The 114,086-nt window shown below is 58.2% G+C and carries 103 protein-coding genes, 4 tRNA genes, 1 other RNA gene, 1 pseudogene and 1 riboswitch (1 of these 110 running past the window's edge); of the genes and pseudogenes, 54 read left to right on the top strand and 55 right to left on the bottom strand.

The genetic code is table 11. The annotated features are described in order from the left end of the window. The first annotated feature begins 520 nt into the window (after nt 1-520). From csgD to csgG, 4 genes are read left to right on the top strand one after another with little or no spacing between them, the layout of a single operon-like run. Nucleotides 521-1,171, top strand: coding sequence for a biofilm master transcriptional regulator CsgD (gene csgD / locus AB8804_RS04500; RefSeq protein ID WP_371183518.1), 651 nt, complete (start codon nt 521-523; stop codon nt 1,169-1,171). A gap of 4 nt (nt 1,172-1,175) precedes the next feature. Further along, on the top strand, nt 1,176-1,565 hold the full coding sequence (gene csgE / locus AB8804_RS04505) for a curli production assembly/transport protein CsgE (protein WP_371183521.1): 390 nt from the start codon (nt 1,176-1,178) through the stop codon (nt 1,563-1,565). A gap of 26 nt (nt 1,566-1,591) precedes the next feature. After that, nucleotides 1,592-2,008 (top strand): curli production assembly/transport protein CsgF, encoded by a 417-nt coding sequence (gene csgF / locus AB8804_RS04510; protein ID WP_371183524.1) that lies wholly within the window; start codon nt 1,592-1,594, stop codon nt 2,006-2,008. 26 nt (nt 2,009-2,034) lie between these two features. Continuing rightward, nucleotides 2,035-2,868, top strand: coding sequence for a curli production assembly/transport protein CsgG (gene csgG / locus AB8804_RS04515; protein WP_371183527.1), 834 nt, complete (start codon nt 2,035-2,037; stop codon nt 2,866-2,868). 43 nt (nt 2,869-2,911) lie between these two features. Here the strand turns inward: csgG and AB8804_RS04520 are convergent, their stop codons facing one another. The 4 genes from AB8804_RS04520 to ghrA form a co-directional block, all read right to left on the bottom strand. Further along, nucleotides 2,912-3,394, bottom strand: a complete 483-nt coding sequence (locus AB8804_RS04520; RefSeq protein ID WP_371183529.1) for a DUF1097 domain-containing protein — start codon at nt 3,392-3,394, stop codon at nt 2,912-2,914. A gap of 96 nt (nt 3,395-3,490) precedes the next feature. Beyond that, complete coding sequence (locus tag AB8804_RS04525) at nt 3,491-4,045, bottom strand: molecular chaperone (protein WP_371183531.1); 555 nt, start codon at nt 4,043-4,045, stop codon at nt 3,491-3,493. A gap of 20 nt (nt 4,046-4,065) precedes the next feature. Then, nucleotides 4,066-4,803 carry a phosphatase gene (locus AB8804_RS04530; RefSeq protein ID WP_371183533.1) on the bottom strand — a complete coding sequence of 246 codons (738 nt, stop codon included), beginning with the start codon at nt 4,801-4,803 and terminating at the stop codon, nt 4,066-4,068. Between the two features lie 84 nt (nt 4,804-4,887). Beyond that, on the bottom strand, nt 4,888-5,826 hold the full coding sequence (gene ghrA / locus AB8804_RS04535; protein WP_371183536.1) for a glyoxylate/hydroxypyruvate reductase GhrA: 939 nt from the start codon (nt 5,824-5,826) through the stop codon (nt 4,888-4,890). A 231-nt stretch (nt 5,827-6,057) separates the two neighbouring features. Here ghrA and AB8804_RS04540 point away from each other — a divergent pair. Continuing rightward, a tRNA-Ser gene (locus AB8804_RS04540) sits at nt 6,058-6,145 on the top strand. Nucleotides 6,146-6,189: 44 nt separating this feature from the next. After that, a non-coding RNA gene (locus tag AB8804_RS04545) (RtT sRNA) lies at nt 6,190-6,325 on the top strand. Between the two features lie 156 nt (nt 6,326-6,481). Here AB8804_RS04545 and AB8804_RS04550 read toward each other — a convergent pair. Together AB8804_RS04550 and AB8804_RS04555 are read right to left on the bottom strand one after the other, a co-directional pair. Next, nucleotides 6,482-6,754, bottom strand: coding sequence for a hypothetical protein (locus tag AB8804_RS04550; protein WP_371183538.1), 273 nt, complete (start codon nt 6,752-6,754; stop codon nt 6,482-6,484). A 108-nt stretch (nt 6,755-6,862) separates the two neighbouring features. Further along, a complete protein-coding gene (locus AB8804_RS04555; protein WP_371183540.1) occupies nt 6,863-7,768 on the bottom strand; it encodes a LysR family transcriptional regulator in 906 nt (301 codons plus the stop codon). A 109-nt stretch (nt 7,769-7,877) separates the two neighbouring features. Here AB8804_RS04555 and AB8804_RS04560 point away from each other — a divergent pair, with 109 nt between their 5' ends. From AB8804_RS04560 to AB8804_RS04570, 3 genes are all read left to right on the top strand, one after another. Further along, nucleotides 7,878-8,738, top strand: coding sequence for a pirin family protein (locus tag AB8804_RS04560; RefSeq protein ID WP_371183542.1), 861 nt, complete (start codon nt 7,878-7,880; stop codon nt 8,736-8,738). A gap of 18 nt (nt 8,739-8,756) precedes the next feature. Next, nucleotides 8,757-9,434, top strand: a complete 678-nt coding sequence (locus AB8804_RS04565) for an isochorismatase family protein (RefSeq protein ID WP_371183545.1) — start codon at nt 8,757-8,759, stop codon at nt 9,432-9,434. A gap of 148 nt (nt 9,435-9,582) precedes the next feature. Next, nucleotides 9,583-9,670: transfer RNA gene (locus tag AB8804_RS04570), tRNA-Ser, on the top strand. Nucleotides 9,671-10,320: 650 nt separating this feature from the next. Here the strand turns inward: AB8804_RS04570 and phoH are convergent. The 5 genes from phoH to efeU form a co-directional block, all read right to left on the bottom strand. Beyond that, nucleotides 10,321-11,109, bottom strand: coding sequence for a phosphate starvation-inducible protein PhoH (gene phoH, locus AB8804_RS04575; RefSeq protein ID WP_371183547.1), 789 nt, complete (start codon nt 11,107-11,109; stop codon nt 10,321-10,323). Next, entirely contained in the window at nt 11,088-11,411 is a 324-nt protein-coding gene (locus AB8804_RS04580) for a hypothetical protein (protein ID WP_371183549.1), read from the bottom strand. The genes phoH and AB8804_RS04580 overlap by 22 nt, the downstream gene beginning before the upstream one ends. Nucleotides 11,412-11,608: 197 nt before the next feature. Continuing rightward, nucleotides 11,609-12,892, bottom strand: a complete 1,284-nt coding sequence (efeB, locus tag AB8804_RS04585; RefSeq protein ID WP_371183551.1) for an iron uptake transporter deferrochelatase/peroxidase subunit — start codon at nt 12,890-12,892, stop codon at nt 11,609-11,611. A 5-nt stretch (nt 12,893-12,897) separates the two neighbouring features. Next, nucleotides 12,898-14,025, bottom strand: a complete 1,128-nt coding sequence (efeO, locus tag AB8804_RS04590) for an iron uptake system protein EfeO (protein WP_371183553.1) — start codon at nt 14,023-14,025, stop codon at nt 12,898-12,900. 40 nt (nt 14,026-14,065) lie between these two features. Beyond that, a complete protein-coding gene (gene efeU / locus AB8804_RS04595; protein ID WP_371183555.1) occupies nt 14,066-14,899 on the bottom strand; it encodes an iron uptake transporter permease EfeU in 834 nt (277 codons plus the stop codon). A 251-nt stretch (nt 14,900-15,150) separates the two neighbouring features. On the opposite strand from efeU, the gene AB8804_RS04600 reads away from it, so the two are divergent. Next, the gene (locus tag AB8804_RS04600) at nt 15,151-16,335 is read left to right on the top strand and encodes a NupC/NupG family nucleoside CNT transporter (protein ID WP_371183557.1); all 1,185 of its coding nucleotides are present in this window, start codon (nt 15,151-15,153) and stop codon (nt 16,333-16,335) included. A gap of 72 nt (nt 16,336-16,407) precedes the next feature. On the opposite strand, the gene AB8804_RS04605 is transcribed toward AB8804_RS04600, so the two are convergent. Further along, nucleotides 16,408-16,827: a DUF3574 domain-containing protein gene (locus AB8804_RS04605; RefSeq protein ID WP_371183560.1), complete on the bottom strand. Its 420-nt coding sequence runs from the start codon at nt 16,825-16,827 to the stop codon at nt 16,408-16,410. A gap of 74 nt (nt 16,828-16,901) precedes the next feature. Beyond that, nucleotides 16,902-18,410, bottom strand: a complete 1,509-nt coding sequence (putP, locus tag AB8804_RS04610; protein WP_371183562.1) for a sodium/proline symporter PutP — start codon at nt 18,408-18,410, stop codon at nt 16,902-16,904. 422 nt (nt 18,411-18,832) lie between these two features. Here putP and putA point away from each other — a divergent pair, with 422 nt between their 5' ends. Both putA and AB8804_RS04620 read left to right on the top strand, forming a co-directional pair. After that, a complete protein-coding gene (gene putA, locus AB8804_RS04615) occupies nt 18,833-22,795 on the top strand; it encodes a trifunctional transcriptional regulator/proline dehydrogenase/L-glutamate gamma-semialdehyde dehydrogenase (protein WP_371183565.1) in 3,963 nt (1,320 codons plus the stop codon). A 100-nt stretch (nt 22,796-22,895) separates the two neighbouring features. After that, a complete protein-coding gene (locus tag AB8804_RS04620) occupies nt 22,896-23,285 on the top strand; it encodes a lysozyme inhibitor LprI family protein (RefSeq protein ID WP_371184091.1) in 390 nt (129 codons plus the stop codon). A 70-nt stretch (nt 23,286-23,355) separates the two neighbouring features. Here AB8804_RS04620 and rutR read toward each other — a convergent pair whose 3' ends face one another. From rutR to AB8804_RS04645, 5 genes are all read right to left on the bottom strand, one after another. Continuing rightward, a complete protein-coding gene (rutR, locus tag AB8804_RS04625; protein WP_371183567.1) occupies nt 23,356-23,994 on the bottom strand; it encodes an HTH-type transcriptional regulator RutR in 639 nt (212 codons plus the stop codon). A 35-nt stretch (nt 23,995-24,029) separates the two neighbouring features. Next, nucleotides 24,030-24,557 (bottom strand): N-acetyltransferase, encoded by a 528-nt coding sequence (locus AB8804_RS04630; protein ID WP_371183569.1) that lies wholly within the window; start codon nt 24,555-24,557, stop codon nt 24,030-24,032. Between the two features lie 3 nt (nt 24,558-24,560). After that, nucleotides 24,561-24,830, bottom strand: a complete 270-nt coding sequence (locus tag AB8804_RS04635) for a DUF1778 domain-containing protein (RefSeq protein WP_371183570.1) — start codon at nt 24,828-24,830, stop codon at nt 24,561-24,563. Nucleotides 24,831-24,903: 73 nt separating this feature from the next. After that, the gene (locus tag AB8804_RS04640; protein WP_371183571.1) at nt 24,904-25,809 is read right to left on the bottom strand and encodes a DMT family transporter; all 906 of its coding nucleotides are present in this window, start codon (nt 25,807-25,809) and stop codon (nt 24,904-24,906) included. Nucleotides 25,810-25,959: 150 nt separating this feature from the next. Then, nucleotides 25,960-26,130, bottom strand: coding sequence for a general stress protein (locus AB8804_RS04645; RefSeq protein ID WP_371183573.1), 171 nt, complete (start codon nt 26,128-26,130; stop codon nt 25,960-25,962). 391 nt (nt 26,131-26,521) lie between these two features. Between AB8804_RS04645 and wrbA the strand changes: the two genes are divergently transcribed. Together wrbA and AB8804_RS04655 are read left to right on the top strand one after the other, a co-directional pair. Next, nucleotides 26,522-27,118: an NAD(P)H:quinone oxidoreductase gene (gene wrbA, locus AB8804_RS04650; protein ID WP_371183576.1), complete on the top strand. Its 597-nt coding sequence runs from the start codon at nt 26,522-26,524 to the stop codon at nt 27,116-27,118. A gap of 20 nt (nt 27,119-27,138) precedes the next feature. After that, entirely contained in the window at nt 27,139-27,366 is a 228-nt protein-coding gene (locus AB8804_RS04655; RefSeq protein ID WP_371183578.1) for a YccJ family protein, read from the top strand. Nucleotides 27,367-27,401: 35 nt separating this feature from the next. Here AB8804_RS04655 and agp read toward each other — a convergent pair whose 3' ends face one another. Next, on the bottom strand, nt 27,402-28,643 hold the full coding sequence (gene agp / locus AB8804_RS04660) for a bifunctional glucose-1-phosphatase/inositol phosphatase (RefSeq protein WP_371183580.1): 1,242 nt from the start codon (nt 28,641-28,643) through the stop codon (nt 27,402-27,404). 191 nt (nt 28,644-28,834) lie between these two features. Here agp and AB8804_RS04665 point away from each other — a divergent pair, with 191 nt between their 5' ends. The 3 genes from AB8804_RS04665 to AB8804_RS04675 are packed head-to-tail and all read left to right on the top strand — an operon-like array spanning nt 28,835 to nt 31,634. Continuing rightward, nucleotides 28,835-29,851 (top strand): ABC transporter substrate-binding protein, encoded by a 1,017-nt coding sequence (locus AB8804_RS04665; protein ID WP_371184092.1) that lies wholly within the window; start codon nt 28,835-28,837, stop codon nt 29,849-29,851. After that, nucleotides 29,848-30,876 (top strand): FecCD family ABC transporter permease, encoded by a 1,029-nt coding sequence (locus AB8804_RS04670; RefSeq protein ID WP_371183582.1) that lies wholly within the window; start codon nt 29,848-29,850, stop codon nt 30,874-30,876. The genes AB8804_RS04665 and AB8804_RS04670 overlap by 4 nt, the downstream gene beginning before the upstream one ends. A gap of 2 nt (nt 30,877-30,878) precedes the next feature. Continuing rightward, on the top strand, nt 30,879-31,634 hold the full coding sequence (locus tag AB8804_RS04675) for an ABC transporter ATP-binding protein (protein ID WP_371183584.1): 756 nt from the start codon (nt 30,879-30,881) through the stop codon (nt 31,632-31,634). Nucleotides 31,635-31,694: 60 nt separating this feature from the next. On the opposite strand, the gene AB8804_RS04680 is transcribed toward AB8804_RS04675, so the two are convergent. The 5 genes from AB8804_RS04680 to AB8804_RS04700 all read right to left on the bottom strand — a co-directional run bounded on the left by AB8804_RS04680 (nt 31,695) and on the right by AB8804_RS04700 (nt 37,008). Next, the gene (locus tag AB8804_RS04680; RefSeq protein ID WP_371183586.1) at nt 31,695-32,198 is read right to left on the bottom strand and encodes a DedA family protein; all 504 of its coding nucleotides are present in this window, start codon (nt 32,196-32,198) and stop codon (nt 31,695-31,697) included. 72 nt (nt 32,199-32,270) lie between these two features. Continuing rightward, the gene (locus AB8804_RS04685) at nt 32,271-33,590 is read right to left on the bottom strand and encodes an NAD(P)/FAD-dependent oxidoreductase (RefSeq protein ID WP_371183589.1); all 1,320 of its coding nucleotides are present in this window, start codon (nt 33,588-33,590) and stop codon (nt 32,271-32,273) included. A 260-nt stretch (nt 33,591-33,850) separates the two neighbouring features. After that, nucleotides 33,851-34,528 carry a GntR family transcriptional regulator gene (locus tag AB8804_RS04690; protein ID WP_371183591.1) on the bottom strand — a complete coding sequence of 226 codons (678 nt, stop codon included), beginning with the start codon at nt 34,526-34,528 and terminating at the stop codon, nt 33,851-33,853. Nucleotides 34,529-34,596: 68 nt separating this feature from the next. After that, nucleotides 34,597-36,096: an aldehyde dehydrogenase gene (locus tag AB8804_RS04695; RefSeq protein ID WP_371183592.1), complete on the bottom strand. Its 1,500-nt coding sequence runs from the start codon at nt 36,094-36,096 to the stop codon at nt 34,597-34,599. Nucleotides 36,097-36,105: 9 nt separating this feature from the next. Next, nucleotides 36,106-37,008, bottom strand: coding sequence for a dihydrodipicolinate synthase family protein (locus AB8804_RS04700; RefSeq protein ID WP_371183594.1), 903 nt, complete (start codon nt 37,006-37,008; stop codon nt 36,106-36,108). Nucleotides 37,009-37,392: 384 nt separating this feature from the next. On the opposite strand from AB8804_RS04700, the gene yddG reads away from it, so the two are divergent. Beyond that, the gene (gene yddG, locus AB8804_RS04705) at nt 37,393-38,310 is read left to right on the top strand and encodes an aromatic amino acid DMT transporter YddG (RefSeq protein WP_371183596.1); all 918 of its coding nucleotides are present in this window, start codon (nt 37,393-37,395) and stop codon (nt 38,308-38,310) included. A gap of 246 nt (nt 38,311-38,556) precedes the next feature. Next, the gene (locus AB8804_RS04710; protein ID WP_371183599.1) at nt 38,557-39,942 is read left to right on the top strand and encodes an MFS transporter; all 1,386 of its coding nucleotides are present in this window, start codon (nt 38,557-38,559) and stop codon (nt 39,940-39,942) included. A gap of 31 nt (nt 39,943-39,973) precedes the next feature. Here the strand turns inward: AB8804_RS04710 and AB8804_RS04715 are convergent, their stop codons facing one another. After that, on the bottom strand, nt 39,974-40,987 hold the full coding sequence (locus AB8804_RS04715; protein ID WP_371183601.1) for a GlxA family transcriptional regulator: 1,014 nt from the start codon (nt 40,985-40,987) through the stop codon (nt 39,974-39,976). Nucleotides 40,988-41,318: 331 nt separating this feature from the next. Then, nucleotides 41,319-41,490, top strand: a riboswitch (M-box (ykoK) riboswitch). Between the two features lie 60 nt (nt 41,491-41,550). On the opposite strand from AB8804_RS04715, the gene AB8804_RS04720 reads away from it, so the two are divergent. Further along, entirely contained in the window at nt 41,551-42,552 is a 1,002-nt protein-coding gene (locus AB8804_RS04720; RefSeq protein ID WP_371183603.1) for a magnesium transporter, read from the top strand. 47 nt (nt 42,553-42,599) lie between these two features. On the opposite strand, the gene AB8804_RS04725 is transcribed toward AB8804_RS04720, so the two are convergent. Beyond that, the gene (locus tag AB8804_RS04725; protein ID WP_371183605.1) at nt 42,600-43,991 is read right to left on the bottom strand and encodes an APC family permease; all 1,392 of its coding nucleotides are present in this window, start codon (nt 43,989-43,991) and stop codon (nt 42,600-42,602) included. Between the two features lie 358 nt (nt 43,992-44,349). Continuing rightward, nucleotides 44,350-45,768, bottom strand: a complete 1,419-nt coding sequence (locus tag AB8804_RS04730) for a glutamine synthetase family protein (protein ID WP_371183607.1) — start codon at nt 45,766-45,768, stop codon at nt 44,350-44,352. A gap of 224 nt (nt 45,769-45,992) precedes the next feature. Here AB8804_RS04730 and puuD point away from each other — a divergent pair, with 224 nt between their 5' ends. From puuD to puuE, 5 genes are all read left to right on the top strand, one after another. Continuing rightward, nucleotides 45,993-46,745 (top strand): gamma-glutamyl-gamma-aminobutyrate hydrolase, encoded by a 753-nt coding sequence (gene puuD / locus AB8804_RS04735; RefSeq protein WP_371183610.1) that lies wholly within the window; start codon nt 45,993-45,995, stop codon nt 46,743-46,745. A gap of 25 nt (nt 46,746-46,770) precedes the next feature. Further along, nucleotides 46,771-47,328, top strand: a complete 558-nt coding sequence (gene puuR, locus AB8804_RS04740) for an HTH-type transcriptional regulator PuuR (RefSeq protein WP_112009263.1) — start codon at nt 46,771-46,773, stop codon at nt 47,326-47,328. 158 nt (nt 47,329-47,486) lie between these two features. Further along, nucleotides 47,487-48,974, top strand: coding sequence for an aldehyde dehydrogenase PuuC (puuC, locus tag AB8804_RS04745; RefSeq protein WP_371183611.1), 1,488 nt, complete (start codon nt 47,487-47,489; stop codon nt 48,972-48,974). A 2-nt stretch (nt 48,975-48,976) separates the two neighbouring features. Then, nucleotides 48,977-50,257 carry an NAD(P)/FAD-dependent oxidoreductase gene (locus AB8804_RS04750; protein WP_371183613.1) on the top strand — a complete coding sequence of 427 codons (1,281 nt, stop codon included), beginning with the start codon at nt 48,977-48,979 and terminating at the stop codon, nt 50,255-50,257. Between the two features lie 24 nt (nt 50,258-50,281). Next, nucleotides 50,282-51,550: a 4-aminobutyrate transaminase gene (gene puuE, locus AB8804_RS04755; RefSeq protein ID WP_371183614.1), complete on the top strand. Its 1,269-nt coding sequence runs from the start codon at nt 50,282-50,284 to the stop codon at nt 51,548-51,550. Between the two features lie 43 nt (nt 51,551-51,593). On the opposite strand, the gene AB8804_RS04760 is transcribed toward puuE, so the two are convergent. The 3 genes from AB8804_RS04760 to AB8804_RS04770 form a co-directional block, all read right to left on the bottom strand. Next, a tRNA-Ser gene (locus tag AB8804_RS04760) sits at nt 51,594-51,681 on the bottom strand. 132 nt (nt 51,682-51,813) lie between these two features. After that, nucleotides 51,814-51,901: transfer RNA gene (locus AB8804_RS04765), tRNA-Ser, on the bottom strand. Nucleotides 51,902-52,045: 144 nt separating this feature from the next. After that, entirely contained in the window at nt 52,046-53,674 is a 1,629-nt protein-coding gene (locus AB8804_RS04770) for an ABC transporter substrate-binding protein (RefSeq protein ID WP_371183616.1), read from the bottom strand. 269 nt (nt 53,675-53,943) lie between these two features. Between AB8804_RS04770 and yccA the strand changes: the two genes are divergently transcribed. Next, nucleotides 53,944-54,603 (top strand): FtsH protease modulator YccA, encoded by a 660-nt coding sequence (gene yccA / locus AB8804_RS04775; RefSeq protein ID WP_112009258.1) that lies wholly within the window; start codon nt 53,944-53,946, stop codon nt 54,601-54,603. A 58-nt stretch (nt 54,604-54,661) separates the two neighbouring features. On the opposite strand, the gene AB8804_RS04780 is transcribed toward yccA, so the two are convergent. Further along, the gene (locus AB8804_RS04780) at nt 54,662-55,138 is read right to left on the bottom strand and encodes a hypothetical protein (RefSeq protein WP_371183618.1); all 477 of its coding nucleotides are present in this window, start codon (nt 55,136-55,138) and stop codon (nt 54,662-54,664) included. Further along, nucleotides 55,135-55,902 carry a transcriptional regulator gene (locus AB8804_RS04785; protein ID WP_371183620.1) on the bottom strand — a complete coding sequence of 256 codons (768 nt, stop codon included), beginning with the start codon at nt 55,900-55,902 and terminating at the stop codon, nt 55,135-55,137. Before AB8804_RS04785 ends, AB8804_RS04780 begins: the two co-directional genes overlap by 4 nt. Nucleotides 55,903-56,362: 460 nt before the next feature. Here AB8804_RS04785 and AB8804_RS04790 point away from each other — a divergent pair, with 460 nt between their 5' ends. The 6 genes from AB8804_RS04790 (at nt 56,363) to tusE (ending at nt 62,449) form a co-directional block, all read left to right on the top strand. Beyond that, nucleotides 56,363-56,956: a fimbrial protein gene (locus tag AB8804_RS04790; RefSeq protein WP_371183622.1), complete on the top strand. Its 594-nt coding sequence runs from the start codon at nt 56,363-56,365 to the stop codon at nt 56,954-56,956. 75 nt (nt 56,957-57,031) lie between these two features. After that, complete coding sequence (locus tag AB8804_RS04795) at nt 57,032-57,538, top strand: CS1 type fimbrial major subunit (RefSeq protein ID WP_371183625.1); 507 nt, start codon at nt 57,032-57,034, stop codon at nt 57,536-57,538. 74 nt (nt 57,539-57,612) lie between these two features. Further along, the gene (locus AB8804_RS04800) at nt 57,613-60,315 is read left to right on the top strand and encodes a TcfC E-set like domain-containing protein (protein ID WP_371183627.1); all 2,703 of its coding nucleotides are present in this window, start codon (nt 57,613-57,615) and stop codon (nt 60,313-60,315) included. Nucleotides 60,316-60,330: 15 nt separating this feature from the next. Continuing rightward, the gene (locus AB8804_RS04805; protein ID WP_371183629.1) at nt 60,331-61,488 is read left to right on the top strand and encodes a CfaE/CblD family pilus tip adhesin; all 1,158 of its coding nucleotides are present in this window, start codon (nt 60,331-60,333) and stop codon (nt 61,486-61,488) included. A 10-nt stretch (nt 61,489-61,498) separates the two neighbouring features. After that, a complete protein-coding gene (locus AB8804_RS04810) occupies nt 61,499-62,050 on the top strand; it encodes a LuxR C-terminal-related transcriptional regulator (RefSeq protein WP_371183631.1) in 552 nt (183 codons plus the stop codon). Nucleotides 62,051-62,119: 69 nt separating this feature from the next. Continuing rightward, nucleotides 62,120-62,449, top strand: coding sequence for a sulfurtransferase TusE (gene tusE / locus AB8804_RS04815; protein WP_371183633.1), 330 nt, complete (start codon nt 62,120-62,122; stop codon nt 62,447-62,449). Here the strand turns inward: tusE and yccX are convergent. Beyond that, the gene (gene yccX, locus AB8804_RS04820; protein WP_371184093.1) at nt 62,446-62,727 is read right to left on the bottom strand and encodes an acylphosphatase; all 282 of its coding nucleotides are present in this window, start codon (nt 62,725-62,727) and stop codon (nt 62,446-62,448) included. The two genes, tusE and yccX, sit on opposite strands and share 4 nt — an antisense overlap. Nucleotides 62,728-62,819: 92 nt before the next feature. Between yccX and rlmI the strand changes: the two genes are divergently transcribed. Together rlmI and hspQ are read left to right on the top strand one after the other, a co-directional pair. Beyond that, on the top strand, nt 62,820-64,010 hold the full coding sequence (rlmI, locus tag AB8804_RS04825; protein ID WP_112009250.1) for a 23S rRNA (cytosine(1962)-C(5))-methyltransferase RlmI: 1,191 nt from the start codon (nt 62,820-62,822) through the stop codon (nt 64,008-64,010). A 60-nt stretch (nt 64,011-64,070) separates the two neighbouring features. After that, nucleotides 64,071-64,388 (top strand): heat shock protein HspQ, encoded by a 318-nt coding sequence (hspQ, locus tag AB8804_RS04830; protein ID WP_112009249.1) that lies wholly within the window; start codon nt 64,071-64,073, stop codon nt 64,386-64,388. Nucleotides 64,389-64,425: 37 nt separating this feature from the next. Here the strand turns inward: hspQ and AB8804_RS04835 are convergent, their stop codons facing one another. Next, entirely contained in the window at nt 64,426-64,839 is a 414-nt protein-coding gene (locus AB8804_RS04835; protein ID WP_371183637.1) for a CoA-binding protein, read from the bottom strand. 173 nt (nt 64,840-65,012) lie between these two features. Between AB8804_RS04835 and AB8804_RS04840 the strand changes: the two genes are divergently transcribed. Then, nucleotides 65,013-65,675 (top strand): DUF2057 family protein, encoded by a 663-nt coding sequence (locus tag AB8804_RS04840; RefSeq protein WP_371183639.1) that lies wholly within the window; start codon nt 65,013-65,015, stop codon nt 65,673-65,675. A gap of 79 nt (nt 65,676-65,754) precedes the next feature. Beyond that, nucleotides 65,755-66,213, top strand: coding sequence for a methylglyoxal synthase (mgsA, locus tag AB8804_RS04845; protein ID WP_112009246.1), 459 nt, complete (start codon nt 65,755-65,757; stop codon nt 66,211-66,213). Between the two features lie 59 nt (nt 66,214-66,272). On the opposite strand, the gene helD is transcribed toward mgsA, so the two are convergent. Further along, a complete protein-coding gene (gene helD, locus AB8804_RS04850; RefSeq protein ID WP_371183642.1) occupies nt 66,273-68,327 on the bottom strand; it encodes a DNA helicase IV in 2,055 nt (684 codons plus the stop codon). Between the two features lie 123 nt (nt 68,328-68,450). Here helD and AB8804_RS04855 point away from each other — a divergent pair, with 123 nt between their 5' ends. Together AB8804_RS04855 and yccS are read left to right on the top strand one after the other, a co-directional pair. Next, nucleotides 68,451-68,897, top strand: a complete 447-nt coding sequence (locus AB8804_RS04855; RefSeq protein WP_371183644.1) for a YccF domain-containing protein — start codon at nt 68,451-68,453, stop codon at nt 68,895-68,897. Between the two features lie 18 nt (nt 68,898-68,915). Then, entirely contained in the window at nt 68,916-71,078 is a 2,163-nt protein-coding gene (yccS, locus tag AB8804_RS04860) for a YccS family putative transporter (protein ID WP_371183646.1), read from the top strand. Here the strand turns inward: yccS and AB8804_RS04865 are convergent. Next, complete coding sequence (locus tag AB8804_RS04865; protein ID WP_371183648.1) at nt 71,035-71,661, bottom strand: TfoX/Sxy family DNA transformation protein; 627 nt, start codon at nt 71,659-71,661, stop codon at nt 71,035-71,037. The two genes, yccS and AB8804_RS04865, sit on opposite strands and share 44 nt — an antisense overlap. A 217-nt stretch (nt 71,662-71,878) precedes the next feature. On the opposite strand from AB8804_RS04865, the gene sulA reads away from it, so the two are divergent. Both sulA and ompA read left to right on the top strand, forming a co-directional pair. After that, a complete protein-coding gene (sulA, locus tag AB8804_RS04870) occupies nt 71,879-72,388 on the top strand; it encodes an SOS-induced cell division inhibitor SulA (protein WP_371184094.1) in 510 nt (169 codons plus the stop codon). A 355-nt stretch (nt 72,389-72,743) separates the two neighbouring features. After that, a complete protein-coding gene (gene ompA / locus AB8804_RS04875; RefSeq protein ID WP_371184095.1) occupies nt 72,744-73,799 on the top strand; it encodes a porin OmpA in 1,056 nt (351 codons plus the stop codon). A 62-nt stretch (nt 73,800-73,861) separates the two neighbouring features. Here ompA and matP read toward each other — a convergent pair whose 3' ends face one another. Further along, nucleotides 73,862-74,314, bottom strand: a complete 453-nt coding sequence (gene matP / locus AB8804_RS04880; protein ID WP_112009241.1) for a macrodomain Ter protein MatP — start codon at nt 74,312-74,314, stop codon at nt 73,862-73,864. A 185-nt stretch (nt 74,315-74,499) separates the two neighbouring features. On the opposite strand from matP, the gene AB8804_RS04885 reads away from it, so the two are divergent. Both AB8804_RS04885 and fabA read left to right on the top strand, forming a co-directional pair. Continuing rightward, a complete protein-coding gene (locus AB8804_RS04885; RefSeq protein ID WP_371183650.1) occupies nt 74,500-76,260 on the top strand; it encodes an AAA family ATPase in 1,761 nt (586 codons plus the stop codon). A gap of 68 nt (nt 76,261-76,328) precedes the next feature. Next, nucleotides 76,329-76,847, top strand: a complete 519-nt coding sequence (gene fabA, locus AB8804_RS04890; RefSeq protein ID WP_006174537.1) for a 3-hydroxyacyl-[acyl-carrier-protein] dehydratase FabA — start codon at nt 76,329-76,331, stop codon at nt 76,845-76,847. Between the two features lie 71 nt (nt 76,848-76,918). Here fabA and rmf read toward each other — a convergent pair whose 3' ends face one another. The 6 genes from rmf to rlmKL all read right to left on the bottom strand — a co-directional run bounded on the left by rmf (nt 76,919) and on the right by rlmKL (nt 84,844). Further along, a complete protein-coding gene (gene rmf, locus AB8804_RS04895) occupies nt 76,919-77,086 on the bottom strand; it encodes a ribosome modulation factor (RefSeq protein WP_010429337.1) in 168 nt (55 codons plus the stop codon). A gap of 254 nt (nt 77,087-77,340) precedes the next feature. Next, nucleotides 77,341-77,907 (bottom strand): membrane integrity-associated transporter subunit PqiC, encoded by a 567-nt coding sequence (gene pqiC / locus AB8804_RS04900; protein ID WP_371183654.1) that lies wholly within the window; start codon nt 77,905-77,907, stop codon nt 77,341-77,343. Then, nucleotides 77,904-79,544, bottom strand: a complete 1,641-nt coding sequence (pqiB, locus tag AB8804_RS04905; RefSeq protein WP_371183656.1) for an intermembrane transport protein PqiB — start codon at nt 79,542-79,544, stop codon at nt 77,904-77,906. Before pqiB ends, pqiC begins: the two co-directional genes overlap by 4 nt. A gap of 4 nt (nt 79,545-79,548) precedes the next feature. After that, nucleotides 79,549-80,802, bottom strand: coding sequence for a membrane integrity-associated transporter subunit PqiA (gene pqiA, locus AB8804_RS04910; protein ID WP_371183658.1), 1,254 nt, complete (start codon nt 80,800-80,802; stop codon nt 79,549-79,551). Nucleotides 80,803-80,815: 13 nt separating this feature from the next. After that, complete coding sequence (locus AB8804_RS04915; protein ID WP_371183660.1) at nt 80,816-82,723, bottom strand: ABC transporter ATP-binding protein; 1,908 nt, start codon at nt 82,721-82,723, stop codon at nt 80,816-80,818. A 12-nt stretch (nt 82,724-82,735) separates the two neighbouring features. Then, the gene (rlmKL, locus tag AB8804_RS04920) at nt 82,736-84,844 is read right to left on the bottom strand and encodes a bifunctional 23S rRNA (guanine(2069)-N(7))-methyltransferase RlmK/23S rRNA (guanine(2445)-N(2))-methyltransferase RlmL (protein WP_371183662.1); all 2,109 of its coding nucleotides are present in this window, start codon (nt 84,842-84,844) and stop codon (nt 82,736-82,738) included. Nucleotides 84,845-84,941: 97 nt separating this feature from the next. Here rlmKL and AB8804_RS04925 point away from each other — a divergent pair, with 97 nt between their 5' ends. After that, entirely contained in the window at nt 84,942-86,051 is a 1,110-nt protein-coding gene (locus tag AB8804_RS04925; RefSeq protein WP_371183664.1) for a YcbX family protein, read from the top strand. Here AB8804_RS04925 and zapC read toward each other — a convergent pair. Continuing rightward, nucleotides 86,048-86,590 carry a cell division protein ZapC gene (gene zapC, locus AB8804_RS04930; protein WP_371183666.1) on the bottom strand — a complete coding sequence of 181 codons (543 nt, stop codon included), beginning with the start codon at nt 86,588-86,590 and terminating at the stop codon, nt 86,048-86,050. The two genes, AB8804_RS04925 and zapC, sit on opposite strands and share 4 nt — an antisense overlap. A 166-nt stretch (nt 86,591-86,756) precedes the next feature. Further along, nucleotides 86,757-87,767, bottom strand: coding sequence for a quinone-dependent dihydroorotate dehydrogenase (gene pyrD / locus AB8804_RS04935; RefSeq protein ID WP_371183668.1), 1,011 nt, complete (start codon nt 87,765-87,767; stop codon nt 86,757-86,759). Between pyrD and AB8804_RS04940 the strand changes: the two genes are divergently transcribed. The 6 genes from AB8804_RS04940 to ssuB are packed head-to-tail and all read left to right on the top strand — an operon-like array spanning nt 87,766 to nt 92,257. Continuing rightward, nucleotides 87,766-87,987 carry a hypothetical protein gene (locus AB8804_RS04940; protein WP_371183670.1) on the top strand — a complete coding sequence of 74 codons (222 nt, stop codon included), beginning with the start codon at nt 87,766-87,768 and terminating at the stop codon, nt 87,985-87,987. The two genes, pyrD and AB8804_RS04940, sit on opposite strands and share 2 nt — an antisense overlap. A 29-nt stretch (nt 87,988-88,016) precedes the next feature. Continuing rightward, nucleotides 88,017-88,592, top strand: coding sequence for an NADPH-dependent FMN reductase (gene ssuE, locus AB8804_RS04945; protein ID WP_371183672.1), 576 nt, complete (start codon nt 88,017-88,019; stop codon nt 88,590-88,592). Then, nucleotides 88,585-89,547, top strand: coding sequence for a sulfonate ABC transporter substrate-binding protein (locus AB8804_RS04950; protein ID WP_371183674.1), 963 nt, complete (start codon nt 88,585-88,587; stop codon nt 89,545-89,547). The genes ssuE and AB8804_RS04950 overlap by 8 nt, the downstream gene beginning before the upstream one ends. Continuing rightward, complete coding sequence (gene ssuD, locus AB8804_RS04955) at nt 89,544-90,689, top strand: FMNH2-dependent alkanesulfonate monooxygenase (protein WP_371183675.1); 1,146 nt, start codon at nt 89,544-89,546, stop codon at nt 90,687-90,689. The genes AB8804_RS04950 and ssuD overlap by 4 nt, the downstream gene beginning before the upstream one ends. 9 nt (nt 90,690-90,698) lie before the next feature. Next, entirely contained in the window at nt 90,699-91,490 is a 792-nt protein-coding gene (gene ssuC / locus AB8804_RS04960) for an aliphatic sulfonate ABC transporter permease SsuC (RefSeq protein ID WP_371183677.1), read from the top strand. Then, entirely contained in the window at nt 91,487-92,257 is a 771-nt protein-coding gene (gene ssuB, locus AB8804_RS04965) for an aliphatic sulfonates ABC transporter ATP-binding protein (protein WP_371183679.1), read from the top strand. Before ssuC ends, ssuB begins: the two co-directional genes overlap by 4 nt. A 90-nt stretch (nt 92,258-92,347) precedes the next feature. Here ssuB and pepN read toward each other — a convergent pair whose 3' ends face one another. Next, nucleotides 92,348-94,960, bottom strand: a complete 2,613-nt coding sequence (gene pepN, locus AB8804_RS04970) for an aminopeptidase N (protein ID WP_371183681.1) — start codon at nt 94,958-94,960, stop codon at nt 92,348-92,350. 255 nt (nt 94,961-95,215) lie between these two features. Here pepN and pncB point away from each other — a divergent pair, with 255 nt between their 5' ends. From pncB to AB8804_RS04990, 4 genes are all read left to right on the top strand, one after another. Beyond that, entirely contained in the window at nt 95,216-96,418 is a 1,203-nt protein-coding gene (gene pncB / locus AB8804_RS04975) for a nicotinate phosphoribosyltransferase (protein ID WP_371183683.1), read from the top strand. A gap of 166 nt (nt 96,419-96,584) precedes the next feature. Next, entirely contained in the window at nt 96,585-97,985 is a 1,401-nt protein-coding gene (gene asnS, locus AB8804_RS04980; RefSeq protein ID WP_218307980.1) for an asparagine--tRNA ligase, read from the top strand. Nucleotides 97,986-98,590: 605 nt separating this feature from the next. Then, nucleotides 98,591-99,649, top strand: a complete 1,059-nt coding sequence (ompF, locus tag AB8804_RS04985; RefSeq protein WP_112009222.1) for a porin OmpF — start codon at nt 98,591-98,593, stop codon at nt 99,647-99,649. Between the two features lie 185 nt (nt 99,650-99,834). Continuing rightward, nucleotides 99,835-101,025 (top strand): amino acid aminotransferase, encoded by a 1,191-nt coding sequence (locus tag AB8804_RS04990; RefSeq protein WP_371183687.1) that lies wholly within the window; start codon nt 99,835-99,837, stop codon nt 101,023-101,025. Between the two features lie 51 nt (nt 101,026-101,076). Here the strand turns inward: AB8804_RS04990 and AB8804_RS04995 are convergent, their stop codons facing one another. From AB8804_RS04995 to cmoM, 7 genes and pseudogenes are all read right to left on the bottom strand, one after another. After that, on the bottom strand, nt 101,077-101,724 hold the full coding sequence (locus tag AB8804_RS04995; RefSeq protein ID WP_371183689.1) for an MBL fold metallo-hydrolase: 648 nt from the start codon (nt 101,722-101,724) through the stop codon (nt 101,077-101,079). Nucleotides 101,725-101,744: 20 nt separating this feature from the next. Next, on the bottom strand, nt 101,745-102,296 hold the full coding sequence (locus AB8804_RS05000; protein WP_371183691.1) for a DUF882 domain-containing protein: 552 nt from the start codon (nt 102,294-102,296) through the stop codon (nt 101,745-101,747). Between the two features lie 176 nt (nt 102,297-102,472). Beyond that, nucleotides 102,473-104,293 carry a L,D-transpeptidase gene (gene ldtD, locus AB8804_RS05005; protein ID WP_371183693.1) on the bottom strand — a complete coding sequence of 607 codons (1,821 nt, stop codon included), beginning with the start codon at nt 104,291-104,293 and terminating at the stop codon, nt 102,473-102,475. Between the two features lie 178 nt (nt 104,294-104,471). Next, a complete protein-coding gene (gene mukB / locus AB8804_RS05010; protein WP_371183696.1) occupies nt 104,472-108,920 on the bottom strand; it encodes a chromosome partition protein MukB in 4,449 nt (1,482 codons plus the stop codon). Further along, nucleotides 108,920-109,624 carry a chromosome partition protein MukE gene (gene mukE / locus AB8804_RS05015; protein WP_371183698.1) on the bottom strand — a complete coding sequence of 235 codons (705 nt, stop codon included), beginning with the start codon at nt 109,622-109,624 and terminating at the stop codon, nt 108,920-108,922. The genes mukB and mukE overlap by 1 nt, the downstream gene beginning before the upstream one ends. Continuing rightward, on the bottom strand, nt 109,605-110,927 hold the full coding sequence (gene mukF / locus AB8804_RS05020) for a chromosome partition protein MukF (protein WP_371183700.1): 1,323 nt from the start codon (nt 110,925-110,927) through the stop codon (nt 109,605-109,607). The genes mukE and mukF overlap by 20 nt, the downstream gene beginning before the upstream one ends. Then, nucleotides 110,920-111,710: pseudogene (cmoM, locus tag AB8804_RS05025) on the bottom strand (tRNA uridine 5-oxyacetic acid(34) methyltransferase CmoM). Before cmoM ends, mukF begins: the two are co-directional and overlap by 8 nt. A 124-nt stretch (nt 111,711-111,834) precedes the next feature. Here cmoM and elyC point away from each other — a divergent pair. Beyond that, nucleotides 111,835-112,614, top strand: coding sequence for an envelope biogenesis factor ElyC (gene elyC / locus AB8804_RS05030; RefSeq protein ID WP_371183702.1), 780 nt, complete (start codon nt 111,835-111,837; stop codon nt 112,612-112,614). Here the strand turns inward: elyC and AB8804_RS05035 are convergent. Beyond that, nucleotides 112,591-113,484 carry a YcbJ family phosphotransferase gene (locus AB8804_RS05035; RefSeq protein ID WP_371183704.1) on the bottom strand — a complete coding sequence of 298 codons (894 nt, stop codon included), beginning with the start codon at nt 113,482-113,484 and terminating at the stop codon, nt 112,591-112,593. The two genes, elyC and AB8804_RS05035, sit on opposite strands and share 24 nt — an antisense overlap. A gap of 136 nt (nt 113,485-113,620) precedes the next feature. Next, nucleotides 113,621-114,086: the 3' portion of a 3-deoxy-manno-octulosonate cytidylyltransferase gene (gene kdsB / locus AB8804_RS05040; protein ID WP_371183706.1), read on the bottom strand. It continues 281 nt past the right edge of the window; 466 of the gene's 747 nt are visible here — the last part of the coding sequence; its start codon lies off the right edge, out of view — the gene reads right to left on this strand; the stop codon is at nt 113,621-113,623.

Consider the following 114,086-nt stretch of genomic DNA (forward strand, 5'->3'; position numbering starts at 1 on the left):
AAAAAAAAATACCCCCCCCCCGGGCATGTGCCGGCCCCCTTTTGGGGCCCCCGCCCCCCCCCTCCCCCCCCCGGGGGCCCGCGAGGCCCGTTTTCTTAAGATGTAAGCGACGCGCCCAGGATGCTTAGATTTTTTAGTAAGCTCATACATTACCAACCCCTGGCACAAGGAAATAAAAACATTAAATATCAATAGTTTGATTTATTTTGTATGATTTTCAAAATGTGTGCACGCGTATTTATCTGTACAACTTTTTCATTAATTATACTGTAATTGACATGTTGATATTAACATCTAAAAATTGAATTTTACATTTTGTTACACCATTAACACTTGCTTTAAAGTTCGTAATAGCTAGATTGAAGTCAGCAGTAAGTCATTTTGTTTTAATTTACCTCCCCCACGCGGGGGATGGTCTGATTCTACACACAGCAGTGCCACATCTGTCAGTACTTCTGGTATCCCTGATTATTAATGCAGGGATAGCTGCCAGGTGCCATAAATAAAGTGGGGTTTCATCATGTTTAATGAAGTCCATAGTTTACATGGTCATACATTACTGTTGATCACCAAGCCTTCTCTACAAGCAACCGCGTTATTGCAGCATTTAAAGCAATCTCTCTCAGTAACCGGGAAATTGCATAATATTCAACGTTCTTTTGATGATATTGCTTCTGGCAGCATCATTCTGCTCGATATGATGGAAGCGGATAAAAAGCTAATCCATTACTGGCAAGATAACTTAAGCAGGAAAAACAATAATATCCGCGTGTTATTATTGAATACCCCTGACGAATATCCCTATCGGGACATCGAAAGCTGGCCGCATATTAATGGCGTATTTTACGTTACGGAAGAAGAGAACCGCGTGGTGGAAGGGCTGCAGGGAATATTACGGGGGGAGTGTTACTTCTCGCAAAAGCTTGCCAGCTATCTTATCACCCACTCCGGAAACTACCGCTATAACAGCTCTGAATCTGCGCTGCTCACGCACCGCGAAAAAGAGATCCTGAACAAGCTGCGCATCGGTGCTTCAAATATTGAAATTGCCCGGTCGTTATTTATCAGCGAAAACACGGTTAAGACCCACCTTTATAATCTTTTCAAGAAAATCGCGGTAAAGAACCGGACTCAGGCAGTTTCATGGGCCAACGATAACCTCAGGCGTTAACAGCATGAAACGCACGTTGAGTTGGATTACCGCAGCGGGCTTCCTGCTCGCTGCCGGACACCTCCAGGCGGTAGAAGTTGAGGTGCCCGGATTGTTAACTGACCATACGGTCTCATCTATCGGGCACGATTTCTACCGCGCGTTCAGCGATAAATGGGAAAGCGAATACCATGGAAATTTAACGATCAACGAACGGCCCAGCGCACGATGGGGAAGCTGGATAACCATAACGGCCAATCAGGACGTTATTTACCAGACCTTCCTCTTCCCAACCAAAAGAGACTTCGACAAGAACGTCGCTTTTGCGCTGGCGCAAACTGAAGAGGCTATTAATCGCCTGCAGCTCGATAAAGCGCTCCTGAGCACAGGTGATTTAGCCAAAGATGAGTTTTAGCAACGATACCAATTTTGGAGGCTGTAATGCGTCTCGCACACACAGTGATTTCGTTAATGCTCATTGCGCCGCTAAGCTGGGCCGGAAATATGACCTTCCAGTTCCGCAACCCGAATTTTGGCGGCAATCCGAATAACGGGGCATTCATGCTTAACGAAGCCCAGGCACAAAATTCCTATAAAGACCCCAGCTTCGACGACAATTTCGGTATCGAAACGCCGTCCGCGCTGGATAACTTCACCCAGGCCATCCAGTCGCAAATATTAGGTGGATTATTAACCAATATTAATACCGGTAAACCCGGCCGCATGGTGACAAACGACTTTATCGTCGATATCGCCAATAAAGATGGGCAGCTTCAGCTGAACGTGACGGATCGTAAAACCGGAAAAACTTCCACCATTCAGGTTTCGGGTCTGCAGTCTAATTCAACTGACTTCTAGACGACGTCGAAATAAGGACAATCATCATGCAGCGCTTTTTGATTCTTGTTGCAGTGTGCTTATTGAGCGGGTGTTTAACTGCTCCTCCTAAAGAAGCCGCTAAGCCAACGTTAATGCCTCGGGCTCAAAGCTATCGTGATTTAACCCATCTGCCGATACCCACCGGCAAGATATTTGTCTCGGTATATAACATTCAGGACGAAACGGGGCAGTTCAAACCGTACCCGGCAAGTAACTTCTCGACCGCCGTACCGCAAAGCGCGACCGCGATGCTGGTTACCGCGCTGAAGGATTCGCGCTGGTTTATTCCTCTGGAACGCCAGGGCCTGCAAAACCTGCTGAACGAGCGAAAAATTATTCGCGCCGCTCAGGAGAACGGCACGGTTGGCGTAAATAACCGCACGCCGCTCCAGTCCCTCACCGCGGCGAATATTATGGTGGAAGGCTCAATCATCGGATATGAGAGCAACGTGAAATCCGGCGGCGCGGGTGCCCGCTACTTCGGTATCGGCGCGGATACGCAGTACCAGCTCGATCAGATTGCGGTGAACCTGCGGGTGGTCAACGTCAGCACAGGGGAAATTTTGTCCTCGGTGAACACCAGCAAAACCATCCTCTCTTATGAGGTGCAGGCCGGGGTCTTCCGCTTCATCGACTACCAGCGCCTGCTGGAGGGTGAAATCGGGTATACCTCCAACGAGCCTGTGATGCTGTGCCTGATGTCCGCCATTGAAACAGGCGTCATATTCCTGATTAACGACGGCATCGATCGCGGGCTGTGGGATCTGCAGAATAAGAATGACGTGAAGAATGACGTGCTGGTGAAATACCGCGAGATGTCGGTGCCGCCGGAATCCTGACGGAACGGGCGCACAAAAAAGGCGAGAATTTTCTCGCCTTTTTTTATTCACTCACCGTCGTGGTTGTTCCCGCCTTCTCACGCCGGGCGGCCAGCCAAAGCCCGCTGTTTTTCATGGCATAGCCAAACACCAGCCCCAGCGCCAGCGAAGGGACAACCAGCTTCCAGTCGCCCTGCCCCGCAAAGGTGGCGCACGCGCCCATAAAGGTTCCCGGCACGAAAGAGAGCAGAAGGTGTTTTGCCTGAATACACATCAAAAAAGCCACCACGCCGGTCATCGCGTATCCGAGGATCTCCAGATGCGGAGCCAGCGCGCTGCCTTTCATAATCACCAGCGCCCAGATAACGCCGCTCATCAGCGTGCAGCCCGAAATAAAGAAGCCTTTGATGCCGCCCTGAGGACAGGCGAAGTAAGCCGTGCAGCCGAGAAAACCGGCCCAGCTTAATAATCCCAGCGAGACAGCCACCCATCCCCAAAGACCGGAGAGAATGCCCGTAGTGAGTGCAATGCAAAGTAGTATGTTCATGGCGCGCATCTTAACAGAAGCGCGCCCTATAAATGAGATCGTAAGCACAATTTGTGAACGATGAAATGTATCGTTGCAGAAACTTTGTGACTTACATCACTCTTCGTTCTCTTCTTCCAGCTCGTCCCACATTGCCGCGATGGCATCACGCGTCATTGGGGCCAGCGTTCTCCAGAACGGCGAGGTGGCATGGGCTTCCACCTTGCCGAGGAAAGTACCGCACCACGGCAGCAGATAGTTTTCGAACAGGGTTTCGATGGCTTCGTTTTCATCGTCGCCCGCATTGTCCTCAATCCAGGAGGCCGCCAGCAGCAGCGTGCCGATATGGTCGGCCGGGGCGTCCGTCAGCGGCATCCCGCGTTCGGAAAGAAACGCGCGCACTTCCGCTTCCGTCGCGCCTTCCTGCCAGGACGAGCGGAATGGCGATACCCGGCACTCTTCACCGACGAACAGGGCGTTGTAATCCGTTGAAACCTGCTGCATGTCGCAGCTTTTTTGCAGGCGCTCCAGCAAATCATCCTGCTCCAGCGGCCAGTTCTGCGCCAGCTTCCCCTCGCGAATCAGCGTAAAGAGCGGGACCAGCAGCGGATCCTGCGGCTGACGATAGTAAAGCGTACCCAGCACGCGGCAGAGGATGGAAAACTCATTCATTTTTTTAGTCCATTACACAATTAAAGATCGGCAAATTCATCAATCGGCGTCATGCCGCGTGATTCAAGAAAATCGAGCATTCGGCGCGGCGTGACGTTTAAAATCCTCTCCTCCGGGAACCCCACGTCGTCCAGCACCTTTCGGCATTCGCCGAACTCGCCCAGGGTGAAGGCGGTGTGCGAATCGGAGCCCAGCGCCACCATGCCGCCAGCATCGCGAACGGCAGCCGCCACCGCGCGGCAGTTCGCCTCGCTGCCGATGCGCGAGTGTGTAAACGAGGAGTTGTTGATTTCAAGCGCCACGCGGTGTTTGGCTGCGGCTTCAGCAACGGCCTGGATATCAATCGGGAATTTCGGGTTTCCAGGGTGGCTAATGATGTGGACATTGCCGCTGGCGATGGTCGCGATCATCGCCTTCGTGTTCGTTTCCTTGTCCTGCGGGGCAAACACGGGCTCGTGGAAACCGGCGATAATCAGGTCGAGGGAGGTCAGCATCGGGCCGGTGCAGTCAATTTCACCGTCGGTATTTTTGATGTTCGCCTCAATGCCGCGCAGGATTCCGACGCCGTCAACGAGACGCGGCCAGACGCGCATATTCACAAAATGCCAGTAGTGCGGCGCATCCGCCATGTCGGGACCGTGATCGGTTATCGCAAAGAGCCTAATGCCCTTGCGTTTCGCCTGCGCGATGTAGTCATGAAGGGTGCTGTACGCGTGGGTGCTGGCGACGGTGTGCATATGCAGGTCAACGGGATACATCTCTCTCTCCTCGTGATTTTTTTCAAAGGATAGCAGTTATCAGCGGCGAATATTAGCAAAAACCCGGCAAACGCCGGGTTTCTCTCAGTAGCCGCGCTGCCTGTCGACCTGTCCGGTGACCGCCTCGCCCTTCTCTATCCCGCTGATGGTCCGTGAGATATACGCCACGGCTTCTGCCGGACGCGTCACCGCCGCTACGTGCGGCGTCATCGCCACGCGCGGGTGCGTCCACAGCGGGCTCTCGGCGGGGAGCGGCTCTTTGCTGTAAACGTCCAGCATCGCGCCCTTCAGCCTGCCGTTGTTCAGCGCCTGTATTAAATCGTCCTCAACCAGATGCACGCCGCGCGCGAGGTTCATGACATAGGCCTGGTCGGCGAGCTGGTTAAGAAGCCGAGCGTTGATGATCCCAACCGTTTCCGCCGTATTGGGCAGCAGATTGATCAGCACCCGGGTTCCGCTGAGAAACGCCGGGAGCTCATCCGCTCCCGCGAAGCTCTCTACGCCGGGATAATCCTTGCGGCTGCGGCTCCAGCAGCGCAGCGGGAATCCCCACGGCGCAAGCGCCTGCGCGACTTTCGAGCCCAGCACGCCTGCGCCGAGGATGCCAACTGTAAAATCTTCACGCTGATAATCCGGCAGCGGCTCCCAGCGGGACTGCTGTTTGAGCGCCTGATAATCATCGAAGCGGCGGAACCAGTGCAGCACCTGGCTTACGGCGTACTCCTGCATTTGTTCGCCCATGCCGGTATCTTCCAGGCGGAACAGCGGAACGTACTCGGGCAGCATTTCAGGATGCGCCTTCAGCTTGCTGAGGATAGAGTCCACGCCTGCCCCGAGGGCAAAAACGGCCTTCAGCTTTCGGCCCTGCAGCATCTCGACGGGAGGATGCCAGACCAGCGCATAGTCGGCATGTTCATTATCGCCCTGCGTCCATTCGCGCACGCGAGCGCCGGGTAGCGCAGCTGAAAGCGCCTCAATCCAGTAAGCCGTATCAAAAGTGGGGTGATAGAAGAGAATATCCATAGTCATTCCTGCCTTTTATTGCGCTGTTTTGTTTTCATTTTCAACTGGATCGCCAGCATAACAAAATTCCGGGCGAATCGGGTGCTGATAAAAAAAGCGCTTTCAGCACATTTAGGAATCAGGTTGCTTGAAGTTTGTCTAAATGCGCTAATTTACTCAAAAAGTGAGTTGACGGCGGTTCGGCTTTTCCTTACATTAGCGCCCGTCCCAGCAACAACGGGATGACAATATGGTGAGGTGTCCGAGTGGCTGAAGGAGCACGCCTGGAAAGTGTGTATACGGCAACGTATCGGGGGTTCGAATCCCCCCCTCACCGCCATATTCAAGATAAGAGCTCGTACGAAAGTACGGGCTTTTTTCGTTTATGTTCTCCGAAAGGGGGGATGAGAAGCCCCGACCGGGGTTCGACAACTGGCGCAGCCAGTTGGACAGACTGAGAGCGCAGCGAACAGGCTGCCCGCAGGGCGAGCGAAGCGAGTCAATCCCCCCCTCACCGCCATATTTAAAGAAGAGCTCGCATGCAAATGCGGGCTTTTTTTTCGCATATTGCACGCCTCAAGGAGGGATGAGAAGCCCCGACCGGGGTTCGACAACGGGCGTAATTGTTCGTAGGTCGGGTAAGCGCAGCGCCACCCGACATCGAAAAAGCGTCTCCCTAGTGATGATCATCATGTTGATGTTCAATCACCATTCCCTCGGCAACGCTGGCCACATGCCGGGCGCGCGGATGATAAACCGCCGCCGGAGCAGCGGCAGGTGCCACATACACGGCTTGAGGAACGGTAGTGGCAATGGCCCCCGTGACCGTTTCTGAAGAGGGAACAACCACGACCTTATACCCGCTGGGCACGTCAACCGTTACGGGCTGCGCCATCGCCGTTCCGGCGCATCCCGCCATCATCACCAGTGAAATCAGTAAGTTCTTCATTAAATATCCCCTTAAACAAGAGGCGTTATTATTTGAGAAATAGCTTAAGCCAAAATTAAGGTGCCAGGCTTCGGGGTTGCAAAAAATGCGGTTGAGATCCGTTGCCCCTTATTCCTCCACCATCCGCGCATACTCTTCGGTGAGAAAATCCACCAGCGTCCTGACGGACGGCAGCAGCCCGCGCCGGGAGGGATAAACCGCATGTATCACCTCCCGCCGAGGCTCCCATTTTTCCAGCACCCGTACCAGCTCGCCGGACGCAAGCTGATCCTTCACCATCAAAATCGGCAGCTGCACCACGCCCACGCCTGCCGCCGCGGCTTCCCGCAGGGCCAGCATGTCGGAAGTAATAAAGCGCGGCGCAAAATGAATGTCGGCCTTTGCCCCTTCCGGTCCGCACAGCTCCCACTTATGCACCTGCTTACTCGCCCCCATGCTGAGGCCGGGCCATTCGCTCAGTTCAGAAGGCACCGCAGGCTTACCCATTCGTTCGATCAGCGCCGGTCCAGCCACCAGGCAATGCCCCCTGTCAGCAAGCACCCTTAGCACCAGATCGCTGTCGTCAAACGGACGCGGGCGAACGCGGATCGCGACGTCCACTCCCTCTCCCACCAGATCGACACGCCGGTTCGTGGCCTCAAGCTGGAGGTTAATGCCCGGATAACGCGCCATAAACCTCGCCAGCATCGGCCCGACGTGCACATGCAGCAGCGTTACCGGGCAGGTGATCCGCACAATCCCACGCGGCTCGGCCTGCAACGCAGCAACCGCCTCTTCCGCGGCCTCCGCTTCGACCAGCATCGCTTTGCAGTGCTGATAGAAGGTGTGCCCCACCTCCGTCACCGTAAACTGCCGCGTAGTGCGCTGGATTAAGCGAACGCCCAGCCGCTCCTCCAGCTGGGCGATGCGGCGGCTAAGTTTGGACTTAGGCTGATCGAGCGCCCGGCCCGCTGCCGCAAACCCGCCGTGATCCACGACTTTCACAAACCAGGCGAAATCATTGAGATCCTGCATATGCCCCCATCGTTCTTATTTTGGAACAGTGAATGTCATTTTCACTCCCTACCGGAATATTAATGCTGAATATAAGCTAATTACATCAACAAAACATCAGGAGCAAATCATGAAAAACGTCACAGGTGTTTATACCGCCCCCCGCCAGCACTGGGTTGGCAATGGTTTTCCGGTACGTTCGATGTTTTCTTATCAAACCCACGGCGAGCCGCTCAGCCCGTTCCTGCTGCTGGACTACGCGGGCCCGCACACCTTCACGGGGGATGGCGTCAAGCGCGGCGTGGGTGAGCATCCGCACCGCGGCTTTGAAACGGTCACCATCGTCTATTCCGGAGAAGTTGAGCATCGCGATTCCACCGGCAGAGGCGGCGTTATCGGCCCCGGCGACGTGCAGTGGATGACGGCGGGCGCGGGTATTTTGCACGAGGAGTTCCACTCCGCCGAATTTGCGCAGAAAGGCGGCGAGCTAAAGATGATGCAGCTGTGGGTCAACCTGCCGGCCAAGGACAAGATGGCGGCGCCGGGCTATCAAAGCATCACCAAAAGCCAGATCCCGGTCGTGACGCTGCCTGACGACGGCGGCTCCCTGCGGGTTATCGCAGGGCATTACGGCGATACTTCTGGCCCGGCGCATACCTTTTCACCGCTGAACGTCTGGGACATCGCGCTGCGTCAGGGAAGCCATTTGACGCTTGAGCAGCCTGACGGCTGGAGCACCGCGCTGGTCGTCCTTGAAGGCAGCGTGACGGTAAACGGCACCGCACAGGCGGGTGAAGCGCAGCTGGTCGTTCTGAGCCAGGACGGCGACAGGCTGCATCTGGAAGCCAGCAGCGACGCAAAGGTCCTGCTGATGGCGGGCGAGCCGCTAAACGAGCCGATTGTCGGATATGGCCCGTTTGTGATGAACAGTAAAACCGAAATCGCCGAAGCCATTCGCGATTTCAACTCCGGCCGCTTTGGCCAGATCTGATAAATAAAGGAGAGAACCATGTCTACCCCTGCGAACTTCAACGGCGCGCGTCCCGTTATCGACGTCAACGACGCGGTGATGCTGCTTATCGACCATCAAAGCGGTTTGTTCCAGACCGTCGGCGACATGCCAATGCCGGAGCTGCGCGCCCACGCGGCGGCGCTGGCGAAAATCGCCACGCTGGCCGAGATCCCGGTTATTACGACGGCCTCCGTGCCGCAGGGTCCGAACGGGCCGCTGATCCCTGAGATCCACGCCAACGCGCCGCACGCGCAGTACGTGCCGCGCAAAGGGGAGATCAACGCCTGGGATAATCCGGAGTTTGTTGCGGCCGTAAAAGCGACCGGACGTAAAACGCTGATAATCGCGGGCACCATCACCAGCGTTTGCATGGCGTTTCCGTCCATCAGCGCGGTAGCAGACGGATATAAAGTGTTTGCGGTTATCGATGCGTCCGGCACCTACAGCAAAATGGCGCAGGAAATTACGCTGGCGCGGGTAGTGCAGGCAGGCGTCGTCCCGATGGATACCGCAGCGGTTGCCTCTGAGATCCAGCGCACCTGGAACCGGGCGGATGCGGCAGAATGGGCTGAGGTATACACCCACATCTTCCCTGCCTACCAGTTGCTGATCGAAAGCTACAGCAAGGCGCAGGACGTCGTGAAAAACAGCGAAGTGCTCGATTCCCAGCGTTAATCCCCCGCTCCACGACGTAAAAACCGTGGAGCTGCTTATTGCTTAACCGAACGGGCACTAAAGCAGAAAATCTGCTTGACCGTTTTAGCGCAACTCCCTATAGTAGCGCCCCGTTGCCCCCCAAGCGGTCAGGCAGCAAAAACAATATGGTGAGGTGTCCGAGTGGCTGAAGGAGCACGCCTGGAAAGTGTGTATACGGCAACGTATCGGGGGTTCGAATCCCCCCCTCACCGCCATTTTTAAGATGAGAGCTCGTACGAAAGTACGGGCTTTTTTCGTTTATGTTCTCCGAAAGGGGGGATGAGAAGCCCCGACCGGGGTTCGACAACTGGCGCAGCCAGTTGGACAGACTGAGAGCGCAGCGAACAGGCTGCCCGCGGGGCGAGCGAAGCGAGTCAATCCCCCCCTCACCGCCATATTTAAGATAAGAGCTCGTACGAAAGTACGGGCTTTTTTCGTTTATGTTCTTCGAAAGGGGGGGATGAGAAGCCCCGACCGGGGTTCGACAACTGGCGCAGCCAGTTGGACAGACTGAGAGCGCAGCGAACAGGCTGCCCGCACAAAAACGCCGGGAGCGTTTTTGAACAACGCCTGCGTTGGCCCCGAAGGGGCGAGGTCCAGGGATGGGCCGAGTAACAGCGAGCGAAGCGAGTCAATCCCCCCCTCACCGCCATATTTAAGATAAGAGCTCGTACGAAAGTACGGGCTTTTTTCGTTTATGTTCTCCGACAAAAATCCCCGCGCTCTTTATGCCTGGTGGCGCTTCGCTTACCAGCCCTACGGGTCCTGAGGGTATTGTAGGTCGGGTAAGCGCAGCGCCACCCGACATCAAACCCCGCACAAAAAACAAAGCCCGGTTTCCCGGGCCTTGAACACAACGGCTAACTCAGTAGTACGCTTGCAGCGTGCGCTGACAGAGCGCCGAGCGCACGCAGTCCTCTTTGGTGAAGCGAACTACGCCTATCATCTCGTCTTCCTCAAAACGTGCCATGGCGTCGCTCAGCCCGGACTTCACGCCGGACGGCAGGTCGCACTGGGTGATATCGCCGTTGACGATGACCGTCACGTTCTCCCCGAGGCGCGTTAAGAACATCTTCATTTGCGCAGCGGTCACGTTCTGGGCCTCGTCAAGAATGACGACCGCATTTTCAAATGTACGTCCGCGCATATAGGCGAACGGCGCGATTTCCACCTTGCCAATCTCTGGCCGCAGGCAGTACTGCATAAAGGATGCACCCAGCCGCTTCACAAGCACGTCATAGACGGGCCTGAAGTACGGGGCAAACTTCTCCGAAATATCTCCGGGCAAGAAGCCGAGATCTTCATCGGCCTGCAGTACCGGACGGGTGACAATAATCCTGTCCACGTCCTTATGAATCAGCGCTTCCGCCGCTTTGGCCGCACTGATCCAGGTTTTCCCGCATCCGGCTTCGCCGGTTGCAAAGATGAGCTGTTTACTCTCGATAGCATTCAGGTACTGCGCCTGAGCCTCATTGCGCGCGACAATTGGAGAAGTATCACGGCTGTCCCGCGCCATGCCAATTGCTTCTACGCCGCTCATCTGCACAAGCGAGGTGACCGATTCTTCTTCGCGCTGCTTATGGCTGCGTGAATCCCGTCTCAGCACACGTTTTGCTTCGCGACGAGCTTTGATCACTGCTTTTTGTCTTCCCATGGATAGCACCTTGAGTTGTTGGTATTCATCATACGCGCCAGCTTCAGCACGATTATCCGCACGAACATCAGAGGGTTGGCTTCCTTGTAAGCCGTTGCTTGCCTTTCCGGATGACGATACAACACAGCTACGCGCACTGTTTTGCACGTCGGTAGAATGCGTTTTTTGAAGAGATGAGGAGATTGTGGGGGTGAAGAAATCGCTGCCGGAGTCTGAGCCTCCGCGCCGGGTGTTGCGGTTGTTGTGTTTACCTTGTCCAGTGCAGGACGCAACCATTCGCGATCTCCATAGTGATACAGCATCACTGCCGGGAACTACCGCTGTCTTATACTAAGTACATCACCAATTATCATAAATGCAACATTTATTTTACTTAAGCGCAACTTTTAAGACAACTCCAGTCGCGAATTCAGTCTCATATACAAATATTACAGTAATATAACAGTGCGTTAGCCATAGAAAAAAATAATGTCCCCGCGAACTATCGCAGGGACAATTATCAGGCTTCTATAAGCCCCTGAGCGAGATACGCGTTCCGATCGCGCGGGCCAGGCAGGGCAAAGAAATAGCCGCCGCCGATGGGCTTGATGTACTCTTCCAGCGCCTCGCCGTTTAGCCGCTTCTGCACGGTGAGGAAGCCCTTCTCCAGATCGTGCTGATAGCAGACGAACAGCAGGCCCATATCCAGCTGGCCAGAGTTGGTGACGCCCAGCGAGTAGCTGTATCCGCGGCGCATCATCAGGCTGGACTGCGTCTCCTGGGTGCGTGGGTTGGCGAGGCGAATGTGGCTGTCCAGGGCGATAACGTCGCCGTTTGGATCGCTGGCGTAGTCCGGCACGTCATGCTCTTTCTTCATGCCGAGCGGCGCCCCGCTCTGCTTGTCGCGGCCGAAGATGGTTTGCTGCTCCTTAAGCGGCGTGCGGTCCCAGAACTCGACGCGAAACTGAATAATGCGCACTGCCTGATAGCTTCCACCAACGGCCCACGCCGGCTCGCCCTGGTCGGCCGTAACCCACACCACGTCCTTCATCAGCGCAGCATTGCTGCTGTCCGGGTTGGCGGTGCCGTCCTTAAAGCCCAGCAGGTTAACCGGCGTCTCTTTGCCTTTGCTGCGCGCCGCGTGATCCGAGATAAACCCTTCCCGCTTCCAGCGCACGCTCAGCAGATCCGGCGTGTGCTTGATAATGTCGCGCAGGGCGTGGATCACCGTGTCCTGGGTGTTGGCGCAAATCTGCAGCAGCAGATCGCCGTGGCACAGCGCCGCATCGAGCGAATCATTCGGGAAGCGCGTCATTTTTTGCAGCGCCTTCGGCTTTTGATTTGCCAGTCCATACCGGGCGTCAAACAGCGACTCGCCGAGCGACACGGTAATGGTCAGGTTATCGGGGGCGATAAACGGGCCAAGAATACCGGAATCCATCGGCGGCAGGCGCGGGTTCGGCGTATCCGGCGCCGGGCCACCGGCGGTCAGAAACGCAATGCGTGCCGTCAGCAGGCGGAACAGGCGTTCGAGATCCGCCTTATCGCCTGCCAGCGAATCAAACGCCACCAGCATCATCGAGGCCTGCTGCGGCGTGAGAATGCCCGACTGGTGCTCACCATAAAAAGGCTGCGTCTCCATGCGCGCATCCGGGGAGAGCGTGCCGGGCGCGCTTTGCGGTTTCGCCGCGTGCGCGACCGGGCAGCCTCCCGCCAGGGCGAGCGCGCCGCCGAGCGCCCCCACCCCTTTTAACAACCGACGCCGCGAAGGTTCAGCCACGTCGTACTCGTCGTGCTTTTTCATCGCGCTTAATCCAGGCCCAGAACGCCGCGCAGCTGCGCCAGATCTTCCGCCAGGGTGGTAATCGGGCCTTTCAGCGCGTTACGGTCGGCGTCGGTCAGCTTGTCATAGGTTTCGAACCCGTCTTTGGTGCGGTATTTCGCCAGAATAGCGTCAACCTTTTTGAAGTTGGCATCCACTTTCGCCAGCAGGTCGGCGTTCTCTTTTTGCAGCTGCGGGCGCAGCAGGTTAACAATTTTCTGCGCGCCGTCGACGTTGGCCTGGAAGTCCCACAGGTCGGTGTGGCTGTAGCGATCTTCTTCGCCGCTGATTTTGCTCGCGGCCACTTCTTCAATCAGCCCGGCCGCGCCGCCCACCACTTTTGACGGTGGGAAGGCCAGCTCGCTGATGCGCTTTTGCAGCTCCAGCACGTCGCCGTTCAGCTGCTCGGCATATTTATCCATTCCTTTGGTGGAGTTATCGCCAAACAGCGCTTTTTCCAGACGGTGGAAGCCGGTGAATTTCGGATCGGCGGCCTTCTGCTCGTAGTCATCTTCACGGGCGTCAATGCTGCCGTCGAGGTCAGAGAACAGCTCGGCGATCGGCTCGATACGCTCGTAGTGCTGGCGCGTTGGCGCGTAGAGGGATTTCGCTTTTTCGATATCGCCCGCTTTCACCGCGTCGGTAAAGGCTTTTGTGCCCGCCACCAGATCCGCCGTCTCTTTGGTGACGTAGGCTTTATAGGCGGTAATCGCCTCGCCCAGGCTGAGCAGCGCGTCGCCTTTAGCGGCATCGGCAGTGGCTTCACCCTTCACGATCAGCTTGCCTTTCGGGTTGGTCAGCAGTCCGCAGGTCATGTCGTACTCGCCCGGCTGCAGGTTGGCGGTCATCTTCTGGCTGAAGCCAGGGGCGATGTTCTCACGCTCTTCCACCACCATCACGCCTTTGAGTATCTCCCACTCCAGCGCTTTCTGGCTGTGGTTCTGAATAATAAACTGGGTCTTGCCGCTGTTGACCGTCACGGTCATCGGCTCGCACTGCTTATCGTTGACGGTGACTTTTACCTGCGGGATATCTGCTGCCTGAGCGGCGAAGGCAGAAGCGAACAGCGCGGCAATGCCTGCGCACAACGCACTACGACGAAACGGATTAGCCATGACTCTTCCCTTTAAAAGTATGTTGTAACTAAATAACGAATTACGGCGCAACGCGCGACGCCTGCGAACCGGCACGCGGCGGCATCGCAAACAGCACCAGCGCCGGAACCAGATAGATAAAGTACATCGCCACTTCGCTGACGCTCGGCGTCTCCTGATAGCCGAAGATCCCTTCGAGCAGCGTGCCGGTCAGCGAATGGGTTGAAAGAATGTTGCTGAGGTCGAACGCCACGTCCTGGAAGTGATTCCACAGCCCGGCTTCGTGGAACGCGCGTATCGCACCGGCCGCCAGCCCCGCCGCGACCAGCAGAATAAACAGGCTGGTCCATTTGAAGAACGCGCCGAGATTAAGGCGAATGCCGCCCCAGTAAAGCAGGAAGCCGAGCACGACCGCGGTCGCCAGCCCGAGCATCGCGCCGAGCGGCGGCCAGATGCCGACGTCCTGCTGGAACGCCGCCAGCAGGAAAAAGACCGACTCCAGCCCTTCGCGCGCGACGGCGAAGAAGACCATCCCGATCAGCGCCCAGCCGTGGTTATTGCCCTTTTGCAGCGCCGCATCGACCGCCTGCTCCAGCTGAACCTTAACGTTGCGGGAGACCTTGCGCATCCAGAACACCATCCAGGTGAGGATGAAGACCGCAATCACCGCCACGATCCCCTCGAACAGCTCCTGCTCTTTCTGCGGGAACTCGCCCGTGGTTTCGTTGATGAGAATGCCAAGACCAAGGCAGAGCGCGGCCGCGAGGAAAACCCCAATCCACATCACGCCAATCCAGTGCCCGCGCTGGGTTCGCTTCAGATAGCTGGCGATAAGACTCACAATCAGGGCCGCTTCTAGGCCTTCACGAAACATAATGAGAAATGGAACAAACATGCGGACACCTTAAATGTTTATCGCGGTCAAGTGATGCAAAGAAAGGTAAATTCTTGTGATAGTGATTATCATTACGGCAAGAAGAAAAACAAGCGAAATGTGTTGAGTTTTGATGACGAGATGTAAACCATTCGCCTGATAATTATTTCTACTATTACAGTTATGTTTATAAGTTATAACGTAAATGCCCGTTTACGGTTAACCGTGGCTGTGGCTAAATAAGCGCCTCGAAAACTTACTGAAAACTGATTATGTATCACATCCTCCATTTTCTACTGGCACTGGTGATTATTCTGGCGCTGGCCTGGCTGGTGAGCTTTGACCGCCGCAAAATCCGCATCCGCTATATTTTGCAGCTTATCGTTATTGAAGTGGTGCTGGCCTTCTTTTTCCTGCACGCGGACAGCGGCCTGTTTATTATTAAATACGTGTCGGGTTTCTTTGAGTCGCTGCTTAAATTCGCCGGCGAAGGCACCAATTTTGTCTTTGGCGGAATGGGTGAAAAAGGGCTGGCGTTTATTTTCCTCGGCGTGCTGTGTCCGATTATTTTTATCTCTGCGCTGATCGGTATTCTCCAGCACTGGCGAATTTTGCCGATATTTATTCGCGTCATCGGCACGCTGCTGTCGAAGCTTAACGGCATGGGCAAGCTGGAATCCTTTAACGCGGTGAGCTCGCTGATCCTCGGCCAGTCGGAAAACTTCATTGCATACAAAGGAGTATTGGGCGATCTCTCTTCTCGCCGCATGTTCACCATGGCCGCCACGGCGATGTCGACCGTTTCGCTGTCGATTGTCGGGGCCTATATGACCATGTTGGACGCCAAATTCGTGGTTGCGGCGCTTATTCTGAACCTGTTCAGCACCTTTATTATTCTCTCGGTGATCAACCCGGTGCGCCCGGAAGCGGAGCCGGAGATTAAGCTCGAAAAACTGCACGAATCCCAGAGCTTCTTTGAGATGCTCGGCGAATATATTCTCGCCGGATTTAAGGTCGCGATGATTATTCTGGCGATGCTGATTGGCTTTATTGCCCTGATTAGCGCCGTCAACGCCCTTTTCTCCAGCGTATTTGGCATGAGCTTCCAGCAGATTCTGGGCTACGTTTTTTATCCTCTGGCCTGGCTTATCGGTATTCCGCTGAGCGACGCCCTGCACGCGGGGAGTATTATGGCAACCAAGCTGGTGGCGAATGAATTTGTGGCGATGATTGAGCTGCAAAAAATTGCCGGACAGATGACGCCGCGCGGGCTGGGGATCCTGTCTGTTTTCCTGGTGTCGTTCGCGAACTTTGCCTCGATTGGCATCGTGGCGGGTGCCATCAAGGGGCTGAATGAGCAGCAGGGCAACGTGGTTTCACGCTTTGGCCTGCGCCTGGTGTACGGCGCGACGCTGGTGAGCCTGCTGTCGGCGAGCTTTGCGGGGTTAGTGCTGTAAGGTCATGCCTGGCGGCGCTTCGCTTGCCCGGCCTACAAAACAACAACGGCGGGTTGTCCCGCCGTTTTTTTATCAGAACTGCACGCACACCGGCTGATCGACCCGCATCACCGATTCCTGCGCGAAGCGTGATTTATAGATCCCGCGCAGCGCCTCAATGTTCTTCTCGCTCTGCGTGTCTTTACCGTGGATCAGCATCAGCGCCCTGCTCGGCTCGCGCGCCACCTTACCGTCGTTGCCGAGCCACTGCCCGCGCGCCTCAAACACCGTCAGGCCATCGCGAAAGCGCGGGGTCACGTCCCGATCGACAAACTGCTGCCACTCGCTGGCGGTGATTTGCGCCCCTGCCGGACGGTTGAGGCCGAAGTAGAGCGTGGTTTGCTGCATCTGGTTTTCTGCTTTGCACGCCTCTACCGCCGCGTGCTGCGAGGGCGCGTTGCAGCCTGCCAGCATCAGTAATGCCGCCGCCATTAACCCTGTTTTAATTCTCATTGATGAAGACTCACATAGGTGAAAGGACTATCCCCTCTCCCCACCGGGGAGAGGGTTAGGGTGAGGGGGAAAAATTATTCCGGCTGCAGCTTAGACGGCGGCGCGGAGTGGTAATGCGCATCCGCTTGTGCAAAGCGTTTCTGCATGGAGGCAGACGGCGCTTTGCCCAGCAGGCTGAACACCACGATGCCGATGCTGCCGAAGATGAAGCCCGGGATAATTTCGTACAGCCCCAGCCACGCGAACTGCTTCCAGACGATGACGGTCACCGCGCCGATGATCATTCCCGCCAGCGCGCCGTTGCGGGTCATGCGCGACCACATCACCGAGAACAGCACCACCGGGCCAAACGCCGCGCCGAAGCCCGCCCACGCGTAGCTCACCAGCCCCAGCACGCGGTTTTCCGGGTTGGCCGCCAGCGCAATCGCCACCAGCGCCACCACCAGCACCATAAAGCGCCCAACCCAAACCAGCTCTTTCTGGCTCGCGCCCTTGCGCAGGAACGCTTTGTACAGGTCTTCGGTGATCGCGCTTGAGCAGACCAGCAGCTGGCAGCTCAGGGTCGACATCACCGCCGCCAGAATGGCGGAGAGCAGAATACCGGCGATCCACGGGTTGAACAGGATCTGCGCCAGCTCGATGAACACGCGCTCGGCGTTCTGGTTCACCGCGCCCGCCTGCGCCGGGTTGTTGTTGAAGTAGGCGATGCCGAAGAAGCCGACGGCGCACGCGCCTGCCAGGCAGAGGATCATCCACGTCATGCTGATACGGCGCGCGTGGACGATGGTGTGGTGAGAGTCCGCCGCCATAAAGCGCGCCAGAATGTGCGGCTGGCCGAAGTAGCCCAGCCCCCAGCCCATCAGCGACACGATGGCCACGAAGTTCAGCCCTTTCAGCATGTCGACGTTTTCGATGCTCTTCTGCTTGATCACTTCCAGCGAATCGGCAAAGCCGCCGACGGTGAAAATCACGATTACCGGGGTCAGGATCAGGGCGAAAATCATCAGGCTCGCCTGCACGGTGTCGGTCCAGCTTACCGCCAGGAATCCGCCCACGAAGGTATAGAGGATGGTTGCCGCAGCACCCGCCCACAGCGCCGTTTCATAGCTCATGCCGAAGGTGCTTTCGAACAGGCGCGCCCCCGCCACGATGCCGGAGGCACAGTAGATGGTGAAGAACAGCAGGATCACCACCGCCGAGATAATGCGCAGAATGCGGCTGTTGTCCTCGAAGCGCCCGGTGAAGTAGTCCGGCAGCGTCAGGGCGTTATTGTTGGCCTCGGTATGCACGCGCAGACGGCCCGCCACCAGCTTCCAGTTAACCCACGCGCCGACGGTCAGGCCGATGGCGATCCAGCTTTCGGAGATACCGGAGATGAAAATCGCGCCCGGCAGCCCCATCAGCAGCCAGCCGCTCATGTCGGAAGCGCCCGCGGAGAGCGCGGTGACCATCGGCCCTAAGCTGCGGCCGCCCAAAATGTAGTCGTCAAAGTTTTTCGTTGAACGCCATGCCAAAAACCCTATCAGGATCATGCCAAATATATAAACGAGAAATGTCACCAGCATCGGTGTGCTAATAGCCATTTAAATTCTCCAAAATTGTCGAGCGACAACCGTCCGGGTTGCCTTGTTATATGATCACCGGAACGTGGTGAAAGTATCTTGTGCTGTTGCCGGGCGCGCTATCCTGCCGCAAGCGCATCCCGCTGACAAACGATTTAACACTGCATTTACATCAAATTCATCCCCGGTTTGATACGGCTTTCCTATAGGTTGCACTCGCTCACGCTTTTACGGGTTGCACCTTTTAAAAGTGTTAAGTACCGCATAAAAAGCGGCTTCAGATGCAGAAGTGAGTCTCCTTTTCCAGCTAACCGTTCGTTAACAATCCATTCATTTCACAGCTTGCTGACCAGGTCACATTTAACACGGTTGCACAAAGTTGCAACATGGTGGATATTTCACGCAACGTTAGAAAACTACTACAGAACAACAGGAGTCCTGGGATGGGTATGACCACCATGGGGGTTAAGCTGGATGACGCAACCCGTGAACGGATTAAGACCGCAGCAACCCGCATTGACCGCACGCCGCACTGGCTGATCAAGCAGGCGATTTTTAACTACCTGGAAAGGCTGGAGAGCGAAGACGACCTGCCGGAACTGCCTGCCCTGCTGGCGGGCGCGGCGAATGAGGGCGAAGAAGCGACCGCCGCCGTGGAGGAGAGCCACCAGCCGTTCCTCGAGTTTGCCGAGCAGATCCTGCCGCAGTCCGTCAGCCGCGCCGCCATTACCGCGGCCTACCGCCGCGCCGAAACCGACGCGGTGCCGATGCTGCTGGAGCAGGCTCGCCTGCCGGACGCCATCGCGTCGAAGGCGCACGACCTCGCCTATCAGCTGGCCGACAGGCTGCGTAACCAGAAAACCGCCAGCGGCCGCGCCGGCATGGTTCAGGGCCTGCTGCAGGAGTTCTCCCTCTCCTCGCAGGAGGGCGTGGCGCTGATGTGCCTCGCGGAAGCGCTGCTGCGCATCCCGGATAAAGCCACCCGCGACGCGCTGATCCGCGACAAAATCAGCAACGGCAACTGGCATTCCCACATTGGCCGCAGCCCGTCGCTGTTTGTTAACGCCGCCACCTGGGGCCTGCTGTTTACCGGCAAGCTGGTGTCGACCCATAACGAAGCCAGTCTCTCCCGCTCCCTGAACCGCATCATCGGCAAAAGCGGCGAGCCGCTGATCCGCAAGGGCGTTGACATGGCGATGCGCCTGATGGGCGAGCAGTTCGTCACCGGCGAAACCATTGCCGAAGCGCTGGCGAACGCGCGCAGGCTGGAGGACAAAGGTTTCCGCTACTCCTACGACATGCTGGGCGAAGCGGCCCTGACCGCCGCCGACGCGCAGGCGTATATGGTCTCTTACCAGCAGGCGATCCACGCCATCGGTAAAGCCTCCAACGGGCGCGGCATTTATGAAGGTCCGGGCATCTCAATCAAGCTCTCCGCCCTGCACCCGCGCTACAGCCGCGCGCAGTACGACCGCGTGATGGAAGAGCTGTACCCGCGCCTGAAGTCCCTGACCCTGCTGGCGCGCCAGTACGACATCGGCATTAACATCGATGCCGAAGAGGCCGATCGTCTGGAGATCTCCCTCGATCTGCTGGAGAAGCTGTGCTTCGAGCCGGAGCTGGCGGGCTGGAACGGCATCGGCTTCGTCATTCAGGCCTACCAGAAGCGCTGCCCGTTCGTCATCGATTACCTGATCGACCTGGCAAGCCGCAGCCGCCGTCGCCTGATGATCCGTTTGGTGAAGGGCGCCTACTGGGACAGCGAGATCAAGCGCGCCCAGATGGAAGGGCTGGAAGGCTATCCGGTCTATACCCGCAAGGTCTACACCGACGTCTCTTACCTCGCCTGCGCGAAAAAGCTGCTCGGCGTGCCGAACCTGATCTATCCGCAGTTCGCCACCCACAACGCCCACACGCTGGCGGCGATCTACACCCTGGCGGGGCAGAACTACTATCCGGGCCAGTACGAGTTCCAGTGCCTGCACGGCATGGGCGAACCGCTGTACGAACAGGTCACCGGGAAAATCGCTGACGGCAAGCTGAACCGCCCGTGCCGCATCTATGCGCCGGTGGGTACCCACGAAACGCTGCTGGCCTACCTGGTGCGCCGCCTGCTGGAAAACGGGGCGAACACCTCCTTCGTTAACCGCATCGCCGATACCACCCTGCCGCTTGACGAGCTGGTAGCCGACCCGGTGCAGGCCGTCGAGAAAATGGCGGCGCAGGAAGGCCAGATCGGCCTGCCGCATCCGAAGATTGCCCTGCCGCGCGAGCTGTACGGCGAAGGCCGCGTCAACTCGGCGGGTCTGGATCTTGCCAACGAGCATCGTCTGGCCTCCCTCTCCTCTGCCCTGCTCAACAGCGCGCTGCAGAAGTGGCAGGCCAAGCCGATACTTGAACAGCCCGCTGCCGACGGCGACATGCAGCCGGTAATTAACCCGGCGGAGCCGAAGGACATCGTTGGCTACGTGCGGGAAGCGACCGAAGCGGAAGTGGATCAGGCGCTGGACAGCGCGGTGAACAACGCGCCGATCTGGTTCGCCACCCCGCCGCAGGAGCGCGCCGCCATTCTGGAGCGCGCCGCGGTGCTGATGGAAGATCAGATGCAGCAGCTTATCGGCATCCTGGTGCGCGAGGCGGGTAAAACCTTCAGCAACGCCATCGCCGAAGTGCGCGAAGCGGTGGACTTCCTGCACTACTACGCGGGACAGGTGCGCGATGATTTCGACAATGAAACGCACCGTCCGCTGGGCCCGGTAGTCTGTATCAGCCCGTGGAACTTCCCGCTGGCGATCTTCTCCGGCCAGATTGCCGCCGCCCTTGCCGCAGGCAACAGCGTGCTGGCGAAACCGGCTGAGCAAACGCCGCTGATTGCCGCTCAGGGGATCAACATTCTTCTGGAAGCCGGCGTGCCGGCGGGCGTGGTTCAGCTGCTGCCGGGACGCGGTGAAACGGTCGGCGCGAAGCTGACCTCCGATAGCCGCGTGCGCGGCGTGATGTTTACCGGCTCCACCGAGGTGGCGACGCTGCTGCAGCGCAACATCGCTACCCGCCTGGACGCTCAGGGCCGCCCAACGCCGCTTATCGCGGAAACCGGCGGCATGAACGCCATGATCGTCGACTCCTCCGCGCTCACCGAGCAGGTGGTGGTGGACGTGCTGGCCTCGGCCTTCGACAGCGCGGGCCAGCGCTGCTCCGCCCTGCGCGTGCTCTGCCTGCAGGACGACGTGGCCGACCATACGCTGAAGATGCTGCGCGGCGCGATGGGCGAATGCCGGATGGGCAACCCAGGCCGCCTCACCACCGACATCGGGCCGGTGATCGACGCGGAAGCCAAAGCCAATATCGACAATCACATTCAGGCGATGCGCGCCAAGGGCCGCCCGGTCTTCCAGGCGGTGCGCCAGAACAACGAGGACGCCCGCGAGTGGCAGACCGGTACCTTCGTGCCGCCGACGCTGATTGAGCTGGCGAGCTTCGACGAGCTGAAAAAAGAGGTCTTCGGTCCGGTGCTCCACGTGGTGCGCTACAACCGTAACAACCTCCACGAGCTGATCGAGCAGATTAACGCCTCCGGCTACGGCCTGACGCTCGGCGTGCATACCCGCATCGACGAGACTATCGCGCAGGTGACCGGCAGCGCCAAAGTCGGCAACCTGTACGTGAACCGCAACATGGTCGGCGCGGTCGTCGGCGTGCAGCCGTTCGGCGGCGAAGGCCTCTCCGGCACCGGCCCGAAAGCGGGCGGTCCGCTGTACCTGTACCGCCTGCTGGCGAACCGTCCGGAGAACGCGCTGGGCGTGACGCTTGCGCGACAGGACGCGGAGTATCCGGTGGACGCGCAGGTGAAAGCCGTTCTGACCCAGCCGCTGGACGCGCTCATCGCGTGGGCTGATAAGCGCCCGGAACTGCGCACCGTTGCCGAGCAGTACGGCGAGCTGGCGCAGGCCGGCACGCAGCGCCTGCTGCCGGGGCCAACCGGCGAGCGCAACACCTGGACGCTGATGCCGCGCGAGCGCGTATTGTGCGTGGCGGATAACGAGCAGGACGCGCTGGTTCAGCTGGCGGCGGCTATGGCAACCGGGTGTGAAGTGCTGTGGCCGGAAGATGCGCTGCATCGCGATCTGGCAAAACAGCTGCCGCAAGCCGTCTCTGCCCGCATTCACTTTGCGAAACCGGACGCGATGCTAGCCCAGCCGTTTGACGCGGTGATCTACCACGGGGACTCCGACCAGCTGCGCGAGCTGTGCGAGCAGGTTGCGGCCCGCAGTGGCGCGATTGTGTCGGTGCAGGGCTTCGCCCGCGGCGAAACCAACCTGCTGCTGGAGCGCCTGTACGTGGAGCGTTCGCTCAGCGTCAACACCGCGGCGGCGGGCGGTAACGCCAGCCTGATGACCATCGGCTAATAGTGTAAACTCTCCCCGGTGGCGCTACGCTTACCGGGGCTACAAACAATCGTAGGCCGGATAAGCGCAGCGCATCCGGCTTTTTTACATGGAGGGGATGATGAAAAGATTTACGCTCGCAGGTCTCGTCCTGCTTGTCAGCGCCAGCGCGTTAGCCGACGAGTGCGGCAACGCCACCACGCAGCTTGAGCTTAACGACTGTGCGGCCCAGCAGTATCAGGCTGCGGATAAGAAGCTCAACGCGACGTATCAGGCCGCGTATAAACGCGCCGCCGCGCCGCAGCAGGCCTTACTGAAGAAAGCCCAGCAGGCGTGGATCGCCCTGCGCGATGCGGACTGCGCCTTTATCGGATCCGGTACCGAAGGCGGTAGCGTACAGCCGATGATCGTGAACCAGTGCCTGGCGGAGAAAACCGTGGAGCGCGAGGCGTTTCTGGCCTCGCTGATGCAGTGTGAAGAGGGCAACCTAAGCTGTCCCCTCTCCCCATAGGGGCGAGGGAGAAAAGACCGCACGGAACAGTCTCCTCTCCCCTTTGGGGAGAGGGTTAGGGTGAGGGGAACTAACGCACGCGGATCCCTTCGATAATCATCCGCTGGACGTTCTCCAGCGTGCTGTGGAAAAACGCCTCGTCACGCAGCGTCTTGCCGGTAACGGCTTCCACCTGGGCCGCAAAGTCAGCGTAGTGCTGGGTTGCGGCCCAGATCATAAAGATCAGGTGGTGCGGTTCCACCGGCGCCAGCTTCCCGGCTGCGACCCAGCCCGCAATAATCGCCGACTTATCGTCCACCAGCTTTTTCAGATCTCCCGTCAGCTCGGCCTGCAGCAGCGGCGCGCCCTGGAGCATTTCTAAACAAAAGAGCTTTGACGCCTGCGGATAGTCGCGAGAGACCTCCAGTTTCAGGCGGATGTACTCTTCAATCGCCACCAGCGGAGCCAGCTCTTCGCGAAACGCCTTTAACGGCGCGAGCCAGATATCGAGGATCTGCTGCATCACGGCGACGTAGAGCGCCTCTTTGGAGGGGTAATAATAAAGCAGGTTGGTTTTCGACACCCCGGCGCACTCCGCGACCTGTTCGAGCCGCGTGCCGTGGATGCCAAACTGCGAGAAGGTTTCCAGCGCCGCGCCGAGAATCGCCTGCTTTTTCGCGCTAACGGCCTTTGAGCGTTTTCCCTGAATTTTCACTTCGCCTTGCGTCATTCCCGCTCTCCGTTTTGGCATTGACATCTTTTCATTTAAAGCGCGTCGCTAAACAGGCGCTCAATGGATTTGGTGGGATAAAAAAGCGAACGGCTGTTTTCGCCCGTCAGCGGAACAAACCCGAGCTTCATGTAAAACGTTTTGGCCCCTTCGCTAAGCGCATCGACAAACAGGCCATGCACGCCGACGGCCTGAGAGGCCCGGTAGACGGTCTTCATTGCGTGCGTGACCAGCAGAGTTCCCCACGCTTCCCCCTGCAGATCCCGATGAATCGCGAGCCGCCCCAGCGTGACGCTGGGCACGTTAAAATAGGGAACTTTGCGCTGCTGGGTTTTCGACGGCAGAAGCGCTTTTTCAAAGCAGCTGCCGGACAGGGTGTAGTATCCGAGCACTCTGGGACGATCGCCCCGCTCGATGAGGAGGTAGCCTCTTAAGATACGGTTCGCATGCTGGCGCGCCAGATGCTCGGTGAGAAACGCGTTGAGTGAAGGTTCACCGCAGTCAAAACCGGCAAAACCGTAATCTTTTCCCTCTGAAAACAGTTCTATCGTTAAATCGGCCACGCCTTACTCCCCGTTTTGAAGATGCCTGGCGGCGCGTTTAAGCCTTTCGTTTGGCTCTGGCGGGTTGCTGATAGCATCCATTACCGCATTCCATGACGCGTCGTTAAGGATCAAGCGGCGATGCTGTTCAATGACCTGCGCCGCCCGTTCCGACGCGCTGTTCACCATAAACTGGGTGACGGTTTGGTTCGTCATTGCGGCGGCTTCTTCAATCATATTTTTATCTTCGTCGGACAGGCGAAGATCGATACGCTGTTTTTTCAGTGCCGGCATGGTTCACCTCATTATGTACGGCATTAATCCGTACATAATGTAAGACGCCCGGACGACTTTATCAATAACAACCTCACTCTGCCGTCAGGTTGGCCACGTCCCGCTTCTTCTTTCTGAGCTTCAGCTCGCTCACCAGCACGCCCGCCACGATAAACGCTGCGCCCAGAAGGGCCAGCAGCGGCAGGCGCTCCCCGGCGAGACGGCCAAAAATGCCCGCCCACACGGGTTCTCCGGTGTAGATGACCGTCGCCCGCGTCGGGGAGACGCTGCGCTGCGCCCAGTTCATGGTCACCTGAATGATGGCGCTAAAAATCCCCAGCCCGAGCGCGACCACCACCAGCCCGGTGGACATCGGCGGTACCGACTCCCCTGCCGGGACCATCGCGGCAAACGCCACCAGCGAGGCGGTCGCCAGCTGGACGACGGTCACCCGCTTGACGTCAACCTTCCCCGCCCACGCGCTAATCAGGATAATTTCCGCGGCAATGGCCACCGCGCCCACGAGGGTAATCATCTCGCCCGGCCCCATCGCCAGCAGATTATCGCCCGGCCCGGCCAGCAGAATCAGGCCGATAAACGCCAGCACGATGCCGATGCAGGACATCAGCCCCGGCATTCTGCCCAGGCACAGCCACTGCAGGAGCGGCACCAGCGGGACATACATGGCGGTGATAAACGCGGATTTACTGCTGGAGATGGTCTGTAGCCCCCAGGTTTGCAGGCTGTAGCCCATGGCGATGGAAATTCCGATGACCACCCCGGCCTGAAGTTCTTTAAGGGTCAACCCGCGCAGGGTTTTGAGTGAGATCAGCGCCACGGCAATCGCCGCGGTGGCAAAGCGCAGCCCGACAAAAAAGAACGGGTCGCTCATCGTCACCGCGTACTGGACGGCAAGAAAGGTTCCGCCCCAGAACATGGTGATCAGAATGAGGATGGCTTCCTGAGGTTTTACGGAAAAGGTGAAGCGAGACGAGGACATGGGACACCAAAAACGAGAATCAAAGCGGTAGTGTGCGATGCCTTTGGTTACAGTTCAACGTTGCAGAAATAAAAAAACCGCCGGACGCATCCGGCGGCAGGGATGACTTCAACCTTCAGGTTAAAATCGTTTTAAACAACCCGGCGGCAGCTATTTGCTGTTGCCATGGCTGTTTTTACCCCCTTTTTTGCCAGCTTCTGACGCGCGCTGAGGGTCATTCTTGAAATTCCCCCCGCTCGACTGGCCACCTTTACGGCCTGCTTCTGATGCTCTTTCACGGTCTTCTGCGAAATTACCTGAACCACCACGATGGTTTGCCATCTCGAACCTCCAGAGTGTGAAACATTAGACATCATACTGCATTCAGTAAAAGAGGATTCTTTCACCTGGCGGCACAAGGACAGAGCCTTTATCTGCGCCGCGTGAAACTAAGCTTAGTGGAGTGAGGCTATCCGGCAAGCGGAAGGTAATATTCTGCAACATCATCTCAGCCTTTTGTGTGAGATAACGCGGCGGCGATACATAACTCTTTCTTATGCTTTCCAAAATTCCCCTCGTTAAAGTTGTTTCAATTTGCTACAAAGCTCAATTGTTTATAATTTGTTATAAATCAAAGAAATGCCGTTCATTTTTGCAGTCTGGCTGTGATGTCATATCTTTAAAGGAACGCAGCGAATCGCTGTCAGAAAAAACAAACGAGGAGTGATGCAAAATGGCAAAAGTTCTGGTGCTCTATTATTCAATGTATGGACACATCGAAACCATGGCTCACGCGGTCGCTGAAGGGGCAAATAAAGTAGACGGCGTGGAGGTTGTGGTGAAACGCGTACCGGAAACCATGAATGCCGAGGCGTTCCTGAAAGCCGGCGGTAAAACGCAAAATGCGCCGCAGGCAACCCCGCAGGAGCTGGCCGACTACGATGCCATTATTTTCGGCACCCCAACCCGCTTCGGCAATATGTCGGGCCAGATGCGCACCTTCCTCGATCAGACGGGCGGGCTGTGGGCATCCGGCGCCCTCTACGGCAAGCTCGCCAGCGTATTTAGCTCTACCGGCACCGGCGGCGGCCAGGAGCAGACCATTACCTCAACCTGGACGACCCTTGCTCACCATGGGATGGTGATTGTGCCGATCGGCTACGGCGCGCAGGAGCTGTTTGACGTCTCCCAGGTGCGCGGCGGCACGCCTTACGGCGCAACGACCATTGCCGGTGGCGATGGCTCGCGTCAGCCAAGTAATGAAGAGCTGGCGATTGCCCGCTATCAGGGCGAACACGTCGCGACCCTTGCCAAAAAACTGCACGGCTAAACCCCAACAGGAGGATATGCATGCCAACTCAAGAATCTAAAGCCCATCGCGTGGGCGAATGGGCCAGTTTACGCAACACCTCTCCGGAAATTGCCGAAGCTATCTTTGAAGTCGCGAACTATGACGAAAAGCTGGCGGAGCAAATCTGGGAGGAAGGCAGCGACGACGTGCTGATTCGCGCCTTTGAGAAAACGGACAAAGATTCGCTCTTCTGGGGCGAGCAAACCATCGAACGTAAAAACGTCTGACCGAATCCCCCCCGCGTGCGCGGGGGGCGATCCTGCTATTTCGCCGCGTCGTTCATCACGGTATTAAACTTATCAATCGGGCAGAAGCCGTCTGCGTCGATCGGGCATCCCTTCAGCTCCAGCGTGACGCGCTGCGCCGGAGACTTAAGGGAAAGCACGCTGGCGTTGCGCAGCTGCTCCGAGCTTTGATACACGTACTCAATCTTCATCAGGTCGCGATTGGCGCTTTTATCGTGCCAGCGCTGGAAGACAATTTTGCCGCCGATCGGCGTGCGCTCCTGCTGGTCGTGCAGCTGATACGGCTTGAAGTCCAGCGCGGTCAGCAGGGACGCGATGTTGGAATCATGCCCCACCAGCAGCGTGATTTTTGCCGCCTTTGCCTGGTCCGCCACCAGCGCGCTATCGATGTACTTCACCAGCGGCTTCGCGACGTTCTGCGCCACTTCCGTGGAGGTAAAGAGCGAATCCTGATAGCCGTTTTTCAGCTTCGACAGCACGCGCCACTGCTGGTCGGTTTTGATCTCACCCCACGCCACCTGGTCCATCGGGAAGCCTTCGTAATACTGCAGCGTGAAGGCATCCACCAGCGAGTTCCCCACCTTAAGCGGCCCGGAAACGCCCGGCTCTTTTTCATATTCGGCGCTAAAGGTGTCTTTGGCGTCGGTCAGGGAGCAGGCTTTTTTCTCTTTGCACGACGGGGATTGCGCGTAGTCCGTCATCTGCTCCAGCAGCCTGTAGCTTTCATCAAGCTGCATCTTCTGGCGCTCCGTCTCCATCGCCTTCAGCGCTTTTTCGCGGAACGCCGGGGAGTTATCGCTAATGACCGGATTGAACGTCGGATCCATAGTGCCCATCTTTTCCTGATGATGCACGGGCACGTCGCAGCCCGGGAAGGCGCCGGTGATAAAGAACTGCGCGGTGGCAACGGTACGCTGCAGGCTGTTGGCGTAGGCATAGACGGTGTTGGCCGGTGGACATTCGCCCGTGGTCACCATCCCCTGCTCTGCCAGCCACTCGCGCATGTAGTGGCCCATGTAGACCTCAAGCACGCCGCCCTTGGTGGTGAGCTGGCCGCCCGGCACGTCCCATTCCGGCCACTGCTTCGGCGTGGACTGCTCCAGCACGCTGCCGTTGTTGGCGAGCGGCGCGCGCAGGTTGTGGCGGCTCATGATCAATACCTGTTGAAGCTGATACCCGTCCGGCGCGTCCTGCGCCTGGGCGCCGAAAGACATTGAAAGGGTACCTGCCACTGCAACAGCGAGTAGTGCTTTTCTCATCCCTAGATCCTCACTTGGTTTAATAATCTCCTGAGTGTGACAGATTGATGACAATTTTCCGGGAAGCATTTCTCAAAGTTATCAATACGTCCATTCATTCTGAAGATGGCTACAGGTGAGGCGCGCGACGCGTTGACAGCGAATGTGTAAATGCAATATTGTTATATTATAACATATCAATGAGTGAAATGATGAAACCGACTCTCCCACTATTGCTGTCTGTACTGCTGTCGCTTCCCCTGGCTAACGCCGTTGCCGCCAGCTATCCGCTGACGATTGAAAACTGCGGCGTGAAAGAAACCTTCACTCACGCCCCTTCACGCGTGGTGACAATTGGCCAGCACGAAACGGAGCTGCTGCTGGCGCTGGATCTGCAGGATAAGATTGCGGGCACCGCGGTCTGGTTTGGCCCCTTGCCGGATGATTTGAAAGCCCAGGGGGCAAAGCTGAAGCGGCTGGCGGAGAATGCGCCCGGATTCGAAGCCGTTGCGGCCCAGCGTCCGGAGCTTGTTCTTGCTCAGTACAGCTGGCACGTTGGCCCGCAGGGAGAGGTTGCCACGCGTCAGCAGTTTGAACAGCTTGGCATCAGGACCTGGATCTCGCCCGCCGACTGCACGGCGAAAACCGTCACAGCGGCCTCCAACGGCGACGGCGCGCGCTCAAAACCCTACTCCATCGATATCATCTTTGATGAAATCACGGCGCTGGCGCGCGTGTTTGACGTGCCCGCGCGCGGCGAGGCGCTTAAGCAGAAGCTGTCCGAGCGCATTAGCGCCGCGCAGCAGCACATCCCCGTCCAGCCAAAAGCGCCGCTTAAGGTGGTGTACTGGTTTTCAAGCAGCCGCCTGAAGGGCGATCCGTGGATAGCAGGCAGCAAAGGCGCTCCGGGCTGGATCAATAAAACCCTTGGCCTGAGCAATATCATCGATTCTGATGAGGAGTGGCCCGCGGTGACCTGGGAACACATCGTGAAGTCTCAGCCCGATATTATTGTGATCGCGAGCATGGAAAGACGGCTTTACCCCGCCGACGACGTCGCGACGAAAAAACGGTTCCTCGAAACCGACCCCGTGACGCGTGAAATGCCCGCGGTCAGGCAGGGTCATATCGTGGTGGTTCCCGCCATGTCGCTGAATCCCTCAATGCGAAACGTAGAAGCGGTCGAGCTGATTAGCCAGCAGATTAACGCCTTCGCGCCTTCCCGATGACCAAGCAATCCGTTTATTACTGGCGAACCGGCCTTCTCATTTTCTGTGGGATCCTGAGCCTGCCGCTCATGATGGCCCTTGCCGCGGCAACCGGCGATATACCGATAGGTTTCGCCACCGCCTTTCGCGCAATGACCAATGGTCTGGGCCTGACACACGTCGACCTGCCTGCGGTCGAGGCCGGGATCGTCTGGCAGTACCGCATGAGCCGCGCGCTGATGGCCGCCAGCTGCGGTGGCGGGCTGGCGCTGTGCGGGCTGGTTTTGCAGTCGCTGTTGCGCAATCCCCTGGCCGATCCATACCTGCTGGGCATCTCCGCCGGTGCCTCAACCGGCGCCGTCAGCGTGATGCTGCTGGGTATCGGCAGCGGCGCGATCACCACCGGCGCCGGGGCGTTTATCGGAGCCTGTACCGCGTTTATGCTGATCGTCGCGTTATCGGGCGGCATGCGCGGCAATACGGCGCGCATCATTCTGGCCGGTATCGCCGGCACGCAGCTGTTTAACGCGCTAACGTCGTACATTGTCAGCACGGCGGCCAACGCCGAGCAGTCGCGCGGAGTGATGTTCTGGCTGCTGGGCAGCCTGAGCGGCGTGCGCTGGCCCGACGCGCTGCTGTGCTTCGCTGTCGTCATCCTCGGGCTGCTGATCGTGATTTGCTACGGCCGCTCGCTGGACACCTTTAACGTCGGCACGGACGTCTCCGCGACGCTTGGAACGCGCGTGATGCATGTCCGCGTGATTTTGCTGCTGACTACCGCATTAATGACGGCGGTCATCGTCAGCGCCATCGGCGCTGTGGGCTTTGTAGGGCTGGTCATTCCGCACGTCACCCGCATGATCGCCGGACATCGCCATCTGCTCACGATCCCCGTCGCGTTTCTTGCCGGATGCCATTTTATGATCCTCGCAGACCTGATCTCACGCACCCTGATTAGCCATCAGGTGTTGCCGATTGGCGTCGTCACGGCGCTGGTGGGCGCGCCTGTTTTTGCCATGATTTTGTACCGCAACCGGGAGAAATGATAATGCACGTGGTGATTGATAAGCTGAATGTGACGCTCCAGGCCCGTCGTGTGCTATCGGATATCAGCTTTGCCGTGCAGCGATCGCACACGGTGGGGCTACTCGGTCCCAACGGCTCCGGTAAATCCACGCTGATCCGCGCGATGGCTGGCGTCCAGCCCTGCGCGTATGCGGGCGTGAAAATTGGCGGCACGCCGACGGGTCACCTGAGCCCGCGCCAGCGTTCCCGCACGCTTGCTTTCGTGCCGCAGCACGCGGAGGCAGAGGGGGAGATGAGCGTGATTGATATTATTCGCCTCGGCCGCACGCCGCATCGCAATGCCTTCACCCCATGGCGGCAGGCTGATGAGGATGCGGTACAGCAGGCGCTTTCGATGATGAGGCTTGGCGATCTGGCCGACAGGGCCTGGCAGCGTCTGTCGGGCGGCGAGCGTCAGCGCTGCCAGATAGCCCGGGCGCTCGCCCAGCAGCCGGATATTCTGCTGCTGGATGAGCCGATTAACCATCTGGATATTCAGTTCCAGCTGGAGCTGTTGCGCCTTATCTCCGCGCTGCCGTTGACCGTGATTATGGCCTTACACGATCTGAATCTGGCTGCAAAATATTGCCAGCATCTGGTCGTGCTGCATGAAGGCCGCGTGGCGGCGTCCGGCGAGCCTGCCGCCGTGCTGACCCCGGAGCTGATACACTCCACCTGGCAGGTCGATGCGACCGTCTCCCGCACTGAACGGGGAATGATGAACATCCAGTACGCCTGAAGGGGGGCCGCCAGAAAACGCGTTCGCTTCGGTCATCGAAACGTGCGTTTCTGGCGCGCCTCAGAAAGCGCTAATCCCCGTTACGGCTCCGACGTAAAGCGCGGCCCACGCGCAGGCAGACGCCAGGCTGACGAGGTAAACCTTCACCGCGCTAAGCCTCAGCATTCCCGCCGCCAGCGGCACGATATAGCGCAGCACCGCCAGAAAGCGTGCGCTAAACAGCACCAGCACGCCGTTTTTCTGCAGCTGGTTTTGCACCCGCATAAACGTCGCGGCGTGTTTTGCGGTGAGCCGCGCAATGGTTCGCGTGTTCCCTATCCGCTGGCCGATATGATAATTCAGCACCGAGCCGGCCGTTCCCCCCAGCACCACCGCCAGCCACGCCAGCCCCGGATGCAGGCTGGAAAGGCTGGCGGTCACTCCCGCGATAAGCATCACCGAGGCGGGCGGGAGAACGGAAGAGACCAGCACCGTCGACTTGCACAGCGCCGTTAAAAAGAGCAGCGCGAACAGGTGCGTCGGATAGAGCGCAAAATGATCAAGCAGATTGTCCAGCCACGCCATGCGCCACTCCGGTTCGTTGTTTCGTCGGTCCTGCTATTAGAAACGAACGCGCCTGAATGGCGTCTAAACCGCTTACACCTCCAGCCCGGCCCGGTACTGCCCCCACTTCAGCACCGAATTGACGCCCACCGAGAGAAACGGCTCCGGCGGGGTCTTATTCGGTCCCGGCGAGGCGGCGAGAAAATCAATCAGCTCATTGCGCTCGCCGGCAATCATATCCGCCAGCAGCTTGCCGGTCGCCGTGCCGCGGGTGATCCCCAGACCGTTACAGCACAGCGCGCCGTAAACGTTCGGCGCGAGCTGGCCGAAGAAGCCCTCGTGATTCTCCGACAGGCAAATCGCGCCGCTCCAGGAGTATTCGAAATCCACCTGGTTTAGCGTCGGGAAGCGGCGCTCAAAGGACTTACGGTGGTTGGCGATAAACCGCTTCAGGTGGTGCTCGCGCGGGCGGCCATCCGGATGGAAGCTGAAGCTGTTGCGCACCAGGATGCGGTTGTCCACCGTCCGGCGCACGGTGCTGCCAAACGGATGCGCCGGGATCACGCCCCAGACCGGCTTGCCGCCCAGCTGAGACTGCTCGTCGGCGGTGAGCGGCCGCGTCAGGCTGCCGTAGAGGAAGGTCGGCAGGAGCCGCCCGCGCAGAAAGCCAAAGTGCGACGCGAAGGCATTGTTCGCCAGGATCAGCGTATCCGCCGTGATGCTGCCTTTATCGTGCACCAGCGTCACCTTATCACCGTAGTGAATGGCGGTAATGGGCGTGTACTCGTAGAGCGTGACGTTCGCGGGCAGGCTGTTTGCCAGCCCCTTTACCAGCGCCGACGGCTGCAACAGCATCGTGCCGGGAATGTAGAGCGCCTGCTTGTAGTACGAGGTGCCGATGTGGTGGGGAAGATCCTTACCCGCAATCATCTGCGTCTCACGGCCGATCTTCTCCAGCCCCCTGCGGTAGGCTTCCAGAATCGCGATCCCCTGCTCCCCTACCGCCGCCTGATATTTCCCGGACTCGGACATCTGGCAGGCAATGCCGTGCTCGCGCACGATCTCACGCAGGTAGTTTTGCCCCAGCGTGTTGAGCCGGAGGATCAGGTTTGCCGTTCCGACATCGCCAATGTAGTCCTTCGCACCGATATCGTGCGGCACGTCGATGGCAAAGCCCGCGTTGCGCCCGGACGGGCCAAAGCCCACCTCCTGCGCGTCGATCAGGACGATTTCATCGTCGGGAAAATTGAGCGCCATCTGGCGGGCGGCGGCAAGCCCGGTGAGCCCGGCCCCGACGATAGCCCAGCGGGCGTGCTTTTGCCCCACGTGGGCAGGACGCGGGGTACGCGATGGACTGGTGTGATACCACCCTGGCAGGGCGTCATCGGCAGGAAGCGAGGTGATCTTTTGCACGTGATTTACTCCGGTACGCTGACATTTTTTTCGTTTCGCTTACGACGACTAAGCGTTGCTGAAAATCATGGTAGCCAGACCCGGAAAACGAATACGTGATGTGTATCTCATGTATACAACAAGTATAAAAATAGTTAAATTTAGGTTAATAAGGGCGTGCAAAAGCCCCCGGCGAGCGGCGAGACAAGAGAGGTCATGCGGTGTAAAACGCCCGCCAGCGAACGCCGCGGGCGAAACATCAGGCGAGCGCGATCGGTTGGCTAAATGCGCTCATCGGCCTTAAGCCCCTGCGGCGCGATGAAGATCTCCATGTTCTCCCGGGACAATTCCCAGTGTTCAAATACCAGGTCTACCACCTTCTGCTCGTCGCGCGCGTCCAGCGCGGCGATAAACGCATCGTGATGGTCGGCGGACAGCTGCAGCCGCCGCTCCATGTACTCATTCTGCGGGCGGAAAAAGGTATGGCCGATGCGACAATGGTCAATCAGCAGGCGGCCAAGGCTCGGCTGCAGATAGGGATTCGCCGCCATCTCGCCCATGATCTCGTGAAAGCGGTTGTTCTCCAGCGCCAGCGCTTCGGCATCGTGGTTCTGCACCGCTTTGCGAAAGCGCTTTTGCGTCTCTTTCAGCGCCTTTAGCTGCGCAGGCCTGTAGTGCTGCACCGCAAGACGCCCCACCGCCGCATAGATCATCGGGGCCACGAGAAAAAAGTTGCGCAGCGTGGCGTGGCTCATGGGGATCACCCTTACGCCCCGCTTTTCGACAATCTCAAGGTACCCTTCCCCCGCGAGGCGCTGAAACACTTCGCGCACCGGGGTGCGCGACAGGCCGTACTGCGCCGTCAGGCTGGCTTCATCCAGCAGCGCATCGGGATCCAGTTCCATCGTCAAGATAAGCCGCTTGAGATCCTCATACAGCGCGGCTTTGCCCGTTCTCATTATCGCCTCCAGAAACTGCCTGTAATGCTGATTAACCTACAGATAAAGGCGCGCGACGGCAAATTCTCTCAGGCATCCTCGTCAGGAACGTCAATCCAGATTGTTTTCAGCTCGGTGTACTGATCGAGCGCAAAGGCGGATTTATCGCGCCCGCCAAAGCCGGACTGCTTGTAGCCGCCAAACGGCGTCGTAGCGTCGCCTTCCCCGAAGCAGTTGACGGTCACCGTCCCGGCGCGGATGGCGCGGGAAACGCGAACGGCGCGGTTGAGCCTGCCGGTGTAGACCGACGCCGCCAGCCCGTAAGGGGTGTCGTTTGCCAGCGCAACCGCTTCGGCTTCGGTTTTAAAGGTCGTCACGCACAGAACCGGGCCGAAGATCTCCTCGCGGAACAGCGCGCTTTCCGGCGTCACGCCGTCAATCACCGTCGGCTGAACGTAGGCCCCCTGCTCCGTGCCGCCGCCGTGCAGCACGCGCAGCCCTTCCCGGCGCGCAATATCGAGGTAGCCGCTCACCTTGCTGAAGTGCTCCGGCGAGACCATCGTCCCCAGACGGTTGTTCGGATCGAGCGGATTGCCCATCGTCCAGCCGCCGATCTGCTTCGCCATCTCCGCCAGCAGCGCCTCTTTCACCTCTTCCTGCACCAGCAGGCGCGACGTGGCGGAGCAGTTCTCGCCCATGTTCCAGAACGCGCCGTTAAGCACATGTCCGGCAACCGCGGCGATATCGTCGGCATCGTTAAACACCAGCGCCGGGTTTTTGCCGCCGCACTCCAGTACGATCTTCTTCAGGTTAGATTCCGCGGCGTAGTGCAGGAAGCGACGCCCGGTCGCGGTCGACCCGGTGAAGCTGACCATGTCGATGTCGGGATGCAGGCCAATCGGTTCGCCGACCGCCTTTCCGGTTCCGGTGACGATGTTCAGCACGCCCGCCGGAACGCCCGCTTCATGCGCCAGTTCCGCCACGCGCAGCGACGTCAGCGAGGTCTGCTCTGCCGGTTTCACCACCACGGAGCAGCCCGCCGCCAGGGCCGGGCCGATCTTCCATGCGAGCATCAGCAGCGGGAAGTTCCACGGCAGAACGCAGCCCACCACGCCAATCGGCTCGCGGACCACCAGCGCCAGCGCGCTGCCCGTCGGCGCGGTATGGTCATACAGCTTGTCGATGGCTTCGGCGTGCCACTTCAGAACGTGAATGGTTTCCGGCACGTCCACCGCCAGGCACTCGCTGAACGGCTTGCCGCTGTCGAGGCTTTCCAGCGCCGCCAGCGGCTCACGCTCCTGCTCCATTAGCGCCGCCAGCCTGAGCAGCACCGCCTTGCGCTCGCCGGGGGCCAGCCTGCGCCAGCTGCCGGACTCGAACGCATCACGCGCCGCGCTGACCGCCGCGTTCACGTCGCGCTCATCGCAGGCGGCGATGGCGGTGATGGGCTCACCGGTTGCCGGGTTATGGGTCGTCAGGGTTTCACCTGAACGGGCGGCGGTAAACGCGCCGTTAATAAAGGCCTTGTTCGGGATCTGAAGATCGTTCGCAAGGCGCGTCACGTCCCCGAGGGTCTGAAGCTGTTTCATTTTTCCTCCTTACGCCGACGCTGCCGCCGCCACGTTGCGTTTAACGTCGGCGATCACCGCCTTCAGCTGCGCTTTTTCTTCTTCATTAAGATCCTGCAGCGGGGCGCGAACCCGGCCGGACGTCAGGCCGTTCAGCTCGCAGCCGTAGCGGATGGACTGCACAAACTTGCCGCCGTCGAGGAAATGCATCAGCGGCATCATGGCCGCCATAATTTTGCGGCCTTTGTCGAAGTCTTTTTCCACTACGCAGGCCTCATACAGCGCCACGTGTTCACGCGGAATAAAGTTCGACCCGGCGCATACCCAGCTGCGCGCCCCCCAGGCGAAGAACTCCAGCGCCTGATCGTCCCAGCCGCAGGAGAGCGCAATAGCCGGGAAGGTGCAGGCCAGCAGGTGCAGGTTATTGAAGTCCCCCGAGCTTTCTTTGATGGCGACGACGTTGGAGGAGCGGCTCACCTCGCGGAAGTAGGTTTCGCCCATGGTGATCCCCATGCGGCCCGGGTAGTTGTAGAGCATGATCGGCAGCTGGGCGGCTTTATCGACCGTCAGCGCGTGGTGGGCGTTTTCCAGCTCGGTCGGCAGCGCGTACGGCGGAGAAGTAACCAGAATCGCATCGGCCTTGATTTCGCGGGCGTGCTTCGCGTAATCCACCGCGTCCTCGGTGCGAATGGCTCCGGTGCCGACAATCAGCGGCAGGCGGTTGCCAATGACCTGGCGCGCTCGCTCGGCCAGCGCCTTGCGCTCCTGCGCGCTTTGGGCATAGTACTCGCCCGTCGAGCCGCCGATGATGATGCCGTGCACGCGGGCCTCAATCAGGCTCTCCAGCACCTCGGCGAAGCGCGCGAAATCAATGCTGCCATCGGCCGCGTAAGGGGTAATTGCCGGGGTGTAGATACCTTCAAATGTGAACACGTTAACCTCCAGATAAATGCGCGACCACAGGGTCGGTACGGCAGCACGTCAGGCTGCTTTTGTTAAAAATTTGCACACAGGCGTGAAGGAGGTCAACGAATGAATATTTTTTGTATACATTATAAATACAAAGTTAATACGCTTTAATAGTAGATTCCTACATCATCAAACATTTAAAGCATTTATTATCAATGAGTTATTTATTGATTTTCTGCGTAGTAATTTTCTACATGATTTCAGATAGCGATCACATTCCGGAATGATGGGCTCCTGAGACGTATTTACAGCGTCCCGACGGCGGCATAGTTTTAAGAAAAATATTTAACCAGAATTTAACAGTCAGCCGATTCGGTTGTGATGCAAATGTAAACAGAGGTACAGGGTATGCCGCAGAAAAAAGCCACGCTCATCGGACTGATCGCCATCCTGCTGTGGAGCGCGATCGTTGGGCTGATCAAAAGCGTGAGCGAAGGCTTCGGGCCGGTGGGCGGCGCGGCGCTGATTTACAGCTGCAGCGCGGTGCTGCTGCTGTTCACCGTTGGCTTCCCCAGGCTGCGGCAGTTTCCGCCGAGCTACCTGATCCTCGGCAGCCTGCTTTTTGTTTGCTATGAGCTTTGCCTCTCCCTGTCGCTGGGCTTTACCCATTCGGGCCGTCAGGCGATTGAGGTCGGCATGGTGAACTATCTCTGGCCGAGCATGACTATTCTGCTGGCGGTGATCGTCAACCGGCAAAAGACCGGCCCGCTGATTATTCCGGGCGTGATCCTGGCGGTCGCCGGAATATGCCGGGTATTGGGCGGTGAGCAGGGATTTTCGTTCAGCGAAATGAGCCGCAACGTGATGGAAAACCCGCTCAGCTACGGTTTGGCCTTTAGCGGCGCTATTATTTGGGCCATATACTGCGTGGTCACCAAAATAATCGCCAAGGGCAGTAACGGGATCACCCTGTTCTTTATTTTAACCGCCCTGACCTTATGGATAAAATACCTGACGTCGCCGCAGCCGGAATTTGTGCTCTCCTGGCACGCCTGGATTAGCCTGCTGCTGGCCGCCATCGCAATGGGCTTTGGTTACGCCGCCTGGAACGTGGGTATTCTCCACGGCAACGTGACGGTGCTGGCCGCCGCCTCGTATTTTATTCCGATTATCTCGGCGGTGCTCGCCGCGTTTATGCTGAACTCACACCTGACGCTCTCCTTCTGGCAGGGCACCGCCATGGTGAGCCTGGGGTCGCTGATGTGCTGGTGGTCTACCCGCAGCGTGGCCGCAAAGACATTACCCGTCATTAATGAAGGCAAGTAAGACCTTAATAATAAAAAAACATCTTATCCGACCATCCTGCACCGGAGGAGTATGAATAATGAAAGTCCCTCAATAACAGAAAAGCGTTTTTACTCATAACGCAGTATTTATTTTACCTGACCTACATTTATACCCCGATCGTTTGAATAACGGCTCCGGATGCGTGCGCCTGTTATAAGCCTTCATCGCTTTTAAGGATAGTAATAAGCGTATATTCAACGACGTCGGGGAAAGACAGGAGTTACCATGTCAAAAACGATTTCTGTAGAAGATGTCCCCCTTAACCGCTTCCACCGGCTATTGACCGTGCGCTCGGGCGGGGGCTCCTTTGTTGATGGCTACGTGCTGAGCATCATCGGCATTGCGATGATGAAAGTCTCTCCCGCGCTGGGCCTGAGCGCCTTCTGGGAGGGGCTGATCGCCGCCTCGGCGCTGATCGGCATTTTCTTCGGCGGCTTTATCGGCGGCGCGCTAACCGACCGCCTCGGCCGTCGCGTGCTCTATTTCGTGGGCCCGACGCTGTTTGTGGTCTGCTCCGTGGCGCAGTACTGGGTGCAGAGCGGCGAAATGCTCTTTGCCCTGCGCTTTATGAACGGCGTGGCCGTGGGGATTGAATACCCGGTAGCGACCGCCTTCCTGGTGGAGTTTCTGCCAAAGAAAAACCGCGGTCCCTGCCTCGCCACCCTGACCATTCTGTGGTTCGCGGGGGCGGCAACCGCCTATCTGACGGGCGAAGCGATCCTCCGGTTTGGCGGGCCTGACGCCTGGCGTCTGACGCTGGCCAGCACCGCCGTTATTGGCGTCCTGCTGTTTCTGGTGCGTCTGGGAACCCCGGAATCGCCTCGCTGGCTGATGAGCAAAGGCCGTCACGCGGAGGCCGAAGCGATAATTCGCCGCGTCTACGGCCCCGGCTTTGGTCTGGATAACCTGCCCGCGCAGGCCGAGAGCAAAAACCTCTCCTTTGCCAGCCTGCTGCATTCCGGCTACGGCAAGCGGATGGCGTTCGTTACCGTCTTCTGGACCTGCTCCGTCATCCCGGTTTTCGCCGTGTACGCCTTTGCGCCGAAGGTGCTGGACGCGCTGCACCTCACCGGCGGCTGGGCATCCTACGGCTCGGTTGCCATTACGCTGCTGTTTGTCGTCGGCTGCGTTATCGCCACTCGCCTGGTCAACGTTCTCGGCCGCCGCAGGCTGCTGCTGCACAGCTTCCTGTGGTCAGGCCTGGCGCTGCTGCTGTTAGGGCTGCTGCGCGACGGCCCCTCCGCGCTGATCCTGCTGATGTTTGGCCTGTACGCCCTGTTCATCGGCGGCGCGCAGGTGCTGCAGCTGGTCTACCCGAACGAGATTTTCCCCACCGAGATCCGCGCGGGGGCGGTCGGCGTTGGCACCTCGCTGTCGCGCATTGGCGCAGCCGTGGGCACCTGGCTGGTGCCGGTATCGCTGCAAAGCCTGGGCATCGGCCCGACGATGTATATTGCGGCGGCCATCACCTTCTTTGGCCTGGTGGTGTCGTGGTTCCTCGCGCCAGAAACCACGGCACGCAGCCTGGAAGAGGCCTCATCGCTTGAGGAGACGCCCGCGCGCGACGGGGTGTCGATGCAGGCGGGGATGCCGAAACGGCAGAGCTTCTAGCGCGTTATGCCAGGCCGCACCGCGCCTGGCCTTATTCCCTCACCAGCTTCTCGACCTCCCTGCGCCGCTTGCGAAACGAGCTGGGCGTTTCGCCGTACTGCTTGCGAAACCACGCAATCAGATGCGAGGCGTCCGAAAAGCCGGTGGCGGCGGCGATGGCCGTGATGCTGTTGCTGGAGTCCGCCATCAGCTTGCGCGCCTGTTCAAGACGCAGGGTGCGCCAATACACGGCCGCGGAATGGCCGGTACACTGGGTAAAGATCAGGTTCAGCTGGCGGAAGGTGACGCCCGCAAATTCCGCCACCTCGCTCAGCGGGATCGGTGAATCGAGGTGGTGCTTCATAAAGCCAATCACCCTGCTTACCAGCTCGTTTTCATACACGTCCGGGGCGTTGAGCGGGACTTTTTGCTTCGCCCTTCTGGCGGGCTGGGGGGCATCGTCCACCAGCAGATATTTCAGCACCTTCTGGGAGCGAACCAGCCCGCAGTGCTGGCGGATCAGGTCGGCGGCAAGATCGATCGCCGTGCCGCCGGGACAGGAGATAATCCCGCCGTCTTTAATGTAGGTTTTATCGATGACCGGGATCGCCTTCGGAAATCGCATCCGAAACTCGTCCCGGGTGGTGAAGTGGATCGCGCAGTGACGCCCGTCCAGCAGGCCGGCGTTACCGGCCACAAAGGCCCCGCTGCACAGGGTGATAATCGGGATATTTCTCGCGTGCAGGTCGCGCAGCGCCTGCAGCAGCCAGCGCGGCGGATGGCGCGTCTCTTCGAGCAGACCGCCCGCCACCACAAAGTAATCCCACTGCTTAGTGAAATCGAGCGTCGCCGTCGGGGAAACCGGCAGGCCGCAGCTGGCCGTGACCGGCTGGTTATCGCAGGTCATCCACTCCCAGCGGCAGAATATCTGGCGGCTGGAGAAGGATTCGTCCGCCGCAAAGCGCAAAGACTCCACCAGCCCGGCGACGGAAGCGAGGGTGAACTGGGGCATCAGCAGAAAGCCGATGGTTAAATCCGGCTTCGGCCCGGCGTCGGATAGGGGCATTACGCTGGCTCCTCGTGATCTCAAAATCAGAGTTTGAAGGTAAACTATTACCCTGAACGGACTGTATCGCATTCGACAGGACGTTTCCACGCCGGGCCTGAGGCGTGCCGCATGAGACGTTATCTGCACGCCTCTTTTGCCCAGCATTATCCCGAGGAAATTCGCCAGCGCGTGCCGGATAACGAATAGCGAAATAACCCGTAATTTTCCAGAGTCTTTATTAAACCGTTCGTCAATAAACGCATAAAATATATTCTTTTAAACGTTTCTTAAACGTCATTAAAATTGCGCGGCACGCGGTAAAAAAATGCGTATTATTCCTTACGCATTATTACGATCTCGTTATGGCGAGGCTCCTGTACAAATACACGTTATCGCTCTGGTGGGTTCGAGAGAACCGGCACAGGGTAAAACAGGCACTGTCGAATCAAGGCTTTGTCAGTATAACTTCCTTATTCAAGGATACGGTGTACAGTGCTGAACCCAGGACGTGGGGATCTCCTCTACGATATGCCCTGTCTTGCTCGCCCCTGAGAGATTTTATTATTCAAAGGGAATTTACTATGTCTTTCGCTATTCACAATCAGAATCCGGCATTCATCGACAGCGCGATCGCGCAATATATGGATACCGATTTTATCGTTATTGATATTTCACTTTGCGTGGCGCTGGCGCGCGAGCAGTTTTTTGAAAAATTAAAAAGCGACGATATTCCTTCGCATATTTTCATCGAGGACAGCGGCCGTCTGGCGGGCATGATTGCCGTGCGTAAACTGCTGCAGGCAGCGGATGCGGTGCAGCCCGTAAAGGCGCTGATGATTTCCCATTTTATTCAGGTCAAGCCGGAAGATAAGCGCGCCGACGTGGCCAGGCTGCTGGCCCACGGCGAGGCGGACGTGGTGCCGGTGGTCACGCACGGCAAGCTGGTCGGCTGCCTGACCGAGCGCGAAATCGCCCACCTGCTGGAAGATGACGTGACGGAAGATGCCCAGCTTCAGGGGGCGACGCTGCCGCTGGAAAAGCCCTATCTGGAAACCAGCCCGGTCAGCCTGTGGAAAAAGCGCTCCGTCTGGCTGCTGCTGCTGTTCGTCGCGGAAGCGTACACCAGCTCGGTCATTCAGCACTTTGAAGAGGCGCTGGAGTCCGCCATCGCGCTGGCGTTCTTTATCCCGCTGCTGATCGGCACAGGCGGGAACAGCGGCACGCAGATCACCTCGACGCTGGTGCGCGCCATGGCGCTGGGCGAGGTGGGGCTAAAGGACGTGGGCCGCGTGCTGCGCAAGGAGATGACGACCTCGTTTATGATTGCGGTGACGCTGGGCCTGGCGGGCTGTTTCCGCGCCTGGATGATGGGGATTGGGCTGGAGATCACGCTTATCGTCAGCCTGACGCTGATCTGTATCACCCTGTGGAGCGCGATTGTGTCGTCGATCATTCCGATGGTGCTTAAGCGCTGCGGCATCGACCCGGCGGTGGTGTCCGCGCCGTTTATCGCCACCCTTATCGACGGTACGGGGCTGATCATCTACTTCAAAATTGCCCAGTACACGCTGGGGCTGTCGTAAGCGTGACGCGAGCCTCTCAAAGCGCGGGAGGCTCGCGTCGTTGCGGGCTAGGATTCCCAGGCCTGCTCGGTTTTACCCGCGGCGAACTGCGGCGGCGGCCTGCGGAAGCGGCGGGTCAGGTAGGTAAGATAAAGCACCCCGAGTGAGGCCCACACCAGGCCGAGCGTCAGCGAGGTGGCCTCCAGGTTAATCCACAGCACGCCGACCGTCACCGCGCCGATCATCGGCAGCAGCAGGTAGTGAAAGCGGTCTTTCCACGTTTTGTTATAGCCCTTGCGGCGCCAGAAGTGGTTAAACACCGACAGGTTCACGAAGGTAAAGGCCACCAGCGCGCCGAAGTTGATCAGCGCCGTCGCGGTCACCAGGTCGAAGAACAGCGCCGACAGCGCAACCACGCCAACCATGATCACGTTCAGCGCGGGCGTGCGCCACTTCGGATGAACATAGCCAAACACCCGCTCCGGGAAGACGTTGTCGCGCCCCATCACGTACAGCAGCCGCGACACGCTGGCGTGCGAGGCCAGCCCCGACGCCAGCGTATTCACAAAGGTGGTGCAGAGGAAAATGGACTGGAACAGCTTGCCGCCGACGTACAGCGCAATTTCCGGCAGCGCCGCGTCCGGGTTCTTAAAGCGGCTGATGTCCGGGAAAAACAGCTGCATAAAGAACGACGCAACGATGAAGATCAGCCCGCCGTACAGCGCGGTAAGGAAAATCGCTTTCGGGATAACCTTCCCGGCGTTCGGCGTCTCCTCGGAGAGCGTGGTCACCGCGTCAAAGCCGAGGAACGAGAAGCAGACGATGGTCGCCCCGGTAATAATCGGAATCAAGTGCGCGTTCTGGCTGATAAACGGCTGCAGCGACCAGACGGTGCCCACCCCCTCGCCCTTGTGCAGCCCCTGCACCACCAGCACCACGAACACCACCATGATCGACACCTGCACCAGCACGAACAGGGTATTGAAGTTCGCCACCAGGCTCACGCTCTTGAGGTTCGCCAGCGTCAGGATGGTCACGAAGGTCACTACCCAGATCCACTGCGGCACGTCCGGGAACATGGCGGCAAGGTAGATTTTCGCCAGCAGGACGTTAATCATCGGTAAAAAGAGGTAGTCCAGCAGCGACGACCAGCCGACCATAAAGCCGACGTGGGGGCCAATCGATTTTTGCGCGTAGGTATAGGCCGATCCCGCTTCCGGGAACTGGCGCACCAGCTTGCCGTAGCTGATGGCGGTGAACAGCACGCCCGCCAGCGCCAGCAGATAGGAGGCCGGGACGTGGCCGTTGCTGATGCCGGAGACGATCCCGAAGGTGTCAAACACCGTCATCGGCGTGAGATAGGCCAGGCCCATCATCACCACCTGCCAGAGCTTGAGCGATTTACGCAGCCGGGGTTTTTCCGCGGCGGCCGGAACGTTAAGAGAGGTATTAGTCGCCATAGACCCGCCCTCCCGTGCTTACCGAGAGCTGTCGGGGCATACGCCTTTTGACAATCCCGTAGAGCAAGGGAGGTGAAGCTAGAACGTGAAGGTGAGAAGCGCCGCGGGCCGGTTCCGGCTCGCATTCATGACGGCGGGCGCACAGGCCCCCCTCTCCTTGCGGATATTTAAACATCTGCATCATTTCATTTCCTCGTCACACACAGTGTCGTTAACTGAAGCCCCGTTGCCGCCTGCGCTCCATAACGCGACACCCGGGAAATGGCTGGGTTTCCAGCAGGTTATCGGCCAGGCTCCGCGCAGGCCGTATGATGCTACTGATTAGAGGGGTAAAGCTGGCCCCTTGCGGGGGCCGTCATCAGGCGTTTTTCAACATCCACTCAATTTCGGTTTCTGTGATAAGACGCTCAAACTGCAGTAATTCATCGTTTTTACAGGCGTGGTAAATATGGCAAAAACGTTCGCCCAGACGCTCGCGCAGGTCGTCGTTTTGCATAAATTCCCACAGCGCGTCGCTCTGGCGAATCGGGAACGGCAGGCCGTCCTGCTCAAGCCCGTTGCCTTCCACCTCTTCCTGGAGCGGTAAATCGTTGTCCAGGCCGTGCAGAATGCCGGCAAAAATCGCCGCCATCACCAGGTATGGGTTGGCGTCCGCGCCCGCTACGCGATACTCCACGCGGTGGTTATGGCGGTCGCCGCACGGAATGCGCAGGGCGACGGTGCGGTTGTTGTGCCCCCACGACGCCTGCGTCGGCACGTACATGCCCGGCTGGAAGCGGCGGTACGAGTTGACGTTCGGCGCCAGCAGCGCCATCGACGCGGGCATCAGATCGATCATCCCCGCCAGCACGCGCTTGAGCAGCGCGGAATCCTCGCCGTCCTTATCCGCCAGCACGTTTTCGCCCTTGGCGTTTTGCATGCTGATGTGGATATGCATCCCGCTTCCCGCGTGCTCTTCATAGGGTTTAGCCATAAAGGTGGCGTGCATCTTATGTTTTTCCGCCATCAGACGCACGAGGCGTTTTAACGCCAGCGCGTCGTCGCAGGCGTCGAGCACGTTTTCGGTATGGTGAAGGTTGATTTCAAACTGGCCCGGCGACGCTTCCGCCACCGCGCCGTCCGCCGGGATCAGCTGCAGCTGCGCCAGCTCGTCGATGTCGTTCAGCACGTCGGCAAAATGGTTGAGGTTATCCACGGAGTAGACCTGGCTCTGGGTGTTGCGCACGTCGGTGCCCGGCGCGCACGGCGGCTGCAGGTAGCCTTCGGCATCGCGCTGACGGTCAAGTAAATAGAACTCCAGCTCTACCGCTACCACCGGGAACAGCCCGCGCTGGCGCAGCTGCTGCCAGAGGCGGTTCAGTACGTTCCGTGGCTCAGCGTCAAAGGGAGCGCCATCTTCATCCATCATCGTCAGCTGGACCTGACCAATGTACTCGGGGTCAGCGGCGGAAGGCGTCAGGGTGCCCAGCACCGGCACGCAGGTGCAGTCCGGCTCGCCCAGCTCTTGCCCCAGACCGGCCTCTTCTACAACGTTGCCGAGAATATCCATCGCAAACACCGACGCCGGGAAGTAACAGCCCTTCTCCAGCTTGGCTAACCCCGCCACCGGGATGCGCTTCCCGCGGAAGCAGCCGTTAAGATCGGTAAGCAAAACGTCGATAAACTGCGTATTCGGGTACTGCTCAAGATAGCGCTTCACCTCCTGGCTAAATGCGCTGCCCCGCCTCTCTTCCGACTGCTGAACAAAGTTCTCAACTTCTACGATATTGGTTTCCATGATTTACCACCGTTTTGGGTTTGCGTTCGCGGACGTCGACTGTCAAATATAATGTCCATACTATCGAATCTGTATGCAAACAAATTGTTTGTCAAATGTTAAATTAAGTTTGCAAAGGGCAGATCTCACTGCTAGATTGAGAAAATATTGAACGAAATGGCCGTTTAAACGGCAAAACCGGCCTAAATTTAGTCCACTTTGTGAGGGCGATCATGGAAAATATAATGTACAAGCCAGTTATTGGCGTCGTGATGTGTAGAAACAGGCTTAAGGGTCTTGAGACCCAGACCCTGCAAGAAAAGTACCTGAATGCGATTATCCACGCGGGCGGCCTGCCGATTGCCCTGCCGCACGCGCTGGCCGAGCCGGAACTGCCTGAACACCTTCTCTCAAAACTGGACGGCATTTACCTGCCGGGCAGCCCCAGCAACGTGCAGCCGCACCTGTATGGTGAAAACGGCGATGAGCCTTACGCCGATCCCGGGCGTGATCTTCTGAGCATGGCGTTGATCGACGCCGCGCTTGAAAGGCGCATCCCCATTTTCGCCATCTGCCGTGGGCTACAGGAACTGGTTGTCGCCACCGGCGGGACTCTGTATCGTCGTCTCTTCGAGGAGCCAGAGCTTCTTGAGCACCGCGAAGATCCTGAGCTTCCGGTTGAGATGCAGTACGCCCCCTCACATGAAGTTCAGGTTCAGGAAGGAGGATTGCTTTCTCAGTTGATACCGGGCTGCAACACGTTTTGGGTAAACTCGCTGCACGGGCAAGGCGCAAAAACGCTAGGGTCGCGGCTGCGCGTGGAGGCACGCTCAACGGATGGGCTGGTAGAGGCGGTCAGCGTGACCGGTCATCCTTTTGCGCTCGGCGTACAGTGGCATCCCGAATGGAACAGCAGCGAATACGCCCTGTCGCGTATGTTGTTTGAAGGTTTTATCACCGCCTGTCAGAGCCACATTGCTGAGAAACAGCGGCTTTGACCACTACAGTTAAGGAAATGCAACTATGAGCGATGACGGACTGGCGCCAGGGAAACGTCTGTCAGAGATCCGCCAGCGGCTGGGTCTCTCACAGCGTCGTGCTGCCGAACTGTCTGGATTGACACACAGTGCCATCAGCACCATAGAGCAGGACAAAGTCAGTCCTGCCATCAGTACGCTGCAAAAGCTGCTGAAGGTTTATGGGCTGTCGCTCTCGGAATTCTTTTCTGAACCCGAAAAGCCTGATGAACCGCAGGTGGTTATTAATCAGGACGATCTTATCGAAATGGGCAGTCAGGGCGTTTCGATGAAGCTGGTTCATAACGGAAATCCGAACCGTACGCTGGCGATGATTTTTGAAACTTACCAGCCTGGAACCACAACCGGAGAGAGAATCAAACATCAGGGTGAGGAGATCGGCACCATACTGGAGGGAGAAATCGTGTTGACCATTAACGGCCAGCATTATCACCTCGTCGCGGGGCAGAGCTACGCCATCAATACCGGCATACCGCACAGCTTCAGCAACACCTCGGCAGGGATTTGCCGAATTATCAGTGCCCATACGCCTACCACATTCTAAATTCTGACCAGCCCCGACGGCGTCTCTCGCGTCGGGGCCATTACTAAAACGTGTTTAACGGTATTCCACAGGACATCGCCTGGGACGCCCCGCGCCTTTTTGCTGCCCGTATGCGGCGAGCGCCTTTATTTATCTGATTGCGACAGGAAGGAGAGAATATGAATTTTCAGAACCTGACCTACTGGCAGGATAAAGCAAAAAATATCCACATCGAGACGCGCCTCTTTATTAACGGCGAATATAGCCAGGCCGTCGATAATACGACGTTTGAGACCATCGACCCCGGCGCGCAGCGGACGCTTGCCCAGGTCTCGCGCGGTAAAAAGGCGGATGTGGATCGGGCGGTCGAGGCCGCGCGCGGCGTTTTCGAGCGCGGCGACTGGTCGCAGGCCTCCCCCGCCCGGCGCAAGGCGGTGCTCAACAAACTGGCCGACCTGATGGAGCAGCACGCTGAAGAGCTGGCGCTGCTGGAAACGCTGGATACCGGCAAGCCGATTCGCCACAGCCTGCGCGACGACGTGCCCGGCGCGGCGCGCGCCGTTCGCTGGTACGCAGAGGCGGCGGATAAAGCGTATGGCGAAGTCGCGCCGACCGGTAACAGCGCGCTGGCGATGATCGTCCGCGAGCCGATCGGCGTGGTGGCGGCGATCGTTCCCTGGAACTTCCCCCTGCTGCTGGCCTGCTGGAAGCTTGGCCCGGCGCTGGTGGCGGGCAATAGCGTAGTGCTGAAGCCCTCCGAAAAATCCCCGCTGACCGCCATCCGGCTCGCCGCGCTGGCGAAAGAGGCCGGGCTGCCGGACGGCGTGCTCAACGTCATCACCGGCTTTGGCCACGAGGCGGGCCAGGCGCTTTCGCTGCATCCGGACGTGGACGTCATGACCTTTACCGGCTCAACCCGCACCGGCAAGCAGCTGATGAAGGACGCGGGCGACAGCAACATGAAGCGCGTGTGGCTCGAAGCGGGCGGCAAAAGCGCCAACGTCGTCTTCGCCGACTGCCCGGATCTGGACGCCGCCGTCAGCGGCACCGCGGCGGGCATTTTCTATAACCAGGGGCAGGTCTGCATCGCGGGCACGCGCCTGCTGCTGGAAGAGAGCATTGCCGACGAGTTTCTTGCCCGCCTTAAGGCGCAGGCGCTGAACTGGCAGCCGGGCAATCCGCTCGATCCCGACACCACCATGGGCATGCTGATCGATAACGGCCACGCCGACGCGGTGCATACCTTTATTCGCGAGGGAATGAAATCCGGCGCGCTGCTGCTGGACGGGCGCAAGAATCCGTGGCCCGCCGCCGTCGGCCCGACCATTATCGTGGACGCCGATCCGGCCTCCGCCGTCTGCACCGAAGAGATTTTCGGCCCGGTGCTGGTCGTCACCCGCTTTAAAACCGAGGAAGAGGCGCTGCGCCTGGCCAACGACAGCCGCTACGGGCTGGGCGCCGCCGTGTGGACCCGCGACCTCTCCCGCGCGCACCGCATGAGCCGCCGCCTGAAGGCCGGCTCGGTCTTCGTCAATAACTACAACGACGGCGACATGACCGTGCCGTTCGGCGGCTACAAGCAGAGCGGCAACGGGCGGGATAAATCCCTGCACGCGCTGGAAAAATTCACCGAACTGAAAACCATCTGGATTGCCCTGGAGGCTTAATCATGACTGAACATACCACCAGCTATTACGCCGCCAGCGCCAACAAATATGAACCGTTCCCGACGCTGAGCGAATCCATCAGCTGCGACGTGTGCGTGGTCGGCGGCGGGTACACCGGCCTCTCCTCCGCCCTGCACCTTGCCGAGCAGGGCTACGACGTGGTGCTGCTGGAAGGCGCGCGCATCGGCTATGGTGCCAGCGGGCGCAACGGCGGCCAGCTGGTTAATTCCTACAGCCGCGACATCGACGTTATCGAGAAAACCTACGGCCCCGACGCCGCCAGAATGCTCGGCAGCATGATGTTTGAGGGCGGCGACATTATTCGCGAGCGGATTAAACGCTACCAGATCGCGTGCGACTATCGCCCCGGCGGCCTGTTCGTGGCGCTCAACGGCAAGCAGATGGAGACGCTGGAAGAGCAGAAGGAGAACTGGGAACGCTACGGCAATACCCAGCTGGAGCTGCTGGACGCCAGCGCGATCCGCCGGGAAGTCGACAGCGATCGCTATACCGGTGCGCTGCTCGACCACAGCGGCGGACATATTCATCCGCTGAATTTAGCCATCGGCGAGGCGGACGCCATTCGCCTGAACGGCGGCCGCGTTTACGAACAGTCTCCGGTAACCCACATTGCGCACACCAGCCCGGCGGTGGTGAGCACCGCGCAGGGCCGGGTCACCGCGCGCTACGTGATCGTCGCCGGAAACGCCTATCTGGGCGACAAGGTCGAGCCCGAGCTGGCGAAGCGCAGCATGCCCTGCGGCACGCAGGTGGTCACCACCGCGCCGCTTTCCGAGGATCTTGCCCGCTCGCTTATTCCGAACAACTACTGCGTGGAAGACTGTAACTACCTGCTGGACTACTACCGCCTGACCGCCGACAACCGCCTGCTGTACGGCGGCGGCGTGGTGTACGGCGCGCGCGATCCGGACGACGTGGAGCGCCTGGTCATGCCTAAGCTGCTGAAAACCTTCCCGCAGCTGCAGGGCGTCAAAATCGACTACCGCTGGACCGGCAACTTCCTGCTGACGCTCTCGCGGATGCCGCAGTTTGGCCGCCTCGATAAAAACATCTACTACATGCAGGGCTACAGCGGACACGGCGTGACCTGCACGCACCTGGCGGGCCGCCTGATATCCGAGCTGCTGCGCGGCGACGCGGAGCGTTTCGACGCCTTCGCGACCCTGCCGCACTACCCGTTCCCGGGCGGGCGCAGCCTGCGCATTCCGTTTACCGCGATGGGCGCGGCGTACTACAGCCTGCGCGATCGTCTTGGCGTGTAATTTTCTCAAATAAGGGTGTTGAACATGAGCAACAACGAATTTCACCAGCGTCGTCTTTCCGCCACCCCGCGCGGCGTGGGCGTGATGTGCCAGTTCTTTGCCGAGTCGGCGCAGAACGCCACGTTAACCGACGTGGAGGGCAATGAGTATATCGACTTTGCCGCCGGGATCGCCGTGCTGAATACCGGCCATCGCCATCCGGAGATGATCGCCGCCGTAGAGAAACAGCTCCAGCAGTTTACCCACACGGCGTATCAGATTGTGCCCTACGAGAGCTACGTCTCGCTGGCCGAGAAGCTTAACGAGCTGGCGCCGATAAAAGGCCCGGCCAAAACCGCCTTCTTCACAACCGGTGCGGAAGCGGTCGAAAACGCCGTTAAGATCGCCCGCGCCCACACCGGACGCCCCGGCGTGATCGCCTTCGGCGGCGGCTTCCACGGCCGAACCTATATGACCATGGCGCTGACCGGCAAAGTCGCGCCCTACAAGCTCGGCTTCGGCCCCTTCCCCGGCTCGGTTTACCACGTGCCGTACCCGTCAGAGCTGCACGGCATCACCACGCAGGACGCCGTCACGGCCATTGAGCGGCTGTTCAAGGCCGACATTGAGGCGAAGCAGGTGGCGGCAATTATCTTCGAACCGGTTCAGGGCGAAGGCGGCTTTAACGTTGCGCCGAAGGAGCTGGTCGCCGCCGTTCGCCGCATCTGCGACGAGCACGGCATCGTGATGATTGCCGACGAAGTCCAGAGCGGCTTTGCCCGCACCGGCAGGCTGTTTGCGATGGACCACTACGCCGACGGGCCCGATCTTATGACCATGGCGAAAAGCCTGGCGGGCGGGATGCCGCTCTCCGGCGTGGTGGGCAAAGCCGACATTATGGACGCGCCCGCCCCCGGCGGCTTGGGCGGAACCTATGCCGGGAACCCGCTCGCCGTCGCCGCCGCGCACGCGGTGCTGAATATTATCGATAGCGAGGGGCTGTGCGATCGCGCGCAGCGGCTGGGCGACCGGCTGAAGGCCACGCTGGAGGAGATCAAAGGCGGCTGCCCGTCTCTTGCCGCGGTGCGCGGCGTCGGCTCGATGATCGCCGCCGAGTTTTTCGACCCGACCACCCGCGAGCCGTCTGCCGCCATCGCGCAGAAAATTCAGCACAAGGCGCTTGAGCAGGGCCTGCTGCTGCTGACCTGCGGGCAGTACGGCAACGTGATCCGCTTCCTCTACCCGCTGACCATCCCGGACGCGCAGTTCAGCCAGGCGCTGGCGATCCTCGAACGGACAATGTGCGACGCGTAAACGAAAAAACCCTGCGATGTTGCCATCGCAGGGTTTTTAAATTTGGCGGAAGCGTAGAGATTCGAACTCTAGAACCCTTTCGGGTCGCCGGTTTTCAAGACCGGTGCCTTCAACCGCTCGGCCACGCTTCCAAAGTGAGGCGCACTATAAACGTCTATTAGCGCCTTGTAAAGCAGGAATTTTTCGAATCTTGCGAGCGGCCATTTTGTGAGCGCATAAAAGCAAAAAGCCCTGCGATATTGCTATCGCAGGGCTTTCGAATTTGGCGGAAGCGTAGAGATTCGAACTCTAGAACCCTTTCGGGTCGCCGGTTTTCAAGACCGGTGCCTTCAACCGCTCGGCCACGCTTCCTAAGTGAGGCGAACTATAAACACCTCACCGCGAGCTGTAAAGTGCGCGGGCGATCGTTCGCTTTAAAAATAGCCAAAATGCGCTTAATTGGTTGAATCGACAACATATTGGCCATTTTATCAGCACAACCTGCGGCCCTCACGCTCAGTGCTTTTTAATGTACATATCTTTGGTGTAGTAGTACCCGAGCTTGTCCGGCGTAAACCCGCCGACCCACGGCTTCACCAGGTGCGTGCGCACGTAGTGATAGACCGGAACGGCGGGCACGTCGCGGCTCAGTAAATCTTCCGCCTTCTGATAATACGTCCCGCGCTCCTGCGGCGTTTTCGCCTTCGCCGCGTCGATCATCGCCTGGTCAAACGCAGGATTGCTGTACTGGGTGGTGTTCTGGCTATCGCCGGTGCGGAAGTTATTCAGGAAGGTGGACGCATCGTCGTAGTCTGCGATCCACGCGTAGCGCACCGCGTCAAAGTTGTGGGTGTGCATGGTGTCGAGCATGGTCTTCCACTCCTGGTTCTGCAGCTTCGCCTCCACGCCAAGATTTTTCTTCCACATCGAGCTGGCGGCAATGGCGATGCGCTGGTGCGACTCGGAGGTGTTGTAGAGCAGGTTAAAGCTAAGAGGATGATCGGCGTTGAATCCGGCTTCGGCCAGCAGCTTTTTCGCCTCGGCGATGCGCTTGTCCATTGGCCAGCTGGCGTAGTCAGGATTTTTAAGCGTCACGCCGCCGATGTCCGGCTGGCTGATGAGCCACGCCGGGCGCTGCCCCTGCCCCAGCACCTTCTCGGCAATGATGTCCTTATCCAGCGCCAGGTTCAGCGCCAGGCGCACGCGGGCATCGTTAAACGGCGGACGGGCGGTGTTGAACTGGTAGTAATAGGTCGCGAGCTGCGGCGACACGTCCAGCTCGCTGCCCAGCGTTTTTTTCAGCAGCGCAAACTGGTTGATCGGCACCGTATAGACGATATCAATTTCGCCCGCCTTGTAGCGGTTCACGTCCGAGGCTTCCGAGGTAATCGGCAGATAGGTCACCTTGTTAATAACGGTATGCGCGTTATCCCAGTAGCGCGGGTTGCGCTCGGCGATGATGCGCTCGTTGACCACCCACTGAGAGAGCTTGTACGCCCCGCTGGTGACGATGTGCTCGGGTTTGGTCCACTTCTCGCCGTAACGCCCCACCAGCACCTTATCAATCGGCACCAGCGACGGGTGCGCCAGCATCGCCAGGAAGGCCGCGTTCGGCTGGGTTAAGGTCACTTCGAGCGTGGCGTCGTCAATCGCCTTCACGCCGAGCGCGTCCGGGGGCGTTTTGCCCTCGGCAATCCCGGCGGCATTCACAATATGCATGCTTCCCGGATAGCTGGCGTAAGGGGACGCCGTTTTGGGATCGACCAGCCGCTGCCAGCTCCACACCACGTCCTGCGCGGTGATGGCCGTGCCGTCGCTCCAGGTGATGTCCGGGCGCAGGTGGAACGTCCAGACGGTGTTGTCTTTGTTTTCCCATTTCTCCGCCAGGCGCGGCTGGATCTCACCTTTCGGAGAGACGCTGACCAGCCCTTCGAATAAATCACTGATAATATTGAATTCGACGTCGCTTTCGACTTTATGCGGGTCAAGCGACGCGGGTTCGTTACCGTTGTTTCGAACCAGCTCCTGCTTCTCTGCCAGCGCGGTTCCTGACGGGACGTTAGCCGCCCACGCCGGGGCGCTCGCGCCAAGCACCGCGGCGGTTAACAAAGAGAGTGTAAAGATATTGCGTGTTTGTGGTTTCATTTCCTTCGCCTTGTTGTCTGTTTTATGACGATGCGGAAATAACTCTTAGCGCCGGGGCTGTAATAACGCAATATTTTTCAGTAACCTATAAGAGCTTGATCTGAATAAAATCGGTAAATCGCCATTCCTTCTACGAAAAGGGATTTTTGCAGGACAAACGGCCACGCAAAGCGCGAATGCACTGAGTAAAGATGGGTAAAACCATTTTGAGTCTGACGCCGCGTTTCCTATGCTTGCCAGCAATTACATCTGTCATAAGAGAGTGACTCATGGATCGTATAATTACATCTTCACGCGACCGCACATCGCTACTCAGCACCCACAAGGTGCTGCGCAATACCTATTTCATGCTCAGCCTGACGCTGGCGTTTTCCGCTATCACCGCAACGGCCAGCACCGTGCTGATGCTGCCGTCTCCGGGGCTGATCCTGACGCTGGTGGGCATGTACGGCCTGATGTTCCTGACCTACAAAACCGCCGATAAACCGGTGGGGATCCTCTCCGCCTTCGCCTTTACCGGCTTCCTGGGCTACATTCTGGGACCGATCCTGAACGCCTACCTGTCTGCCGGAATGGGCGACGTGATCGGCATGGCGCTGGGCGGTACCGCGCTGGTGTTCTTCTGCTGCTCGGCCTACGTGCTGACCACCCGCAAGGATATGTCCTTCCTCGGCGGTATGCTGATGGCGGGTATCGTGGTGGTGCTGATTGGCATGGTCGCGAACATCTTCCTGCAGCTGCCTGCGCTGCACCTGGCGATCAGCGCGGTGTTCATTCTGATTTCATCTGGCGCGATCCTGTATGAAACCAGCAACATCATTCACGGCGGTGAGACCAACTACATCCGCGCCACCGTGAGCCTGTACGTGTCGCTGTACAACATCTTCGTCAGCCTGCTCAGCATCCTGGGCTTCGCCAGCCGCGATTAAGCCGACTGACACCTAACAGAAAAGGAGAATGCCTGAGGCATTCTCCTTTTTTTATGCCTTACTCTCCCCGGCAAATATAGGTCGGATAGAGCCGGTCCTGAATCAGCCAGACTGAGGGCGAAATTTCAGACAGCGTCAGATAATAGCGTGCCGTCGGACGCGCAAAACTGCCCCACTGCGCATCGGGCGTATTATCATTATGCCGCCGCCACGTTTTGGTGTAGGTGAGAACAATAACGTTGTCATCGTCTCGGCGTTGCCAGTTAAAATCCATGTCTCTGTCGACAATCATATTGCGCCCTTCCGCCGACGCGGCCCCTTTATAGGTCGTCAGGCCCGTTCCATCCTTGTGGAAATAAAACTGGGCGATCGTGTTCACCTTCACCTCGCTCGCCTTTCCCTGATTGCGAATAAAATTGAACTCCGTGCTGCAGGCAAGCGCATCCCCTCTGTGAGAGAGGTAGGTACAAATGGCAAGCCCCACGGCTCCCCCCATCAGCGCACAGCCCAGCGCGGATAACAGCGTTATTTTCATTGCTCTGCCCCGCTTTTATAACGAATGGTTTTACAGAAGCTGGTTGGGCTAACCGGGCAGGCGCCGATAAAGACTTCGTCCGCGGCGGCAATGGTGAAGCGCGCGCTGAAATAGTAGATGTTGTACGCCTCGCGATGACACGCAACGTTGTTGGCCTCCAGCAGCGGTTCCATTTTTGACAGTACCAGCGGTCGACCGTGATCGTTAATCAGCCAGATGCTGCACTGGCCGATTTTCTCCTTCACCGGCTTGAGCATCGCGGGAACCGTGAGGGCCCTGGGGCTGTATATGTATATGACAAGCCCCATTGCCGCCGCGGCGATAACCGCCAGCGCCACGCGCTTCTTTCCCAGGGCAGGCCAGCGCTTAACCGGCGGTTTCTCTGCGCCAGCGATCGGCTCAGGCGCGGAGTCGGCGGGCAAAAAGCGCTTTTGGGGCTGACAGCTGACGTCCGCCTCAAAGCGGAATCCGTAGCGCGGCACGGTCACGATAATTTCGTTACGCTCGCCCAGCGACTGAAAGCCTTTGCGTAATTCACTCACGGCCTTGTTCAGATTATTCCCCGACGGCGTAAAGCCAAACGCCTCCCAGACGCGGGTAATTAATTCCTCCCGGCTGAGGTCTTTGCCCTTATTACGAATAAATTCCTGTAAAAGACGCACGGCGGGAGCCGAAAGCGTAATTGCCGATTCAGGTTGGCCCACAGGACTAATAACGTGTGTTTCAGGATCAAATAACAACGAATTATTGCATATAAAAAACATATTTTATTCTCAGGTTATACCGCGCACCTGCGTTGTTTCCGAAAAGAACAGCAGGCGGCGAAAATAGCGCGTTTATTCGCCCGTTTTCGCATCAGGAGGATCGTCCTGAACGCTCCCTTTCGCGGCATTTTCTTTTAACTAAATAACCATAAGCCAGGCAAAGCAGGATAAAAACCTGTACATCACAAGTTAAACGATACAAGTATTCACAACATGCTGTTCTGGTTAAAGTTTCCCTGCCCTGAAGCACGACGACAGCGGACGGACACGGGTGGGCAACCGCCGTGAATGAACCTCAATCAGGCAGGCATACTTGAAGCAGAACAAATTAATGAATATGACCAACACGTTTTACGCAGCCGCAATTTCACTGTCATTTTTCTCGGAAATGACAATGGCCAATATGAGCGTTTATCCCATGGAACTGAATGTGGAAAGTTCCGGTGCAGCGCAGATAAGAGTGGCATCTAAAAGTGATGATATTCAGTTCATTCGAGTGAGGCAAAAGAAAATTCTTAATCCGGGTACGCCGCAGGAGAAAGAGATCGACGTGGCCGCATGGAAAGAAGGTGGCGTTGTCGTCACGCCGGAAAAATTCGCCCTGGCCGCAGGCGCGTTACGGGTGGTTCGCCTGGTGTCGCTGACGGCACCGGCGAAAGAGAGCACGTGGCGCGTCTATTTTGAGGGCGTTAAGCAGCCGGGAAGCATTCTTCCTGCGTCGTCAGGCGGCGCGGCGAGCGCCAAACTCGGCGTGAACGTCATCTGGGGGGCGCTGGTACACCTCGCGCCGGAAAAGGTGGTGGTCTCGCTGGGCATCAACCCCGCGCGGGGAACGCTGAAAAATGACGGCACCGTGCGCGTGCCGCTGAAAGAGATAGGCGTGTGCGACGCGGCGGACAACTGCAGGTGGATTAAGGAAGACGCGACGATTTATCCCGATACGGAGCGTCAATTAAAAACGCTCGCCAGGGCCAAAGGCCAGAAATACAAATTCCGCTACTTCAACTGGATTAATAAAACGGCTGAGGAAGCAGATTTACCCGTCGTGCAATAACGCGACGTCACTGTAGAACCCCTCGTGGTTTGTTTAAAGGGCTAATGGAGCTCGTCTGTAAATATGGAGATATCAATGAAAAAGTATATTAAACCTCTGATGATCGTTGCCGCGATGTCCACTGCGTTCAGCGCGATGGCTATCCAGAAAGACATCACGGTAAATGCCAACGTCGATTCACAGCTCGACATGACGCAGGCGGACAACACCCCGCTGCCGGCCAGCATCGATATGCAGTACCTGCCGGGCCGCGGTCTGGAAAGCTACCGCCTCAACACCAAGGTGTGGTCTAACTCCGCGACCAGCAACGTCAAAGTGCGCCTTGTCAGCGCGGCAAAACTGACCAACGCCGATGGCAATGAAACGATCCCGATGACCGTGAAGCTGGGCGACAAAACCCTGAACACCACCGATGCTGAATTTACCGGCACCGAGCTGTTCCCGGGCAGCATCGAAAACGGTTCAGCCGTGCTGCCGCTGACCATCTCTCAGACCACGAAAGGCATCGTTAAAACCGGCCAGTACAGCGGCGTCGTAAGCCTGATGCTGACTCAGGCGACCACTGCGGAAGGCGGTGCGTAACCCCACAGCTCGTAAAAGGAAATACATCAGAGGGTGCCCACCCTCTGATGTCAGGATGACGTCGAGGCTCGTTCATGGCTTTTCACAGAAATACTCTCCTCTTTGCCGTATTGTTACCCGCTTCCGCTCCACTTGTTCATGCCGATATGGCTGTTCCTTCGGGCTTTGAAGATCTGGCGAAAACGCAGCGCCTGTGGACCGAAGTCAGCCTCTACGGCGATTCGCTCGGCCTGTTTGAAACCGATATTAATCTTGAAACGGTCACGTTTGTCGCGCCTGACGCGCTGATCGCCGCCGTTAAGCGACGGTTTAACGACGATCCGAAACTTATCGCCTCCCTCAGCGCGGCCTTGTCCGCCCCGCTCGCGCGTAACGGAAACCTGGCGTGCAGCAGCAACGGCTCCGCCAGCGGATGCGACTACATCGACACCCGCAGCGCGGCGATTATTTACGATGAAAACAACGCGCGCATTAACCTGTTCTTTGACAAAGCCTTCCTGCCTAAGCCCTCCGAGGAGAGCCAGTGGTATCAGCCGACGAGCGACGCGGAAAATGCCCTGATCCACCAGCAGAACATCAACTTCGTCGCCGACGAGGATTACCAGTCTGCCACCGTGCAGGGCAACGGCGCGCTGGCCGTTACGCAGGACGGCTATCTCAACCTCGACTGGACCTGGCTGGGGCAGCGTTCACGGCACCGGCAGCAGCAGGATGTCACCATCAACAACGCGTGGTTTCGCCAGGATATTCTGCGCCAGTACTACCTTCAGGCGGGCGAAATGGATACCCGCGATCTGTTCAGCAACGCGGGCGGCAACATCAACCTCAGCCAGCTTCCGCTGGGCAAGATTCGCGGCCTGCGCGCGGGCTCGACCCGCGCGTGGATCAATCCGGTCCAGCAGTCAAAGGGCACGCCGATTACCGTGCTGCTTTCCCACGATGCGCGCATCGACGCGCAGCGCGGCAACCAGCTGCTGGCCAGCTTCTATCTGAACGCCGGGGCGCAAACGCTGGACACCCGCGCCTTCCCGGACGGCAGCTACACGGTCACGCTCTCCATCTATGAAAACAACCGCCTAACGCGCACCGAGCAGATACCGTTTACCCGCACCGGCATCACCCCGTTTGACCGCGTGGAGTGGTTTATGCAGGCGGGGGAAACGGACAACGACGATCCCAGTGCGTCCCGCTCCGCCGTGGCGCAGGCGGGCGTTCGCCTGCCCATTACCCCGACGCTGGCGCTGACCAGCGGCGGCACGACCACGAAACACCATCAGTTTGTGGAAAATGCGCTCGACTGGAGCCGCGGGTTCAACGCTGGCCCAATTGACGGCGTCCTGAGCACCCGCTTCAGCTACCTGTACGGCAGCAAAGGGGAGCGCGGCAACATCCAGCAGGTGAGCTACAACGACGGCTTTTCGCTGAGCGTTTACCGCAACGCGCTGTCCGCGGATAGCTGCGACTCGCTCAGCACCGGCTTTGACGCCATCAACGGCTGCTACCGCTCGCTGTCGGTGATGCTTTCCGTCCCCGTCGGCAGCTGGTATGCAAGCCTGGGCTACTCGGACAACCGCAACGAGGGGCGCTACGTCTCCCGCCGCGAGCTTCCGGATGGCGACGACCGCCACGACCAGGGGCTTCCGTGGGACAACGTCTACATGACCCGCTCGCGATCGCAGGCGTGGCAGGGAGGCCTGAGCAACGCCTTTACCACCCGCGGGCTGAACGTCAACAGCAGCGTCAGCCTGTTTATGCGCAACGACCACTCGCGCGACGGCCGCGACAAGGGGGCCTATCTCAGCGTAAGCGTCTCGATGGCGCACAGCCGCCAGGGCGATGCGTCAAGCTATACCTCGCTGGGCGCCACCTGGCAGCACCAGCAGCGTCAAAAGGACCAGATGAGCTACAGCGCGTCGCACAACTGGTATACCGACGCGCGCGGCGAGAACGAATACGGCCTTAACGCCTCGGGCATCAACAGCGACTCGGTTAACGCGTCAGCCTATACGCGCCAGGGGGGCCGATACGGCAACGGCAGCCTGACGGTCAGCGACGCCTGGGATCGTCAGGACAGCAAGCATACGCTGAGCAGCAGCGGCAGCTACAGCTCCACCCTTGCCCTCTCGCGCTCCGGCCTGTGGTTTGGCCGCTGGAGCGACGGGCGTCCTGCTTCCGCGATTGCCGTGGACGTTCTCACGCCGGAAGAGACGCCGGATTCGCGCGTTGCCGTGTCGCTGGACAACGGCGGGAGCGCGGACGTCCCGGCCAACGCGCGGGCGCTTTTCGCCCTGCCGGGCTACCAGCAGACGACCCTGACGGTGAACGAATCGCTGGACGTCTCCCACGGGGCCAGCAGCGAGATCACCCAGGGGTCGGGCAGCCGAACCGTCTTTATGGTGCCGGGAAAAATGCTGCGCCGCGATGTGCAAACCACGACCCGCTACACCTGGCTCGGCCAGTTGACCGACGGCCAGCAAACCCCGTTCGTCGGCGGCGTGCCGCTCAACGTCAACGGCTGGAGCGATTTGGGCAACGGCGGCTTCAGCGCGCAGAGCGACGCCCTGCTCCACGCCCTCTACCTGGTCAAGCAGCACCAGTTTTATTCCTGCGCGCTGAAGGTGAAAAGCATGCGCGACGTGGTGCGCTACGTCGGGACGGTGACCTGCGAAGAGCTGACGTTCTCGGCGCTGCCGGAAACGGTGCAGCAGCAGGCGCAGCTGATGCTTGCCGGACGCGCGCCGCTGGCGAGCCCAACGGCGATGAACGCTGAAAAATAACGACAGGAAGATGATGTGAAAAAATTTCTCTTTATTCTACTGCTGCTCAGCATATGGGCAGCCCAGGCGAGGGCGGGCAGCCCGGCGGGCAGAAACACCAGCGTCGGGGTGAGCTTCGATCGCCTGGCCTCCCCCGCGCGCCTGGACATCTGGCTGCACGAGTCGGGCGGCTTTATCGCCAGCGATCCGCAGAAGTGGGGGCGAAATACCCTCACCTGCCCGTCGCGCACCGACCCGACCTTCGGGGCCTGCATGACGGCGCCGGTGTGGTTTACGGCCAACCCGGCAGCGCCCTATCCGATTAACCTGCGCTTTACCCACGCGGTCAGCAAAAAAACGGTCGACGTTAAGGTGTATGGCGAAAAGCACATGTTCATGAACGGCAAAACCTACGCCTTCGCCAGCTACGTGACCGGCGGCGCGGGAGATATCGCGGCGTGGAACAGCGAGCCGTATTTCGATTTCTACATCGTGAAAAGCGAGCTCAACAAGCTCAACCAGGCCGGCATCTGGACCGCCACGCTGAAGCAAAACCTGCGCGAATGGGGAAGCGCCGCCTGCGGCGGCAACTTTAACGACGGCAACGTGGGCTGCCCGGGCTATCTGACCATCGCCAACTGGCAGGCGTCGATTCGCATCGAGGTGGTGGATTCAGGCAATCAGCAGATCTATCTGCCCGCGTTCCCCCACTCGACGCCAATCGTCAACCTGAACCTGACCAACTTCCCGGGCCGCCCCGGCGGCAGCGAGATTCAGGGCGAAAGCACGCTCGACATGTGCCTGTACGACGGCAATAACAGCGCCAGCCCGCGCGCGTTTATCCGCTTCGAGGACGACGGCGCCGACGCTGCCGGGCGCGCGGACGGCGCGTTTTCCATTCGCCGCCGCGGTGGCAGCCCCACGCAGGAGCGGGATCGCCTTGACTACCGCGTGTCGGTGACTAACCCGATAACCGGCGCGAAGGAGAGCGTGACGAACGGCAAAGCGATCGTCTGGCAAGGCACCTATAACCCTGATTATCTGCGTCAGGTCGTCCTGCCCGGTGGCCGCGAAACCGTGCTGTGCATTCCGGCTCCCATCATGCTGACCACGCCTGCCTTTGCCGCCAGCAGCAAAAACGCCGGGGACTACACCGGCACGCTGCGCGTGATCTATACCCCCAGCACGCTATGACGAGGGAACCGTGAGCTACGCCATTCTTGATAACAACCGATTTTATGCCGAAGGACTGCGCTTTTCCCTCCTGCGCCGCCACCCGCAGGCCCTGGTGGAGAGCCAGGGCATTCGCTGGCATCCTGCGCTGCTGGCGCGCGACACGCTGGCGATCCGCTGCCGTTTCTCCATTACGGCCGCCCATCAGTCGCTGGTAAATATTCTTTTCCGGCTTGAAGCCGCGCGCTGGCAGGGTTCGCTCTATTTGGTGTGCAACGAAAAGGGCTGGGCGCTGGCGACGCACCTGCGCAAGCGCTTTGAGGCGCTGAGGATTTATATCATCGACGACAGAATTGCCGTCGCGGACGCGCCCTACGTGCTGGTCAAAGAGCCCCGGCGCACGCGCAGCCTGGACAGCTGCCTGACGGGAACCGAGTTCAACGTGCTCGACCTGCTGATTGGCGGCATACCCGTACGCCATATCGCGATCCTGACCAATATGGCGGAGAAGCAGGTCTCCACCCATAAGTGCAACGCGCTGAAAAAGCTCAATGCCAACAACCTGCTGCAGCTGCTGCTGTAGACGGCTGTTTATTCCACGGCGGCACTTTTGCTACACTTCGCAGGTTTTTTGACTAACGTGTGAATGATTATGTTGAGCTTTGAAGGCAAAGAGATCGAAACCGATAGCGATGGCTATCTGAAGGACAGCGGCCAGTGGAGCGAAGCGCTGGCTGAGGTGATTGCCGAAAAAGAGGCCATCGTCCTTACCCCGGAACACTGGGAAGTGGTGCGCTTCGTGCGCGCGTTTTATCTCGAATTTAACACCTCCCCCGCGATTCGCATGCTGGTGAAGGCGATGGCGAATACCTTTGGCGAAGAGAAAGGCAACAGCCGCTACCTGTACCGCCTGTTCCCGAAAGGCCCGGCCAAGCAGGCGACCAAAATTGCCGGCCTGCCAAAGCCGGTGAAATGCATTTAATAGCGAATACCAAAGTTCACGTATTCTCTGCCGGGTTGATGCGGTTCGGTCAGGACCTTATCAACCCGCGCGCTGCGCGGCCCACCCGCTTTTAGCCACGCCATCAGCTTTTCCACCTGCGCCGCGTCGCCGCAGGCCAGCACCTCGACGCTGCCGTCGTCCATGTTGCGCGCGTAACCCGTCAGCCCCAGCTCCAGGGCCTCGCGCTGAGTGCTGTAGCGAAACCCGACGCCCTGAACCATGCCGTGAACCCAGGCGATTGTGCAGACTTTTGACATCATCTCTCTCCTTATCCGTCAGGCGCGTTGCATTTCCCCACTGAACTCGGGAAAATGGCGGCCATTTTCTTGAATCGACAGAATAGCAAATTATGAGCGTACGTTTAGTGTTAGCCAAAGGGCGCGAGAAGTCATTGTTGCGCCGCCATCCCTGGGTCTTCTCCGGCGCGGTTGCCCGCATGGAAGGCAAAGCCAGCCTCGGTGAAACCATCGATATCGTTGACCATCAGGGGAAATGGTTAGCCCGCGGCGCCTATTCGCCGGCGTCCCAGATCCGCGCGCGCGTCTGGACGTTCGACAAAGATGAAACCATCGATATTGATTTCTTCGTCCGTCGCCTGCAGCAGGCGCAGCAGTGGCGCGAGTGGCTGGCAAAGCGCGACGGGCTGGACAGCTATCGCCTGATTGCCGGTGAATCCGACGGCATGCCTGGCGTGACGATTGACCGCTTTGGCGATTTCCTCGTGCTGCAGCTGCTGAGCGCGGGTGCCGAATACCAGCGCGCCGCGCTGATTAGCGCCCTGCAGTCCGTTTTCCCGCAGTGCGCCATTTATGACCGCAGCGACGTGGCCGTGCGTAAAAAAGAAGGCCTCGAGCTGACGCAGGGGCCGGTTACGGGCGAACTGCCGCCTGCCCTGCTGCCTATCGAAGAGCACGGCATGAAGCTGCTGGTGGATATTCAGGGCGGCCACAAAACCGGTTACTACCTCGATCAGCGCGACAGCCGCCTGGCGACCCGCCAGTACGTGGCCGATAAGCGCGTGCTGAACTGCTTCTCCTACACCGGCGGTTTTGCGGTCTCTGCCCTGATGGGCGGCTGCGCGCAGGTGGTGAGCGTTGATACGTCACAGGAGGCGCTGGACGTGGCGAAGCAGAACGTTGAGCTGAACAGGCTGGACCTGAGCAAGGCCGAGTTCGTGCGCGACGACGTGTTCAAGCTGCTGCGCAAATACCGCGACCAGGGCGAGAAATTTGACGTTATCGTGATGGACCCGCCGAAGTTCGTCGAGAACAAAAGCCAGCTGATGGGCGCCTGCCGCGGCTACAAAGACATCAACATGCTGGCTATCCAGCTGCTGAACCCGGGCGGCGTGCTGCTGACCTTCTCCTGCTCCGGCCTGATGACCACCGATTTATTTCAGAAAATCATCGCCGATGCCGCAATAGATGCGGGTCGTGATGTACAATTTATAGAGCAGTTCCGTCAGGCGGCCGACCATCCCGTGATCGCTACCTACCCGGAAGGGCTGTATCTGAAAGGGTTTGCCTGTCGCGTCATGTAACTTGAAAAGAGAAATATTGCCCGCACATAGAGCGTAAGCAATGTTTCCCGGGAGGTGACTATGATTGCCAGCAAATTCGGTATCGGCCAGCAGGTCCGCCACACCTTGCTTGGGTATTTGGGTGTGGTCGTGGATATCGACCCGGAGTATTCCCTCGATGAACCGTCAGCCGACGAGCTGGCGGTTGACGCAGAGCTTCGCGCCGCGCCCTGGTATCACGTGGTCATGGAAGGCGACGACGGGCAGCCGGTGCACACCTACCTTGCTGAAGCACAGCTGAGCGGTGAGCTGCAGGAAGAACATCCGGAGCAACCCACCATGGACGAACTCGCACAAACGATCCGTAAACAGCTACAGGCTCCCCGCCTGAGGAACTAACGGTGTAAAAAAAGCCCGATTATCGGGCTTTTTTTTGTCACTTCGCCAGCCCCAGCCGGGGGATTTCAATCGCCGGACAGCGGTCCATCACGACCGTCAGCCCCGCGTCGCGCGCCAGCACCGCGGCCTGCTCGTTGATCACCCCAAGCTGCATCCACAGCGTTTTCGCACCAATGGCGATCGCCTCCTGCGCCACGCCCCAGACGGCCTCCGAGTTGCGGAATACATCGACCATATCAATTTTTTCCGGCACGTCAGCCAGCGTGGCGTAGCCCTGCTGGCCCAGCAGCGTTTTTCCCGCCACCTTTGGCGACACGGGAATCACGTGATAGCCCTGATCGAGCAAATACTTCATGACCCGATAGCTTGGGCGATCGGGTTTGTCGCTTGCCCCGACCAGCGCAATGGTGCGTGTGGACGTCAGAATCCCGGCAATATCGTTCTCTTTCATGCTCTTCCTCCTGGCTTTTTTCAAAGTGTACGTCATAGCACGCGGTACAACCATCTATCCCATACGGACGCATGAGGGCAAAACGGGGTTTTATGTCTATATGTTAGTAAACGTGAACCGAGAAAAACGTAGACACATTATAACGACACACGTCCTTTCAACAGGAGCGCCCTATGAAACCCGGCCTTGCCTCTGCGGTGATTGCGTTAATTATGCCGGTTTGCGTCTTTGCCACCACGCTGAGGCTCTCTACCGATATCGATCTGCTGGTGCTGGACGGGAAAAAGGTCTCGAGCTCGCTGCTGCGCGGCGCTGACAGCATCGAGCTGGATAACGGGCCGCATCAGGTGGTTTTCCGCGTTGAAAAGACCATTCGCCTGGCGAACCACGAGCAGCGGACCTATATCTCTCCGCCGCTGGTTATGAGCTTCGACACGCAGCGCGTCAGCCAGGTTAACTTTCATCTTCCGCGCATTGAAACGGAAAAAGAGTCAATGACATTCGACGCCGCGCCGCGCATCGAGCTGCTTGACGGCGATGCAACGCCTATTCCCGTTAAGCTCGACATTCTGGCACTGACGCAAAACCCCAGGGGCACCGATTATGAAGCCGACACGGAAATCTATAACAAAGCCAACAGGCGCGCCTCCCTGCCCCAGTTCGCCCCCCTGATGGCCGACGACAGCACGCTGTTATCCGGCGTGTCGGAGCTGGACGTCATTCCGCCCCAGTCCCAGACGCTCACCGAGCAGCGGCTGAAATTCTGGTTCCAGCAGGCCGACCCGGACACGCGCGCCCGCTTTATGCAGTGGGCAAAGCAGCAACCGTCGTCATAAGCCACATTTTTTCATCCTTCTCTTGCAGCGTCAGGCGCTTCCCGTCATCGTGTAGCCAGATAAACTGACGGACATATTTATGGAACTGACAACTCGCACCCTCCCCGAACGCAAACACATTGCTCTGGTGGCGCACGACCACTGTAAGCAGATGCTGCTCAACTGGGTTCGCCGCCATCAGGCGCTGCTGGAGCAGCACACGCTCTCCGCCACCGGCACCACCGGCAACCTGATCCATCGCGAAACGGGTCTTGAGGTGAACGCCATGCTGAGCGGCCCGATGGGCGGCGATCAGCAGGTTGGCGCGCAGATTTCGGAAGGCAAGATTGATGTGCTGATTTTCTTCTGGGACCCGCTGAACGCGGTGCCTCACGATCCGGACGTAAAGGCGCTGCTGCGCCTGGCGACGGTGTGGAATATTCCCGTCGCAACGAACCTGTCGACGGCGGATTTCATCATCGAATCGCCGCAGTTTGGCTCGCCGGTTGAGATCCTGATCCCTGATTATCCGCGCTATCTTGCCGAAAGATTGAAGTAGCTTTTGTTGCCGGGTGGGGGCTACGCCTTACCCGGCCTACTCTTCTTCGCCTGTCTTCGTTATGGCTTGCGCGCCACCGGCACGTCAAGACTCTTCAGGATATCAACAAACGTCGATGGCGCATCGCTGTTGAAAAGCAGCCAGACGCGATGGCGCGCGCGCGTTATCGCCACGTACAGCAGGCGACGCTCTTCGGCATCCGGGAAATCTTCCGGCACCGGAAGCAGCGCTTCTTCCATAACGGATTCACGCGCGGGCGCCGGGAAGCCGTCGCTGCCATCCTTCAATCCCAGCACAATCACGTAATCTGCCTGCTGGCCCTTGCTGGCGTGAATTGTCATAAAATCCAGCTGCAGCGTCGGCCAGCGGGTGGCCGCTTTTTCCAGCGCCGCGGGCTTAAGATGATGGTAGCGGGCCAGCACCAGAATACGCTCGTCCGGTTTCGCATAGCCGCTCAGCTTGTCCAGCAGCGGCTCCAGCTTGTCCTCCGGCAGCAGCGTCACCGCCTTTTTGTCCCCCTGCGTCAGGCTGTTCAGCGGCTTCGCCAGCTGATACGGGTTTTGCTGGACAAAGCGGTTAGCAATTTCACCGATGCGCGAGTTAAACCGGTAGGTGGTATCGAGATCGCTGCGATCGCCTTCGCCAAAATAGTGGTGGAATGCGGTCGTCAGCGAGAGCTGCGCGCCGCTGAAGCGGTAGATAGCCTGCCAGTCATCGCCAACGGCAAAGAGCGAGGTGTGCTTATTCTGCGCGCGCAGCGCCGCGAGCAGCGCGGCGCGCTGCGGTGAGATATCCTGGAACTCGTCAACGAGAATATGCTTCCACGGGCTGACGAAACGGCCTTTTTCCAGAATGATAATCGCCTGATGGATGAGGCCGGAAAAATCGACGGCGTTTTCCTCTTTCAGCGCCGTTTTCCAGGCTTTCAGCATCGGCGCCATGAGCTTAACCCGCCTGGAAAACAGGTCGCGGATCGCTTCCGGCGCGTTTGCGATCATCTCAGCCTGCGAGCCACCGTGCATGCGCATCAGGCTCACCCAGCGGTCGAGGCGCGAACCCAGGCGGCGCGCCAGCTTTTCATCCTGCCAGAAGCTGCCTTCCGGCACCGTCCAGCCAAGCTCCTCTTCCAGCCACTGCCGCCACCCCTTGGCCTGCGCCTTTTTCTCGCTGCACTGCTGTCGCCACGCCTTGATAAACAGATCCCGGCGCGCCTGAGCGTCGTTTTCCAGCCTGCTCACCACCGGTACCTTTTTACTGCCCTGCTGAATAATATGCAGCGCCAGGGAATGGAAGGTGCGGGCCGAAATATCCTCGGTGTGCAGGCGCTGCTGGATGCGCTCATCCATTTCCTGCGCCGCTTTGCGGCCAAACGCCAGCAGCAAAATCTGATCCGCCGCGGCCTCGCCCGTCGTCAGGAGCCAGCCCGCGCGCGCCACCAGCACCGAGGTCTTGCCGCTGCCGGCCCCCGCCAGCACCAGCAACGACCGCTCGCCGTTAACCACGGCGCGCGCCTGAGCAGGGTTAAGCGGAGAGGATTCAATATTGCGGAAGAAATCGGCATGCCGGACCAGCATGGCATCGGTCCAGGCCTGGTTATGTGCCAGCCGACTCTTATCAATGTCGCCGAGCCATGCCTGACACTTGCGCCACGCCTCGCGGCAGTTTTCAAATTCATCAAGGCGCGATGAGGGGAACGGCAGCGCGGCGATGGCCTGCGCGATCTTTTGCTGCAATTCTGCGGTTTGCTGGCGGGTCAGCCATTTTTGCTGCTCGTCGCGCTGGGCAATATCCTCCAGCACCTGCTCAAGCACCTGCGCCGCAATCACGCTCATCTCATGGCTCCACCGCTGCCAGAGCGCATTCAAATGGTGATGGAAATGCTGAGTTTCTGCCCACTCCGTGCCGTGCAGGCGCACCACCTTATCGGTGGGCAGCACAAACTCCAGCTCGCCCCATACCAGCCCGCGCTTGCAGTGGATCGCCAGAAGCTGATTAAACGGAATGAGATACTCGTGGCGTTCTCCAGAGACCCTCACCCCGGCATTAAGAAGGACGACCTTGTCGTAGGGATGCTGCGCCAGGCGTTTGCCCATTGAAGTTGCTTTAAGTTCCATGTCCCGCCAAATCCACGATGAGATAAATTACCTGACAGTTTAACTGCCAGTTTTAAGGTGCTCCAGCCTAAAAAAACGTTACAATCACCCGGCGTCAATCATAGCGAAAGGAACTGAGGGTTTATGCGTACCGTTTTGAATGTCCTGAATTTTGTCCTTGGCGGTTTTGCCACCACCCTTTCATGGCTTTTTGCCACGCTGGTCAGCATCGTGCTGATTTTCACGCTTCCCCTGACGCGCTCCTGCTGGGAAATCACCAAGCTGTCGCTGGTTCCTTACGGTAACGAAGCGGTTCACGTGGATGAACTCAACCCGGAGAGACAAAACGCGCTGATGAATACCGGCGGAACGCTGCTGAACATCCTGTGGCTGATTTTCTTTGGCTGGTGGTTATGCCTGATGCACATCTTCACCGGGATTATGCAGTGCGTCACGATAATCGGCATTCCGGTCGGCATCGCCAACTTTAAGATTGCCGCAATTGCCCTGTGGCCTGTCGGGCGCAGAGTGGTATCGGTTGAAGTCGCGCAGGCCGCGCGAGAAGCAAATGCTCGTCGTCGTTTTCAGTAAAAAGGAGTGGCCGCGCTCATGCTAAGCCCACTGCTTCGCCGCTATACCTGGAACAGCAGCTGGCTCTATAACGCCAGAATCTTTATCGCGCTTTGCGGAACGGCGGCCCTGCCCTGGTGGCTTAACGACGTAAAGCTCACCATCCCGCTCACGCTGGGCGTGGTCGCCGGGGCGCTGGCGGATCTTGACGACCGACTGACCGGGCGCCTGCGCAACCTCGTTATTACCCTGATTTGCTTCTTTATTGCTTCAGCCTCCGTGGAGCTGCTGTTTCCGTGGCCCTGGCTGTTCGCACTCGGGCTGACGCTCTCCACCAGCGGGTTTATTCTGCTCGGCGGCCTCGGGCAGCGCTATGCCACCATCGCCTTTGGCGCACTGCTGATTGCCATCTATACCATGCTTGGCGTTTCGCTGTACGATCAGTGGTATCAACAACCCATGCTGCTGTTGCTGGGAGCTATCTGGTACAACCTGCTGACCCTGACCGGGCATCTCATCTTTCCGGTTCGCGCGCTGCAGGATAACCTCGCGCGCAGCTATGAGCAGCTGGCGCACTACCTTGAGTTAAAGTCTCGGCTGTTCGACCCGGACATCGAGGACGATAGCCAGGCTCCCCTTTACGATCTGGCCCTGGCAAACGGCCAGCTGGTAGCGACCCTGAACCAAACCAAGGCCTCGCTGCTGACCCGACTGCGCGGCGATCGCGGCCAGCGCGGAACCCGCCGAACGCTGCACTACTATTTTGTAGCCCAGGATATTCATGAACGCGCCAGCTCCTCGCACGTTCAGTATGCGGCGCTGCGCGAGAAGTTTCGCTACTGCGACGTGATGTTCCGCTTCCAGCGGCTGCTGTCGATGCAGTCTCAGGCCTGCCATCAGCTTTCGCGCTCTATTTTGCTGCGCACGCCGTACCAGCACGATCCGCGCTTTGAGCGGGCATTCAGCCATCTTGATGCGGCGCTCGATCGCGTTCAGGCCAGCGGCACGTCGCCTGAACATATCAACGCCCTGGGATTCTTGCTCAATAACCTGCGCGCGATTGATGCCCAGCTGGCGACCATCGAGTCGGAGCAGGCGTTGGCGATGCCGGGCTCTGATGCCGAGAACCAGCTTGCCGACGACAGCCTGCACGGCTTTAGCGATATGTGGCTGCGCCTGAGCCGGAATTTTACGCCGGAGTCTGCGCTTTTCCGCCATGCGGTGCGCATGTCGCTGGTGCTGTGCGTCGGCTATGCCTTTATTCAGATAACCGGTTTACACCACGGCTACTGGATCCTGCTGACCAGCCTGTTTGTCTGTCAGCCCAACTACAACGCCACCCGACACCGCCTGGCGTTGCGAATCATCGGCACGCTGGTGGGCGTCGCCATCGGGCTACCGGTGCTCTACTTTGTGCCCTCAATTGAGGGGCAGCTTATTCTCATCGTGATAACCGGGGTGCTTTTCTTTGCTTTTCGCAACGTGCAGTATGCGCATGCCACCATGTTTATCACCCTGCTGGTGCTGCTGTGTTTCAATCTGCTGGGAGAAGGCTTTGAAGTCGCCCTGCCGCGCGTATTCGATACCCTCATCGGCTGCGCTATCGCCTGGGCGGCGGTCAGCTTTATCTGGCCAGACTGGCGTTTTCGCAATTTACCCCGCGTGCTGGACCGGGCAATGAACGCAAACTGCCGGTATCTGGATGCGATCCTTGAGCAGTACCATCAGGGCCGTGACAACCGCCTGGCCTACCGTATCGCCCGCCGCGATGCGCACAACAGTGACGCAGAGCTGGCGTCCGTCGTCTCCAATATGTCAACGGAACCCCGCGCCACGGCAGAAATTCGCGAAACGGCGTTCAGGCTGCTTTGCCTGAACCACACGTTTACCAGCTATATTTCTACCCTGGGCGCCCACCGCGAAAAACTGACCAGTCACGCCATTCTGAGCCTCCTGGATGACGCGGTGTGCTATGTCGATGATGCCCTGCACCATCGGCCTGCCGATGAGCCTCGCGTTAAGCAGTCGCTGGACGAACTGTCTCAACGCATTGCACATCTCGATCCGGGTACCGACAGCAAAGCGCCGCTGGTGCTCCAGCAAATTGGCCTGCTGATCGCGTTGCTGCCGGAAATTTGCCACCTTCAACAGCGTGTTGCTACCTGGCGTAGTGACTCTCGCGCTGCGCAGGCAGCGCATTAACCCACTCCGTTAGCTCCCGGCGAGTGTCAGCCGGGAGCGCGGCCTCATGCAACCCTTCAATGGCCCCCTCAAGTGCAAAGAGCACTTTAATGCTTAGCGCCTTGTTAATCTGACGGATCTTTAGCCAGCTCTCTTTCGCACCCAGCGTTCGCAGCGTTTCTTCATTCATGATCCCCGCCTCATAGAGCAGCACCTCAATCTGGAACGTCAGGTTAGGCAGATCTTTTAGCCGGTTACGCTGGCGCCGCAGATGGCGCTCGTTTCGGGCCGCATCCAGCGCGAATGAAGAGAGCTGCAGCAGCTTATCTTTGTCCTGCCAAAGGCAGTCGTCCACGCGATAATAATTCAGCAGTATCGGTCTGCCGCGCTTGACGAGCGTCAGGAACGACGAGGCGTTTTTCGCACAGTAGGTCGCACTTTGCTCGCAGGCTCTAAGATAGAGCTCGCCGTCCGAGACCATTGCAAACACAGCGTCATCGACGGCCAGCGTATATCCCCCAAAGAGGGCCCGGTGGTTGATCTCACCCAGTGGAGAGAGGTATTCCTGAGATTTATAAATCCGTTCATAAGATATCTTTTTCATAATAATTCCCTTAAAAATCAAAAGTTAACAGCAGCATTTCTTACTAGCGGATCCGTTAGCAGGAAAATAGGCAACTTATTGCCTGTGAGCAAGATGATTTTTAAAAGGAGGACGATAATGAGCGAAATTTGCGAGACGCTTTCCGAAATTGAAGTTGATCTTTAGGCATACAGGGGTTACTGTATATCCATACAGTAACTACAGGGCTGGAATGAATATGTACACTTCAGGCTATGCAAATCACGTCACATCTCCCTCTTCTTCCGCTGGCAACGTCACGCAGAAATCCGTCGGGCGCGTTTCGACAGGATTAATCAGTGAAGTGGTTTATCGTGAAGACCAGCCCTTGTTAACCCAGCTCTTACTCTTGCCGCTGTTACAGCAGCTTGGTCAGCAGTCGCGCTGGCAGCTCTGGCTCACGCCACAGCAAAAGCTGAGCCGGGAATGGGTTCAGTCGGCAGGCCTGCCGCTGACGAAGGTGATGCAGATAAATCAGCTCTCCCCATGCGATACCGTTGAATCGATGGTTCGCGCACTGCGCACCGGGAATTACAGCGTGGTAATAGGCTGGTTACCTGATGAGCTGACGGAAGAAGAACATTTTCGATTAACTGAAGCGGCCGAAGAAGGGGATGCCATCGGGTTTATTATGCGTCCCGTTCACCCGGATTCTTATCGCAAAGGACAACGTTCCGGGTTAAAAATTCACTCGAATCTCTATCATTGAGCAAAATTAAGATTTTTCCTGGAATTTTTTTTGACTCCACGATGTGGAAATAGTTCAAAAAGAAAAAACGACGGCAAGGCTTGTCTGGAGCGGTTCTCGTTAATTTTACTGGTTAAAATTCGTTCAAAAAATGTTAAATATTAGGTATACAGAAAAAAATTTTTCATATGCCTGACGGAGTTCACACTTGTAAGTTTTCAGCTACGTTGTAGACTTTACATCGCCAGGGGTGCTCGGCCTAAGCCGAAGATATCGGTAGACTTATATTTGACCACGCCCCCCGGTGAAGGATTTAACCGTGATTTCTCTATTGAGTTTTTCATGGCAAATTTTGGATGATAACGAGGCGCAAAAAATGAAAAAGACAGCTATCGCGATTGCAGTGGCACTGGCTGGCTTCGCTACCGTAGCGCAGGCCGCTCCGAAAGATAATACCTGGTACGCAGGTGGTAAACTGGGCTGGTCTCAGTTCCATGACACAGGCTGGTACAACAGCAGCCTGAACAACGACGGCCCAACCCACGAAAGTCAGCTGGGTGCAGGTGCGTTCGGTGGCTATCAGGTTAACCCGTATGTTGGCTTTGAAATGGGTTACGACTGGTTAGGTCGTATGCCATACAAAGGCGACACTCAGAATGGCGCTTTCAAAGCTCAAGGCGTTCAGCTGACCGCTAAACTGGGTTACCCAGTAACTGACGATCTGGACGTGTACACCCGTCTGGGCGGCATGGTATGGCGTGCAGACTCCAGCAACAGCGTATCTGGTGACAACCACGATACCGGTGTTTCCCCAGTATTCGCTGGTGGCGTTGAGTGGGCAATGACCCGTGACATCGCTACCCGTCTGGAATACCAGTGGGTTAACAACATCGGCGACGGCAACACCGTTGGTGTTCGTCCAGACAACGGCATGCTGAGCGTAGGTGTTTCCTACCGTTTCGGTCAGCAGGAAGATGCTGCACCAATCGTAGCTCCAGCTCCGGCTCCAGCTCCAGAAGTACAGACCAAACACTTCACTCTGAAGTCTGACGTTCTGTTCAACTTCAACAAAGCGACCCTGAAACCAGAAGGTCAGCAGGCACTGGATCAGCTGTACTCCCAGCTGAGCAACCTGGATCCTAAAGACGGCAACGTTGTGGTTCTGGGCTTCACAGACCGTATCGGTTCTGACGCTTACAACCAGAAACTGTCTGAGAAACGTGCTCAGTCCGTTGTTGATTACCTGATCTCTAAAGGTATCCCAGCTAACAAGATCTCCCCACGCGGTATGGGCGAATCTAACCCAGTTACTGGCAACACCTGTGACAACGTGAAAGCTCGCGCTGCACTGATCGACTGCCTGGCTCCAGATCGTCGCGTTGAGATCGAAGTTAAAGGCGTTAAAGACGTTGTAACTCAGCCAGCGGCATAAGTTATCGTCTTAAAAAAAACCCCGCACTGCGGGGTTTTTTATTGCCTGTAGAAAGCTAAAAATTACTTTTTACCCAGCAAGGCCTGAAGATCGTTTTTCAAGGTAGACATCTGACTGGCGTACTTCTCTTTATGTTCCGCATCTTCAATCAGCTGTACCACCGTTTCCGATAGCGTCTTTCCGCGCCGTTGCGCGAGCCCGGCCAGTCGTTGCCAGACCATAAACTCCAGGTCGATGGATTTTTTACGGGTGTGCTGATGCTCGGCGTTAAAATGCCGCTTACGACGCGCGCGGATAGTTTGCTTCATCCGGTTCAACAGCGCGGGATTGATATGTTTCGCGATCCAGCTATTGACCTGTACCGGTTCATTTTCGAGGGTCAGCAAAATATCCACGGCTTCTTGCGCAGCACTGGCTTCGATATAGCAGGTAATCAGCTCTCCCTCGCGGTGCTTTTTGACCAGATATTTCCATTTCCAGCCGCTTTCGAGGTTTTCCAGTTGTTGATATTTCATTGCGTTCTCAGTGTTACCACGTAACTCTGTTCAGAATATCAGTTTTTTAGCAATCTGCTGAAAAGAAATCATAGGCTGTGAAGCATTCAAGGATATTCCCGCTGCGAAAAACCAATCCTGCTTGGGAAGAGACCTCCGCTTACGGTATACTCCACGTTTTTACATCTGACTAAAAAACATCAACTTTGACCATTACGAAACTTGCATGGCGCGATCTGGTTCCCGATACCGAAAGCTATCAGGCGCTTTTTACGCAGCCAGAACTCGCAGAAGAAAACGAATTTATACTTAGCGACACCCAACCGCGTTTGCATTATGCGCTGGAGCAGATGTTAAGCCCCTGGGCCACATCTCCTTTCATGCTGCTCAAGGCCCCGGAAGAAGCCGAGTATTTGACGCTTCTGGGCGATGCCGTGCGCCAGCTAAAGCCGGAGGCGGAAACCGTCTTCGGTGGTCAATATCATATTGCGGGACGCAGCGTCACGTTTGAACCGGCTCAGCAGGCGGACGAACGTTTTGCGGTCAAGGGTGAGGTCATCTCCGCGAACTGGGCTGAAGCCGAGCAGCTCTTTGGGTGCCTGCGCCAGTTCAACGGCGAGCTATCGCTGCAGCCGGGCCTGGTGCACCGTGCAAACGGCGGGGTGTTAATTATCGCCCTGCGCACCCTTCTCGCTCAGCCGCTGCTGTGGATGCGCCTGAAAACGATTGTAAGCCAGCAGCGCTTTGACTGGGTAGGATACGATGAGTCGCGCCCTCTCCCGGTCTCCGTTCCGTCTATGCCGCTCTCTCTGACCGTGGTGCTCACGGGGGATCGCGAGTCGCTGGCCGATTTCCAGGAGATGGAACCTGAGCTGGCCGAGCAGGCGGTATATAGCGAATATGAAGACAATATTCAGATCGCCGACGCCGATGATATGGCGCAGTGGCGCCAATGGGTTCTGAACATTGCGGCGCGTTTCGCGCTCCCTACTCCGTCGGCAGACGCGTGGCAGGGCCTGATTCGTGAAGCCGTTCGCTATACCGGCGATCAGGAGACGCTTCCACTCTGCCCGCTCTGGATTAGCAGACAGCTCCGCGAAGTGGGCGTTATCAGCGGCCAGGGCGCGTTCACGGGCGAACAGTACGCCCAAATGCTTGCCCAGCGTGAATGGCGAGAGGGTTATCTCGCCGACCGAATGCAGGACGAAATTCTGCTTGAGCAGATCCTCGTTGAAACGGAAGGCGAACGCATCGGGCAGATTAACGCCCTTTCGGTGATTGAGTTTCCGGGCCATCCCCGCGCCTTCGGTGAGCCTTCGCGCATCAGCTGCGTCGTTCACGTAGGCGACGGCGAATTTACCGATATTGAGCGCAAAGCCGAGCTGGGTGGGAACATTCACGCCAAAGGCATGATGATCATGCAGGCGTTTTTGATGTCTGAGCTTCAGCTTGAGCAGCAAATCCCCTTCTCGGCGTCGCTGACCTTTGAACAGTCGTATAGCGAAGTCGATGGCGATAGCGCCTCAATGGCCGAACTGTGCGCGTTGATAAGCGCCCTCGCTGAAGTCCCGATTAATCAGAACATCGCTATCACCGGTTCCGTCGATCAGTTCGGTCGTGCCCAGCCGGTGGGCGGTCTGAACGAGAAAATTGAAGGATTTTTCGCCATCTGCCAGCAGCGCGGCTTAAACGGCAAGCAGGGCGTGATTATCCCTGCGCCTAATGCGCGGCATTTAAGCCTGAGCCAGGCGGTTCTGGACGCGGTAGAACAGCAGCAATTTTCGCTCTGGTCCATCGAAGGAATTGAGGATGCGCTACCCTTACTGACAAACCTGGTCTGGGATGGAGAAGGTCAAACGACGCTGCTGCAAACCATTCAGGAACGCATTGCGCAGGCGACACAACCGGATGCCCGACACCGTTATCCATGGCCGTTACGCTGGCTCGGCTGGTTCAGTCCGAACTGATCGGACTTGTTCAGCGTACACGTGTTAGCTATCCTGCGTCCTTCACTAAAATAAGGCTTACTGAGAACATGGTAGATAAACGCGAATCCTATACAAAAGAAGATCTTCTTGCCTCTGGTCGCGGTGAACTGTTTGGCGCGAACGGCCCGCAGTTACCGGCTCCGAGCATGCTGATGATGGACCGTGTCGTGAAAATGACCGAAACCGGCGGCAACTTCGATAAGGGCTACGTAGAAGCGGAACTCGATATCAACCCGGACCTGTGGTTCTTCGGTTGCCACTTTATTGGCGATCCGGTAATGCCTGGCTGCCTGGGCCTTGACGCCATGTGGCAGCTGGTTGGATTTTATCTGGGCTGGCTCGGCGGCGAAGGCAAAGGCCGCGCGCTGGGCGTCGGTGAAGTGAAATTCACGGGCCAGGTTCTGCCTACCGCGAAAAAAGTGACCTACCGTATTCACTTCAAGCGTATCGTTAACCGTCGTCTGATCATGGGCCTGGCCGATGGTGAAGTGCTGGTTGACGGCCGCCTGATTTACTCAGCAAGCGATCTGAAAGTAGGTCTGTTCCAGGATACCTCAGCGTTCTGATTCAGGCGCTACTCACGTCCAGAAAGGCGAAACCTCCGCAATGCGGAGGTTTCTTTTTTAAAGAGACGCTATCAAGCAAGCACTGCCCTGTCTCCGATGGCTTCTCGCCAGCCCCCTAACCATTGTGACCTTTGATTCAAGGTCTGATAGGGACACATTTCTTTAGAACGTCCGGCGATGCCAGCCTGATAACCACGTTGATGAGCCCTTTCCAGGCGATCTCGTTTCTGTCTCTTCATGCCTCGTTTCCCTCATTCTTTTGTCTGGTGGAAAGAAAACAGTGATTGCAAAGTGTGCAACCACAGATAACGAATACCCTGGATAGGCGGCAGCGTCAACGCTCAAAATTCATACGGGTGTCATATTTGTGAGCTATGCGGAAGTTCATTTGTACAAAAAATGTGAAGCAGCACAAGTAACGCTCTGAAGCCAAACCGAAAAAAAAGCCGCTATCAGTCAGATTCCGATAGCGGCTTTTGTCGATGAATTTTACTTATGGCAACCGGGAAATCTCTCTGGCGATGCTGGCCGATTCCAGTGCCCAGCCCTGGGCCAGAACCTTAACCATCTCATCATAACCGTCCTGCTGCTGCTTCAGCTCAAGATGGAAAGGGCGCTTAATAAGCTGTCCCTGATGATTCAGTAGCCATTCACCGCTCACCACGACCGCCCCGTCATAGCGGCCGTGGAATCCGGTCACCGTTACGTTCAGCGTGTCCTGATCGCTGCCGAGAGGCTGCGAGGCCACAACCCAGCCCGGAAGCTGGCTGCTGAGGTTAGCCACCAGCGTATTCCGCAGCTGCTGATCCAGCGGGCTGGCCCACAGATTGTTATTGGCAATCACGTATTTCACATCGCTGGTTTGATATACCACGCCGTTTCCGGCGAGGTAATCCGGCACGGAGACCTGCTCAACCCACAGCAGCCGGCTCCCCTGCGCCGCGCTGCTCTGCGCCCCGACCTGCGCGGACATTGGCAGCTGATAGTAGCTCTTCGTCTCACTTCCTGAGCTACAGGCCGTCAGGACCAGTGCTCCCGCCATTGCTAGCCATTTTTTCATTGTTTCGCCCTCTTCGGCTCAGGATCCTTTTTATCTTTTGCTTCGAACACCAGCGCGTTGCTCTTCTCGTTGAGCGTTTTCAGCACCGGCTGTAGCTCGCGAAGTACCTGATCGAGGCGCTGCATATCCGCCACCATCTTGTTGTACGCCGCGGAGCCCGGCTGGAAGCCCTGCATGCTGCGGTTAAGCTCGCGCAGCGTTTTCTGCATATCCTGCGGCAGCTGCTGCATGGACTGGCTGGAGGTAACCTTGTTGATGTTATCCAGCGTGGTTTGCAGACGACGCATCGTGGCCTGGCTCTCGCTCAGGGAGCTGGTCGCGGCTTCAATCATCGGATTCAGCGGCAGATTGTTAATCTTATCCAGCGTCTCCATCAGCCGCTGCTGGATCTGCGCCAGGCCGCTGCTGACCGTTGGAATAATGGTATAGCCGCCGAAGTCACGCATGCCGGTAATCGGCGGTGCTTTCGGATAGAAATCCATATCCACGTACAGCGCGCCGGTCACGAGGTTGCCGGTTTTGAGCGATCCGCGCAGGCCGCGGTTCAGCAGGTCCTTGATGTGCGCGCCAATATCCTGATTGGCGCCAATCTGATTGACCAGCCGCTCGGGCTCGATGCGAATTAGCACCGGAATGCGATAATCATCGTCCAGCACCTGCTTAAGACCCGGCACAAAGAACGGCACCTGTCCGACCGTACCCAGACGAATGCCGCGGAACTCTACCGGCGCGCCCGGCTGGAGGCCACGAACGGAATCCTTAAAGAACATCAGGTAGTCGATATGATCGGTGTACAGCGCATCCTGAATGCTTTTCTGATCGTCAAAGAGCCTGAACGCCGTTTTCTCCGCGACCGGCTGGCCCAGGTCGATCCCTTCCGGCACGTCGAAGCTCACCCCGCCGCCGAACAGCGTGGTCAGGGAGCCCATTTCCACGCGCATACCCGCAGAGGTCAGATCGACCGCGATCCCGCTGTCTTTCCAGAAGCGAACGTTGCTGGTGACCAGACGATCGTTTGGCGCGTTAATAAATAGCTGGTAGCTGATGGCGCGTTTCTGCGGATCGAACGTGCTGGTTTCAACCGAACCGACGCGATACCCCCTGAACAGCACGGGATCGCCTGGCGAAAGCTGGCCCGCCTTCTTGCTGTCGAGGATCACGCGAATGCCTTTAGCGTCAGGTGGCGCAAGCGGCGGCGCGTCCAGCAGCTGATAGTCGGCTGGCTGGGCACCTTTGCTGCCCGGCTGCAGCTCAATATAAGCCCCGGAAAGCAGCGTGCCTAAGCCGCTGATCCCTTCCCGCCCGACCTGCGGTTTCACCACCCAGAAGACGGAATCGCCGTGCAGCAGCTTTTCCATGCCCGAGTGCAGGCGAGCCTTAATCTCAACGTGCGTTAAGTCATCGGTCAGGGTTGCGCTTTCCACCACGCCCACATCGACGCTGCGGCTTTTGATGGTGGTCTTGCCCCCCTCAATACCTTCTGCGTTGGTGGTGATCAGCGTCACTTCCGGCCCCTGATGGCTGTAGTGATAAAACAGGATCCAGGCGCCGATCAAGGCGGTCACGATGGGGAAAATCCACACCGGCGACCAGTTTTTGACCTTCTGCACTTTCGCCTCTCCACTCTTATTTTCCATGCTCTTACTCTTCCTCATGGCTTGACTCTGGCTCACGATCCCACGATAGACGAGGGTCGAAGGTCATGGCCGCAAACATGGTCATAATGACGACCAACGCAAACATTAAAGCACCCATTGCGGGATAAATACTCATCAGCCCCCCCATGCGCACCAGCGCAGAGAGAACGGCAATGACAAACACGTCAATCATCGACCAGCGTCCGACGAACTCGACCACCTCATAGATAAGGTGCATGCGCTCGCTGTCGCGCTTGCCGTAGCCTTTGGCGTCCCAGCACAGCCAGGCAATCGCAATCATCTTTAAGGTTGGCACCATGATGCTGGCAATGAAAATCACGCCAGCAACGGGATACGATCCTTCGCCCCACAGCAAAATGACCCCGGCCAGGATCGTTGAGGGCATCTTGTCGCCCAGCAGATCGGTGATCATGATGGGCAGAATATTGGCGGGCAAATAGAGCATGATGGAGGTCACCAGCAGCGCCATGGTCCATTGCAGACTGTTTTTGCGCCGCACGTGGCCTTTTGTCTCACAGCGCGGGCACACCTCGGTATCCGCAGGCAGTATCGCCGTACAGCACGAGCAGGAGCGTAGCCCCTGCCGTATGCCCGTCACGCCCACTTTTACCGCCTGAGGAAGATGCGGCGCGGGGGCGATGTCATCCCAGGCCCAGCGCCTGTCAACGCACTGAAACGCGCGAAGCTGCAATACGCAGTACAAACACCACGGAATGAAGCTGCTGCCGATGCCCACGTCGCCGTAGGCCATCAGCTTGACGAAGCTGACCAGAATCCCGGCCAGGAAAATCTCAGCCATTCCCCAGCTTTTGAGCAGGAACAGGAACCGCGCAAGCCTGATTTTAAGGTAAGCAGGCATTCTCACCTGGTTGACGAGCAGCAGAATGACGATCAGGCAAAACGCGGGAACGATCTGGACAAAAAGGAGGAAAAACGTGCCGAGGCTGGCGTAATCTTCCGAGAACATCACGCCCGGAATTTCGAGCAGCTTAACCTGGCTGGTCATCCCTCCCACCTTCATATAGATGAAGGGGAAGAGATTGGAGAGCACCAGCATGAACAGGGCAACGATAGCATAGGCGGTGGGACGCTGCCTCGGCGCATCCCACTCGGTGGTTAGCGTTGCGCCGCAGCGCGGGCACAGCGCCTTATGTCCGTGACCAAGCTCTGGCAACGCCACGAGCATATCGCATTGCGAGCATAATATATGCCTGTCGGCATGGTGCTGGTCACACATATGTTATCCCTGTTTATGCGCCATTCTTCAGAGACTCAAGGTACTCCCAGCGCTCAAAAGCTTCTTCCAGGGCTTTTTCAGCCGCGGACAGTTCAGCCAATACGTTTTGAGTATAGTCGTGCGGCTGCGTAAAGAATGAGGCATCCGCGACCTGACCCTGCAGCGCTTCAAGCGCGGCCTCGAGCTCTTCCAGACGCTGCGGCAGCCCTTCCAGCTCGCGCTGGAGGTTATAGCTCATTTTAACCGATGATTTTTTAACAGTTTCTGCTTTTGTAACAGCAGGTTCTGGTGCAGTTTTGGATTTCGCCTGTTTTTGCGCCAGATGCTGCGTCTGCTGGCCGCGCGCGTCGTGAAAACCGCCAACGTAGCGGCCAATGCGCCCTGCGCCTTCGAAGATCCAGCATTCGGTCACGGTGTTATCCACAAACTGACGATCGTGGCTCACCAGCATCACGGTGCCCTGGTAGCCGTCAATTAGCTCTTCGAGCAGCTCCAGCGTTTCGACATCCAAATCGTTGGTCGGTTCATCGAGGATCAGCAGATTGCTTGGCTTCAGGAACAGGCGCGCCAGCAGGAGGCGGTTTCGCTCCCCGCCCGACAGCGCGCGCACCGGCGTCATCGCCCGCTTTGGATGGAACAGGAAGTCCTGCAGATAGCCCAGAACGTGACGCGGCTTGCCGTTAACCATCACCTCCTGCTTGCCTTCGGCCAGGTTGTCCATCACCGTTCTGTCCGGATCCAGCTCCGCGCGGTGCTGGTCGAAGTAAGCCACCTCCAGCTTGGTGCCGCAGTGGATGCGGCCGCTGTCGGCCTGCAGCTGGCCGAGCATCAGCTTGAGCAGCGTGGTTTTGCCGCAGCCGTTCGGGCCAATCAGCGCAATCTTATCCCCGCGCTGCACCTGCGCAGAGAAATCATTCACCAGCACTTTGCCATCAACCTGATAGTTGACGTTTTCCATCTCAAAGACGATTTTGCCGGAGCGGGACGCCTCTTCAACCTGCATTTTGGCGCTGCCCATCACTTCGCGGCGCTCGCTGCGCTCGCGACGCATCGCCTTCAGGGCGCGAACGCGGCCCTCGTTGCGGGTACGGCGCGCCTTGATGCCCTGGCGGATCCATACCTCTTCCTGCGCCAGCTTGCGGTCGAACTCGGCGTTTTGCAGCTCTTCCACGCGCAGGTTTTCTTCTTTCTCCAGCAGATAGGTGTCGTAATCGCCCGGATAGGTCACCAGCTTGCCGCGATCGAGATCGACAATGCGGGTCGCCATATTGCGGATAAACGAACGGTCGTGGGAGATAAAGATGATGGTGCCGCTAAAGGTTTTCAGGAACCCTTCCAGCCAGTCGATAGCTTCGATGTCCAGGTGGTTCGTTGGCTCGTCCAGCAGCAGCACCTTCGGCCCGCTGACCAGCGCGCGGCCCAGCGCCGCTTTACGCAGCCAGCCGCCGGAGAGCGCCGACAGCTCCATATCCGCTTCCAGGCCAAGCTGATCCAGCACCTCGGTGATACGGCTTTCCAGCTGCCACAGGCCGTGGTGGTCCAGCAGCTCCTGCAGGCGCGCCATCTCGTTCAGGTTTTTGTCGCTCGGATCGGTCATCACCAGGTGCGAAATTTCGTGGTAGCGCTTCAGGTATTCGGCCTGCTCGGAGATCCCTTCAGCCACAAAATCGTAAACGCTTCCCGTCACGTTACGCGGCGGGTCCTGCTGCAGGCGGGAGACGATCAAATCCTGTTCGTAGACAATGCGGCCGTCGTCCAGCCCCTGCTCGCGGTTGAGGATTTTCATCAGCGTGGATTTGCCCGCGCCGTTACGGCCAACCAGACAAACGCGCTCGTTATCTTCGATGTGCAGCTCTGCGTTATCGAGAAGCGGCGAGTCGCTGAAGGAGAGCCACGCGCCGTGCATACTAATTAAAGACATTTATTTTTCCTTTCAGACCGCGGAGATTAGCCAGCAGTTGTGGATTTGACGGTTACGGGCGAAGTCCTGAGACAGCGTTTTTTGGCTGATTTCTTGTGCTTTCAGCCCCAGGGCCGCCAGGCCGTCGTGATCCATGCGGAATCCGCGTTTGTTGTTCGAGAACATAATCGTGCCGCCCTTGCGCAGTAGGCGCTTCAGGTCGGTCATCAGGCGCAGGTGATCGCGTTGAACGTCAAAGCAATCCTCCATGCGCTTGGAGTTGGAGAACGTCGGCGGATCGATGAAGATCAGGTCGAACTGTTCGTCGGTATCCCGCAGCCAGCCCAGCACGTCCGCCTGCATCAGGCGATGCTGACGTCCGGTTAGACCGTTCAGACGCAGGTTCCGTTCCGCCCACTCCAGATAGGTGCGGGACATATCCACCGTGGTGGTGGTGCGCGCGCCGCCCAGGCCCGCGTGAACGCTGGCGCTGCCGGTATAGGAGAACAGGTTCAGGAAGTCTTTGCCCTTGCTCATCTGGCCCAGCATGCGGCGGGCAATGCGGTGGTCGAGGAACAGGCCGGTATCAAGGTAGTCGGTCAGGTTGACCCACAGGCGCGCGTTGTATTCACCCACTTCGATGAAATCGCCCTTCTCGCCCATCTTCTGGTACTGATTTTTCCCTTTCTGGCGCTCGCGGGTTTTCAGCACCAGCCTGTTAGGCGCAATGCCGAGCACGCCGATGGTCGCGGCGATCACGTCCAGCATGCGCTGGCGGGCCTTTTGTGCATCAACCGTTTTCGGCGGCGCGTACTCCTGCACCACCACCCAGTCGCCGTAGCGGTCAACCGCAACGTTATATTCCGGCAGGTCGGCGTCGTACAGGCGATAGCATTCAATGCCTTCCTGCTTCGCCCACTTTTCAAATTTCTTGAGATTTTTGCGCAGGCGGTTGGCGTAGTCTTCCGCCACGCCGGACGGCTTGCTGTCCGCCGCTTTCTCGGCCAGATGATAGTTTTTCTGCACGCAGTCCAGCGGGCCGTTTTTCGCCTTAAACTGGCGATCGGCGCGCAGCTGGAGGCAGCTCAGCAGCTCCGGCGACGCGCTGAACAGGGAGAGGTTCCAGCCGCCGAAGTGGTCCTTCATATTGCGGCCCAGCAGGCTGTGCAGCGCAATCAGCGCCGGCTCGCTGTCGAGACGCTCGCCGTACGGCGGGTTGCTGACCACGGTGCCGTACGGGCCTTTCGGCAGCGGATTGGTTAAATTCGCGACGTCTTTCACCTCGAAGGCGATCAGCTCGCCGATACCGGCGCGGCGGGCGTTGCTGCGGGCGCGTTCGATCACGCGCGGGTCGCTGTCGGAGCCGTAGAAACGGGAGGTGTATTCTGCCAGGCCTTTGCGCGCGCGGGTTTGCGCTTCGGCTTTCACCTCCTGCCAGATCGCCTCGTCGTGCTGCGCCCAGCCGCTAAAGCCCCAGTGGCCGCGGTGCAGCCCCGGCGCGCGGTCGGTCGCCAGCATGGCCGCTTCAATCAGCAGCGTACCGGAACCGCACATCGGGTCCAGCAGCGGCGTGCCCGGCTGCCAGCCGGAGCGCATCACGATGGCTGCGGCCAGAGGTTCTTTAATCGGCGCGATGCCCGTGTGGTCGCGATAGCCGCGCAGGTGCAGGCCGTGGCCGCTCAGATCCAGGGAGATGCTGGCGGTATCGCCGTTCAGCCAGACGTTGATGCGCAGATCGGGATTTTCGCGGTCAACGTTCGGGCGCTCTTTATTTTTACGCGTGAAGCAGTCAACGATGGCGTCCTTGACGCGCAGCGCGCCGTACTGGCTGTTGCGGATCTCATCGTTTACGCCGTTGAAGTGCACGGCAAAGGTGCCGCCCGGCGTGAAGATCTCTGTCCAGTCGATCATCTGTACGCCGGTGTAGAGGTCAAGATCGCTGTAGACCTTGCACTCCTTCATCGGCAGCATGATGCGCGACGCCAGGCGGCTCCACATCAGGCTCTGGTAAATAAGCCGCGTGTCGCCCTCAAAATGGACACCACCCTGAACCACCTGGCAGGCTTGCGCGCCCAGGGCTTCCAGTTCAGTTTTTAACAGCTCTTCCAGCCCACGGGCCGTACTGGCAAACAGAGAATTCATATCGTCACTTTAACTCGAAGAAAATTGTCGCGCATTATAGCTAATATGGCGTGTATGTCATAAAGTTGAAGGCTTATTTTCATTTGAGGGCTGCGCAGTGGCGACGTTATCCAGGCTTTTTATCCATCCGGTGAAATCTATGCGCGGTATTGGCGTCTCTCACGCGCTTGCCGATATGAGCGGATTTGCCTTCGATCGCATCTTTATGATCGCCGAGCCTGACGGCACGTTTATCACTGCAAGACAGTTCCCGCAAATGGTCCGCTTTACCCCTTCGCCACTGCATGACGGCCTGCACCTGACCGCGCCGGACGGCTCCAGCGCCGTCGTGCGCTTTAGCGATTTTGCGCCCGTGGATGCGCCAACGGAAGTGTGGGGCAATCATTTTACCGCGCGCATCGCCCCGGACGACGTCAACCGCTGGCTGAGCGGCTTTTTTGCCCGCGACGTTCAGCTGCGCTGGGTCGGCCCCGAGCTAACGCGCCGCGTTAAGCGCCATGATGCCGTCCCGCTTTCGTTTGCCGACGGTTTCCCCTTCCTGCTCACCAGCGAAGCGTCCCTGCGCGATCTGCAAAACCGCTGCAAGGCCAGCGTAAAGATGGAGCAGTTCCGGCCTAACCTGGTGGTGACGGGCGCGGACGCCTGGGATGAGGACACCTGGAAGGTCATTCGCATCGGCAGCGTGATTTTTGACGTGGTGAAGCCGTGCAGCCGCTGCATTTTCACCACCGTGAGCCCGGAGAAAGGCCAAAAGCACCCTTCCGGCGAGCCGCTAAAAACCCTGCAGTCCTTCCGCACCGCGCAGGATAACGGCGACGTAGATTTCGGCCAGAACCTCATCCCCCGCTCAAGCGGCGTGATCCGCGTGGGTGATGAGGTCGAGATCCTCGCCCGCGGCCCAGCCAGAGCGTACGGATCCGGCCAGGAAGAGGAGTTCGTCGATCTCGAAACGGCGCCAGCGTCGAGCGTGGATATTCACTGGGAAGGCAAAGTCATCAAGGGAAACAACCAGCAGGTGTTGCTTGAGCAGCTTGAACAAGCGGGAATACGCGTTCCCTATTCCTGCCGCGCGGGGATTTGCGGATGCTGTCGCATCAAACTGATTGAAGGTGAAGTTACCGGGCTGAAAAAATCGGCGATTGGCGAAGACGGTACGATCCTGTGCTGCAGCTGTGTTCCCGTTACGTCGGTACAGCTGGAAGCTTAAACCGCTTGCTCGAGGCTGAATGCATCAACGCGAAGCTGAGGCTTCAGCCTGTCGTTCATCACTTTAATCGCATCGCCAAGCTGCATCATGCGCCCGGCTATCGTCACGCCGGGTTGGGCCAGCAGGCAAAGCGCCGCGTTTTCACCAGGCTCTACCACCAGCAGGTTCACCTCTTCCGCGGTATCGCTTAAGTTCACGCTCGCCGCATCGCCTGTTGTCGGTGACCAGTTCAGGCCATGAGCAAGGAAGTGCCAGCTTTTCGGCATCTGAGGTTTCAGGAAACGGATGGCGACCAGGGCGTTTAACACCAGCTCGGCGCGCTGCTCTTTTGAAAGCACAAGGTCGCGGCATTTCTCTTCAAAGGAGAAATAAAGTGCGGCATCTTCAACGCAGAATCCCGATGGAGAGAAGGCGTCGGGGGTCAACATACGGCGAGCAAAACGAGAACGAAACAGCATGCCATTAGCTAAATCGAGCATCATTCGATCGTGCTCGTCGCAAAAATACCAGCGCCAGTTATCGTCAGGTTTAATACGCATGTTTCTCTCCCGTCCCGGAAACGTCCTGTTCTAAAATTGTCCCGATTGCCGCTTCGTTTATTGCCACATTAATAAAAGACTATAATGTTTAAATAAGCAACAGTGACGGAATATAAAACAACCAGGGCCGGAAATAAAGCCCTGGTTGTCTGATTAGGACAAAAGATCAGATATGCGTAACGATTTCTTTAATCAGCGGTGGGCCTTTAAAAATAAAGCCGGAATAAATTTGAACCAGCGATGCGCCCGCCGCCATCTTCTCGCGCGCGGCGATAACGGAGTCGATGCCGCCCACGCCGATAATCGGGAGACGACCGTTTAATTCAACCGACAGGGCACGAATAATTTCGGTACTTTTTAATTGCACCGGACGACCGCTTAACCCCCCCGCTTCGTTACAGTGTTTCATTCCCTGGACGAGAAAGCGATCGAGCGTCGTATTGGTGGCAATTACGCCATCAATATTATGGCGAACTAAACTGTCGGCCACCTGGATCAATTCTTCGACGGAAAGATCCGGAGCGATCTTTACCGCCACCGGAACATATTTATGGTGGATCGCCTGAAGTTCATTTTGCTTATTTTTAATACCGCTCAGAAGATCGTCCAGCGCTTCGCCATATTGCAATGAGCGCAGGCCTGGGGTATTCGGTGATGAAATGTTTATCGCAATATAACCGGCGTAGGCATAGACTTTTTCCATACAAATCAGATAGTCATCTTTACCCTGCTCGACTGGCGTGTCTTTATTTTTGCCAATATTGATGCCTAAAACGCCATCGTAATGGGATTTTTTCACGTTCTCGACCAGGCGATCGACGCCGAGATTATTGAAGCCCATGCGGTTGATCAGCCCTTCGGCCTCGACCAGCCGGAACAGGCGCGGCTTGTCGTTGCCTGGCTGCGGGCGCGGCGTCACCGTACCGATTTCGATAGCGCCAAACCCCATCGCGCCCAGCGCATCAATACATTCACCGTTCTTATCAAGGCCAGCCGCCAGGCCGAGTGGATTCTTAAACGTCAGCCCCATGCATTGAACCGGTTTCTCCGGCACGTTTTGGCGCACCAGCGCCGCCAGCGGCGTTCCGGTAATGCGGCGTAACTGCTGAAACGTTAATTCATGGGCGCGCTCTGGATCGAGCTGGAATAGGGCTTTACGAACGAAGGGGTAGTACATGAACTCTCCTGGATTCCCGGTGTGCAAACCGGGAGGGGATTATCAGCGATCCGGCGCGGAAAGGGAATTGACCTGCGGCAAAAAAAGCGGGTTAAAACGCAATCGTTTACCTGTCAGCACATTTCTTATGCAGTTTATGGCTTTTATTTTGCGGATAAATCATTTAGCGCAGAACGCCCGCGATGTCACACTCCTTAAAATTGTTATCAATGTTAGATAAAAGCAAACAATTAGTTATAAGGAGCCTGCATGCGCGTCATCACCCTGGCCGGAAGTCCCCGCTTTCCCTCTCGCTCCAGCTCGCTGCTGGAATATGCTCGCGAAAAGCTCAATGCGCTAAACGTGGAGGTGTGCCACTGGAATCTGCACAACTTTGAGCCTGAGGATTTGCTGTACGCCCGCTTTGATAGCCCTGCGCTGAAGACGCTCATCGAGCAGCTGAACGGCGCGGACGGACTGATCGTGGCGACACCGATATATAAAGCCTCGTTTTCTGGCGCGCTAAAAACCCTGCTCGACCTGCTGCCCGAACGCGCGCTGGAGGGCAAAGTTGTCCTGCCGCTGGCGACCGGAGGCACCATCGCCCATCTGCTGGCGGTGGACTATGCCCTCAAGCCGGTGCTGAGCGCGCTGAAAGCGCAGGAGATCCTGCACGGCGTCTTTGCCGACGATTCGCAGGTAATTGATTATCAGCACAGGCCGCACTTCACGCCAAACCTGCAAACCCGCCTCGATAGCGCGCTGGAAACCTTCTGGCAGGCCCTGCACCGCCGCGATGCCGAAGTGCCCGCGTTTAAACAGCTGCAAGGAGTAGCCCATGCTTAAAACGTTTAACCGAATCGGACTCTTTGCCCTGCTGGCGCTGTCGTCCCTGGCGAATGCGGCCGACGCGGCGCCCGACAGCCTGCGCATCGGCTATCAGAAAGGCAGCGTCAGCATGGTGCTGGCAAAAAATCACCAGCTTCTGGAAAAGCGTTTTCCTGAAACGAAATTCTCCTGGATAGAGTTCCCGGCCGGGCCGCAAATGCTGGAGGCGCTGAACGTCGGCAGTATCGACCTTGGCAGCACCGGCGATATTCCGCCGATCTTTGCGCAGGCGGCGGGCGCGGATCTGGTTTACGTCGGCGTTGAGCCCGCCAAGCCCAAGGCGGAAGTGATCCTGGTGCCGGAAAACAGCGACATTAAGCGCGTCGCCGATCTCAAAGGCCGTAAGGTGGCGTTCCAGAAAGGTTCCAGCTCGCACAACCTGCTGCTGCGCGCGCTGCAGGAGGCCGGGCTTAAGTTTACCGACATTCAGCCCGTATACCTGACGCCCGCCGACGCCCGCGCCGCATTCCAGCAGAAGAACGTTGATGCCTGGGCCATCTGGGACCCGTACTACTCCGCCGCGCTGCTGCAGGGCGGCGTGCACGTGCTAAAAGACGGCACCACGCTGAAGCAGACCGGCTCGTTCTACCTCGCCGCGCGTCCGTATGCGGAAAAGAACGGCGCGTTTATTCAGGGCGTGCTGGATACCTTTACCGAGGCCGATGCGCTGACGCAAACCCAGCGTCAGGCGAGCATTACCCTGCTGGCAAAAACCATGGGCCTGCCCGAGCCGGTGATTGCGAGCTACCTCGACCATCGGCCGCCCACCACGATTTCCCCCGTGGACGCGCGCGTCGCCGCGCTTCAGCAGCAAACCGCCGACCTCTTTTATCAAAACCGCCTGGTGCCTAAACAGGTCAATATTCGCGAACGTATCTGGCAGCCTGCCGGCATAGAAGGAACCAAATCATGAGTCTGAATCTTTTCTGGTTTTTACCTACCCATGGTGATGGCCACTATCTGGGTACCGAAGAGGGGTCGCGTCCGGTTGATCATGGCTACCTGCAGCAAATTGCACAGGCGGCGGACCGCATCGGTTTTACCGGCGTGCTGATCCCAACCGGGCGCTCCTGCGAGGACGCGTGGCTGGTGGCGGCCTCGATGATCCCGGTCACCCAGCGGCTGAAGTTTCTCGTGGCGCTGCGCCCAAGCGTCGTTTCCCCGACGGTGGCCGCGCGCCAGGCCGCCACGCTGGATCGGCTCTCCAACGGACGCGCGCTGTTTAACCTTGTGACCGGCAGCGATCCGCAGGAGCTGGCGGGCGACGGCGTGTTCCTCGATCACACCGAGCGCTACGAGGCGTCCGCCGAGTTTACCCGCGTCTGGCGCCGCCTGCTGGAGGGCGAGACCGTGACGTTTGAGGGCAAACACGTCCACGTTCGCGACGCGAAGCTCTACTTCCCGCCGGTGCAGCAGCCGCGCCCGCCGCTCTATTTCGGCGGTTCGTCGGACGTGGCGCAGGATCTGGCGGCCGAGCAGGTTGACCTTTACCTAACGTGGGGCGAGCCGCCGCATCTGGTGAAGGAAAAAATCGATCAGGTGCGCGCCAAAGCGGCAGCGCACGGCCGCAGGGTACGCTTCGGCATTCGCCTGCACGTGATTGTGCGCGAAACCAATGAAGAGGCCTGGCAGGCCGCGGACCGGCTGATTTCGCATCTGGATGATGCCACCATTGCCAAAGCCCAGGCGGCGTTTGCCAAAACCGACTCCGTGGGGCAGCACCGGATGGCGTCGCTGCACAACGGCAAGCGAGAGAATCTGGAAATCAGCCCAAACCTGTGGGCGGGCGTTGGCCTGGTGCGCGGCGGCGCGGGAACGGCGCTGGTGGGCGATGGCCCAACCGTGGCGGCGCGCATCAACGAGTATGCGGAGCTGGGCATCGACAGCTTTATTCTCTCGGGCTATCCGCATCTTGAAGAGGCCTATAAGGTGGGCGAACTGCTGTTCCCGCATCTGGATGTCGCCATCCCGGAGATTCCGCATCCGCAGCGGCTTCAGCTTCAGGGCGAAGCCGTTGCTAACGAGTTCATTCCGCGAAAAGCGGCGCAAAGCTAAGGAGCGACCATGTCTGCCACCGCACAAAAATGGCTGCTGCGCGCCGCCCCCTGGTTTTTGCCCGTCGGCATTGTCGCCTTCTGGCAGCTGGCGTCCTCCGTCGGCTGGCTATCGAGCCGCATACTGCCCTCACCTGAGGGCGTCGTCGAAGCCTTCTGGTCGCTGAGCGTCAGCGGCGAGCTGTGGCAGCACCTGGCGATCAGCTCCTGGCGCGCGGCGATTGGCTTTTCGATTGGCGGCAGCATTGGCCTGGCGCTGGGGCTGATTAGCGGCCTGTCGCGCTGGGGGGAGCGCCTGCTGGACACCTCCGTTCAGATGCTGCGCAACGTGCCGCATCTGGCGCTGATCCCACTGGTCATCCTGTGGTTCGGCATTGATGAGAGCGCCAAGATCTTCCTCGTAGCGCTGGGCACATTGTTCCCGATTTACATTAATACCTGGCACGGCATCCGCAATATCGATCGCGGGCTGGTGGAGATGGCGCGCAGCTACGGCTTGTCGGGTTTTTCTCTCTTTATCCATGTGATTCTGCCGGGCGCCCTGCCCTCCATTATGGTCGGCGTGCGCTTTGCGCTTGGGCTGATGTGGCTGACGCTGATCGTTGCCGAAACCATTTCGGCCAACTCCGGCATCGGCTATCTGGCGATGAACGCCCGCGAGTTCCTGCAAACGGACGTCGTCGTGGTTGCCATCATTCTCTACGCCCTGCTCGGCAAGCTCGCCGACGTCAGCGCCCAGTGGCTGGAGCGCAGCTGGCTGCGCTGGAACCCGGCCTATAACCTTCAGGAGGCAAAAGCATGAATACCGCTCGACTGAACCAGGGAACGCCGCTGCTGCTGAACGGCGTGACCAAGCGCTACGGCGAAAATACAATCCTCAACGCGCTGGATCTCCATATTTCCGCCGGGCAGTTCGTGGCCGTGGTGGGCCGCAGCGGTGGCGGGAAAAGCACGCTGCTGCGCCTTCTGGCCGGGCTGGAAGCGCCGAACGGCGGTGAGATCCTCGCGGGCACGACGCCCCTGGCGAACATTCAGGACGATACGCGCATGATGTTTCAGGACGCGCGCCTGCTGCCGTGGAAATCGGTCATTGATAACGTCGGCCTCGGGTTAAAGGGTAGCTGGCGCGATAGCGCGCGCCAGGCGCTGGCCGCCGTCGGGCTGGAAAACCGTGCCGGTGAATGGCCCGCTGCGCTCTCGGGCGGTCAAAAGCAGCGCGTGGCGCTGTCGCGGGCGCTGATCCATCGCCCTGGCCTGCTGCTGCTCGATGAACCGCTCGGCGCGCTGGATGCCCTGACGCGCATTGAAATGCAGGAGCTGATCGTTTCGCTGTGGCAGACTCACGGCTTTACGGTCATTCTGGTCACGCACGACGTTAGCGAAGCCGTGGCAATGGCGGACCGCGTGCTGCTTATAGAAGAAGGAAAAATCGGGCTGGATCTGACGGTGGATATCCCGCGTCCGCGCCGCGTGGGCTCGGCCAGGCTGGCGGAGCTTGAGGCGGAGGTGCTGGATCGGGTGATGAAGCGCGGTGTGAATGAGCGGGCGTTGGTAAAGGCTAATGGCTGATGCCCTCTCCCACGGGAGAGGGAGAAAACATTAAAAACGGCAACCGAGGTTGCCGTTTTGCTTTTACCTGCCCACCGGGCTTTTTTTACGTCAGGCTAATGCCTTAGCAATCTTCTCGTACAGATCGCCAGACAGGTTTTCCAGCCCTTTTAGCTGCTCAAGCGCGGCGCGCATCTTCGCCTGACGCTTCGCGTCATAGCGCTTCAGGCGGATCAGCGGCTCAATCAGGCGCGACGCCACCTGCGGGTTGCGGCTGTTCAGCTCGGTCAGCATTTCCACCATAAACTGATAGCCGCTGCCGTCTTTCGCGTGGAACGCGGCCGGGTTGCTGCTGGCAAACGCGCCAATCAGGGAACGCACGCGGTTCGGGTTGCTCATGGTGAAGGAGCGATGCTTCAGCAGGCTGCGCACGTTGCTCAGCGCGTCGGCCGCCGGGCTGGTGGCCTGCAGAATGAACCACTTGTCCATCACCAGACCATCCTGATACCACTTGTCGTCGTATTCCTGCATCAGCGCATCGCGGCACGGCAGCTCGGCGGCAACGCTTGCCGCCAAGGCCGCCAACGCGTCGGTCATGTTGTCCGCATCGTGATACTGCTTGCTAACCAGCGCGTTCGCCAGCTCGACCTCGCCAAACGCCAGGTAGCGCAGGCAGGTATTGCGCAGGGAACGCTTGCCGATATCCGCATGCTCGACGCGGTATGCGTCCAGCCTGTTGGCGTTGTAAATCGCGAGGAACTCGTCCGCCAGCTCGGTCGCCAGCGTGCGGGTCAGCGCTTCGCGCACGGCCACAATCGCGATCGGGTCGATAATGTCGAACAGCTCGGCGATTTCCGTTGCGGACGGCAGCGTCAGGATTTCAGCCGCCAGCGCCGGGTCAATGTGCTCATCCAACAGGATCGCGCGGAACGCGTCGGCCACGTGCACCGGCAGCGACAGCGGCTGCCCCTGCTGGTGGCGATTGACGTTCAGCTTGATGTAGGTTGCCAGCAGGCTTTGCGCCGCATCCCAGCGGGAGAAGTCGTTGCGCGCGTGGCGCATCAGGAAGGTCAGCTGCTGGTCGCTCCACTTGTACTCCAGCTTCACCGGCGCGGAAAATTCGCACAGCAGCGCCGGGACCGGCTGGAAGTAGACGTTATCGAAGATAAAGGTCTGCTCAGCCTGGGTCACGTTGAGCACGTGATGGACCGGGTGACCGCCCTTCTGCAGCGGAATCACGTTTCCTTCGTTGTCGTACAGCTCAATGCTGAACGGAATATGCAGGGGGTGCTTCTCTTCCTGCTCGGCCGTCGGCGGCGTGCGCTGGCTGATGGTCAGGGTGTACTGCTCGGTCTCCGGGTTGTAATCGTCTTTAACGGTCACAATCGGCGTGCCGGCCTGGCTGTACCAGCGGCGGAAGTGGGACAGGTCGACGTTGGAGGCATCCTCCATCGCCTGCACGAAATCGTCGCAGGTGGCCGCGCTGCCGTCATGGCGCTCGAAGTAAAGCTGCATGCCCTTCTGAAAGTTTTCTTCGCCCAGCAGGGTGTGGATCATGCGAATGATTTCAGCGCCCTTCTCGTACACCGTCAGGGTGTAAAAGTTATTCATCTCGATAACTTTATCCGGGCGAATCGGGTGCGCCATCGGGCTGGCGTCTTCAGCAAACTGCAGGCCGCGCATGGTGCGCACGTTGTTGATGCGGTTGACCGCACGCGACCCCAAATCGGAGCTGAACTCCTGGTCGCGGAAGACGGTCAGGCCCTCTTTCAGGCTCAGCTGGAACCAGTCGCGGCAGGTCACGCGGTTGCCGGTCCAGTTATGGAAATACTCGTGGCCGATAACGCGCTCGATATCGAGATAATCTTTATCGGTGGCGGTATCGGTGCGGGCGAGGACGTATTTGGAGTTAAAGACGTTAAGGCCTTTGTTCTCCATCGCGCCCATGTTGAAGAAGTCCACGGCGACGATCATATAGATGTCGAGATCGTATTCGAGGCCGAAGCGCTCCTCGTCCCACTTCATGGAGTTGATAAGCGAAGTCATCGCCCACGGCGCACGGTCGAGGTTGCCGCGGTCAACAAACAGCTCCAGCGCCACCTCGCGGCCCGAGCGGGTTTTGAAGGAGTCGCGCAGGACGTCAAAGTCCCCCGCCACCAGCGCAAACAGGTAGCACGGCTTCGGGAACGGGTCCTGCCACTGCACCCAGTGACGCCCGTTCTCCAGCTCGCCTTCGTCAACGCGGTTGCCGTTGGAGAGCAGGAACGGATACAGCGTTTTATCGGCAATAATTTTGGTGGTAAAGCGCGCCAGCACGTCCGGGCGGTCAAGATACCAGGTAATATGGCGGAAGCCTTCGGCTTCACACTGGGTACACAGCGCCACGCCCGACTGGTAGAGCCCTTCCAGCGCGGTGTTAGCAGCGGGGCTAATTTCATTCACGATGCGCAGCGTAAAGCGTTCCGGCAGGTTGTCGATGACCAGCTGGTTGCCTTCTTCTTTATAGTCAGTCCAGGCTTCATCATTAATATGCAGGGAAACCAGCGTCAGGTCTTCACCGTCCAGGCGCAGCGGTACCGCCGTCGCGCTCTGGCGCGTTACCTGACTCACCGCCGTGACAACGGTTTTAGTGGCATCCAGGTCAAAAGTCAGATCGATATCGCTAATCAGGTAATCCGGCGCACGGTAGTCGTGGCGGTATTTGGCTTGTGGCTGTTGTGTCATAGAAAACCTTATGCATCGTTTGTCGAATATCGAATCCAGTCTATTCCTGTTGCGGAGAACGCGCTACGCAGAATGTTCATCTTTTCAGGTACAACGCCCTTTTTCGCTACAATTTTATAACACGGGGCACGAAATGCGCTCGACCCTAAAGACGCCTTATGGTGTGATCGGGGTTCAATAAATTGATAAACACGGTATACTTCAGCGTTGTTTATTGTACTAAACGCTCCCGTGAGAGGATGCTACTGCGCACCTATGACTCAATTCGCTTCTCCTGTTCTGCATACGTTGCTGGATACCGACGCGTATAAACTGCATATGCAGCAAGCGGTATTTCACCACTACCATGATGTCCATGTTGCGGCGGAGTTTCGCTGCCGGGGCGACGACTTGCTGGGTATCTATGCGGATTCCATTCGCGAACAGGTCGATGCCATGCAGCATCTGGCGCTGCAGGACGATGAGTATCAATGGCTCTCCGGCCTGCCGTTCTTTAAAGAAGACTACCTTAACTGGCTGCGCGACTTCCGCTATAACCCCGATCAGGTCACCATCTCCAACGACAACGGCAAGCTGAATATTCGCCTTGAAGGGCCGTGGCGCGAAGTGATCATGTGGGAAGTGCCGCTGCTGGCCGTGATCAGCGAGCTGGCCCACCGCTATCGCTCGCCGGAAATGGGCGCTGAGCAGGCGCTGGACTCGCTGGAGAAAAAGCTGGTTGAGTTTACGGCGCTGACCGACGGGCTGGATATGTCACGCTTCCGCCTGATGGACTTCGGGACGCGTCGTCGGTTCTCACGCGACGTTCAGCAGGCCATCGTTAAGCGTCTGCAGCAGGAGCCGTGGTTTGTTGGCACCAGCAACTACGATCTGGCGCGTCGTCTGGACCTGACGCCGATGGGCACCCAGGCGCACGAGTGGTTCCAGGCGCATCAGCAGATCAGCCCCGACCTCGCGAACAGCCAGCGCGCCGCCCTGGCCGCGTGGCTTGAAGAGTATCCGGATCGTCTCGGTATCGCGCTGACCGACTGCATTACCATGGATGCGTTCCTGCGCGACTTTGGTCCTGAATTTGCCGAGCGCTATCAGGGGCTGCGCCATGATTCCGGCGATCCCGTTGAGTGGGGTGAGAAAGCCATCGCTCACTACGAAAAGCTCGGCATTGATCCTATGAGCAAGGTGCTGGTCTTCTCCGATAATCTCGACCTGGCGAAAGCCGTGGACCTGTACCGCCATTTCTCTTCCCGAGTGAACCTGAGCTTCGGTATTGGCACCCGCCTGACGTGCGATATTCCTCAGGTGAAACCTCTGAACATCGTCATAAAGCTGGTGGAATGTAACGGTAAGCCGGTGGCAAAGCTCTCCGACAGCCCGGGCAAAACCATCTGCCATGATAAAGCCTTCGTTCGCGCGTTGCGCAAAGCGTTCGACCTCCCGCAGATTAAAAAAGCCAGTTAAGCGCCCGAGGGAGCCCGAGCGGCTCCCCACTCCTTATTTTTTTCTCAATTCTTCTCTTTTGACAGCGAAATTTACTTGTCTGATAGCGGATGGCAGGTAACATAGATATCCCCCCATTTGGGTGGACAAGTGTTTATTTTTTCCGACTATTAACAGAGAGAATATTATGAGCGTTGTGCCTGTAGCCGACGTACTCCAGGGCCGTGTCGCCGTTGACCAGGAGGTCACCGTGCGCGGATGGGTGCGTACTCGCCGAGATTCTAAAGCTGGCATCTCCTTCCTCGCCGTCTATGACGGTTCCTGCTTTGATCCTGTACAGGCCGTCATTAATAATTCTCTGCCCAATTACAATGATGACGTTCTGCACCTGACAACGGGCTGCTCCGTTATCGTTACCGGTGTTGTTGTCGCCTCACCGGGCCAGGGCCAGAGTTTCGAAATTCAGGCTTCTGCCATTGAAGTGACCGGCTGGGTTGAAGATCCGGATACCTACCCAATGGCGGCCAAACGCCACAGCATCGAGTATCTGCGCGAAGTGGCTCACCTGCGCCCGCGCACTAACCTGATCGGCGCAGTGGCTCGCGTACGCCATACGCTGGCGCAGGCGCTGCATCGCTTCTTTGACGAGCAGGGCTATTTCTGGGTTTCCACCCCGCTGATTACCGCGTCCGACACCGAAGGTGCCGGGGAAATGTTCCGCGTTTCCACGCTGGATATGGAAAACCTGCCGCGCACGCCGGAAGGCAAAGTCGACTATGACAAAGACTTCTTTGGTAAAGAGGCTTTCCTGACGGTGTCTGGCCAGCTCAACGGCGAAACCTACGCCTGCGCGCTGTCTAAGATCTACACCTTCGGCCCAACTTTCCGTGCGGAAAACTCCAACACCAGCCGCCACCTGGCGGAGTTCTGGATGCTGGAGCCGGAAGTGGCCTTCGCCGATCTGAATGACGTTGCAGGCCTGGCAGAAGCGATGCTGAAATACGTGTTCAAAGCGGTGCTTGAAGAGCGCGCTGACGACATGAAATTCTTCGCCGAGCGCGTGGATAACGACGCGATTGCCCGCCTTGAGCGCTTCGTGTCCGCTGACTTCGCGCAGGTGGATTACACCGACGCGGTAGCTATCCTCGAGAAATGCGGCGAGAAGTTTGAGAACCCGGTTTACTGGGGCGTGGATCTCTCTTCCGAGCACGAACGCTACCTGGCCGAGAAGCACTTCAAGGCGCCGGTTGTGGTGAAAAACTACCCGAAAGACATTAAGGCCTTCTACATGCGCCTTAACGAAGACGGTAAAACCGTTGCCGCGATGGACGTTCTGGCACCGGGCATCGGTGAAATCATCGGCGGTTCCCAGCGTGAAGAGCGTCTGGACGTGCTGGACGCGCGCATGGAAGAGATGGGCCTTAACCCGGCGGACTACAGCTGGTATCGCGACCTGCGCCGCTACGGTACCGTGCCGCACTCCGGTTTCGGTCTGGGCTTCGAGCGTCTGATCGCCTACGTAACCGGCGTTCAGAACGTGCGCGATGTGATTCCTTTCCCACGCACGCCGCGTAACGCAAGCTTCTAATCGATATTTATCCCAATGGCCAGCAATGCTGGCCATTATTTTATTCTGCACTGTCAGTTTTCGTCAGCGAAAAGTCAGCATCTTTAAACTTCAACCCCACCAAAACGTCTGCCTGTTACGTTTTATTTCCACGAAACATCTATCAATAAAAAATAAACCCTATTCTTATTGCGCCTAATCCAATTCTGATGCGTTAGCACAAGTTTCAGCCAATTTCTTAGCCATCCAGAAGTCTTATTCGGGTTATAAGAAAAAACGACTCGTTGAGGGTTTGTTTATAGGACGCGCTTTTATCTAAATTAAAGATAAGCAATTCATATAGATAACTAAAGGAAAGATGATTTGTTGACCATTCAGTTCTGAAATTTGAGGTGGTTCACAAAGTTCCTTAAATTACACAAATTCTTACACATTATTTCTTTTTGTTACTCAATCTTGATGTTTGTAGCATTTTCAGGCTAGCGAAACCGTTCAGTGAATGGAAAGATGCCTGTCAGACACATAAAGACACCAAACTCTCATCAATAGTTCCGGAAATATTTATTGACAGAATTTATTGGCGGCAGTGGCGAGTGTCATAAAAAAACCAATGAGGGTAATAAATAATGATGAAGCGCAATATTCTGGCAGCGGTGATCCCTGCCCTGCTGGTAGCCGGTGCAGCTAACGCTGCAGAAATCTATAACAAAGACGGCAACAAACTGGATCTGTACGGTAAAGCCGTTGGTCTGCACTACTTCTCTGATGATTCCGGCAACGATGGCGACAAAACCTACGCGCGTCTGGGCTTCAAAGGCGAAACTCAGATCAACGACCAGCTGACCGGTTACGGCCAGTGGGAATATAACTTCCAGGGTAACAACTCTGAAGGCAGCGACGCGCAGACCGGTAACAAAACCCGTCTGGCCTATGCTGGTCTGAAATTCGGTGACGCAGGCTCCTTCGACTACGGTCGTAACTATGGCCTGGTGTACGACGTAATCGGTATTACCGATATGCTGCCTGAGTTCGGTGGCGACACTGGCGCGAGCGATGACTTCTTCGCTGGCCGTACCGGTGGCCTGGCAACTTACCGCAACAACAACTTCTTCGGCCTGGTTGATGGTCTGAACTTCGGCGTTCAGTACCTGGGCAAAAACGAACGTGACGATGCTGTTCGCTCTAACGGCGACGGTTGGGCAACGTCCATGAGCTACGAGTTTGACGGCTTCTCCGTACTGGGTGCTTACGGCGCGGCTGACCGTACCAACGCACAGCAGAACCTGGCCTGGGGTAAAGGCGACAAAGCTGAGCAGTGGGCAACCGGCCTGAAATATGATGCGAACAACATCTACCTGGCAGCGCTGTACGGCGAAATGCGCAACGCTGCGCGTCTGAGCAGCCGCGGCTTCGCTAACAAAACTCAGGACTTCTCCGTTGTTGCACAGTACCAGTTCGACTTCGGCCTGCGTCCATCCATCGCTTACTACAAATCTAAAGCGAAAGACGTAGAAGGTATCGGCGACGAAGACTACATCAACTACATCGATGTTGGCGCAACCTACTACTTCAACAAAAACATGTCCACCTACGTTGACTACATGATCAACCAGCTGAAAAGCGACAACAAGCTGGGCATGAGCAGCGACGACATCGTGGCTCTGGGTATCGTTTACCAGTTCTAATCAGTACACCACGCTGTTATATGCTTAAGAGACAGGGCTTCGGCCCTGTTTTTTTTATGGCTTTCAGAAAATAATAGCGACTTTTGAAAAGCCGCACGCTTTTCATCGCAAACGGTTGGCATTTTGTAAATCTCCCGTTAACCTGATAGCGGATTTCACTTCTGTCATCACAATGGAACTTCGTCATGTTTGAGAACATTACCGCCGCTCCTGCCGACCCTATTCTGGGCCTGGCCGATCTGTTTCGTGCCGACGACCGCCCTGGCAAAATCAACCTGGGTATTGGTGTGTATAAAGATGAAACCGGTAAAACGCCGGTTCTGACCAGCGTTAAAAAGGCAGAGCAGTATCTGCTGGAAAACGAAACCACCAAGAACTACCTCGGTATTGATGGTATTCCGGAATTCGGTCGCTGCACGCAGGAGCTGCTGTTCGGCAAAGGTAGCACCATTGTGAGCGACAAACGCGCTCGCACGGCGCAAACCCCAGGCGGTACCGGCGCGCTGCGCGTGGCGGCAGATTTCCTGGCGAAAAACACCTCCGTTAAGCGCGTGTGGGTAAGCAACCCAAGCTGGCCTAACCATAAGAGCGTTTTCAACTCTGCGGGTCTGGAAGTGTGCGAGTACGCCTATTACGACGCGGCGACCCACTCTCTGAACTTTGACGGCCTGCTGGCAAGCCTGAACGACGCGCAGGCGGGTGATGTGGTGCTGTTCCACGGCTGCTGCCATAACCCAACGGGTATCGATCCGACGCTTGAGCAGTGGGAACAGCTGGCGAAGCTGTCCGTCGAAAAAGGCTGGCTGCCGCTGTTCGACTTCGCGTATCAGGGCTTTGCCCGCGGTCTGGAAGAAGATGCGGAAGGTTTACGCGCGTTCGCTGCCGTTCACCAGGAGCTGATTGTCGCGAGCTCTTACTCCAAGAACTTTGGCCTGTACAACGAGCGCGTAGGTGCCTGCACGCTGGTTGCCGCCGATGAGCAAACCGTTGACCGCGCGTTCAGCCAGATGAAATCCGTGATCCGCGCCAACTACTCCAACCCACCGGCACACGGTGCGTCCGTGGTGGCGACGATTTTGAGCAACGACGCCCTGCGCGCTATCTGGGAACAAGAGCTGAACGACATGCGCCAGCGCATCCAGCGCATGCGCCTGCTGTTTGTGAGCACGCTGGCCGAGAAAGGCGCCGACCGCGACTTCAGCTTTATCATCAAGCAGAACGGCATGTTCTCCTTCAGCGGCCTGACCAAAGAGCAGGTTCTGCGCCTGCGCGAAGAGTTTGGCGTTTACGCCGTGGCCTCTGGCCGCGTGAACGTGGCGGGCATGACGCCGGACAACATGGCGCCGCTGTGCGAAGCCATCGTCGCCGTGCTGTAATCATTTAGCGCCCATAAAAAAGCCTGCTTAGCGCAGGCTTTTTTTATTCTGTTACCAGACAGGCATCTCATCCTGAAGGAACGGATTATGCAGCCGTTCATATCCGAGCGTCGATAGCGGTCCGTGACCCGGAATAAACGTCACGTCATCGCCCAGCGGCAGCAGCTTCTGCTTAATCGACTGAATCAGCTGGCCGTGATCGCCACGCGGGAAATCGCTGCGCCCTACGCCGCCTTTGAAAATCACATCGCCGGAAATCAGCAGACGCGACTGGTCATCAAAGAAAACGATATGGCCCGGCGTATGTCCAGGACAATGCAGCACCTGTAAAGCCACATTCCCTACGCTTACGCGATCTCCCTCGTTTAGCCAGCGATCGGGCGTCAGCGGCTGACACTCGTCCAGGCCAAACATGCGGCTTTGGGCGGGCAGCCCCTGCAGCCAGAACTCATCTTCTTTTTCCGGGCCAATCACGGGGATCCCGTAATGTTCAGCCAGTTCAGCCGCAGCGCCCACATGATCAAGATGACCATGGGTGAGCAAAATCTGCATCAGCGTCACGCCGCTTGCTGTGACTTCCTGCTTGATTTTCTCGGCGTCACCGCCGGGATCGACAAGCGCGGCCAGTTTGGTTTGTTCGCACCAGATTAATGAACAGTTCTGGGAGAACGCGGTAACCGGAATAATACGATAGTTCATACTGCTCCTGTATTTCGTTATTACCAGTGCCGAACCGGCCCGGTATCAATATGCACAAAGTTGCTGCTGGGGTAATATCCTACACCACCTGCGCGCATAGATAACGCAGCTTTGCGAATATTGGCTAACGAAACGCCCTCAATATGAAAGTCCATTGCCTGCCCTTTCGTGTGGTAGCTTTTTTTCGCGACGCCACGGCTGTGGGCACGCAGCTCATTGTTGGTATCCAGAGAGCGATAGCCGGAAATAAGCTGCACGGGTCTGCGGGTTCCAAGCATGCCCTGAAGGCGGAACAGCTGATCGAAAAGTCCAGGGTCGATGGCTTTTATTTTATTCGCGCGGAAATCACGGAAAAAATGGTTAAGTCGAGCTAATTCATCCTGAATATAGCCTCTGCCATCGAAAAACTCCGCTTTAAGCGTTTCACCTGTGTGCAGGTTATTCAGCGTTAATATACGCGGTCGAGGTGTCGAGAGGGTGGCAAATGCTGGCGTCGGAAGGATGGCAGCAGCGCCCAGCGCAGCACCACCTAACGCCAGCAGTTTGCGGCGATTAGCGTCAAATTTGTCCATGATAATCAGGTCTACAGGTCAAAAGTTATCGTATGTATGCATAGCGCACGATGGGCACCTTAACTGGCTTAAACCTGTACGTCAAGGTGCCCAACCCCAGTAAACATGCGGCTTACAGCCAGATCGCCTCATCCTTACCATAACTTACGACAATCGTTTTCCCCGAACTACTTCATTTACCTGATTAATTGTTCAGCTTTTGACAAAATTTGTGCGCCAGATCGCGCGGTGAGATCATAATTGTAAATATCTGTGCGATATTGAGTACGACCATCCTCCCCGACGAAGGCCGTCAGATAATAAAGATTAACAGGAATATGTTGGCGAATATTCACGTAGCGCGTATTTCCTTCCTTAAGCGCATCGGAAATCCGCGTGTCGTTCCAGCCCGCATCCTGTAACAGCATATTCGCCAGCTCAGAGGCCTTATTCACGCGAACGCAGCCTGAGCTGAGCGCCCGGGCGTCCTTCTGGAACAGGTTATGGTTTGGCGTATCGTGCAGATAGATAGCGTCCGAGCTCGGCATGTTGAATTTGTATCGCCCAAGCGAGTTATGCGCGCCGGGTGCCTGCTGGAAGCGGAACGGCAGGTTAGAGGCGGTTATCGTCGACCAGTCCACCATATAAGGATCGATGGCCTCTTTACTGTTCCAGCCGCGCATCACCGTGTAGTTATGCCGCTCGAGGTATCCCGGGTCATTCCACAGCTTGGGCAGAATATCCTTACGCGCCAGCGTCGGCGGCACGTTCCACGGCGGGTTGACCACCACGTTATTTAACGCGCTGCTCATCATCGGCGTTTTGCGATCCGGACGACCGACAATCACGCGCGAGGCCAGGACTTCGCTCCCGTTCTGATAGTAAACCAGCGAGTACGCCGGAATATTCACCATGATGCCGGTCGACAGGGTGCCGGGCAGCAGCCGCAGGCGCTGGATGTTCAGCGCCAGCACCCCTGCCCGCTGAGCAGGCGAAACGTTGAGCCAGTCGCGGGTAGACTGACCGATGACGCCGTCAGCGCCCAGCCCCTGCAAGGCCTGAAACTGCTTGACCGCCGCCACCAGCTCGCGATCGTATGCCGCCGGTTTATTACTCACGCTGCCTTTGCGTTCCTTCACTGGCGCCGATGGGCTAACCACCGCGCTTTCCGGCTCGTCGCCCGGTAGCGCAATTTTGGGCCCGCCGTCAAGGATACCGGAGCGCGCGAGGATCTCACGCAATGCAGGCACATCGCTGCTCCACTGTCCCGGACGCAGGGTTGCGGTAGCGCGCAGCTGCGGCCACGGACGAGAGTCTGCTACCAGATCCAGCAGGGACTGATGCATCGTGGCATATTGGGGGTGCGCGGGCGCAAGGCTGGCGATAAAGCCCGGCAGCGCGCCGTTATCGAGCGAGAGCTGCCACTGGTTAATCACTGACAGCGGCGGCGTGGCGAGCTTGTAAGGCTTTGCGCTGTACAGCCAGCGGCCGCCGTTGACCGGAATACCCGCCACAAACTGGAGATAGCCCATCATGGCGTCGGACAGCACGACGTCGCGCGCCTGGCCCGTTACGGCCGGATCGGTCAACAGCTCAACCCAGGTGGTAAACTGCGGCTGAAAGCCCGCAATCGCTACTTCTGCCAGCTGCTGCTGAAACGCGCGTACCGCATCGCGATTTTCCCACATGGGCTTCATATCGCGCGCCGCATACAGCAGCGTGAGCTGATTGATATACGCGGGCGTATAGCCCGACGGCAGCCCGGTCATGAGCTGCTGGCGGAGTGATTCGGTATCAATACCCTCCGGCAGCGGCTTAATGCCGGCCATAATGGCCGTCGCCGGAGATTGATCCAGCGGCTGCAACAGCGACGTCGGCTGCGCGCCCACGGTTGCGGAGCCGTCAGTCGGCACGATTTCAGGCTCGTCGGCCTGGGCACTTAACAGTGGAGCAAACATCACCGCCAGGCATAAACTCAGCGCGGACAGCTGATGACCACGATTTTTCTTTAGCAACATCCCTTGCCCCCTGTTTTTCACGACATGCCCATCATACTGGGGCTTTTCTTCAGTATAGAAAGGCTTAAGCGCTGTTGCCTTACCTTATGTAAAGAAGTTTAAAGATAACGCAGTCGGGAGTATACGTTAAGTCCAAAAAAAAGCGGCGCTACTGCGCCGCTTAGTATTATGTGCCGCGTTAAGACGCGTCTGCCGTACCCGGCAACGACTCCGGCGGCTGCGGGGCAAAACCGCGGAGGCCGACAACGTGCACGTGCTCGCTGTTCTGGAACACCTTACGCACCAGCTTGTAGGTGGTCCCTTTTTCCGGGCTGATGTTTTCCGGCGCCGCGATGATGAGCTGCATGTCGAGACGATCGCAAAGCTCAAACAGCGTGGCGATGGAGCGGGCATCCAGACGCGCCGCCTCATCAAGGAACAGCAGGCGGCAAGGTGAAATATCTTTCCCGCGCAGACGACGCGCTTCGTCCTCCCAGCTCTGAACCACCATCACCAGAATCGACATCCCCGTACCGATAGCTTCACCGGTCGACAGCGCGCCGGATTCCGCGCGCAGCCAGCCGTCAGAACCGCGGTTAACCTCAACTTCCATTTCCAGATAGTTACGGTAGTCCAGCAGCTCTTCGCCGATGGTTTGCGGCGTGCGCTGGCCCATATCGATCTGCGGATTCAGGCGCTGATACAGCTTCGCCAGCGCTTCCGAGAAGGTCAGGCGGTTGCTGTTGAACAGATCCTGATGCTGCTCATGCTGTTCCGACAGCACGTCCAGCAGCGTGGAGTGGGCTTCACGCACGTTGACGTTCAGGCGCACGCTGTTGACCTGGCCAAACGACACGCTCTGCAGGCCCTGGTTCAGCTGGCGGATGCGGTTCTGCTCGCGCTGGATGGTTTTGCGAATGATGTTCGCCACGCTGCGGGAGCTGATCGCCAGCTTCTGCTCGCGCGAGGTCAGCTCTTCCGTCAGGCGGCCCAGCTCGATTTCCATCTGCTCGATGGCTTCAACCGGATCGTCGGTGCGGATGATGTCCTGACGAATACGCTCGCGCAGGTGCTGATACACCGCCACGAAGAACTGAATCTTACGCTCCGGGCGCTTCGGATCTTCGGACAGGCGCAGCACGTCGCGCAGATGTTCGTTATCCGCCACCGCCAGGCGCAGCGCGCCCAGCGCCTTATCCGACATGGAGCGCAGCTCGTCGCCGGAAAGATAGGCCAGCTCGCGGCGGTGCAGACGACGCTCAACGCCGTTGTCTTTCACCATGCGCATCACCGCGCACCAGCCCGCTTTCGCGCTGACCACCTGCTCGCGCATTTCGTGATAGTCACGCTCCAGCTTGCGCAGGCGGCGGGTCAGGTTGTCCATTTCCGCTTCGCAGAAGGTGAGCGCTTTCTCCAGCTGGTTACGGCGCGCGCGGTTGTTGCTGAGCTGAGCGTGCAGCTCGTCGCGACGAATACGCGCCCGCTCTTCCGCGCCGCTGTCGGCGCGCACGCCGATGTCCTGCAGCTCTTTATGCAGATCGTTTAACAGCTCTTTCTTGGTATCGAAGGAGCTTTTCAGCGAGGCCATGACCTGGCTGTACTGGCTCAGCTGAGCCGCGTGGGTGCGCATGGCTTCACGGGCGCGGGTACGCTCCGCTTCCGCCTGCTCCAGACGCTGGCGCAGTTTTTCATTCAAATCGCTATTGCCGCTCAGCATTTCCGCCGAGTCGGAGTAGCCAAAGTGGGCGCGGCGCTGTACCACTTCCGTCAGGGCAAACGCCTGCTGACGCGCTTCGCGCTGCACCTGCTGTGACCAGGCGTAATCTTCTTTGAGCTGCTCGTACTGCTCGGGATCGCTTTGCAGAACGGAAACAACCGGCTCCAGCTTCGACAGCTGGTTACCGTGCTGCTGCACGAAGCGTGCCGCTTCCTGCGCTTCGTCCAGACGCTCCTGAATTTCGTCCACGCGATCGGCCAGCGTATCGTCTGCCAGCAGGTTCAGGCGCGGCAGAATGCGGTTCAGCGCGGCAACGCCCTCTTTGGCCTGTTCGAACTGCACGCGGTTTTGCTGGTTATCATTTTCATGATTGGCAATCGCGCGCTCCAGCTCGCCGCGGCGGGTATTGAGCTTGCGGATTTCCGCTTCCGGATCGGCTTCAAACGCAACCGACAGGTGGCTGCCGATAAAGCGGCTAAAGGCCTGATGAAGACGCTGCGTTTTTTGCACGTCAAACGACAGGGTCGCAAAACGTTCTGACAGCGTTTCGCGCTCCGCGTGCAGGCTTTCAATACGGCTTTCGCGCGCCGCGCGGCCAAACAGCGGCAGCTCGGGGAAGCGGGAATAACGCCACTGGCGATCGGCGATTTTCACCACCACCGCTTTTTCCAGCTCGTCCACGCTGAACACGCTGTCATCGAACGACTGCGGATCCCCTTCGATCAGATACAGATCTTCCGGGCAATCTTCCAGACCGGCCAGCTGCTCGGAAATCAGCGACAGATCCGGCACCACAATCGCGTTACGGGATGGACCATACAGCGCGGAGAAGTACGGCGCGTCGTCCAGACCAACGTCGTCGTAAATTTCGGAGAGCAGCACGCCGCCGAAGCGCTCTGCCAGGGTGTTCAGGCGGGCATCTTCTGAGCCGCCCGGCTGGCTTAAGCGCTCAATTTCATCGTCGACGTCACGCTTGCGCGCGCCAACCTCATCGCGTTCAACAATCGCTTCACGCTCGCGCTCCAGCAGCTGCTGCAGGTATTCGGTCACGTCCTGGCCGGATTCAAACTCCTGGCCGCACTGCTCGCTGAGCTGGCTCAGGCTGCTTTGCGCCGCGAGCCACACCGGCGCGCGCTGCAGCAGCGTTTTCGAACGGGCCTGAAGCTGTTCCATCTCCTGGCGCAGCGTCATGCGCTGTTCGCTGGCGTTGGAGACGGTATCAGACAGCGCCGCGATGCGCGCTTCCAGCTCCTGATGCAGGGCTTCGAGATCGTCGATATCGTATGTTTTGCCCTGACGTTTGCAGAACTCAGCCAGCAGGCGCTCGGCTTCCTGCTGCTCGCGCAGGCGTTGTTCCAGCTCGTTCAAACGCATGCGCAGCGGCTGAACCTGCTCGGCCAGATGGCGCTGGTTTACGCCGTCGCGCAGCAGCTCGCGGGCAACGTTCCAGGCGTCGTTTCGCGCCACGGGGCCGTTAATCGCCACGACAAGCTGATAGGCCTGCTCGAACTGGCTGTGCGCCGTTTGCGCCACGCTCATTTTCTGGTCGAGCGCCAGCAGCTTCTCGGTCGCTTCCTGCTCTTTCGCCTGGAAGGTCTCCAGCCATTCGTCGGCGCTGTCTGGCGTCAGGTCCGGCAGATGGCACAGCTCTTTTGCACGCTGCAGCGCCTGCAGCGCCTGGTTGTACTGAATCGCACGCGTCTGCTGGACGTCCAGCGCCTGCTGGTAATCGGCAAGCTGGCTTTTCAGCTCATCCACTTCCAGCTCGGCGGCTTCGGCGCGGGCTTCGTTCTCTTCCTGCATGTCGGCGGCTTCCGCCACCACTTCGTTCTGCTCTTCGAGACGAATTTGCAGCTCGTCGAGATCCGCCTCGTAGCGCTCAATTTTTTCCTGCTGACGCAGCGCGGTTTGCACCAGGTTCAGGTGATCGCTGGCCGCCTGATAATCGGCTTCCAGATCCCCTTCGGCACCGTTGTGCTCGCCCAGCTCGCGCGCCATTTCGACGTGCTTATACTGTTCGGCCACCAGCTGCTTGCGTGAGGTAAACAGCTCGCGGCGGTATTCCAGCGCCTGATCGAGATGAATGCGGCGCTCGTTGGCGTGACGCATATAGTCTGCCGCCACGTAGTTGGTGGCTTCGTTGATCAGATGCTTGAACAGATCGCGGTCGGACTGGGTGACGCGGATCGCTTCCAGCGTCATGCGGTTTTCACGCAGCGCGGCTTCCATGTCCTGGAAGGCTTTGCGCACGCCGCTGTTTTCCGGCAGCAGGTAGTCACGCAGCGAGCGGGTAATGGCGCTGGAGATACCGCCGTACAGCGATGCTTCGATCAGACGGTAGTACTTGCTGCGGTCGGACGCCGTGCGCAGACGACGCGCCACCACGCCCAGATCGAACATCAGTGAGTGGTAGTCGGTAATCGAGTTAAACTGCTTAAATTGAACGCCTTCAATGGCTTCGAGCTTGTCTTTAAGCTCCTGCAGCGTCAGCACGCGCGCCTGGCGTTCGTTCAGGGTTTCGGTCAGCAGCGCGGTCGGCTGCACGGAGGTTGGCAGCCCCTGGATCGCGAACGGCTTGATATCGACTTTACGATCGCGACCGGCAACCTGCTGGAGACGCACGCCGACCACCACGCGCTGGTGACGGGAGTTGATCACGTCCAGTACGGAGTAGCAGACGCCCGCCTTCAGCTTGCCGTGCAGGCCCTTATCGCGGGAGCCGCTTGTCGCCCCTGCTTCGGTGGTATTGCGGAAGTGCAGCAGGGTCAGATCGGGGATCAGGGCGGTTACAAACGCCGCCATGGTGGTGGATTTGCCCGCGCCGTTACCGCCGGAGAGCGTCGTTACCAGCTCATCGAGATCGAAGGTTCGCGCAAAGAAACCGTTCCAGTTAATCAGCGTTAGTGAGCGAAATTTACCGCGTTCAATCATTACTCTTCCTCCCCGCTATCCGGCTGATTGTCTTCATGCTCGTCATTGAGCAGCAGGTGATTTTCCACCGGCATCGCTTCCCCGTCGCGGATCATGCGCAGCTGCGCTTCGCGCGCGTCATCGCCCGCGCGCACGTCGGCGCCAAAGCGGAACACGGATTCCGTGATGCGGAACTTGCTGCTGTCGTGGCCCATAAACCAGACCATGCCCAGGCGGCGCAGGCGGTTCAGGGAGGAGCGTACTTTTTCCTGTAATTTCTGACGGTCAAGATCCGAGCCCGTCGAGCGGTTATTCACCAGCTTCAGCAGCTTGCTTTCGTCAGCCAGCGCCAGGAGTTCATCATAAAGCTCCTGCTGGGTAAAAATGCCTTCGTTCGCCAGGCGTTCCGGGCTGAGATAGAGATAGCAGAGGATTTTGCCCACCATCATGTCCAGCTCGGAGAGGACCGAACGCGGGATCAGCGTCGTGGAGCGCGGGCGCAAATAGAAGAAACCTTCCGGCGCGCGAATCAGCTCCACGTTATAGCGAGCGTAAAACTCTTCCAGATACTCCTGAAAGTCCATCAAAAAAGCGTGGTTGTCCAGCTCGTCAAGGCCAACGTGACGACCGGCACGCAGCTGGCTGTCCAGCGCCGGAAATAACGGATTCGCCAGCGCCTGCGCCATCTTAAGTGGCATCACTTGTTCAATATTTGTCAATGACATGCGCCTGTACCTTGGCTCCGTAATCGTTAATTGGCTGCCACTTCGGCGGCAACCCGGTGAAATCTGCTTGTGCGACGCCCAGGCGCACGGCCTGGTCAACGACAATGCGGGCGATATCAAAATGGCGCGCGCGCGGATATTGCGCCAGATACTCGCGCACCACGAGGCCGAGATCCAGCGGCACTTGTCTGGTTTTGTAGACCGCGAGCTGTTCTTCGATCATCGCCGCAAGCTGTTCGCGAATTTCGTTAAATTCTTCAAATTCCAGATCCGGCGGAAGCTCCCCGGTCACCTCTTCGTCGCGCAGCGCCATCTCTTCATCACGCATGTCGAGCAGACGATCGGCGTTGGCATAGGTGAGCGCCCACGGCGCATCGAAATAGGTTTGTACCGACTGGCGCAGCCGCTGCGCAAAGACGCGGTTTTTGTCCATGTCGATCGCGGTACGGATAAACTTATGTACGTGGCGGTCGTAGCCGATCCACAGGTCGATGGACTGCTGGCCCCAGCTGATGATGCGGTCGAGCTTGCTTTGCAGGTCGAAGACCAGGCGATCGACAAAGTGCAGATCGTCATGCGCCATCGTGGCATCCTGGATACGCAGCAGGTTGGCCTGCAGCTTATCGCCCGCCGCTTCCAGCGTATCCTGCAGCTCGCGCAGCGTGCCGGAGGTTTCTGACAGCAGCAGTTCACAGCTGGAGATGGCCGCGCGCCAGTCTTTGTTCAGCAGCTGGGCAATGTCGTCTTTCACCTGCTGCTGCTGTTCGTCCATCAGGCGCTGGGTCAAATCGATGCTGTCAAAAATCTCGGCAACCGAGTATTTGAGCGGCGCATAGACGTTGCGATGCCAGTGAAACTCATCGCCGTTCTCGTCCGCGGCGTCGGCAGCGCGCTTCAGCTCGCCCGCCACAATCGACAGCTGCATGGACAGGCGCAGCGTCGAAAACTCGCGCTGGCGAATGTAATAATCCGTGATGCCGATGCCCAGCGGCGTCAGGCGATAGATGGCGTTTCCTTCCGCCTGCTCGCTGGTAAAGCGGTTCAGCAGACGTTGACGCACCATATCGTTGATCGCGTTGTTGGCACGCACGCTAATGGTTTCGCTGGTTTGCTCAAACGCATCACTGACGTGGCGGAACGCGTCCACCAGTTCACCCTCGCTCATTTCTCCATCCAGACGTTCGCCGTTCAGCGTGGCTACCGCCAGCAGGAATGAGAGCCTGTCGACCGGCAGCGAGATGGAGAAATCATTTTTCCTGGCCCAGGCAACCAGTTCGGGGACTGTCTGGGAAAATTCACTCATAGGTTATCCTTGCATCTGCGGTTTGCGAGCAGTGACATGTATATAACGGCCAAGGCTGATAAAGGGCTCCTGGCGGCAATACCGCGTTTCTAATTCTGTTAAGGTGTCAAAACAGTCACGCTGTTTGTGTTTTTCACGCAGATAATCATGAAACACCCTCACGCCCGTCTTGCCGGTGATCTCCCAGCCGATCGCTTCAAGCCAGCCGTAGACCTGCTGAGGATCGCGCGGGTAGTCCGGCGAAAGCGTGCGTTTTTTCTTTTTCGGCATCCCGACCTGAACATAGTCGAAATTACCCGCAACCATGTTGTGCATCAGAAAGCCGTTTGCATTGTAGAACATCAATGACAGCGTGCCGCCGGGACGCAGCATCGACCACAGCGCCTGCAACACGCTTTGCGGATCGGCAACCCACTCCAGCACCGCATGAAACAATATCAGATCGGCCTGGGTTTCCAAATGCTGTGCAATGTCCTGAGCGGCGCATTGTATAAAATGCATGTTGTCGCTCACACCTTTCTCTTCTGCTGCACGCGTCGCGCGCGCGACCATTTCAGCAGAAAGATCGCAAAGCGTGACGTGATGGCCGCGCTGCGCCATCTTTATGGCCGTCTGGCCCTCGCCGCCACCCGCATCCAGTACGCGCAACGTCTGGCCGCCAAAACCCGCCAGGATGTTGTCCAGATCCTGCCAGAGGATCGTCTGGCGCAGCTGCCCTTTGGTGGTGCCATAAATGTTGCGCGAAAACTTTTCCGCGATGTCATCAAAATTGCGATCCCGCATTGGGAGAGTTCCACTCGCTAACAGCAAAACCGCTATTTTGTCATACCCGAGCGGAGAATGAACCTGTCTGGTGTAATATCACGACTAATCGCCTGCTGTATGGTTAAAAAAGGAACCAAAAAGGATGCTTTTTACCCTAAAAAAATATGTTGGCGGCATGATGCTGCCTCTTCCGCTGCTGTTGCTGCTTATCGCGCTCGGCCTTGGGCTGGTCTGGTTTAGCCGCTTTCAGAAAAGCGGAAAATCAATCATCACCTTCGGCTGGCTGGCGCTGCTGCTGCTGAGCCTGCAGCCGGTCGCCGACGGGCTACTGCGCCCCGTTGAAGATACCTACCCCACCTGGCAGGGAAAGCAGAAGGTGGACTACATCGTGGTGCTGGGCGGAGGCTATACCTGGGACCCAAACTGGGCGCCAAGCTCGAATCTGATCAATAACAGCCTGCCGCGCCTGAACGAGGGCATCCGCCTGTGGCTGGCAAATCCGGGATCGAAAATGATCTTCACCGGCGCGGCGGCAAAAACGAATCCGGTGAGCACCGCCGAGGCGGGAGCCCGCGTTGCCGAGTCGCTCGGCGTGCCGCGCTCGGCCATTATCACGCTGGAGAGCCCGAAAGATACGGAAGAGGAAGCGGCGGCGGTGAAACAGGCGATAGGCGACGCGCCCTTCCTGCTGGTCACGTCCGCATCGCACCTGCCAAGAGCGATGATTTTCTTTAAGAACCAGGGGCTGCACCCGCTCCCCGCCCCGGCCAACCAGCTGGCAGTTAGCGCGCCGCTGAATCCGTGGGAACGGGCGATCCCGTCCCCGACGTGGCTGATGCACAGCGATCGCGTGGGCTACGAGACGCTGGGGCGCCTCTGGCAGTGGCTGAAAGGCTCGTCAGGCGAGCCACGGCAGGAGTGATTTGGTCGCCAGATCGAAGTTGGCGCGGTTGAATCGTCCGGTATTGACCAGCTGCGCCACTTCATCCCACAAAAGATAGAGCCAGCGCCGCCAGAGAAAGGCCTCCGCCACGGGGGCGCGCTGTAGGTAGTGCCACAGCAGCCCTTCGGCTAAGCCGCTGTCGCTCAGCCTGAAAAGCTCATACTCGCGCGGAGCCCAGAGCATAATGCCCGGCCCCACCATCGCCAGAAGCTGGTCGCTGCGCGAGTCCTTCAGCATGCTGCGCAGCGTGAAGTTGCCATGCACCAGCACGCAGTTGTCGTTAAAGCCTTCAAACAGCGCGGGCAGGCACTCCCGGGTTCGGAACAAAATGCGTTTGTCCTGCATCGTTAAGCCGGTATTGCTGAACTGGTTGAGCGTTCCCCACAGCACCTCCACCCGCTGGCGATACCAGAGCGGCCACAGGTTTTCCTGGGTGCTGTCGACGGCCCCCACCAGCCCGCGGCTGTCCTGACGGTGCCAGGCCAGCAGCGCCTCGACGATCTGATCCTTAAGCTGCTCCCAGCGTTCCGGCGTCCGCGCCGGCGCCTCAACGGGCACGCCGCGCAATCGCTCAATAAGCAGGACGTCAGGCCCGGGATGCTCCTCATGCGTCATTACGCCGTAGACCGTGGGCATGCGCACCGTTCCTTCGCGCGCCAGCATCGACATTTTCCAGGCGAGCTGCCTGGCCACGCCCGGCGAGGTAAAGCTCCTCGCCAGCAGCGGCATTGGATTTCCCTGACTGTCGTACAGCGCCCAAAGCGCGGTATCGGCTTTTTCATTCACACACTCGACCCGGCTCAATTTTTCGCCAAGCAGATGGCTGAGTTCAGCACGCAGCTGTTCCATATGAGATTACCCCCATGAAGACTACTGCTTTTATAATGAGCGTGCTAAGGGCAGATGTCACCCTGAAGCGATCAAATAGGGGAAAGAAAAGGGTCTGGAGGGTAGCTATCCCCCTGAACAGGGGATAGCAGCAAGATTAACGCATTTCGGCGCGCACGCGCTCAAGGTCTTCAGGCGTGTCCACGCCGGTACCCGGGACCTGCTGGGCGACCGCCACGTGGATTTTTTCGCCGTACCACAGCACGCGGAGCTGCTCGAGCATTTCGATATGTTCAAGCGGGCTGGGAGCCCAGGTCACGTAGCGGCGAATAAAGCCCGCGCGATAGCCGTAGATCCCCAGGTGGCGCAGGAAGGTATCGCCAATCGCCTCTTTTGACGCGGCAAAGCGATCGCGATCCCACGGAATGGTGGCGCGGGAGAAGTAGAGCGCGTAGCCCTTTGCGTCCATGACCACCTTCACCGCGTTAGGATTAAAAGCTTCCTCAACGTGGTGAATAGGCACCGCGAGCGTGGCCATTCCAACCTGACGCTGGGACAGATTCTCTGCCACCTGGCGAATGATAACCGCCGGGATCATCGGCTCATCGCCCTGCACGTTAACA

Source organism: Enterobacter sp. KBR-315C3_2022 (assembly GCF_041399425.1).
Taxonomy (GTDB): Bacteria; Pseudomonadota; Gammaproteobacteria; order Enterobacterales; family Enterobacteriaceae; genus Enterobacter.

Bases quoted from the DNA above. Each gene is read 5' to 3' on its own strand.
- csgD (WP_371183518.1), top strand. From the start codon at position 521: ATGTTTAATGAAGTCCATAGTTTACATGGTCATACATTACTGTTGATC.
- csgE (WP_371183521.1), top strand. From the start codon at position 1,176: ATGAAACGCACGTTGAGTTGGATTACCGCAGCGGGCTTCCTGCTCGCT.
- csgF (WP_371183524.1), top strand. From the start codon at position 1,592: ATGCGTCTCGCACACACAGTGATTTCGTTAATGCTCATTGCGCCGCTA.
- csgG (WP_371183527.1), top strand. From the start codon at position 2,035: ATGCAGCGCTTTTTGATTCTTGTTGCAGTGTGCTTATTGAGCGGGTGT.
- AB8804_RS04520 (WP_371183529.1), bottom strand. From the start codon at position 3,394: ATGAACATACTACTTTGCATTGCACTCACTACGGGCATTCTCTCCGGT.
- AB8804_RS04525 (WP_371183531.1), bottom strand. From the start codon at position 4,045: ATGAATGAGTTTTCCATCCTCTGCCGCGTGCTGGGTACGCTTTACTAT.
- AB8804_RS04530 (WP_371183533.1), bottom strand. From the start codon at position 4,803: ATGTATCCCGTTGACCTGCATATGCACACCGTCGCCAGCACCCACGCG.
- ghrA (WP_371183536.1), bottom strand. From the start codon at position 5,826: ATGGATATTCTCTTCTATCACCCCACTTTTGATACGGCTTACTGGATT.
- AB8804_RS04550 (WP_371183538.1), bottom strand. From the start codon at position 6,754: ATGAAGAACTTACTGATTTCACTGGTGATGATGGCGGGATGCGCCGGA.
- AB8804_RS04555 (WP_371183540.1), bottom strand. From the start codon at position 7,768: ATGCAGGATCTCAATGATTTCGCCTGGTTTGTGAAAGTCGTGGATCAC.
- AB8804_RS04560 (WP_371183542.1), top strand. From the start codon at position 7,878: ATGAAAAACGTCACAGGTGTTTATACCGCCCCCCGCCAGCACTGGGTT.
- AB8804_RS04565 (WP_371183545.1), top strand. From the start codon at position 8,757: ATGTCTACCCCTGCGAACTTCAACGGCGCGCGTCCCGTTATCGACGTC.
- phoH (WP_371183547.1), bottom strand. From the start codon at position 11,109: ATGGGAAGACAAAAAGCAGTGATCAAAGCTCGTCGCGAAGCAAAACGT.
- AB8804_RS04580 (WP_371183549.1), bottom strand. From the start codon at position 11,411: ATGCTGTATCACTATGGAGATCGCGAATGGTTGCGTCCTGCACTGGAC.
- efeB (WP_371183551.1), bottom strand. From the start codon at position 12,892: ATGAAAAAGCACGACGAGTACGACGTGGCTGAACCTTCGCGGCGTCGG.
- efeO (WP_371183553.1), bottom strand. From the start codon at position 14,025: ATGGCTAATCCGTTTCGTCGTAGTGCGTTGTGCGCAGGCATTGCCGCG.
- efeU (WP_371183555.1), bottom strand. From the start codon at position 14,899: ATGTTTGTTCCATTTCTCATTATGTTTCGTGAAGGCCTAGAAGCGGCC.
- AB8804_RS04600 (WP_371183557.1), top strand. From the start codon at position 15,151: ATGTATCACATCCTCCATTTTCTACTGGCACTGGTGATTATTCTGGCG.
- AB8804_RS04605 (WP_371183560.1), bottom strand. From the start codon at position 16,827: ATGAGAATTAAAACAGGGTTAATGGCGGCGGCATTACTGATGCTGGCA.
- putP (WP_371183562.1), bottom strand. From the start codon at position 18,410: ATGGCTATTAGCACACCGATGCTGGTGACATTTCTCGTTTATATATTT.
- putA (WP_371183565.1), top strand. From the start codon at position 18,833: ATGGGTATGACCACCATGGGGGTTAAGCTGGATGACGCAACCCGTGAA.
- AB8804_RS04620 (WP_371184091.1), top strand. From the start codon at position 22,896: ATGAAAAGATTTACGCTCGCAGGTCTCGTCCTGCTTGTCAGCGCCAGC.
- rutR (WP_371183567.1), bottom strand. From the start codon at position 23,994: ATGACGCAAGGCGAAGTGAAAATTCAGGGAAAACGCTCAAAGGCCGTT.
- AB8804_RS04635 (WP_371183570.1), bottom strand. From the start codon at position 24,830: ATGCCGGCACTGAAAAAACAGCGTATCGATCTTCGCCTGTCCGACGAA.
- AB8804_RS04640 (WP_371183571.1), bottom strand. From the start codon at position 25,809: ATGTCCTCGTCTCGCTTCACCTTTTCCGTAAAACCTCAGGAAGCCATC.
- AB8804_RS04645 (WP_371183573.1), bottom strand. From the start codon at position 26,130: ATGGCAAACCATCGTGGTGGTTCAGGTAATTTCGCAGAAGACCGTGAA.
- wrbA (WP_371183576.1), top strand. From the start codon at position 26,522: ATGGCAAAAGTTCTGGTGCTCTATTATTCAATGTATGGACACATCGAA.
- AB8804_RS04655 (WP_371183578.1), top strand. From the start codon at position 27,139: ATGCCAACTCAAGAATCTAAAGCCCATCGCGTGGGCGAATGGGCCAGT.
- agp (WP_371183580.1), bottom strand. From the start codon at position 28,643: ATGAGAAAAGCACTACTCGCTGTTGCAGTGGCAGGTACCCTTTCAATG.
- AB8804_RS04665 (WP_371184092.1), top strand. From the start codon at position 28,835: ATGAAACCGACTCTCCCACTATTGCTGTCTGTACTGCTGTCGCTTCCC.
- AB8804_RS04670 (WP_371183582.1), top strand. From the start codon at position 29,848: ATGACCAAGCAATCCGTTTATTACTGGCGAACCGGCCTTCTCATTTTC.
- AB8804_RS04675 (WP_371183584.1), top strand. From the start codon at position 30,879: ATGCACGTGGTGATTGATAAGCTGAATGTGACGCTCCAGGCCCGTCGT.
- AB8804_RS04680 (WP_371183586.1), bottom strand. From the start codon at position 32,198: ATGGCGTGGCTGGACAATCTGCTTGATCATTTTGCGCTCTATCCGACG.
- AB8804_RS04690 (WP_371183591.1), bottom strand. From the start codon at position 34,528: ATGAGAACGGGCAAAGCCGCGCTGTATGAGGATCTCAAGCGGCTTATC.
- AB8804_RS04695 (WP_371183592.1), bottom strand. From the start codon at position 36,096: ATGAAACAGCTTCAGACCCTCGGGGACGTGACGCGCCTTGCGAACGAT.
- yddG (WP_371183596.1), top strand. From the start codon at position 37,393: ATGCCGCAGAAAAAAGCCACGCTCATCGGACTGATCGCCATCCTGCTG.
- AB8804_RS04710 (WP_371183599.1), top strand. From the start codon at position 38,557: ATGTCAAAAACGATTTCTGTAGAAGATGTCCCCCTTAACCGCTTCCAC.
- AB8804_RS04715 (WP_371183601.1), bottom strand. From the start codon at position 40,987: ATGCCCCTATCCGACGCCGGGCCGAAGCCGGATTTAACCATCGGCTTT.
- AB8804_RS04720 (WP_371183603.1), top strand. From the start codon at position 41,551: ATGTCTTTCGCTATTCACAATCAGAATCCGGCATTCATCGACAGCGCG.
- AB8804_RS04725 (WP_371183605.1), bottom strand. From the start codon at position 43,991: ATGGCGACTAATACCTCTCTTAACGTTCCGGCCGCCGCGGAAAAACCC.
- AB8804_RS04730 (WP_371183607.1), bottom strand. From the start codon at position 45,768: ATGGAAACCAATATCGTAGAAGTTGAGAACTTTGTTCAGCAGTCGGAA.
- puuD (WP_371183610.1), top strand. From the start codon at position 45,993: ATGTACAAGCCAGTTATTGGCGTCGTGATGTGTAGAAACAGGCTTAAG.
- puuR (WP_112009263.1), top strand. From the start codon at position 46,771: ATGAGCGATGACGGACTGGCGCCAGGGAAACGTCTGTCAGAGATCCGC.
- puuC (WP_371183611.1), top strand. From the start codon at position 47,487: ATGAATTTTCAGAACCTGACCTACTGGCAGGATAAAGCAAAAAATATC.
- AB8804_RS04750 (WP_371183613.1), top strand. From the start codon at position 48,977: ATGACTGAACATACCACCAGCTATTACGCCGCCAGCGCCAACAAATAT.
- puuE (WP_371183614.1), top strand. From the start codon at position 50,282: ATGAGCAACAACGAATTTCACCAGCGTCGTCTTTCCGCCACCCCGCGC.
- AB8804_RS04770 (WP_371183616.1), bottom strand. From the start codon at position 53,674: ATGAAACCACAAACACGCAATATCTTTACACTCTCTTTGTTAACCGCC.
- yccA (WP_112009258.1), top strand. From the start codon at position 53,944: ATGGATCGTATAATTACATCTTCACGCGACCGCACATCGCTACTCAGC.
- AB8804_RS04780 (WP_371183618.1), bottom strand. From the start codon at position 55,138: ATGAAAATAACGCTGTTATCCGCGCTGGGCTGTGCGCTGATGGGGGGA.
- AB8804_RS04785 (WP_371183620.1), bottom strand. From the start codon at position 55,902: ATGTTTTTTATATGCAATAATTCGTTGTTATTTGATCCTGAAACACAC.
- AB8804_RS04795 (WP_371183625.1), top strand. From the start codon at position 57,032: ATGAAAAAGTATATTAAACCTCTGATGATCGTTGCCGCGATGTCCACT.
- AB8804_RS04800 (WP_371183627.1), top strand. From the start codon at position 57,613: ATGGCTTTTCACAGAAATACTCTCCTCTTTGCCGTATTGTTACCCGCT.
- tusE (WP_371183633.1), top strand. From the start codon at position 62,120: ATGTTGAGCTTTGAAGGCAAAGAGATCGAAACCGATAGCGATGGCTAT.
- yccX (WP_371184093.1), bottom strand. From the start codon at position 62,727: ATGTCAAAAGTCTGCACAATCGCCTGGGTTCACGGCATGGTTCAGGGC.
- rlmI (WP_112009250.1), top strand. From the start codon at position 62,820: ATGAGCGTACGTTTAGTGTTAGCCAAAGGGCGCGAGAAGTCATTGTTG.
- hspQ (WP_112009249.1), top strand. From the start codon at position 64,071: ATGATTGCCAGCAAATTCGGTATCGGCCAGCAGGTCCGCCACACCTTG.
- AB8804_RS04835 (WP_371183637.1), bottom strand. From the start codon at position 64,839: ATGAAAGAGAACGATATTGCCGGGATTCTGACGTCCACACGCACCATT.
- AB8804_RS04840 (WP_371183639.1), top strand. From the start codon at position 65,013: ATGAAACCCGGCCTTGCCTCTGCGGTGATTGCGTTAATTATGCCGGTT.
- mgsA (WP_112009246.1), top strand. From the start codon at position 65,755: ATGGAACTGACAACTCGCACCCTCCCCGAACGCAAACACATTGCTCTG.
- helD (WP_371183642.1), bottom strand. From the start codon at position 68,327: ATGGAACTTAAAGCAACTTCAATGGGCAAACGCCTGGCGCAGCATCCC.
- AB8804_RS04855 (WP_371183644.1), top strand. From the start codon at position 68,451: ATGCGTACCGTTTTGAATGTCCTGAATTTTGTCCTTGGCGGTTTTGCC.
- yccS (WP_371183646.1), top strand. From the start codon at position 68,916: ATGCTAAGCCCACTGCTTCGCCGCTATACCTGGAACAGCAGCTGGCTC.
- AB8804_RS04865 (WP_371183648.1), bottom strand. From the start codon at position 71,661: ATGAAAAAGATATCTTATGAACGGATTTATAAATCTCAGGAATACCTC.
- sulA (WP_371184094.1), top strand. From the start codon at position 71,879: ATGTACACTTCAGGCTATGCAAATCACGTCACATCTCCCTCTTCTTCC.
- ompA (WP_371184095.1), top strand. From the start codon at position 72,744: ATGAAAAAGACAGCTATCGCGATTGCAGTGGCACTGGCTGGCTTCGCT.
- matP (WP_112009241.1), bottom strand. From the start codon at position 74,314: ATGAAATATCAACAACTGGAAAACCTCGAAAGCGGCTGGAAATGGAAA.
- fabA (WP_006174537.1), top strand. From the start codon at position 76,329: ATGGTAGATAAACGCGAATCCTATACAAAAGAAGATCTTCTTGCCTCT.
- rmf (WP_010429337.1), bottom strand. From the start codon at position 77,086: ATGAAGAGACAGAAACGAGATCGCCTGGAAAGGGCTCATCAACGTGGT.
- pqiC (WP_371183654.1), bottom strand. From the start codon at position 77,907: ATGAAAAAATGGCTAGCAATGGCGGGAGCACTGGTCCTGACGGCCTGT.
- pqiB (WP_371183656.1), bottom strand. From the start codon at position 79,544: ATGGAAAATAAGAGTGGAGAGGCGAAAGTGCAGAAGGTCAAAAACTGG.
- pqiA (WP_371183658.1), bottom strand. From the start codon at position 80,802: ATGTGTGACCAGCACCATGCCGACAGGCATATATTATGCTCGCAATGC.
- AB8804_RS04915 (WP_371183660.1), bottom strand. From the start codon at position 82,723: ATGTCTTTAATTAGTATGCACGGCGCGTGGCTCTCCTTCAGCGACTCG.
- rlmKL (WP_371183662.1), bottom strand. From the start codon at position 84,844: ATGAATTCTCTGTTTGCCAGTACGGCCCGTGGGCTGGAAGAGCTGTTA.
- zapC (WP_371183666.1), bottom strand. From the start codon at position 86,590: ATGCGTATTAAACCTGACGATAACTGGCGCTGGTATTTTTGCGACGAG.
- AB8804_RS04940 (WP_371183670.1), top strand. From the start codon at position 87,766: ATGAACTCTCCTGGATTCCCGGTGTGCAAACCGGGAGGGGATTATCAG.
- pyrD (WP_371183668.1), bottom strand. From the start codon at position 87,767: ATGTACTACCCCTTCGTTCGTAAAGCCCTATTCCAGCTCGATCCAGAG.
- ssuE (WP_371183672.1), top strand. From the start codon at position 88,017: ATGCGCGTCATCACCCTGGCCGGAAGTCCCCGCTTTCCCTCTCGCTCC.
- AB8804_RS04950 (WP_371183674.1), top strand. From the start codon at position 88,585: ATGCTTAAAACGTTTAACCGAATCGGACTCTTTGCCCTGCTGGCGCTG.
- ssuD (WP_371183675.1), top strand. From the start codon at position 89,544: ATGAGTCTGAATCTTTTCTGGTTTTTACCTACCCATGGTGATGGCCAC.
- ssuC (WP_371183677.1), top strand. From the start codon at position 90,699: ATGTCTGCCACCGCACAAAAATGGCTGCTGCGCGCCGCCCCCTGGTTT.
- ssuB (WP_371183679.1), top strand. From the start codon at position 91,487: ATGAATACCGCTCGACTGAACCAGGGAACGCCGCTGCTGCTGAACGGC.
- pepN (WP_371183681.1), bottom strand. From the start codon at position 94,960: ATGACACAACAGCCACAAGCCAAATACCGCCACGACTACCGTGCGCCG.
- pncB (WP_371183683.1), top strand. From the start codon at position 95,216: ATGACTCAATTCGCTTCTCCTGTTCTGCATACGTTGCTGGATACCGAC.
- asnS (WP_218307980.1), top strand. From the start codon at position 96,585: ATGAGCGTTGTGCCTGTAGCCGACGTACTCCAGGGCCGTGTCGCCGTT.
- ompF (WP_112009222.1), top strand. From the start codon at position 98,591: ATGATGAAGCGCAATATTCTGGCAGCGGTGATCCCTGCCCTGCTGGTA.
- AB8804_RS04990 (WP_371183687.1), top strand. From the start codon at position 99,835: ATGTTTGAGAACATTACCGCCGCTCCTGCCGACCCTATTCTGGGCCTG.
- AB8804_RS04995 (WP_371183689.1), bottom strand. From the start codon at position 101,724: ATGAACTATCGTATTATTCCGGTTACCGCGTTCTCCCAGAACTGTTCA.
- AB8804_RS05000 (WP_371183691.1), bottom strand. From the start codon at position 102,296: ATGGACAAATTTGACGCTAATCGCCGCAAACTGCTGGCGTTAGGTGGT.
- ldtD (WP_371183693.1), bottom strand. From the start codon at position 104,293: ATGTTGCTAAAGAAAAATCGTGGTCATCAGCTGTCCGCGCTGAGTTTA.
- mukB (WP_371183696.1), bottom strand. From the start codon at position 108,920: ATGATTGAACGCGGTAAATTTCGCTCACTAACGCTGATTAACTGGAAC.
- mukE (WP_371183698.1), bottom strand. From the start codon at position 109,624: ATGTCATTGACAAATATTGAACAAGTGATGCCACTTAAGATGGCGCAG.
- mukF (WP_371183700.1), bottom strand. From the start codon at position 110,927: ATGAGTGAATTTTCCCAGACAGTCCCCGAACTGGTTGCCTGGGCCAGG.
- elyC (WP_371183702.1), top strand. From the start codon at position 111,835: ATGCTTTTTACCCTAAAAAAATATGTTGGCGGCATGATGCTGCCTCTT.
- AB8804_RS05035 (WP_371183704.1), bottom strand. From the start codon at position 113,484: ATGGAACAGCTGCGTGCTGAACTCAGCCATCTGCTTGGCGAAAAATTG.